The sequence below is a fragment of the Nocardiopsis sp. iso_186 genome (genome assembly GCF_056173365.1).
On record NZ_CM149670.1, the window covers coordinates 4,706,176 to 4,821,518 of the forward strand.

The 115,343-nt window shown below is 69.1% G+C and carries 75 protein-coding genes and 2 tRNA genes (2 of these 77 only partly in view); 41 read left to right on the forward strand and 36 right to left on the reverse strand.

What is annotated here, in order from left to right; translation table 11 throughout:
* On the reverse strand, positions 1-6 hold the start of the coding sequence (locus AC0VYP_RS20685) for a transketolase (RefSeq protein ID WP_285757742.1). The gene continues 693 nt to the left of window position 1, outside the view; only the first 6 of its 699 coding nucleotides appear in the window; its start codon is at positions 4-6; the stop codon falls past the left edge of the window.
* 75 nt (positions 7-81) lie between these two features.
* Between AC0VYP_RS20685 and soxR the strand changes: the two genes are divergently transcribed.
* Positions 82-543, forward strand: a complete 462-nt coding sequence (gene soxR / locus AC0VYP_RS20690) for a redox-sensitive transcriptional activator SoxR (protein ID WP_285757937.1) — start codon at positions 82-84, stop codon at positions 541-543.
* A 9-nt stretch (positions 544-552) separates the two neighbouring features.
* Here the strand turns inward: soxR and AC0VYP_RS20695 are convergent, their stop codons facing one another.
* Positions 553-1,212: a hypothetical protein gene (locus tag AC0VYP_RS20695; RefSeq protein ID WP_285757743.1), complete on the reverse strand. Its 660-nt coding sequence runs from the start codon at positions 1,210-1,212 to the stop codon at positions 553-555.
* Between the two features lie 14 nt (positions 1,213-1,226).
* Positions 1,227-2,165: a 4-(cytidine 5'-diphospho)-2-C-methyl-D-erythritol kinase gene (locus tag AC0VYP_RS20700; protein WP_285757938.1), complete on the reverse strand. Its 939-nt coding sequence runs from the start codon at positions 2,163-2,165 to the stop codon at positions 1,227-1,229.
* 245 nt (positions 2,166-2,410) lie between these two features.
* Here AC0VYP_RS20700 and AC0VYP_RS20705 point away from each other — a divergent pair, with 245 nt between their 5' ends.
* Positions 2,411-4,288 (forward strand): serine/threonine-protein kinase, encoded by a 1,878-nt coding sequence (locus AC0VYP_RS20705; protein WP_285757744.1) that lies wholly within the window; start codon positions 2,411-2,413, stop codon positions 4,286-4,288.
* Between the two features lie 55 nt (positions 4,289-4,343).
* Here the strand turns inward: AC0VYP_RS20705 and rsmA are convergent, their stop codons facing one another.
* Both rsmA and AC0VYP_RS20715 read right to left on the reverse strand, forming a co-directional pair.
* Positions 4,344-5,207 (reverse strand): 16S rRNA (adenine(1518)-N(6)/adenine(1519)-N(6))-dimethyltransferase RsmA, encoded by an 864-nt coding sequence (rsmA, locus tag AC0VYP_RS20710; RefSeq protein WP_475471331.1) that lies wholly within the window; start codon positions 5,205-5,207, stop codon positions 4,344-4,346.
* Between the two features lie 58 nt (positions 5,208-5,265).
* Positions 5,266-6,516 (reverse strand): ubiquitin-like domain-containing protein, encoded by a 1,251-nt coding sequence (locus AC0VYP_RS20715; protein ID WP_475471333.1) that lies wholly within the window; start codon positions 6,514-6,516, stop codon positions 5,266-5,268.
* 325 nt (positions 6,517-6,841) lie between these two features.
* On the opposite strand from AC0VYP_RS20715, the gene AC0VYP_RS20720 reads away from it, so the two are divergent.
* The gene (locus tag AC0VYP_RS20720) at positions 6,842-7,942 is read left to right on the forward strand and encodes a CaiB/BaiF CoA transferase family protein (RefSeq protein ID WP_475471335.1); all 1,101 of its coding nucleotides are present in this window, start codon (positions 6,842-6,844) and stop codon (positions 7,940-7,942) included.
* Here the strand turns inward: AC0VYP_RS20720 and AC0VYP_RS20725 are convergent.
* Both AC0VYP_RS20725 and metG read right to left on the reverse strand, forming a co-directional pair.
* Complete coding sequence (locus AC0VYP_RS20725) at positions 7,939-8,847, reverse strand: TatD family hydrolase (protein WP_285757750.1); 909 nt, start codon at positions 8,845-8,847, stop codon at positions 7,939-7,941. The two genes, AC0VYP_RS20720 and AC0VYP_RS20725, sit on opposite strands and share 4 nt — an antisense overlap.
* A gap of 147 nt (positions 8,848-8,994) precedes the next feature.
* Entirely contained in the window at positions 8,995-10,815 is a 1,821-nt protein-coding gene (metG, locus tag AC0VYP_RS20730) for a methionine--tRNA ligase (protein ID WP_475471336.1), read from the reverse strand.
* Between the two features lie 146 nt (positions 10,816-10,961).
* Between metG and AC0VYP_RS20735 the strand changes: the two genes are divergently transcribed.
* Both AC0VYP_RS20735 and secD read left to right on the forward strand, forming a co-directional pair.
* A complete protein-coding gene (locus AC0VYP_RS20735; protein ID WP_475471338.1) occupies positions 10,962-11,348 on the forward strand; it encodes a hypothetical protein in 387 nt (128 codons plus the stop codon).
* Positions 11,349-11,412: 64 nt separating this feature from the next.
* Positions 11,413-14,211 carry a protein translocase subunit SecD gene (secD, locus tag AC0VYP_RS20740; RefSeq protein ID WP_285757753.1) on the forward strand — a complete coding sequence of 933 codons (2,799 nt, stop codon included), beginning with the start codon at positions 11,413-11,415 and terminating at the stop codon, positions 14,209-14,211.
* Positions 14,212-14,312: 101 nt separating this feature from the next.
* On the opposite strand, the gene rsmI is transcribed toward secD, so the two are convergent.
* Positions 14,313-15,176 (reverse strand): 16S rRNA (cytidine(1402)-2'-O)-methyltransferase, encoded by an 864-nt coding sequence (rsmI, locus tag AC0VYP_RS20745; RefSeq protein WP_475471340.1) that lies wholly within the window; start codon positions 15,174-15,176, stop codon positions 14,313-14,315.
* A gap of 395 nt (positions 15,177-15,571) precedes the next feature.
* Between rsmI and AC0VYP_RS20750 the strand changes: the two genes are divergently transcribed.
* Entirely contained in the window at positions 15,572-17,473 is a 1,902-nt protein-coding gene (locus AC0VYP_RS20750) for a dolichyl-phosphate-mannose--protein mannosyltransferase (RefSeq protein WP_285757755.1), read from the forward strand.
* 296 nt (positions 17,474-17,769) lie between these two features.
* Positions 17,770-17,973: a cold-shock protein gene (locus AC0VYP_RS20755; protein ID WP_285757757.1), complete on the forward strand. Its 204-nt coding sequence runs from the start codon at positions 17,770-17,772 to the stop codon at positions 17,971-17,973.
* A 72-nt stretch (positions 17,974-18,045) separates the two neighbouring features.
* Here the strand turns inward: AC0VYP_RS20755 and AC0VYP_RS20760 are convergent, their stop codons facing one another.
* Positions 18,046-18,930 carry an ion transporter gene (locus tag AC0VYP_RS20760; protein WP_475471342.1) on the reverse strand — a complete coding sequence of 295 codons (885 nt, stop codon included), beginning with the start codon at positions 18,928-18,930 and terminating at the stop codon, positions 18,046-18,048.
* A 184-nt stretch (positions 18,931-19,114) separates the two neighbouring features.
* Here AC0VYP_RS20760 and AC0VYP_RS20765 point away from each other — a divergent pair, with 184 nt between their 5' ends.
* Both AC0VYP_RS20765 and AC0VYP_RS20770 read left to right on the forward strand, forming a co-directional pair.
* The gene (locus AC0VYP_RS20765) at positions 19,115-19,906 is read left to right on the forward strand and encodes a phosphatase PAP2 family protein (RefSeq protein WP_475471344.1); all 792 of its coding nucleotides are present in this window, start codon (positions 19,115-19,117) and stop codon (positions 19,904-19,906) included.
* Between the two features lie 42 nt (positions 19,907-19,948).
* Positions 19,949-20,266, forward strand: coding sequence for a sec-independent translocase (locus AC0VYP_RS20770; protein WP_475471345.1), 318 nt, complete (start codon positions 19,949-19,951; stop codon positions 20,264-20,266).
* An 85-nt stretch (positions 20,267-20,351) separates the two neighbouring features.
* Here the strand turns inward: AC0VYP_RS20770 and AC0VYP_RS20775 are convergent, their stop codons facing one another.
* The 11 genes from AC0VYP_RS20775 to galU all read right to left on the reverse strand — a co-directional run bounded on the left by AC0VYP_RS20775 (position 20,352) and on the right by galU (position 31,861).
* Complete coding sequence (locus AC0VYP_RS20775) at positions 20,352-20,876, reverse strand: transcriptional regulator (protein WP_285757765.1); 525 nt, start codon at positions 20,874-20,876, stop codon at positions 20,352-20,354.
* Between the two features lie 199 nt (positions 20,877-21,075).
* Entirely contained in the window at positions 21,076-23,535 is a 2,460-nt protein-coding gene (locus AC0VYP_RS20780) for an endonuclease/exonuclease/phosphatase family protein (protein WP_475471347.1), read from the reverse strand.
* Positions 23,536-23,825: 290 nt separating this feature from the next.
* Complete coding sequence (locus AC0VYP_RS20785) at positions 23,826-25,442, reverse strand: alkaline phosphatase D family protein (protein WP_475471348.1); 1,617 nt, start codon at positions 25,440-25,442, stop codon at positions 23,826-23,828.
* 196 nt (positions 25,443-25,638) lie between these two features.
* Positions 25,639-25,851, reverse strand: coding sequence for a hypothetical protein (locus AC0VYP_RS20790; protein ID WP_475471349.1), 213 nt, complete (start codon positions 25,849-25,851; stop codon positions 25,639-25,641).
* A gap of 430 nt (positions 25,852-26,281) precedes the next feature.
* Positions 26,282-26,355: transfer RNA gene (locus tag AC0VYP_RS20795), tRNA-Ala, on the reverse strand.
* 267 nt (positions 26,356-26,622) lie between these two features.
* Positions 26,623-27,351, reverse strand: coding sequence for a divisome protein SepX/GlpR (gene sepX / locus AC0VYP_RS20800; RefSeq protein WP_475471351.1), 729 nt, complete (start codon positions 27,349-27,351; stop codon positions 26,623-26,625).
* Positions 27,352-27,844: 493 nt separating this feature from the next.
* Complete coding sequence (locus tag AC0VYP_RS20805; RefSeq protein WP_475471353.1) at positions 27,845-28,537, reverse strand: GNAT family N-acetyltransferase; 693 nt, start codon at positions 28,535-28,537, stop codon at positions 27,845-27,847.
* A 76-nt stretch (positions 28,538-28,613) separates the two neighbouring features.
* Positions 28,614-29,135 (reverse strand): MogA/MoaB family molybdenum cofactor biosynthesis protein, encoded by a 522-nt coding sequence (locus tag AC0VYP_RS20810; RefSeq protein ID WP_285757773.1) that lies wholly within the window; start codon positions 29,133-29,135, stop codon positions 28,614-28,616.
* Positions 29,132-29,620: a cyclic pyranopterin monophosphate synthase MoaC gene (gene moaC / locus AC0VYP_RS20815; protein ID WP_475471355.1), complete on the reverse strand. Its 489-nt coding sequence runs from the start codon at positions 29,618-29,620 to the stop codon at positions 29,132-29,134. The genes AC0VYP_RS20810 and moaC overlap by 4 nt, the downstream gene beginning before the upstream one ends.
* A 44-nt stretch (positions 29,621-29,664) precedes the next feature.
* On the reverse strand, positions 29,665-30,894 hold the full coding sequence (gene glp / locus AC0VYP_RS20820) for a molybdotransferase-like divisome protein Glp (RefSeq protein WP_285757776.1): 1,230 nt from the start codon (positions 30,892-30,894) through the stop codon (positions 29,665-29,667).
* Between the two features lie 40 nt (positions 30,895-30,934).
* Positions 30,935-31,861, reverse strand: a complete 927-nt coding sequence (gene galU, locus AC0VYP_RS20825) for a UTP--glucose-1-phosphate uridylyltransferase GalU (protein WP_475471356.1) — start codon at positions 31,859-31,861, stop codon at positions 30,935-30,937.
* A gap of 163 nt (positions 31,862-32,024) precedes the next feature.
* Here galU and AC0VYP_RS20830 point away from each other — a divergent pair, with 163 nt between their 5' ends.
* From AC0VYP_RS20830 to mscL, 4 genes are all read left to right on the forward strand, one after another.
* A complete protein-coding gene (locus AC0VYP_RS20830) occupies positions 32,025-32,609 on the forward strand; it encodes a 5-formyltetrahydrofolate cyclo-ligase (RefSeq protein ID WP_475471358.1) in 585 nt (194 codons plus the stop codon).
* A gap of 192 nt (positions 32,610-32,801) precedes the next feature.
* Positions 32,802-33,122 (forward strand): FmdB family zinc ribbon protein, encoded by a 321-nt coding sequence (locus AC0VYP_RS20835; protein ID WP_285757780.1) that lies wholly within the window; start codon positions 32,802-32,804, stop codon positions 33,120-33,122.
* A 241-nt stretch (positions 33,123-33,363) separates the two neighbouring features.
* Positions 33,364-33,990, forward strand: a complete 627-nt coding sequence (locus AC0VYP_RS20840) for a CpaB family protein (protein ID WP_475471359.1) — start codon at positions 33,364-33,366, stop codon at positions 33,988-33,990.
* Positions 33,991-34,139: 149 nt separating this feature from the next.
* The gene (mscL, locus tag AC0VYP_RS20845; RefSeq protein WP_475474320.1) at positions 34,140-34,544 is read left to right on the forward strand and encodes a large conductance mechanosensitive channel protein MscL; all 405 of its coding nucleotides are present in this window, start codon (positions 34,140-34,142) and stop codon (positions 34,542-34,544) included.
* Positions 34,545-34,678: 134 nt separating this feature from the next.
* Here the strand turns inward: mscL and AC0VYP_RS20850 are convergent, their stop codons facing one another.
* Positions 34,679-35,707, reverse strand: coding sequence for a D-alanyl-D-alanine carboxypeptidase family protein (locus AC0VYP_RS20850; RefSeq protein WP_475471361.1), 1,029 nt, complete (start codon positions 35,705-35,707; stop codon positions 34,679-34,681).
* Between the two features lie 493 nt (positions 35,708-36,200).
* On the opposite strand from AC0VYP_RS20850, the gene AC0VYP_RS20855 reads away from it, so the two are divergent.
* The 3 genes from AC0VYP_RS20855 to AC0VYP_RS20865 all read left to right on the forward strand — a co-directional run bounded on the left by AC0VYP_RS20855 (position 36,201) and on the right by AC0VYP_RS20865 (position 38,562).
* Positions 36,201-36,273, forward strand: a tRNA-Arg gene (locus AC0VYP_RS20855).
* A 670-nt stretch (positions 36,274-36,943) separates the two neighbouring features.
* The gene (locus AC0VYP_RS20860; protein ID WP_285757783.1) at positions 36,944-37,522 is read left to right on the forward strand and encodes a TetR/AcrR family transcriptional regulator; all 579 of its coding nucleotides are present in this window, start codon (positions 36,944-36,946) and stop codon (positions 37,520-37,522) included.
* A 161-nt stretch (positions 37,523-37,683) separates the two neighbouring features.
* Positions 37,684-38,562 carry an SDR family NAD(P)-dependent oxidoreductase gene (locus tag AC0VYP_RS20865; RefSeq protein WP_285757785.1) on the forward strand — a complete coding sequence of 293 codons (879 nt, stop codon included), beginning with the start codon at positions 37,684-37,686 and terminating at the stop codon, positions 38,560-38,562.
* Positions 38,563-38,972: 410 nt separating this feature from the next.
* On the opposite strand, the gene AC0VYP_RS20870 is transcribed toward AC0VYP_RS20865, so the two are convergent.
* The 4 genes from AC0VYP_RS20870 to AC0VYP_RS20885 form a co-directional block, all read right to left on the reverse strand.
* The gene (locus AC0VYP_RS20870) at positions 38,973-39,311 is read right to left on the reverse strand and encodes a histone-like nucleoid-structuring protein Lsr2 (RefSeq protein WP_285757787.1); all 339 of its coding nucleotides are present in this window, start codon (positions 39,309-39,311) and stop codon (positions 38,973-38,975) included.
* A gap of 449 nt (positions 39,312-39,760) precedes the next feature.
* Positions 39,761-40,450, reverse strand: coding sequence for an anti-sigma factor family protein (locus tag AC0VYP_RS20875; protein WP_475471363.1), 690 nt, complete (start codon positions 40,448-40,450; stop codon positions 39,761-39,763).
* Entirely contained in the window at positions 40,447-41,058 is a 612-nt protein-coding gene (locus tag AC0VYP_RS20880; RefSeq protein ID WP_475471365.1) for a sigma-70 family RNA polymerase sigma factor, read from the reverse strand. The genes AC0VYP_RS20875 and AC0VYP_RS20880 overlap by 4 nt, the downstream gene beginning before the upstream one ends.
* 372 nt (positions 41,059-41,430) lie before the next feature.
* A complete protein-coding gene (locus tag AC0VYP_RS20885; protein ID WP_475471367.1) occupies positions 41,431-42,351 on the reverse strand; it encodes an SCO0930 family lipoprotein in 921 nt (306 codons plus the stop codon).
* A gap of 293 nt (positions 42,352-42,644) precedes the next feature.
* On the opposite strand from AC0VYP_RS20885, the gene AC0VYP_RS20890 reads away from it, so the two are divergent.
* Both AC0VYP_RS20890 and AC0VYP_RS20895 read left to right on the forward strand, forming a co-directional pair.
* Complete coding sequence (locus tag AC0VYP_RS20890; RefSeq protein WP_475471369.1) at positions 42,645-44,081, forward strand: AlkA N-terminal domain-containing protein; 1,437 nt, start codon at positions 42,645-42,647, stop codon at positions 44,079-44,081.
* A 68-nt stretch (positions 44,082-44,149) separates the two neighbouring features.
* Positions 44,150-44,602 (forward strand): type II toxin-antitoxin system PemK/MazF family toxin, encoded by a 453-nt coding sequence (locus AC0VYP_RS20895; protein WP_285757795.1) that lies wholly within the window; start codon positions 44,150-44,152, stop codon positions 44,600-44,602.
* A gap of 33 nt (positions 44,603-44,635) precedes the next feature.
* Here AC0VYP_RS20895 and AC0VYP_RS20900 read toward each other — a convergent pair whose 3' ends face one another.
* On the reverse strand, positions 44,636-44,878 hold the full coding sequence (locus AC0VYP_RS20900) for a dihydrofolate reductase family protein (protein WP_475474321.1): 243 nt from the start codon (positions 44,876-44,878) through the stop codon (positions 44,636-44,638).
* A gap of 387 nt (positions 44,879-45,265) precedes the next feature.
* Here AC0VYP_RS20900 and AC0VYP_RS20905 point away from each other — a divergent pair, with 387 nt between their 5' ends.
* The 5 genes from AC0VYP_RS20905 to AC0VYP_RS20925 all read left to right on the forward strand — a co-directional run bounded on the left by AC0VYP_RS20905 (position 45,266) and on the right by AC0VYP_RS20925 (position 53,095).
* Positions 45,266-48,448, forward strand: a complete 3,183-nt coding sequence (locus tag AC0VYP_RS20905; protein ID WP_475471371.1) for an AfsR/SARP family transcriptional regulator — start codon at positions 45,266-45,268, stop codon at positions 48,446-48,448.
* Positions 48,449-49,491: 1,043 nt separating this feature from the next.
* Entirely contained in the window at positions 49,492-49,680 is a 189-nt protein-coding gene (locus AC0VYP_RS20910) for a DUF397 domain-containing protein (protein WP_285757801.1), read from the forward strand.
* A 478-nt stretch (positions 49,681-50,158) separates the two neighbouring features.
* The gene (locus tag AC0VYP_RS20915) at positions 50,159-51,385 is read left to right on the forward strand and encodes a hypothetical protein (protein ID WP_475471372.1); all 1,227 of its coding nucleotides are present in this window, start codon (positions 50,159-50,161) and stop codon (positions 51,383-51,385) included.
* A 148-nt stretch (positions 51,386-51,533) separates the two neighbouring features.
* Positions 51,534-52,781: a hypothetical protein gene (locus AC0VYP_RS20920; RefSeq protein ID WP_475471374.1), complete on the forward strand. Its 1,248-nt coding sequence runs from the start codon at positions 51,534-51,536 to the stop codon at positions 52,779-52,781.
* Positions 52,778-53,095: a hypothetical protein gene (locus tag AC0VYP_RS20925; RefSeq protein WP_475471376.1), complete on the forward strand. Its 318-nt coding sequence runs from the start codon at positions 52,778-52,780 to the stop codon at positions 53,093-53,095. The genes AC0VYP_RS20920 and AC0VYP_RS20925 overlap by 4 nt, the downstream gene beginning before the upstream one ends.
* Before the next feature lie 13 nt (positions 53,096-53,108).
* Here AC0VYP_RS20925 and AC0VYP_RS20930 read toward each other — a convergent pair whose 3' ends face one another.
* Positions 53,109-55,235: a tetratricopeptide repeat protein gene (locus AC0VYP_RS20930; RefSeq protein ID WP_475471378.1), complete on the reverse strand. Its 2,127-nt coding sequence runs from the start codon at positions 55,233-55,235 to the stop codon at positions 53,109-53,111.
* 153 nt (positions 55,236-55,388) lie between these two features.
* Positions 55,389-55,841: a hypothetical protein gene (locus AC0VYP_RS20935; RefSeq protein WP_475471380.1), complete on the reverse strand. Its 453-nt coding sequence runs from the start codon at positions 55,839-55,841 to the stop codon at positions 55,389-55,391.
* Positions 55,842-56,169: 328 nt separating this feature from the next.
* Here AC0VYP_RS20935 and AC0VYP_RS20940 point away from each other — a divergent pair, with 328 nt between their 5' ends.
* The 3 genes from AC0VYP_RS20940 to AC0VYP_RS20950 all read left to right on the forward strand — a co-directional run bounded on the left by AC0VYP_RS20940 (position 56,170) and on the right by AC0VYP_RS20950 (position 68,299).
* Positions 56,170-56,982 carry a helix-turn-helix domain-containing protein gene (locus tag AC0VYP_RS20940; protein WP_285757810.1) on the forward strand — a complete coding sequence of 271 codons (813 nt, stop codon included), beginning with the start codon at positions 56,170-56,172 and terminating at the stop codon, positions 56,980-56,982.
* A 425-nt stretch (positions 56,983-57,407) separates the two neighbouring features.
* On the forward strand, positions 57,408-59,084 hold the full coding sequence (locus AC0VYP_RS20945; protein ID WP_475471382.1) for an alkyl sulfatase dimerization domain-containing protein: 1,677 nt from the start codon (positions 57,408-57,410) through the stop codon (positions 59,082-59,084).
* Between the two features lie 434 nt (positions 59,085-59,518).
* Positions 59,519-68,299: a WXG100-like domain-containing protein gene (locus tag AC0VYP_RS20950; RefSeq protein WP_475471384.1), complete on the forward strand. Its 8,781-nt coding sequence runs from the start codon at positions 59,519-59,521 to the stop codon at positions 68,297-68,299.
* 115 nt (positions 68,300-68,414) lie between these two features.
* On the opposite strand, the gene AC0VYP_RS20955 is transcribed toward AC0VYP_RS20950, so the two are convergent.
* The 3 genes from AC0VYP_RS20955 to AC0VYP_RS20965 form a co-directional block, all read right to left on the reverse strand.
* Positions 68,415-70,379, reverse strand: a complete 1,965-nt coding sequence (locus AC0VYP_RS20955) for a wHTH domain-containing protein (RefSeq protein ID WP_475471386.1) — start codon at positions 70,377-70,379, stop codon at positions 68,415-68,417.
* A 101-nt stretch (positions 70,380-70,480) separates the two neighbouring features.
* Positions 70,481-72,352 carry a wHTH domain-containing protein gene (locus AC0VYP_RS20960; protein WP_475471387.1) on the reverse strand — a complete coding sequence of 624 codons (1,872 nt, stop codon included), beginning with the start codon at positions 72,350-72,352 and terminating at the stop codon, positions 70,481-70,483.
* Between the two features lie 75 nt (positions 72,353-72,427).
* Complete coding sequence (locus AC0VYP_RS20965) at positions 72,428-73,432, reverse strand: STM4015 family protein (protein ID WP_475471388.1); 1,005 nt, start codon at positions 73,430-73,432, stop codon at positions 72,428-72,430.
* A 265-nt stretch (positions 73,433-73,697) separates the two neighbouring features.
* On the opposite strand from AC0VYP_RS20965, the gene AC0VYP_RS20970 reads away from it, so the two are divergent.
* Complete coding sequence (locus AC0VYP_RS20970) at positions 73,698-74,180, forward strand: hypothetical protein (protein WP_475471390.1); 483 nt, start codon at positions 73,698-73,700, stop codon at positions 74,178-74,180.
* Positions 74,181-74,216: 36 nt separating this feature from the next.
* On the opposite strand, the gene AC0VYP_RS20975 is transcribed toward AC0VYP_RS20970, so the two are convergent.
* A complete protein-coding gene (locus AC0VYP_RS20975) occupies positions 74,217-74,414 on the reverse strand; it encodes a DUF397 domain-containing protein (RefSeq protein ID WP_475471391.1) in 198 nt (65 codons plus the stop codon).
* Positions 74,407-75,291 carry a helix-turn-helix domain-containing protein gene (locus AC0VYP_RS20980; RefSeq protein ID WP_475471393.1) on the reverse strand — a complete coding sequence of 295 codons (885 nt, stop codon included), beginning with the start codon at positions 75,289-75,291 and terminating at the stop codon, positions 74,407-74,409. The genes AC0VYP_RS20975 and AC0VYP_RS20980 overlap by 8 nt, the downstream gene beginning before the upstream one ends.
* Before the next feature lie 189 nt (positions 75,292-75,480).
* Here AC0VYP_RS20980 and AC0VYP_RS20985 point away from each other — a divergent pair, with 189 nt between their 5' ends.
* The 3 genes from AC0VYP_RS20985 (at position 75,481) to AC0VYP_RS20995 (ending at position 78,329) form a co-directional block, all read left to right on the forward strand.
* A complete protein-coding gene (locus AC0VYP_RS20985) occupies positions 75,481-75,984 on the forward strand; it encodes an ATP-binding protein (RefSeq protein ID WP_475471395.1) in 504 nt (167 codons plus the stop codon).
* A 55-nt stretch (positions 75,985-76,039) separates the two neighbouring features.
* Positions 76,040-76,546, forward strand: a complete 507-nt coding sequence (locus AC0VYP_RS20990; protein ID WP_475471396.1) for a hypothetical protein — start codon at positions 76,040-76,042, stop codon at positions 76,544-76,546.
* 382 nt (positions 76,547-76,928) lie between these two features.
* The gene (locus AC0VYP_RS20995) at positions 76,929-78,329 is read left to right on the forward strand and encodes a S8 family serine peptidase (protein ID WP_475471397.1); all 1,401 of its coding nucleotides are present in this window, start codon (positions 76,929-76,931) and stop codon (positions 78,327-78,329) included.
* Here AC0VYP_RS20995 and AC0VYP_RS21000 read toward each other — a convergent pair.
* Positions 78,307-78,774, reverse strand: a complete 468-nt coding sequence (locus tag AC0VYP_RS21000; RefSeq protein ID WP_475471399.1) for an anthrone oxygenase family protein — start codon at positions 78,772-78,774, stop codon at positions 78,307-78,309. The genes AC0VYP_RS20995 and AC0VYP_RS21000 overlap by 23 nt on opposite strands.
* A 417-nt stretch (positions 78,775-79,191) precedes the next feature.
* Positions 79,192-79,536 (reverse strand): hypothetical protein, encoded by a 345-nt coding sequence (locus tag AC0VYP_RS21005; protein ID WP_475471401.1) that lies wholly within the window; start codon positions 79,534-79,536, stop codon positions 79,192-79,194.
* 494 nt (positions 79,537-80,030) lie between these two features.
* Here AC0VYP_RS21005 and AC0VYP_RS21010 point away from each other — a divergent pair, with 494 nt between their 5' ends.
* Complete coding sequence (locus AC0VYP_RS21010; RefSeq protein WP_475471403.1) at positions 80,031-80,630, forward strand: peptidoglycan-binding domain-containing protein; 600 nt, start codon at positions 80,031-80,033, stop codon at positions 80,628-80,630.
* A 120-nt stretch (positions 80,631-80,750) separates the two neighbouring features.
* Here the strand turns inward: AC0VYP_RS21010 and eccCa are convergent, their stop codons facing one another.
* On the reverse strand, positions 80,751-84,722 hold the full coding sequence (gene eccCa, locus AC0VYP_RS21015) for a type VII secretion protein EccCa (RefSeq protein ID WP_475471404.1): 3,972 nt from the start codon (positions 84,720-84,722) through the stop codon (positions 80,751-80,753).
* A gap of 242 nt (positions 84,723-84,964) precedes the next feature.
* Here eccCa and eccD point away from each other — a divergent pair, with 242 nt between their 5' ends.
* The 10 genes from eccD to AC0VYP_RS21065 form a co-directional block, all read left to right on the forward strand.
* Positions 84,965-86,365, forward strand: a complete 1,401-nt coding sequence (eccD, locus tag AC0VYP_RS21020) for a type VII secretion integral membrane protein EccD (RefSeq protein ID WP_475471406.1) — start codon at positions 84,965-84,967, stop codon at positions 86,363-86,365.
* A gap of 3 nt (positions 86,366-86,368) precedes the next feature.
* The gene (gene eccB / locus AC0VYP_RS21025; protein WP_475471408.1) at positions 86,369-87,820 is read left to right on the forward strand and encodes a type VII secretion protein EccB; all 1,452 of its coding nucleotides are present in this window, start codon (positions 86,369-86,371) and stop codon (positions 87,818-87,820) included.
* 32 nt (positions 87,821-87,852) lie between these two features.
* Positions 87,853-88,173 (forward strand): hypothetical protein, encoded by a 321-nt coding sequence (locus tag AC0VYP_RS21030; RefSeq protein ID WP_475471409.1) that lies wholly within the window; start codon positions 87,853-87,855, stop codon positions 88,171-88,173.
* A 106-nt stretch (positions 88,174-88,279) separates the two neighbouring features.
* Complete coding sequence (locus AC0VYP_RS21035) at positions 88,280-88,576, forward strand: WXG100 family type VII secretion target (protein ID WP_475471411.1); 297 nt, start codon at positions 88,280-88,282, stop codon at positions 88,574-88,576.
* Between the two features lie 106 nt (positions 88,577-88,682).
* Positions 88,683-92,162 carry a hypothetical protein gene (locus AC0VYP_RS21040; protein WP_475471413.1) on the forward strand — a complete coding sequence of 1,160 codons (3,480 nt, stop codon included), beginning with the start codon at positions 88,683-88,685 and terminating at the stop codon, positions 92,160-92,162.
* Positions 92,053-92,415 carry a YbaB/EbfC family nucleoid-associated protein gene (locus tag AC0VYP_RS21045; protein WP_432707531.1) on the forward strand — a complete coding sequence of 121 codons (363 nt, stop codon included), beginning with the start codon at positions 92,053-92,055 and terminating at the stop codon, positions 92,413-92,415. Before AC0VYP_RS21040 ends, AC0VYP_RS21045 begins: the two co-directional genes overlap by 110 nt.
* An 18-nt stretch (positions 92,416-92,433) precedes the next feature.
* A complete protein-coding gene (locus AC0VYP_RS21050; protein WP_475471414.1) occupies positions 92,434-96,012 on the forward strand; it encodes an NHL repeat-containing protein in 3,579 nt (1,192 codons plus the stop codon).
* A 51-nt stretch (positions 96,013-96,063) separates the two neighbouring features.
* Complete coding sequence (locus tag AC0VYP_RS21055; RefSeq protein ID WP_475471416.1) at positions 96,064-96,465, forward strand: hypothetical protein; 402 nt, start codon at positions 96,064-96,066, stop codon at positions 96,463-96,465.
* A gap of 9 nt (positions 96,466-96,474) precedes the next feature.
* The gene (locus AC0VYP_RS21060) at positions 96,475-107,391 is read left to right on the forward strand and encodes a WXG100-like domain-containing protein (RefSeq protein ID WP_475471418.1); all 10,917 of its coding nucleotides are present in this window, start codon (positions 96,475-96,477) and stop codon (positions 107,389-107,391) included.
* A gap of 120 nt (positions 107,392-107,511) precedes the next feature.
* Positions 107,512-115,343 carry the 5' portion of an ADP-ribosyltransferase gene (locus AC0VYP_RS21065; RefSeq protein WP_475471420.1) on the forward strand. Its footprint extends 45,055 nt past the window's final position, so 7,832 of the gene's 52,887 nt are visible here — the first part of the coding sequence; the start codon lies at positions 107,512-107,514; the stop codon falls past the right edge of the window.

Here is a 115,343-nt window from a genome sequence, read left to right on the forward strand (position 1 = left end):
TGGCATAGCGACAGCCTGAAACCTTCAGTTAAGTTGAGGTCAAGGGAGTCGAGACGGCAGGAACAGGGAGTGGCGAGTGAGATGGGTCACCTACCGGTGTTGATCACGATCGGCCAGCTCGCCGAACGCAGCGGGATGGCGCACAGCGCCCTTCGCTTCTATGAGGAGCGGGGGCTGATCTCGTCCACTCGCACGGTGGGCAACCAGAGGCGCTACCACCGCACGACGCTGCGGCGGCTTGCCTTCATCTCTGCGGCGCAGCGGGTAGGTCTGAGCCTGGGCCAGATCCACGCGGCCCTGGCGACGCTGCCGGAGAAGCGCACGCCCACTGCCGAGGACTGGGCGCGCCTGTCCAGCGAGTGGCAGGACGAACTCGACAGCCGCATCGACGCGCTACAGCGTCTGCGCGACCGGCTCTCCTCGTGCATCGGCTGCGGCTGCCTGTCGTTGCGCGCCTGTGGGCTGCGCAACGACGACGACGCACTGGCCTCCCACGGCCCCGGCGCCCCTCTGCTGAAGCCGGCACGCGAGGGCGGGGTGTGAGGCGGTGGGCTACTCCCAGACCGGGGTGGGCCGGGGCTGCCAGCGTTCCACGGGTTCCCCTGTGGTCCCGTCAACGATCTCGCGCCCGGCCAGGGGCTCCTGGAGGACGATGTCGGTGAGCTTGGTGACGAGGGGGTACTCGGTGTTGTCCGGATCGCAGACGCCGGGGTCCTCGGCGAACATCTCCATGACGCCCTGCACGAGGGTGACGGTGACCCGTTCGGGGGTCTCCTCGATCTTGCGCCGCAGCAGCGAGCAGGCGGGGTCCTGGCGTGCCTCCCACATGACCTGGATGGTGCCGTCCTCGACGAGGTAGGCCTCGAAGGACACCGGCTGCTGGTATTCCTCGGCGGCGGGGCGGGGCACGACGTCAACGGCCTGGGTGGTGCCCGCGAGTTTGGGCCCGCGGCTCTCCAGCACGGTGGGCACCATGATGACGCTGGCCATGACCACGGCCAGGACCACGATCCCGCTGAGCATCCGGATCGCGGCCAGCGGGCGTCCCGGGTCGTAGGAGGCGGCGGCCGGGTCGTCCTGGGCCGCCCGGTCCTCCGCGTCGCGGCGCTCCAAGCGGTGGACGAGGAACTGCGGTCGCGCCAGGAACAGGAAGCACAGCGGAAGGACGACCAGCCACAGCCCCATCAGCCACCACGGCCATCCGAACAACATGCGAGACAATCCCCTCAGATCGACGCGGGTGTTGCTTCCAGGATGGTCGCTCCGGGGACCGGACCGTGCGCGGTGACCGTCCCGGCACACTCGGGCAACGCGCGCAGCGCCCTCGCCAGTTCCTGGGCGTGCCCTGCGGAACGGGCGAGGAAGGCGCACGTGGGACCGGAACCCGACACGATGGCGCCCAGTGCGCCGGCCGCCCGGCCCGCGTCGATGGTGTGGCGCAGGTCGGGGCGCAAGGCGAATGCGGCGCGCTGGAGGTCGTTGGTCAGGGCCGCCCCCAGGGCGGGCGCGTCCCCTGCCGCCAGGGCCGTCATGAGGGCGGTGTCCAGGGCGGGAACAGGGGCGTCGGGACGCAGACGGTCGTACTCGGCGAAGACGGTGGCCGTGGAGAGGCCGGCTTCGGAGAGTGCGAACACCCAGTGGAAGAGGCCTTCCGCAACGGCCGGCGTCAGGATTTCGCCGCGGCCGGTGCCCACTGCGGTACCGCCCAGGAGCGGGAACGGAACGTCGCTGCCCAGGTGCGCGGCGATCTCCGCGAGCCGCTCGGGGGCGACCCGACCTCCCCACAATGTGTTGCACGCCACAAGGGCGCCGGCCGCGTCGGCGCTGCCGCCGGCCATTCCGCCCGCCACGGGGATGGCCTTGCGCAGGTGGATGTGCACCGGCCCGGCGGAGGTCACCTCACGTGCGAGGAGGGAGGCGGCGCGGGCCGCGAGGTTGGTGGGGTCCAGGGGGACCCGGGCGGTGTGGGAGTCGATCGCACCGTCGATACTCAGCGTGGCGGAGCCGGGGTGCGCACCAGAGGCCCCCGGCATGACGGTAACCTCGTCGAAGAGCGAGACAGCGTGGAAGACGTTGACGAGATCGTGGTACCCGTCGTCTCGTGCTGGCCCCACCGCTAGCTGGAGGTTCACCTTCGCGGGTACCTGGACGGTTACGGCGGTCATTGCGGTCACGAGTCCTAGATCGTAAAGGAAACCCACCTCCTTGCGCCCCCTCTGAACCGAGGGGCACTTGTGCGGCTCACCCGCGGCACCCAGGATGGTGGGCGGGCCGACAGCGTGTCGCGCTCCGCTGGAACCACTTTCGTAACCACATTCAGGACTCGGTGGCCCGTTCGGTTGGGTATCAGGACACAATGCCCGCTACCTTTGGGGCCAGGCGGAGTTTGGACACCGTCGGGGAGGGTCGCTTGCCGTCGGATGGGCTCCCGAAGAATCTGGAACCGTTGGCAGCCGGAGATCCGGCCACCATCGGTCCCTACGTGCTGGCCGGACGTCTGGGCAGTGGAGGGATGGGAACGGTCTATCTGGGCCGTACCGCTGAGAAGAGCACGCATGTCGCCATCAAGGTGATTCGTCCGGAGTTGGCGTTCGACGAGGCGACGCGCGCCCGTTTCCGTGACGAGATGGAGAACGCCCGCCGGGTGGCGTCCTTCTGCACGGCCAAGGTGCTGGACCACGGCACGTTCGAGAACCGGCCGTACATGGTCACCGAGTACATCGCCGGCACTGCTCTGGCCGAGCACATCTCCACGCACGGGTCGCTGGACTCCAGCACCCTGCACGGCTTCGCCCTGGGCGTGGCCGCTGCGTTGGCCGCCATCCACAAGGCGGGCCTGGTGCACCGGGACCTCAAGCCGGCCAATGTCCTGCTGTCGCTGTCGGGACCGCGTGTCATCGACTTCGGCATCGCCCGCGCTCTCAACACCGTCACCAACCACACCCAGACCGGCATCGTGATGGGCAGTCCCGGCTGGATGGCCCCCGAGCAGTTGCTGGAGGAGAAGGTCACCACCGCGGCCGACATCTTCGCGTGGGGGTGCCTGGTGGCCTTCGCGGGCAACGGCACACACCCCTTCGGCAACGGCGACGCAATGACGCTGGGCAAGCGGATGCTGTTCGCCGAGCCCGTCATCGGCGACCTCGACAGCCCGCTGGACCGCCTGGTTGCGCGGGCCCTGGCCAAGGAGCCGGAGCGTCGGCCCACCGCTCAGGAGCTGCTGCTGGAGCTGGCCGGCGGCGGTTCCGACGACAACGACACCAACGACGCCAACGCCATGGTCAGCCACGCGCTGCACGAGTCCTGGCGGCCCAACCTCCCCCCGCCCGGCTATGGACCGCCCCACCAGGGCGGTCACCAGACGCTCACCGGTATGCGCCACCCCCAGCAGGCTCCCCCGCCGCAGGGCGGACCCATGCCCCAGCAGCCCTATCCCGCGCAGGGGCGCTCCGCACCGATGCAGCAGGGCCCGCCCGCCCAGCATCCCCAGTCCGCTCCCCAAGGGGCGCGGCCCGGGGCTCCGGGAATGCCCCCTTCGCCGCACCGCACCGGCCAGTTCCAGTCGCCGCCGCACCACACCGGGCAGTACCCCGCTCCGCAGCGGCCCGGCCCCACCGGCTCGCATCCGCAGTCCCAGCCCTACGTCCCGCCGGTCCCCCAGCCGCCGCACAACCCCATGCGCCCCGACCGGCGACGCGGACGGTTCGTGGTGATCGCCGCGGTCATCGGGGTGGTGCTGCTGGTCGCGGTGCTGAGCGTGGTCACGGTGCTGGCGTCGGAACGGCTCGACTGGTGGGACTCCAAGGACGACGTCCCCGACAACCAGCAGTCGCAGACGGCTCCCGAGGCGTCAACGTCCCCTGACGCCTCGGCCGGCGCGGACGATCCCGACGGACTGGGCGGCGAGGTGTTCAGCGACGGGGTCGCGGACTTCGCCACCGGGCCGATGGTGTGCGAGAACCCCACGGGTCAGCGCATCCGGATCGAGCAGGGGGCCCGGTACTGCGTTTTCGAGCTGACGGTCGCCAACCGGTCGTCGAGGGTCCTGGAGTTCAGTCCGGAACTGCAGTCGCTGGGCCAGGGCGAGTTCCGGGAGCTCCGCGCCGAGTCTCCGCTGCACGACGAGCGCGATCAGGGGCTGTGGAAGCCGATCCTGCCCGACAGCCGGGTCGAGGGCACGGTGGTCTTCTCCGTGCCCAACGACGTCGAACCCGAATGGCTGGTCCTGCGCAGCACCCCGGACGCCTCTGGTGCGCGCGTTCTCGTGCAGGAGAACCGCCCGGCCTGATCATCCTGCCGGTCGCGGGGCCCGGCCGGGACGGCGGGACCTCGTGGCGGGCGGGTCAGGCGCGCTGCTCGGCGATCCGGGCGAAGGCCGTGATGTCCAGCGCCTCCCCCCTGGTGCGGTGGTCCACACCCGCGGCGCGCAGCGCCGTCTCGGCGGCGGGGGCCGAGCCCGCCCAGCCGGCCAGGGCCGCACGGAGGGTCTTGCGGCGCTGGGCGAAGGCGGCGTCCACGACCGCGAACACCTCCTGGCGGGTGGCCGTGGTCGTGGGGGCGGGACGGCGCACCAGTTCCACCAGGCCGGAGTCAACGTTGGGGGCCGGCCAGAACACGTTGCGCCCGATGGCACCGGCCCTGCGCACGTCGGCGTACCAGGCGGCTTTGGCCGAGGGCGATCCGTAGGTGCGGCTGCCCGGCCCGGCGGCGAGCCGGTCGGCGACCTCCGACTGCACCATGACCAGGCCGCGCTCCAGCGAGGGCAGTAGCTCCAACAGGTGCAGGACGACGGGGACGGCGATGTTGTAGGGCAGGTTGGCCACGAGCGCGGTGGGGGCGGGACCGGGGAGTTCGGTCACGCGCAGGGCGTCGGCGGTGACCACGTCGAGCCGGTCCGCGAGACCGGGCGCGTGCGCGGCGACGGTGGCGGGCAGTGCCGCGGCGAGGGCGGTGTCGATCTCCACCGCGGTGACCCGGCGCACGTGCGGCAGGAGGGCCAGGGTCAAGGAGCCCAGACCGGGGCCGACCTCCACGACGACGTCGCCGGAGCCCACTCCCGAGACGCGGACGATGCGACGCACGGTGCCGGCGTCGATCACGAAGTTCTGGCCGAGTGTCTTGGTGGGGCGGACGCCGAGGCGCTCGGCGAGACGCCGCACATCGACGGGGGTGAGCAGGCGGGCTTCGGCGCTGTCGGAATCGGTCACCTGCCCATTGTGGCCGAGCCCGACGGGTGTCCCCGCCAGGCCCGGCTCCGGGCCGCGGTCAGTCGAACAGGTGGACGCCGCATTCGGGCCACTGGCTCTGCCAGTTGCCGCCGACCATGTCGTAGAGCTTCTTGGCCCGCATGGTCTGTTCGTCGGGGCTTGCCTCGCTGGGCAGGCCCGTGCCTCCGGTGGAACTCCAGGTGGGCAGGGAGAACTGGTAGAGGCCGTAGTAGCCGGCGGGGTTGACGGCGCCGGCGTTACCGGTGGACTCGCACTGGGCGAGGCCCGCCCAGTTGAGACTGTCGGCGGGGCCGCCGACGTTGGGGTTGACCTCGGGTTCCTTGGTGCCGATCTCGGTGACGCCGTTGACGGGCTCCTTGGTGACCTTCTCCGAGAGCACGTGGTCGGTTTCCTCGCCCTCCTTGAGGACGGTGGCGTAGGTGATCTCCTTGACGCCGTCCTCGGGCTCGGTGACGACCTTCTTCTCGTCCTTGGGCAGTTCGGGGTTCTCCCGCTCCTCCGTCTCGGCCTCGATGGGGACCTCCTTGGTCTGGACCCCGCCCGTCAGGTGGGTGATCTTAACGACCATCCCGTTGAGGGGCTCCTCCTCCAGGGCGGGTTCGACGATGTCGTGCTCGCCGAGTTCGATCCCGCTGGCCTCGATGACCTCGCCGATCGTCTCGGCGTTGGTGTTGACCTCCAGGCGGACGCGGTCGCGCAGCAGCACGAGGTGGCGGGCGCTGCGGGCTTCGACGGAGAGCCCGGCGACGGGCACCTCTGCGGAACGTTCCTCGGACAGGGAGAGGGCTTGGGCCCCCATACCGATCTGGTCGAGGGCCTCTCCGACGGTGAGCGCGGTGACCCAGTGGGCGGCCGGGTCCTCCCCGTCAACGGCAAGGGTGAACTCGCGCCCGGTTCGGACCATCACCTCCGCCCCGGCACCCAGGGAAGTGGCGAGGGCAGGGGCGACGGCATCGCGCTCGCTGAGGGTGATGCCCTCGTCGTCGAGGATTTCCTGGACGGTGCCGCCGAAGGTGTGCACGGTTCGGCTCTCACCGTTGACGGTGAGCGTGATGCGCTTGTCCATGGCGAATGCCGTCCCGCCGCCGGCCAGCAGCAGAACGGCGGCCAGGACCGCGCCGATGACGACTCCGCGGCTGTTGCGCCAGGCTGCCAGGGGGTTGGGGCGACCGGCGCCGGACTTGCGGCGGCGCCGTGAGGCCGCGGCCGGGGCGGGGCGTGGTTCGGCGGATGTGGACGTGCCGCGGTGACCACGGCGGCCGCTGGGGCCTGAGGACCGGATACGCACGATGTTCAAGACCTTCGTGATGACTGGGCCGGGGAGGGCCTCGGTGCCGGGGGGGGGGACGTAACAAGGGGCGGCGGGCCGGAAAGGCCGGGGCGCGGGGGTTACGAGGAGAGATGCCGAAGAAGCGACCTTCGAAAATTATCACAGCGACCGGATTTCCGCTTTGGCCCTATCCGAATTCTCTTTCCTTGACGTGCGTTTATGACGTTCCTCCCGGTATTCCGTGATCGAAACGGCACCGAGGCGGGTAGCGGACCACCGGTGGGCCGGTCAGAATTGAAACCGAATCATGTTCTGTGCCCGATCGTCACCGGAGGTTGCATCTGTGGGCCCGCTCAACGGAATCCGAGTCGTGGAGTTCGCCGGAATCGGTCCGGGCCCGATGGCCGCCATGCTCTTGGCCGATCTCGGGGCGAGCGTGGTCAGGCTGGACCGCGTCGCCGTCGCACAGGAGACCGCGGCGGGCGGGGAACGGCCGCACATGAGCAGCGGACGCCCGGTCATGGGGGTGGACCTCAAGAGCGAGGCGGGGGCGGCAGCCACCCGCGCGATCGTCGCCGCGGCCGACGTCCTCCTCGAAGGTTTCCGCCCCGGGGTCATGGAACGCTTGGGCCTGGGGCCCGACACCTGCCTCGCCGCCAATCCCGGCCTCGTCTACGCCCGCATGACCGGCTGGGGACAGGACGGCCCCCTCTCCCGTCGCGCAGGCCACGACATGAACTACATCTCGCTCAACGGCGCCCTGCACACCTTCGGGCGCAAGGACGAGGCGCCCGTTCCTCCGGCGAACCTCGTGGGCGACTTCGGCGGCGGGACCATGTTCGTCGTCACCGGTATCCTCAGCGCCCTGCTGGAACGCCAGCGCTCGGGCCTGGGACAGGTGGTGGACGCGGCCATGGTGGACGGCAGCGCGTTCTTGATGTCGATGGCCTACGAGGAGCGGGCGAACGGCTCGTGGACCGACGAGCGCGGCGACAACTACCTCGACACCGGAGCGCCCTGGTACGACGTCTACGCGTGCGCGGACGGCGGCCACCTGTCGGTGGGCTGCATCGAGCCCCGGTTCTACGCGGCCTTCCTCGGCGTCCTGGGCCTGGACCCCGCCGGCCTTCCCGACCAGTGGGACCGCTCGGGGTGGCCGACGCTGCGGGAGCGCTTCGCCGCGGTGCTCGCGACCCGCTCCCGCGACGAGTGGGACGCGGCCTTCACCGGCACCGATGCCTGCGTGCAACCGGTTCTGAGCATGGCCGAGGCCGTCAACCACCCGCACGTACGGGCCCGCGGCTCGGTGCTGCGCGAGGGCGAGGTGCTGTACCCGGGGCCGGCCCCCCGGTTCAGCCGCACCCCGGGAACCGTCACCCGCGCCCCCGGCTTCGCGGCTCCGACCCTGGACGACACCCTGGCGGACTGGGGCGTGGAACTCTAGAGCGCGAACGCGCGGCGGGCGTTCGCGGCGACCGCCTCGGCCAGTTCGTCGTCGGCCATGCCCTTGGCCCGGGCAACCGCACGCAGGGTGTGCGGGATCAGGTAGGGGGCGTTGGGGCGCCCCCGGTAGGGCTTGGGGGTGAGGAAGGGGGCGTCCGTCTCCACCAGGATCAGCTCGGCGGGGGCAACCGCCGCGGCGTCGCGCAGGTGCTGGGCGCTGGCGAAGGTGACGTTCCCCGCGAAGCTCATGAAGTAGCCGCGGTCGGCACAGACCTTCGCCATCTCGGCGTCGCCGGAGAAGCAGTGGAAGACGACGCGTTCGGGTGCCCCCTCCTCCTCCAGTACGCGCAGCACGTCGTCGTGGGCGTCGCGGTCGTGGATCATGACGGCCTTGCCGTGCCGTTTGGCGATGGCGATGTGCGCCCGGAACGACTCCTCTTGGGCGGCGATGCCCTCGGGGCCGGTACGGAACCGGTCCATCCCGGTCTCCCCGACCGCGCGGACCTGTTCCAGGGCCGCCAGGGCGTCGATCTCCGCGAGGGCTTCCTCCAGGGCCGCGGTGCCTCCCGCTGGGCGCGCCGGGTCCCACTCGGTGGCGTCGGCCTCGTCGAGACCGTGCACGATGCGCGGCGCCTCGTTGGGGTGCAGGGCCACCGCCGCCCACACGGTGTCGTGCTCGGCGGCGACCCGGGCCGCCCAGCGCGATCCGGCGAGGTCGCAGCCGACCTGCACCAGCGGGGTGACTCCGACCGAGGCGGCCTTGGCCACGATCGCGGCGACGTCGCCGCCCTGCATGTCCATGTGGGTGTGGGAATCGGCCACGGCCACCCGCAGCGGCTCGGGCGGGGGCGGGATCTCGTCGCGGGCGCGGTCGCGTTGGGCGCGCTGGTTCTTGCTCTTGCTCACGGAAGGCAAGTCTATGGACGTCGCGGACACGGCGCCCTCACCCGTTGCCTGGCGGCCCTCCCGGCCCGGTCGGAGTACCTCCCCGCAAAACGCGGTCGCCCCGGTCCTCCAGGAGGACCGGGGCGACCGCGGTGCACGAGACGCGGACTACTCCGCGGCCTTCTCCTCCAGTCGGGCCAGCTCCTCGTTGACGATGGACGGGTCGAGCTTGCGGAACAGCGGGGTGGGCGCGTTGAGCGGGGTGCCGGGCACGATCGGGACCGACTCCCAACGGGCGGCGTCGCCGGCGTAGTCACCGGTGATGACCGGGTAGGTGGACACCCCGTCCTCACCACCGATGGAGTCGGTGACCTCTTCCAGTCGGGGCATGGAGGACCATTCGCCGGTGCCGCCGAGCATCGCGTGGACCTTGTTGGAGGAGGCCGGCAGGATCGGGGTGAGCAGGGTCTTGGCGTCGCTGACCAGTTGCAGTGCGACATGCAGGACCGTCTTCATCCGTTCCGGGTCGGTCTTCTTCAACTGCCACGGGGCCTGGTCTGAGATGTACTTGTTGGCCTCGGCGACGGTACGCATGGCTTCCTGGACGGCCGACTTGAACTGGGACCGGTTCAGCCGCTCCCCCACGACCGCGAACGCGGCCTTGGAGGCGTCCAGGACCGCGCGGTCCTCATCGGTGAGCGTGCCGGCCTCCGGGATCTCCCCCAGGTTCTTGGCCGCCATGGAGATGGAACGGTTGACCAGGTTGCCCCAGGCCGCGACCAGCTCGTCGTTGGTGCGGCGGACGAACTCCGCCCAGGTGAAGTCGGTGTCGTGCGTCTCGGGCCCGGCCGCGGTGATGTAGTACCGCAGGGCGTCGGCGTCGTAGCGCTCCAGGAAGTCGCGTACGTAGATGACGACGCGGCGCGAGGAGGAGAACTTGCGGCCCTCCATGGTCAGGAACTCGCTGGAGACGACCTCGGTGGGCAGGTTGAGCGCGCCCAGCGCTCCGGGCTCGCCGCCCTTGTCCCCCTTGCCGCTGTATCCCAGCAGCATGGCGGGCCAGATCTCGGAGTGGAAGACGATGTTGTCCTTGCCCATGAAGTAGAAGGACTCGGCTTCGCCGTCCTGCCACCATTTGCGCCACGCCTCGGGGTCACCAGAGCGCTTGGCCCATTCGATGGACGCCGACAGGTAGCCGACCACAGCGTCGAACCAGACGTAGAGCCGCTTGTTGGCCTGCTCGCTCCAGCCCTCCAGCGGAATGGGCACGCCCCAGTCGAGGTCGCGGGTTATGGCCCGGGGCTGGAGGTCGTCGAGGAGGTTCAGCGAGAACTTCAGGACGTTGGGACGCCACTGGCCCTCCTTCGTCTTCAGCCAGTCGCCGAGGATGGCGGCGAAGGCGGACAGGTCGAGCATGAAGTGCTCGGTGTCCACGAAGTCGGGGGTCTCGCCGTTGATCTTGGAACGGGGGTCGATCAGGTCAATCGGGTCGAGCTGGTTGCCGCAGTTGTCGCACTGGTCGCCGCGTGCACCGTCGTAACCGCAGATGGGGCAGGTGCCCTCGACGTAGCGGTCGGGCAGCGTGCGTCCGGTGGACGGCGAGATCGCTCCCTTGGTGACCTTGGAGAAGATGTAGCCGTTCTTGTGCAGACCGGTGAACAGCTCCTGCACGACCGCGTAGTGGTTGGCCGTGGTGGTGCGGGTGAACAGGTCGTAGGAGAGCCCGAGGCCGACGAGGTCCTCGGCGATGATCCTGTTGTAGCGGTCAGCCAGTTCGCGGGCCGTCACGCCCTCTTGGTCGGCGAGCACCTGGATCGGGGTGCCGTGCTCGTCGGTGCCGCTGACCATGAGCACGTCGTGGCCGGACATTCGCTGGAAGCGTGCGAAGACGTCGGAGGGGACCCCGAACCCGGAAACGTGCCCGATGTGGCGTGGACCATTGGCATAAGGCCAGGCCACCGCAGTCAGAATGTGGCGTTTCAACGACATGGACCAAGCCTAGGCCCATGCCCGGGTGGCTTCGGCCCGATCGCGGCGGGCGATTCTGTGTTTTGCGTCTGCGCGCACGACCTATTCGTGAGCATGCGCGGATAGTGTGTGTGGCCGTAAGGCCATGCCTCGCGACCCGAAGGAAGGTGGTCTTCACGGTTTCGCGTGCTCTGGCCACCCTGGTGGCCGCGATGCTGATGCTGCTGTGCGCCCCGGTGCTGCCCGCGGCTGCTGTCGAGCGCCCGCCGGAAGCCCTTCAGGGGTTTCATTCGGCGGGTTACTGGCCTCATGCCGCGGTGAGCCCCGCCCACGATTCCGCGTCGATCTCGATCGCGTTGGCGAAGTGGAGCGGCGACCAGCGGTCGGTCCCGCGGGACGTGCCCGACGGCTACGTCCCCGCCGCGGTGGGCTTTCCCCGCCCCCAAGGCGGTTGGTCGCGGGTCGAGCCGCGCGACGAGGCGGCGGCCCCCGATCCCGGGAACGTCCCGGACCTCCCTCAGGGACGCGCGCCTCCGGTTCCCGAGCGCGCCTGAAGCCCCAGTCAGTACCGGCGTTCGCCGGTTCGTTGCATCCTTCATGTCCTGAGAGGTATGTGTCTTGTCCAGTTCCCAGGGATCCGGAGCGCGTGTCATACGCGGCTTCCTGTCCCTTTTCATCGTGCTCGGCGCGCTGGCCGCCGGGTGGTTCATGCCACCGAAACTGGGGCTCGACCTCAGTGGTGGTACCCAGATCATCCTGGAGACCCAGGACGGCGACGACGGCACCGAGGCCAACGCCGAGAACACCGACAAGGTCGTCGAGGTTCTGCGCAACCGCATCGACGCCCTGGGGGTCAGCGAGGCGACGATGTCGCGCTCGGGCGAGAACCGCGTCATCGTGGAGCTCCCCGGTGTGCAGGACCCGACCGAGGCTGCCGAGATCATCGGCCAGACCGCGCAGCTGACCTTCCACCCGGTGCTGGGGATGTCCCAGGGCGGCGGCGCGGGCGGCGGCCTGGGCGGGCTCGGCGGGGACAGCGCCAACGCCCCCGCGGACGAGTCCAACGCCCCCGCGGCGGACGGCGAGGCTCCCGCGGACGGTGCCCCCGAGGGGATGAGCCCCGAGGACCTGGAGGCGCTCCTGGGCAACCAGGGCGGCGCTCCCGGCGCGGGCGGCGACCAGCCGGCGGAGAACCCGGCCGACGTCGCGCTGACCCTGCCCGACGAGCAGGGCAACCAGCTTCAGCTGGGCAAGGCCGTCATCCAGGGCGACCAGGTGGCCAGCGCCTCCGCGGCACTGACCCAGTTCCAGGACGCGTGGGTCACCAACCTGTCCTTCAGGTCCGACGGCCGGGAGGCGTGGGCCAAGCTGAGCGGTGACGCCGCCTGCTTCGACCAGGGCGACGCCAAGCGCCGCATCGCGATCGTCCTGGACAACAAGGTCATCTCCGCCCCCGTCGTCCAGGACGCCACCTGCGGGGTCGGCTACACCACGGGCACGACCTCGATCAGCAACCCCGACGGCATGCCGCTGCCGGAACAGCAGGAGTCGTCGCAGGAACTGGCCACGCTGATCGAGGGCGGCTCGCTTCCGCTCCCGGTCACCGAGGTGCAGCGCCAGACGGTCGGCCCGACCCTGGGTGCGGAGGCCATCCAGGCCAGCTTCATCGCGGGCGGCATCGGCATCCTGCTGACCGCGCTCTACATCTGCGTCGCCTACCGCTTCGCGGGCTTCCTGGCGTCGCTGGCGCTGATCTGCTACACCCTCATCGCCTACGCGGCGATGGTGGCGCTCGGCGCGACGCTGACCCTGCCGGGTCTGGCGGGCTTCGTCCTGGCGATCGGTATGGCCATCGACGCCAACGTGCTGATCTTCGAACGGGCGCGTGAGGAGTACCAGCGCCAGCAGAAGGTGTACGCGTCCAACAAGCTGGCCGGTATGAGCGACGCCACCGACAAGGAGCAGGAGGAGTCCGAGGCGGGTGTGTTGACCCGTCGCCGCCGCCGTGCGATCCCGCCGAGCCTGCACAAGGCGTTCGTCGTGGGTACGCAGAAGGCGTGGAGCGCGGTGCTGGACACCAACATCACCACGCTCATCGCCGCGGCGCTGCTGTTCTTCCTCGCCTCGGGCAACGTCCAGGGCTTCGGCGTCACGCTGGGCCTGGGCACCATCGCCTCGATGGTCTCGGCGCTGCTCATCGCGCGCGTGCTGATGGAGTGGGTGGTGGCGCGGTCCAACCCGCGCAAGCACTACTGGATCTTGGCGCTGGTGCCGCTGTTGGCCCTGATCCCGCTGTTCAGCGGGCTCGCGCTGACCGACGTGGCGCCGATGCTGGCGATCGTGCTGATCGTGTTCGTCGTGGCCCTGGCGATCATTCCGTCGATCGTGCGCAAGTACCCCGCCAGCAGCGGTATCGCCAACTTCAGCGGGGTGCGCACCTGGCTGGTCAAGCGCAACCCCGACCTCATGAAGCGCAGTGCCCTGTGGCTGGGTGTCAGCGGTCTCGTGGCGGTCGTGGCGGTCGTGGGCCTGGTCGTGCGTTCGCCCAACTACGGCGTCGAGTTCACCGGCGGCCGGGTCATGGAGTTCGCCGTCAGCGCCCCGGTGAGCGTGGACACCGCCCGCCAGGTGGTGGCCGACGCAGGGTTCCCCGAGGCGGTCGTGCAGGAGTCGGGTGACGGTGGCATCGCGGTGCGCACTGGGCAGGTGACCGACGCCGAGGCCCAGCGCATCCAGGACTCCCTTGAGGACCAGGTCAACGAGGAGACCGATTCCGGAACCGGAACGGTCGAGCGGCTCAGCGACGAGAAGATCGGCCCGAGCATGGGCAACGAGCTGCGCAACAAGGCGATCTTCGCCTTGATCGCGGCGCTGGTGCTCCAGATGGGCTACCTGGCCTGGCGGTTCCGCTGGTCCTTCGGTCTGGCGACGATGATCGCGCTGGCCTTCGACATCGTGGTGGTCATCGGCCTGTTCGCGTGGCTGGGCAAGCCCATCGACGGCGTGTTCCTCGCCGCGATCCTCAGTGTCATCGGTTTCTCGGTGAACGACTCGGTGGTGGTGTTCGACCGGGTCCGTGACGAGTGGGCCCATGACCAGAAGTCGAAGTTCTCCGCGATCGCCAACCAGGCGATCCTGCACACGCTGCCGCGAACGGTGAACTCCGGTATCGGTGGCATCTTCATCCTGGCCACACTGGCGATCTTCGGTGGTTCGTCGCTGACGGACTTCTCGATCGCGATGCTGGTGGGTCTGGTTTCGGGCATGTTCTCCACGGTCTTCGTGGGGACTCCGCTGGCGATCTGGTTGCAGAAGTACGACCGGACCGCGCCGCCGCACGTGGTCAAGGAGAAGAAGACCAAGCAGCGCAAGGAGCTGCGCGAGGCGCGCGAGGAGAGCGACGGCGCGGTCGTCTGACCGGCTCGCCCGTCTCTTGCGCCATCCCGCGGGGGCGGGGCCCGTACCAACGGGTCCCGCCCCCGCGGCGTCGCTGCCGCGGCGTCAACAGGGGTGGGCCGCTAACCCACCCCGTGCGCGGCGTCGTAGACCTCGCGCTTGGGCAGCCCCAAGCGTTTGGCGACCTCCTGGATGGCCTGCTTGCGCGGCACGCCGGCGGCCTCCCGCTCGGCGACCGCCGCGGCGAGGTCGGCGGGCTCGCGGCTCACCTCCGGCGCGCCGGCTCCTTCAACCACGAGGGTGATCTCGCCGCGGACCTCTCCTGCCGCCCACTCGGCCAGGTCGGCGAGCCCGCCGCGGCGCACCTCCTCATAGGTCTTGGTGAGCTCCCGGCAGACCGCACCGCGCCGGTCGGCGCCGAATGCCCCGGCCATCGCGGCGAGGGTCGCCGCCACCCGGTGCGGGGACTCGAAGAAGACCATGGTGCGGCGTTCCTCGGCGAGGCCCGCGAAGTGGGTCGCCAGGCCCTTGCGAGGGGGGAAGCCCTCGAAGCAGAACCGGTCGGTGGGCAGCCCCGACAGCACCAGCGCGGTGGTGACCGCGGAGGGGCCGGGGATGACCGTGACCGGGACGTCCGCGGCGACACACGCGGTCACCAGGCGGTAGCCGGGGTCGGAGACGCCGGGCATACCGGCGTCGGTGACCACGAGCACGTCGTGGCCGGCCTCCAACTCGACCAGTAGTTCCTCGGCGCGGCGGCGCTCGTTGGCGTCGTAGTAGGACACGACGCGTGCGCCGTCCTCGCCTCCCAGGCGGATGCCCAGTCTCGACGCGAACTGACGGAGCCTGCGCGTGTCCTCGGCCGCGATGATGCCGGTGCTCTCCAGCGCCGCACGCAGTCGCGGCGGCGTGTCCTCGCGGTGCCCGATGGGAAGCCCCGCAAGGATCAGCGTCCCCGGTCCGCTTCCGTTTTCTTGCTCGGTCACCTGATCAGTCCTTTGCACGCCTCTGGTTCGTGGGGCGTCGTCCGGTGATGGGGAAACGGATCGACTGGATCCGAATCGCGCTGCCCGCCTCCCGCCCCTTTTCGCTCTAGTATGGCCGGGTCGGCGTCATCGCCCGTCGGGCGAGGCGTGCCATAGGGGCCCGTCTTCCGGCGCGCACGGCGCAACCGCCGAAAACCCCGGTCGGTCTGGCCAGGTCGTCCGGTTCCATCCCAGTTCACCAGGCGTTATCAGGTTTCGCTCGCCCCGTGTGAGGGTGGGCCGCGGCACCTGAACGGCTCCGCGGTCACCGCACGCGGGCCAGGCCAACGGAAAGGAGTCGGCGTCTCCCCGGAGCGGACCCCACTCGTCCCAGGGACGTACTCGCCATGAAACGCATGACCATCACAGCCCTCCCCAACAGTTCTCCGTCCTCTCCGTCGTCCTCTCCGTCGCTTCGCGGCCGGCTGGTCCCGGCGATGCCCGCCCCCGCCTGGTTGGGCTGGGTGGCCGCGCTGGTCGTGACGGTGTTCGCCGGCGCGCTGCGCTTCATGCGACTGGGCAATCCGGCGGAGATCTATTTCGACGAGACCTACTACGTCAAGGACGCTTTCGGGCTGCGCGAGTTCGGCTTCGAACACGAGAGCGTGGAGAACGCCGACGCGCTGCTGGCACAGGGAACCCAGGAGATCTGGACCGGCGGTGGCGACTTCATCGTGCACCCGCCCCTGAGCAAGTGGATGATCGCTGCGGGCGACAGCCTGTGGGGGGCGATGCCGTTCGGCGACATCATGACGCCGTTCGGCTGGCGCTTCGCCGCGGCCCTGGTGGGTGCGTTGTCGGTGCTGCTGCTGGTGCGCATCGCGACGCGGATGACGCGGTCGGTGCTACTGGGCTGCTCGGCGGGCCTGATCATGGCGCTGGACGGCCTGCACTTCACCATGAGCCGGATCGCCATGGTGGACATGTTCCTCACCTTCTGGGTCCTGGCGGGATTCGCCTGTCTGATCATCGACCGGGACCGCACCCGGGCCCGGTTGGCCGCGGCGACCGAAGAGGGCCGGGTGTCGGCCAGTCGTCTGGCGATGGGGGTGTGGGACAGGGCGGCTGTGTTCGCGGAGCGCTTGGCCCTTCGGGCCGCCCCCGCCTCGGCCACGGTGTCCGTGCCGGCCGGCGCGTCCGGTTTGGAGAGCAGCGGCACTGAACAGCCTCCCGGCGCCTACCCTGATCCTGATCGGGTCGGCGAGGCCGGCGCCAAGCCGTGGCCGCGGGCGACCGCCTGGCTGGCTCGGGCGACCGCGCGCCGGGCTGCGGCGGCCCGGTCGGCGGATCGGATCGTGGTGCGCTGGCTGGGTATGCGTTGGTGGCGGATCGCCGCGGGCGTGTGTCTGGGGCTTGCCTGCGGGACCAAGTGGTCGGCGCTGTTCTTCGTGGCCGCTTTCGGCCTGCTCACGGTGGCGTGGGACTACGGGGCCCGCCGTAGCGTGGGGCAACGGCGAGCGGGGGGACGCTGGCTGCGCATCGATGCGATCCCGGCGTTTTTCCAGGTTGTGGGAGTCGCGGCCATCGGCTATGTGGCGACGTGGAGCGGCTGGCTGCTCACGTCGGGCGGGTGGGGCCGTGACTGGGCCGACAGTCACACCGGCGGGGTGTGGTCCCGGCTGCCCGATTGGGCGCTGACGGTGGTCAACCCGCTGCGCAGCCTGTGGGAGTACCACAGCCAGATCCTCGGGTTCCACAACGACCTGTCCGCGCCCCACGACTACGCCTCGAAGCCGTGGGAGTGGCTGGTCATGCGCACCCCGGTGGCCTTCTACTACGACGGTGACGCCACGGGGTGCGGGGCCAGCTCCTGTTCCAGCGCGATCCTGAGCATCGGCACGCCCGCGGTGTGGTGGTTGTCCATCGTCGCCTGCCTGGTGCTGCTGGGCTGGTGGGTGACCTACCGGGACTGGCGCGCGGGCGCGGTCCTGCTGGGGGTGGCGGCGGGGTGGCTTCCGTGGTTCGCCTACCCGGAGCGGACCATGTTCGTGTTCTACGCGCTGCCGATGCTGCCGTTCCTGGTGCTGGCGCTCGTACTGACGCTGGGTCTGTTGATGGGGCCCGACGCCAACCATCCGCGGTTCTCGCTTCGGACCCGAGTCGTGGGCGGGGTGGTCTACGGCGTGGTGATGCTGCTGATCATCGCCAACTTCGCCTACCTGTACCCGGTGTTGAGCGCTCAGGTCATCCCGTATCAGGAATGGGCGGATCGAATGTGGTTCACCACCTGGATCTACGGAAACGGCGGCGCCGAGTAAACGGGGGCGCACTTGTCGCCGGCCCTTCTTTGCGGGGCCGAATGGTGAGTGCGCCACCGCCGCGTAATCGGACTTCCACGATGAATTTACCGGCCGAAAACTCTCTACAATCCCAGGACCCTGCTGGTAGTGTCATGCCCTGGTTGCGGTTGTTGTTTCCATTGATGGCCCAGGCGCCTCGCGGAACTTCACAAGGGCGCTTGTCATCCGTACCGGGAAGCCTCCCGGGGCGGGCGCCCAGCGACCCGAGACCAGCAGGGTGCGGTCTCGCTCGTACTTCCCCAAAGGGAGAGCAAATGGCTCAGGGCACCGTGAAGTGGTTCAACTCTGAGAAGGGTTTCGGGTTTATCGCCGTTGAAGGCGGCGGCCCGGACGTGTTCGTTCACTACTCGGCGATCGCGGGTGCCGGCTTCCGGAACCTGGAGGAAGACCAGGCGGTCGAGTTCGAAATCACCCAAGGCCCCAAGGGTCCCCAGGCGTCCGACGTGCGTGCGCTCTAGGTATCTGGCTTCGAAGCCCTTCGTCCTTTTATCGGGCGGGGGGCTTTTCGCTGTCCGTTCCCCCGGCCGCGATCAATCCTCACGCTCCGCGGTCCTCACCGCCGGGGCGTCCTCGCCCGGGTCGTCCTGACCGACGGCTCCCTGACCGTCCGGTTCGGGTTCCGCGTCCCGGTCCACCGGTTGACCGCCCATCTCCCGAACCTGTTCGGACAGCTGGTTCACCTGTTTTCCCAGTTCCTCCAGTCGTTTCATGACCGCCTGGTGCTGCTGCAGCTCCAGTTCCTGGTCTTCCTCCCACCGCTCGGCGCTGACTTCGGTCTCCATCGAGGTGACGATGACACCGATGATCAGGTTGAGGACGATGAAGGCGCTGATCACGATGAAGAGGACGAAGAAGATCCAGGCGTAGGGGGACTCCTCGATCACCGTGTCGGAGATGTCGGGCCAGTTCTCCGTTGTGAGCAGCATGAACAGCGTGTAGAGGGTCGTGCCCAGGTTGCCGAAGTACTGGGGGGAGATGTCCTCGAACAGTTTCTCGCCCATGATGGCGGCGGTGTACATGATCACGAACAGCAGGCCGATGACGGTGCCCAGGCCGGGCACCGAGCGAAACAGCGCGTTGACGACGTTGCGCATGTGCGGGATGACGCTGATCAGGCGGAGCAGGCGCAGGATGCGCAGCAGCCGCAGGACCGAGAAGCCCTCGGACGCGGGGATCACCGCGACACCGACCACCAGGAGGTCGAACCAGTTCCAGCCGTCCTTGAAGAACGCCAGACCGCGCGCGTAGATCTTGAGCAGGAGTTCGACGACGAAGAAGCCGACGAACGCGTACTCGGCGAACAGGAAGTAGCCGTTGACCGCCGCGAACTGCTCCTCGTAGGTCTCCAGCCCCAGGGCTATGCCGTTGAGCACGATCACCGCTATGACGGTGTTCTGGAACCACTGCGCGTCCACGAGTGCTTCCGCGTGCCCTCGCAGCCACCGGTTTTTCACTGATCCCCCTGCTGCCACGCCATTTTTTGGTTTCGCCCCGAGCCCTGGCAACCTTAACGCGCGGCCTTCGGCGGCCTCCCGACACCCCGGACCCGACGTGACGCCTAAGCTGAAACCCGCCCGGACCAGCTGAGGAGGCCGCACCGTGGCGACGACGCAGAAGGCGGACGCCGATACCGCCCGGACCGGACCCCTTCGGCTGGCGGGATGGCTGTTCGTGGTCGCGGCGGCGCTTGCGCTGCTGACCTGGCAGGTCGTCGTCCAGGGGCCGGTGACCGCACTGGACTGGCCGCTGCACGTCCACCTGGACGCGCGCCAGCCGGAGGGCTGGCTCATGGAGCTCGCCGTGCTGGTGGCCCGTCTCGGCCAGCGGGCGGTGACCGTTCCGCTGCTGTTGGGCGCCGCGCTGTGGGCGACGTGGCACCAGCGCGGGCCTCGGCCGCTACTGGCCACTCTCACGGGTCTGGCGTCGCTGGCGGTCATGGGGACACTGTTGAAGGTCGCGGTGGGCCGGACCCCACCGGTGGTCGGGGTGGACGTGGTGTCACCGGGGCTGGGCAACGTCGTGGACTGGGCGGTCTCGTTCGTGAGCCTGGGGGCGGTGGCCTTCGACGGTTACGTCTCCTTCCCTTCAGGGCATTCCGCGAACGCCGCCCTGACGTACCCTTTGTTGGCTCTGCTGCTGTTCGGTCCGTGCGGTGCGCGGCCCGACCCGCGAAAGGCCCGCATCGCAGTGTGGTGGGCGATCGTCCCGGTTGCCGCGGTGGGCGCGATGATGACCGTGCTCGACTATCACTGGGCGACCGAGTCGATCGGGGGATGGCTGTTGGGGGCCGGGGTGTTGCTCGTCGCGCTGCTGGTGCTGGGCGAGCGCCCGCACAGGGCACGCGCCGCGTGTCCGGACCTTGAGGTGAGCGGTCCGGGTGCGACGGGTTAACCTGCTATCCGGTAGGGCTGTCGGTTCGCCGAAGGGAAACGGATGTTCAACATCGGGGCGGGCGAGTTCCTCGTCCTCGGGGTGATCGCGCTCCTGGTCTTCGGCCCGGAGCAGCTTCCGAAGGCAGCGGCGCAGGCCGGTCGGGTACTGCGCCAGTTGCGCAAACTCGCCGACAACGCCAAGAGCGACATCCAGGCGGGCCTGGGGCCCGAGTACAAGGACTTCGACGTCCAGGACCTCAACCCCAAGCGGTTCGTACAGAAGCACTTCTGGGACGACGACGATGACGAGCAGCCGAAGCCGGGAGCGGCGGCCCAGCTGAACGGCCGACGGCCTCCCTTCGACAGGGAAGCCACCTGACCGGGACCTTCGCAGGACGCAGCGGTGTCGGCGGTCCGGATCGCTCCGGCGCTTCTGGGTAGGGCCGAGCGCTCCGCGAAACGCTTCACCCGAGCATGAGCAGGATCAGCAGTCCGGCCGACAACACCACCACCGAACCGATGATGATGGCCGACGGAGCGAAGAGCGCCACCAGTAGTTCGACGGTGAGGGTGGCTCCGATGAGGGAGACCGCCCATGGCCAGCGCGGAGCCGGATCCCATTCGTTGGCGCGCTCGCGCTGGAGGCTGACCAGCAGCGACACTGCGATTACCAGCCAGAACAGTACGTGTCCGGCGACGCGTGTGCCCACGGGCAGGAAGCCCGCCAGGCTGGCCGAGACCAGTGCGTAGACGACGCTGCCCACCGCCAGTCCCCAGGGGCGTCCCGGGCGTTCCGGGGCGATGGGTTTGACCTTGGCCGGGGTCTGGCGTTTGAAGCGTGCGGGAGGTTCTTCGGCTGCCGGCTGCGGCCGGGCCGGAGTCGGAACGGTCGATTCGGGCGGCGGCTGGGTCAACCGTCCGTCAGGATCATCGAACCGGTAGTAACCGCCTTCGTCCTGCCCGTCCGGCCGGTCGGTCCTGTCCGCCACGTCCGCCCCTGTTCACAGCGCCCGAGGGCGCCGACCGTTCGATCCGATCGGCGCCCCGGGCACCCGGTCTCGCCCGCACCGTCTTTGTATTTATGAGCATGACCCGATGGAGCAGCGGTCAACCCTGAGTAGCGGGGATGCGCACGAACATCTGACGCTTCCGTCAGGCCGGGGTCAGACGGTTGTCAAGGCGAACCCGCTAGGGGCGGTGGATCCGGTCTTCCCGGGCGTCGATCCGGGGGTCGCCGGTCAGTGGGCGGAAACGGACGATCTGCGGGTCGTGGTCGCTGACCTGGTCGTGGAATTCGGCGTTGACCCGGACGATGTCGTAGCTAACACGGTTCTTGAGGGCGGGTGAGGTGAGGATGTGGTCCAACGCCTGGGAGTTGCCGTCGTAGACGTAGTTGTAGCGCTGTTTGCGGGGCAGGTCGTCGATGGGGGCGTAGAGGCCCCTGCGCTGGGTCAGCGTGGTCAGGGTGGTGGAGAAACGGAAGTCGTTGAGGTCGCCGATGACCAGAACGTTCGCGCTGGGATCGGCCTTGAGCAGACTGTCGGTGAAGTCGCGCACGAGGCGGGCCTGGGCGTGGCGTTGGGTCTCCGAGGACCGGACCGGGGGCTGGCTGATTCCGTGCAGGGGCTGGTCCCCGCCTTTGGAGTTGAAGTGGTTGGTGACCACGAAGACGGAGCGGTCCTGGAATCGGAACTGCCCCACCAGCGGTTTGCGGCTGCTCGCCCATGCCTCGTCGATGGGGCTGATGCGTCCTGGGGAGACGCTGAGTGCGACCTCGTCGCGGCCCCCGCCGAGGACGCGCACGGGGGTGGTGGCGTCACCGCCGGGAATGTCGGTGAACTCGACCCGTGTGGGGTCGAACAGGAAGGCATTGCGGATGTTGCCGCCGGGCTGGCCGCCGTCGGCCTTGTCCTGGGGGCTGATCTCGCGCCAGTGGTATCCGGGACCGCCCGCGTCCTTGACGGCTTGGGCGAGGCGGTCGAGCGTCATGTCGGCGGCGACGGTGCCGTCGTCGGTGGGGCCGCTGTTGTCCTGGATCTCCTCCAGGCCGATGATGTCGGGCGAACCGAGGTTGGCGACGATGCCGTCGGCGAGTCGGTCGAACTTGGCGTCGGAGTCCTGGGGCGAGAGGTTCTCGACGTTGTAGGTGGCCACCGACAGTTCGTCGTCGCGTTGAGGTGCGGTGGACTCGCGTTCCAGACCGTTGTCGATGTGCTCGCCGAGGGTGGTCGCCTTGATCAGGTAGCCGCCGAACTGGCTGTAGGAGAGGGGGCCGGAGGTGACACCGGCGAGCTCGTCCCCGACATTGGCCTTGGGGAAGGGGCGTTCGGCGAAGGGGACCAGCGATTCGATCTTGAGTCTGCCGGTGTTGGGAGTGGAGTAGGAGCCGTAGACGGTGCCGCCCCGCGGCGAGGGGCTCTGCCGGGGCTTGGTGGTCACCCACAGGGCGTTGTAGGCGTCGGTGGCACCGACGACTCGCGCATCGGTGACGCTGACCAGCATGTGCTCGTTGGCGGCCCAGTAGTCCAGGGCATACCGCTTGGGGTCGAGCGTCAGACCGGTGATGTCCGCGCCTTCGGGGGCGATGCGCTCGGGAACACTGTGGCGGGCCAGTCGCACCGGGTCGGGGAGGGCGTTGCCGGAGGACAGCACCGTCCACACGGCGCCGTTCAGCTGGGTGACGGTCTGGTTGGGGGTGGTTGCCCCGCCCGCACGGAATTCCGCGACGGTGCCGCTGACCAGGACGTCGTCCCCCGACTGGACGTCGGGGGTGGTCGATCCGGTGAACACGAACAGGGCTTCGCTGGTGCGAGGGTCGCGATCGGGTTCGGGGTCCTGGAACCAGAAGCCGCGGGCCGAGCCGAACGGGTTGATCGCGGTGACGATCCCCGGCACCCCTTCGACCGCCCGGCCGGCGTGCGGGGAGACGCGGGTGGTTCCCTGGATGTCGTGGATGCGCAGTTCACCGGGTTCCTGCGGGCCCTCCTCCCCCGGTTCCTCTCCTGCGGTCTGCCCCGCGGAGTTGACGGGAGTGGGCTCTTTGGCGGTGAAGTCGGCGGAGTTGTCGTCGGTGTCGCCGAAGGCTGCCGAACGCGCCGTTGAGACCGGGTTGGTGGTGGCCGCGGCGGGTGCGGTCTCGTAGACGGCCGCATCGCCCCAGCCGATCAGGTTGACGATGGATTCGTGGCCGGCACAGTCTGCGGCGGTACGGCAGGTGATCGGCTCGGTTCCGGCCACGAGCGCGACGATGCCCTGGGTGGCTGACATGGTGGTGGTTCCCGTGGCATCGGGGGTGGGCAGGTCCGTGCTGCCTCCGCTGCCGGTCGCCTGCGCGACGAGATAGTTTCCACCGGCGGGGACCGATCCGCTGAGCGGGGTGACCTGGACGGTGGAGTTGGCGCCGGGCCTGGCCGGGAGGTACTGCACACTCCAGCCGTCGAGGGCGGCAGCGGTGGATCCGGAGTTGCCGAGTTCGACGAAGTCGGCACGCAGGGTCGCGCCACTGTTGCCACCTCCCCCGTACACTTCGCTGATGACGATCGGGGACGGGGCAGCAGCCGCAGGCGCCGCAGGGGCGATACCAGCGCCAATGACGAGGGCCGCTACCGCCGCCGTTGGCCACGGGGGTCGGATTCGGGGGAGGGGCACGCTCTGCTCCAAGCTCTAGTGGGTGGTCGTATCGTTTCGCCTCCGCGCATCCCTGATGCGGACGGAAAGTGACGAATCGGCAACCAAAAGTTGGAGGGGTTCGCCGATGACGTGGCGTCGTCGAACGGGTCGGCATCCGGAATCGGGACGGCGACCGCTGCGGCTCTCGGGGCTGCGCCGGGGTCCCGTCGGAAACACCCCGGGCACAGACCCCGGGGGTGCGTGCGCGACCGTTTCCACGCCGCCCCGCAGGGCCCCGTACCGCCGGGTGTCGCAGGGTTCCTCCCGGTCTACAGCAGCGGTGACTGCTGCGCGACTCCCGGCTCGCCGTGGGGGACGGTGAACCTGGTCAGGGTGGACACGGGGGCGTTCTCCTTGCTCACGTAGGGCAGCACCCGGTAGTCGGCGTGCAGGCCCTCTTTGTCGAGGTCGAAACGCAGGTAGCCGCGTTGGGCGTTGTAGAGCCGGATGTGCTCGTTGCTCAACCAGTTGGCGGCGAGCGTGTCGGTGGCCGCGCCGTCGGTGCCCGAGGAGATCGAGGTGCAGGCGAGTTCGACCCCGATCACCGATGCGTCGGGGTCGTCGTAGTCGGTCCTCAGCTCGGCCACGGTGCTGCGATGCAGATCGCCGGTGAGCACCGCGAAGTTGGGCGGTTGGGCGTCGAGCACTGCCGCGACCAGCCGGTCGCGCGAGGCGGTGAATCCGTCCCAGCGGTCGTAGAAGTAGAGGTGGTCGTCCGCTCCGCCCATGTCGAGCTGGGCCATCAGCACCTGGTTGGCGAGAATGTTCCAGTTCGCCCGTGAGGAGTGCAGGGCTTCGGTCAGCCACTGCTCCTGGGCCGCTCCCAGGATGGAACGGTCGGGATTGTGCCGTTCCTGCGCGACGCCGGAGGCATTGGTGTCGGGGTAGGTGTTGCGGTACTGGCGGGTGTCCAGGGCGTGGATGTCGGCGAGCCGACCGAAACTCACGGTGCGGTAGAGCCGCGCGGAGGGTCCGTTGGGGGTGTTGACCGAGCGCAGCGGGAGGTTTTCGTAGAACGCCTGGTAGGCGGCTGCGCGTTGGGTGAGGAACTCTTTCTCCGTGATCTTGTACTGGCTGACTCCACCGGCGTAGTTGTTCTCGACCTCGTGGTCGTCCCAGGTGACGATCCAGGCCGCCGCCGCGTGTGCGGCCTGGAGGTCGGGATCGGTCTTGGTGAGGGAGTAGCGCAGCCGGTATTGGGCGAGGGTGCGGACCTTGACTGCGTGCTCGCTGCCCAGTGCGACCGGGCGCTTGAGGTTGGCACCGGCGCGGATCGCGTATTCGTAGACGTAGTCGCCGAGGAAGAAGATCGCGTCCAGTTCGTCGGCGACCATGTGACGATAGGCCGTGTAATAGCCCTCGTACCAGGCCTGGCAGGAGGCCGAGGCGAAGGCGAGTTTCTGGGGCGCGATGGCGGCTGCGGGCGCGGTCCGGGTACGCCCCGCCCGGCTTACGTGTTTGCCCACCCGGAACCGGTAGTGGTAGACGCGCCCGGGTTCGAGTCCCTTGACCTCGGGGTGGACGGAATGGCCTAGTTCTGGGGTCGCGACGGCCGTGCCGCGGCGCACGATCGTGCTGAACCGCTCGTCGGTGGCCACCTCGTAGGAGACCGCGAAGTCTCGCTCTGGCATTCCTCCGCGGCCCTCGGGGTCCAGCGGGGTGGGCGCGAGCCGGGTCCACAACACCACTCCGTCGGGAAGCGGGTCCCCTGACGCGACCCCGAGGGTGAAGGGGTCGGCGGGCAGGCTCTCGGCCGCGGACACGGGGGCGGGGCAGGCTCCGATTCCCAGGAGAAAAGCGGCTGAACTGACTCCGGTCAACTGGAGGAAAGTGCGGCGGCTGGCTGATTCCGCGAGGGGAGAGGAAGCAGTTCCCCGATAGGACATGGGCTGCCTCCAGAGGCCGCGAAGAGGAATTCAAATCCACTATGCGACCGAAAGGCTACTCAAAGTAAGGAGGCGCGCGGCGGGGAACACGATCAATAACGCGTCAATTTCCCTACCGCAACCGCTTACCGGTGTTCCGGTCCGCCGGACAACGGATCAGAACACCGGCGCGCGAGGTTCACTCCCCCTGGAACCGCTAGAGGCGGTACCAGCTCCAGCCCGGCGTGTCACCCTGCAGTCCGCTGACGTCGAGGACCCAACTGGCGATATCGGTCGAGGTCCCGGCGACGCTGTACCAGCTCCAGCCGGCCTTGAGCTCAGTGCCGACCGTGTCGGCCGACGCCGCACCGGCTGCTCCGAATACAGTCGCAGCCGAGATGGCAGCTACTGCGCAGATCTTCTTGAGCACAACGCACCCTTCGGTCATAACGCGAGTCCGTCCCCGCGTCACAAGATGACGTATCAGTCACGGAGCGCACAATACCCACATAGCCCCATTTACAACAATTGACATCATATTGAGATATGTAACTGAAGGGATCCATATCGCAAATTGCTGCCCCTGCTTCCGCCTCTGTGCCATGCGTGACCTGGATCGTTCAATGGTGCACTCACAGAACTGGACGAGTTCGCGAAGGGAGCCCGAATCGGTCCCGACGACCGTCAACGACCGGAGGCGGTCCTACCCGAACCGCGTGGTGGACAGCAGTCCGGACCAGCACCGGCACGGGGAACGCCTCGGGGACTCCCCCTCCCGAGGACGAAGGGCATTCGGGGAGGGCGGCAGAACGGATAAGGCCCGGTTCACCTAAGCGAACCGGGCCTTATCCATCTGACTGTGGAGCTATGGGGATTTGAACCCCAGACCCCCTCGATGCGAACGAGGTGCGCTACCGGACTGCGCTATAGCCCCTGGCCGGACACTTGAACAATATCAGCTGCGCGACGCTACTTCGAATCGGCCACAGCGGTATCGCGCCGGTGTTCGGCGGCGGGGCTGCGCCCGCCTTCGCGCGCCCGCCTCTCACGCGAACGGCGGGCAGGGCGGGGCGTCGGCCTCCCCGCCCGCCCTGCCCTCGCCAACTCGAAGAAAAAAAGGGGGTGCCGTCGGGATCGAACGGCCACCCTGCACCGATGGCGGACGTCCGGGCTCCGCGGCAAGGACCGGTCCGCGCACCGGTCAGTCCCCGGCCGCTCTCAGATGCGCGTCGGCGTACTGGTCGTAGACCTGGTTGCGGCGGCTTGCCAACTCGATGATCTCGGCTTCTCTCGCCGCCTCCGCCTCGGCCGCCATGCGGCCCGCCGCCTCCCTGCGCCGACGGCGAACCATCTCGACGGCCCGCCGCTCGGCGTTGACTTTGGCGGCTTCGCGCAATAGGGCGAGGTGGCCGAGAAGGAGCATGACGGGCGGCAGCAGAACCCACCAGGGCCCCAACCCCAAGGCCACTGCGGCCACGGTGGCGACCAGGAGCAGGGTGAGTCCACTGGTGCGGCGCCGGCGGCGTGCGATGACCCGGGCACGGCTCAGACGGGGCACGGGCCCGGCGTGCACGGCCGGCGGGGCGTCGTCCTCGTCCTCGCCGTCTTCATCGTCGAGAGCGGCACCGTGGTCGGCGGCAGAGCCGTCGCGCGCGGCGGGTACCGCGTCCTGTCTGCGAGGGAGTTCGGGCTCGGCCGCGGACTCGTCCACCGGTTCGTGGTCGGCCAGATGGACTGTGTCGTCGACGTCACCGACCTCGTCGGGGTCGTCCTCGTCGACGAGGCTGACGTCGTCAACGTCGTCGCCCTTGGCGCTGTTGCGTCGGAAGCGGCCCGCGGAGGGGTCGGCGGCATCGCGGCGCAGCAGCATCGGGACGAGGACCAGGATCCACACGACCACGATGGCCAAATACAGAGGAGAGCTACCCATCACCCCTCCTTGCGCCGCCGACCACTGAATGTTCGCGGACACCTCCGCGATACGATCTCCCGCCCCGGAACCATGAGCACGATCACCCGAAGGGTGATCTGTCCGGAAGCTACGGTTCGATACTCGAAGTCCGAGTCGTCCCGCTTGTCATCCTGCTTCCCCCATGTGTCGCATGTACGCGTTCGTATCGTTGATGCGCCTACGTTCCGCACCGTACGACCCGGTGTCACTGAATGCGCAGTATTAGGGTCGGAGTGTCGCGAGATCCGTCCCCGTCCTTTTCCTCGACCAGGTCCTCCATTGGGGAAACAGTGACCAAACCGACATAAACACAAAGTAGTGACAACAAAGCGGAGGGTAATAAAGCATTCTCGTTCAAGACCGGCGCACCATGCGGTCCTGGCGATTATCTCGCGAACAACACCATGGTGGCACCTCTTCGGCAACGCGAGGGCCTTCCCGGTTCCAGTCCGCGCGGCTGTTCCCGCCCCGGTCAGGTGAGTTCGGGCCTCGACCCGGTCGCACCCGGCGCAGTGCCCCTGGCGCCGCCTCCGGGCAGCTGCGTCCCGTCCTCCCCCGCTGCGCGCACCGCGCGCCACTGCGCAAGCAAGCCATAAGGAACGTCCTCGACCGTCAGCGCGAAGCACAGGTGGTCCCGCCAGGCCCCGTCGATGTGCAGCTGGCGCTTGCGCAGCCCCTCTTCGCGAAACCCGAGTTTCTCCACCACTCTGCGGCTCTTGTGGTTCTCCGGGCGGATGTTGGCCTCGACCCGGTGCAGCCCCACGGTGAAGAAGCAGTGGTTGACGGCCAGCGCGACCGCCGTGGGGGTGACGCCGAGGCCGGCGCAGGCGCTGTCGATCCAGTACCCGACCTGGGCCGAGCGGGCCGACCCCCACACGATCGCGCCTACGGTGAGCTGCCCCGCGAAACGCCCCTCGTAGGTGATCACCCACGGCAGGGCCACTCCCTGACGGGCTTCCCGGCGGATGGCCTGGGCCATGGCCAGGTACGGCGTGAGGCCGACGTTCTGCAACGGCATCTCCGGATGTGTCGGCTCCCACGGGCGCAACCACTCGGCGTTGCGGGCCCTGGAGTCGCGCAATGCCGCAGCATCACGCAGCCGTAGCGGCCGCAGCCCGACACGCCCCTCTGAGAGCGACACCGGCCAGCCACGCATCCGATTCACCGCTTTCCCTTCGCCACACCGTTGCCCCTCATCATCCTCCGATCACGGACGATCTTGAAGGCGGAGCGCGAAAATCTCAGGCCGAGGGCGAACCGGTGTGGTCCCCACCACGGATCTGGTCGATCGCATGGCGCAGAACCGGCTCCAGCACCGCCATCCCGTCACGGACCCCGCCGGAGGAACCCGGCAAATTGACGACGAGCATGCGTCCGGCCTCCCCCCGGGCGACCCCGGCCAAACCACGGGAGAGCACCGCGGTGGGGACCCCCTTGTCGCGGCCTGCCGTGCGCAGCGCCTCGGCCAGGCCCGGAATCTCGTATTCCAACAGCGGGCGGGTCACATCCGGGGTCGCGTCAGTGGGGGTGAGCCCGGTGCCACCGGTGGTGACCGCCGCGTCGTACCCCTCGGCCAGGGCGCGGCGCAGCGCGCCGGCCACCGGGGCGCCGTCGGGCACGACCCACGGTCCGCCGACGGTGAAACCCGCGACCGCGAGCAGATCGGCCAGCAACCGGCCCGACCTGTCCTCGTACACCCCTGCCGCCGCCCGGTTGGAGGCCGTGATGACGGCGACCCGGTGGCCGTGTCCGTGCCCGCTCATGCCGACCGACGCCAGTGACCGGTCTTTCCGCCGGTCTTCTCCTCGACCCGGACATCGGTGACGACCGCCTCGGGATCGATGGCCTTGACCATGTCCACGAGCCCGAGCGCCGCTGTCATCACGCTGGTCAGCGCCTCCATCTCGACTCCGGTGCGGTCGGCGGTACGCACCGTGGCGCTGATGTGCACGGCGTCGTCGGCGACGTCCAACCCGACGTCCACGCCGTGCACAGCGATCGGGTGGCACAGCGGTACGAGGTCGGGGGTCCGCTTGGCCCCCTGGATTCCGGCCAGGCGGGCCACCGCGAGCGCATCGCCCTTGGGCACCCGCCCACCGCGCAGCGCCGCCACGGCTTCCGCCGAGAGCAGGACACGGCCGGTCGCGGTCGCGGTCCGGGCCGTGACCTCCTTGGCCGACACGTTGACCATGCGCGCGGCGCCGGAGGCGTCCAGATGGGTGAAACCGCTGGGATGGGGGTTGGACATGGGTACGCGCTTTCTCGAATCGGGTCGCTGGGAGTTTGGGTGCGCTACCGGGACGGGAGTTTGATTACCTCGACGACCGAGCCCTCCGGCAGCCGCGTGACGGACTCGGGGACGACCACGAGTGCGTTGGTCTCGGCCAGCGCGGAGAGCTGGTGCGAGCTCTGCCGGGAGGCGGGCGCTGCCGTGTAGGCGGTGGCCGCGCCGGGTTCGTCGTAGTCCAGCACCGCACGCAGATAGGAACGGCGTCCCTCCGGGGAGGTGACCGGCTCCAACAACCGGGCGCTCACCGAGGGCAGTGGTTCCTCGGGCAGGCCGCGCATCTTGTGCAGCGCGGGCAGCACGAAAAGATGGAAGGACACGTAGGCGCTGACCGGGTTGCCGGGGAGGGTGATGATGGGGGTGTTGGAGTCCCCCACCGTTCCGAAGCCCTGGGGCATCCCCGGCTGCACGGCGACCTTCTCGAAGCGGACGGTACCGAGGCGGGCGAGCACCTCCTTGACCACGTCGTAGGCGCCCATGCTGACGCCCCCGGTGGTGACGATGATGTCGGCCTGGGAGAGCACGTCGTCGAGGGTGTCCAGTACCGCGGCGGGCTCGTCGCCGATGAATCCCTGGCGATAGCCTGCGCAGCCCGCCTCGATGGCCGCGGCGGTCAGCATGAAGCTGTTGGACTCCCAGATCTGGCCCGGGCCGAGGGGTCGTCCGGGTTCGACCAGCTCCTCGCCGGTGGACAGTACGACCACGCGGGGGCGCGGATAGACCAGCGCGGAGCGGCGGCCGACAGCGGAGAGGACCGCCATCTCGGCCGAACCGATCCGCGCACCGGCTGTGAGGACCGCGGTCCCCGCCTCGACGTCACTGCCCGCCCTGCGGATCGCGTTGCCCCGGCGGGGGGCTTGGTGGATGGCGACGTTGGCCACGCCGCCGTCGGTCCATTCCACCGGGACCACCGTGTCGGCACCCACCGGCATGGGCGCGCCGGTCATGATGCGCGCGGCCCTCCCCGGAGGGATGGCGGTGGCCCCCGGATCGCCGGCCGGGATGTCGGCCACCACGGTGAGACGCACGGGCTTCTGGGGCGACGCGTCGGCGACGTCCTGGGCCCGCACGGCGTAACCGTCCATGGACGAGTTGTCGAACTGGGGCAGCGAGACCGTGGCAAAGACCGTCTCCGCGAGCACCGAACCGTGTGCGCGCAGCAGGTCCAGCTCGATCGGCTCGGGCGCGGCCACCAGTTTCACGATGTCGCTGACGTGCTGTTCGACGCTTTTCATCCACTCCCCTGCCGTTGGTCCCCGTGGCCCGCACGCCGGACTACGCGGGGCCGAGATCGCGTTCCGCCACGAAACTGCGAAGCCAGGGAAGGAACTCCTCGGCCAGATCGGGGCGGTCACATGCGAATTCCACCACAGTGCGAAGGTAATCGATCTTGTTTCCGGTGTCGTAGCGCTGACCGCGGAACAGCACGCCGTGCACGGGGCCACCGTTGTCGGGCCCGCGCTGGGCGAGTTCGCGCAGGGCGTCGGTCAGCTGGATCTCCCCGCCGCGCCCGGGCGGGGTCGTGCCCAGGACGTCGAAGACGGCAGGATCGCAGATGTAGCGGCCGATGACGGCCCAGCGGCTGGGGGCCTGGTCGGCCGGGGGCTTCTCGACGAGGTCGGTGACCGTGACGACATCGTGGTCCGCGGTGGGGCTGATCGCGGCGCAGCCGTAGAGCGAGACCTGTTCGGGCTCGACCTCCATCAGCGCGATCACGCTGCCGCCGTAGGTCTCGCGCACATCGATCATGCGTTTGAGCAGGGCGTCACGGGTTCCGATGAGGTCGTCGCCCAGGAGCACCGCGAAGGGCTCGTTTCCCACGTGCGCGGCGGCACAGAGCACTGCGTGTCCGAGGCCGCGCGGTTCGCCCTGGCGTACGTAGTGCACCTGGGCGAGGTCGCTGGACTCGCGCACGGCGTTGAGGCGCTCGGTGTCGTTCTTGACCCTCAGCGCCTCTTCCAGCTCGTAGGCGCGGTCGAAATGGTCCTCGATGGAGCGTTTGCTGCGGCCGGTGATCATCAGTACGTCGTCGAGTCCGGCCGCGACGGCCTCTTCGACGACGTACTGGATCGCCGGCTTGTTGACGATCGGCAGCATCTCCTTGGGGGTGGCCTTGGTCGCAGGCAGGAAGCGGGTGCCCAGGCCAGCGGCCGGTACGACCGCCTTCGTGACGGCCGTAGCGGGGTGGTGTGTGTCAGCCATGTCGGAACCCTAGGGCACGACCGTGTCGCAAATGTGTCGAGGACAAATGCTGACCTGCTCTTCTCCGCTTTTTCCCGGACACGCAGACTTACCGACGGTCTGCGTTCACCCGTCCGGGTGGGCTCCTGGCGACGGATCGCGGTGGCTGGGAGACTTTTGTGCCATGAACGACGGGGAAGAGAGCAAGCGGGAGCTGCGCGGACGCCTGTTGAAGGCGCGTCGTGCACTGGGGGAAGCGGCTCGGGGGGCAGCGGGGCCCTCTGTACGGGACGCCCTGCTGCCGCGGTTCACCGCCGGCGAGACGGTCGCGGCGTACTACTCGGTGGGCACCGAACCCGACACGCATCCGCTCGTCGCACGACTGCGGCTGCACGGGGTCCGGGTCCTGCTGCCGCTGTTCCTGGCCGACGGCGAGCTGGACTGGGCCGAGTACACGGGCGTCGGATCACTTGCGCCGGCCGGGCACGGGCTGCTGGAGCCGACCGGGCCCCGCTTGGGGATGGACGCGGTGCGCGACGTGGCCGCGGTGCTCTGCCCAGCGCTCGCGGTGGACCGGGCGGGCTTTCGGCTCGGGCGGGGAGCGGGGTGCTACGACCGGGCCCTGGGCCGGGTGGGGTCGCGGACGCCGACCCTGGCGGTGGTCTACGACAGCGAAGTCCTCGACACGGTGCCCACAGAGGACCACGACCGACCGGTGGGGGGCGTGGTGACGCCGGGCGGCGGTGTCCGGCTGTTTCGGGACGGTTGAGGCCATCGCACGGGGTCGGCCGGGAGCGGGTTCCTTGTGGTGCGGCACCGTTGCCGGGCCTGCGCGGCGCGGTGGAACAGGACGGGACCGTGCCGCGTTACACGGTCGGGCAGCACCCCGATGTCGCGATACAGCTGCCTGAGCGCGTATCATCTAGCAGTTGACCGGCGAGAGTGCCAGCAAGGAGGACCTGTGCCTACGTACCAGTACGCATGCACCGAGTGTGATGCCGAGCTGGAGGTCGTACAGAGCTTCAGCGACGACGCTCTGACGATCTGCCCCACCTGCCAGGGCAGGTTGCGCAAGGTGTACTCCGCCGTGGGCATCGTCTTCAAGGGCTCGGGTTTCTACCGCACCGACAGCGGTTCCAGCTCCAACAGCTCGTCGCTTCCCAGCGGTTCCTCCGGTGGTTCGGAGACCAAGAGCGCCGCCAAGAGCGAGTCGTCGAGTAGCTCTTCCTCGTCCAGCAGCAGCACCGGCACCGCCCCCGCGGCGCCGTCGCCCGCCGCTTAGCAGCCGCGTTCTCCCGGTCTGCGGCCCGCCTCACCCGGCTGGGTCCGCCGAATACGTCCTGTGAGGGTCGTCTCGTGTCCACGAGACGACCCTCACTGCGTGGGGGCGGACGTGGACGACGTGGAGGCGGGCGAGGCGCCGGAGCCACGCGCCCCTTGCTCCCGCGGGAGCGGGCGGCCCCTGTGGACAACCTCGATCGCTTCCGGCGCGGTGGCCTAGCGTCGTCCCCATGAGGGATGGTGTGCGCCCGTGGCGGCGACGGTGGCGGCGCCCCGGCCGGCGTGTTCTGGGTGCCGGATGCGCGGCTCTGGCCGTGGCCGGGGTGGTGCTGGTGCTGCGCCCGCCGGCTCCCGCCCTGGTGGACGTTCGAGTCGCTGCCCGCGATCTCAGCGCGGTGGAACCGCTCGCCGCCTCGGACACCGTGGTGCGTGCGCTGCCGGCCGCCACGGTCCCCGAGGGCGCGCTCGGCCCCGACCACCCCGTCGCGGGCGGTGCCCTGCGATCCCCTGTGCGCGCCGGCGAGGTGTTGACCGACGTCCGGTTGGCCGCGCCTCCCTCGGTGGGGCTGGCCGCGGACATGGTCGCGGCTCCGGTTCGTGTCGCCGATCCCGGCGCGGTGGCACTGCTGGTTCCCGGAAACCGAATCGATGTTCTGGCTGCCACGACCGACCCGATTTCCGTAGAGTTCTTCGCGGAACCCGCCCGTCCGGCCCGGACGGTGGTCACCGACCGTCCGGTGATCGCGGTTCCGGAGGCGGCTGCCGCGGAGCAGGGCGCACTCCTGCTGATCGCGGTGACCGAGGACGAGGCCCGGGAACTCGCCGGGCACGCGGCGACCGGTCCCCTGTCGATCACGATTCGCGGCTGAGCGGCGCCCCCGACCCTTGCGTCGCCCGCCCCAATGCCATCGGCGAACGGTCGCGAGCCGGTGGCATCGACAACGAGAACACGGGCGCCCACCGGACGACGCCCCGAACCGGTCGAGGCGCCCGTCAGGAAAAGGAGAACACAACGATGCTGAGCGGATTCAAGAAATTTCTTCTCCAGGGCAACCTGGTACAGCTGGCGGTCGCGGTGGTCATCGGCGCCGTCTTCAGCAACCTGATCACGGCGTTCACCGAAGGCTTCATCACTCCTCTGCTCGGGGTGTTCGGCGGTGTCCCCGAGTTCTCCCGGCTGACCTTCACGGTCAACGGCAGCGTGTTCGCCTACGGGGCCTTCGTCAACGCGCTGATCTCGTTCCTGCTCACCGCGGCGATCCTGTACTTCTTCGTGGTGATGCCCGTCGCCAAGCTCCTGGAGCGCTTCGTGAAGGCCGAGGAGGCCACCACCCGCGAATGCCCCTCCTGCTTCAGCGAGATCAACAAGAAGGCCATCCGGTGCGCGCACTGCACGACCGAGGTGGTCCCGGAGACGGTCTGACCGATCATCGTCGCCCGGCCTTCCGGGGCCGAGCAGTGGCCCACCCTCGTGACGGAGTGGGCCACTGCTCGGGCTTCATGGCGCGGCCGGTCCGCAGCGCCCGGGCGTCTTGTCCCGGGTGGCCGTAGTGCCGGTCAGCCCGTGACCGAAGGGTCGTACTCCCAGTGCCATGGTTCGAACGGACTGGAGTAGGCCCACTGCGGATGGAACCAGCCGAACTGGCGCGAGTTGCTCTCCAGCCAGTTGAACGGCGCCGACCCCTGGTTCTGCACCCCGCCGCACAGGTTGACGGCCTGGCCGAGCCCGTGGTTGCTGGTTCCGGGAACGGCCGCGAAACCGGGCGGCTGTTGGGCGTAGACGCGGTTCTGGTTGGGCAGGTCCCGGTAGGAGCTGGTCACGCAGAGCTCGTTGCCGAAATGCTCGGTGAACGCCTCGTTCATCTCCAGGAAGGCGATGGCGGCGTCGGCACGCAGGAAATGGTCGTCAACGTGCAGCTTGCACAGCGCCTCCTGCGGGAGCAGGCCGTTGGGGTAACCCGAGGCGGCGGACCCGGCGGCCGGGTCGCATTCGACACCGGCCATGTAGGCGTCTACGGACAGGCCGCGGTCCTCCAGTTCCTTGACGAGCCGTTCGGTGTCCTCCTCGGACTTGGCGCGCAGGGCGTCCAGTTGCTGCTTGAGTTCGACGCGTTCCAGTTGGGTCTGCGATTGCAGCTCCTGGGCCGACCCGGTCAGCTCGCCCTGGTCCTCCCTGAGGGAGTTGGCCTCCTCCAGCAGTGCTTCCTGGTTCTGCGAGAGCTTGAGGACATGGGACTCCGCCTGGAGGTCCTCGTCGAAGCTTCCCGAGGTCATGAGGCCCATGACTCCGACGTCGGGCTGCTTGTAGAGGGTGGAGGCGAGTTCGGTAAGCGGGGCGCGCATCTCGGCCAGTTTGACCTCGGTCTGCTGGAGCTTGTGCAGCGTCTTGACCAGATCTTCCTGCGCCTCCTCCAGCTTGGTCTCCCGCTGGGTGTAGTCCTCGGTGGCCTGCTCCAGCTCTTCCTTGGCCTGCTCGGCCTGCTCCTTGAGGGAGTCGAGGTCGTTGTCGGCGTGGGCGGGCGGCGGCATGATCGCGCCCTGCCCGACCGGGCCCAGCAAAACGGCGAGGACGATGGTGCAGAGCACCGTGAGCAGCGTCCGAGGACGGAATCGACTCCGTGAGACGGACGTGGCCCCGTTTCTCGCTACGCGGGCACGGCACCGCGTGGAATCGAGAACGAACAGCACGTGACTCCTCCGGCTGCCTTTTCGGTAGTTCGCGTGGCCGAATCGCAACGTACTACACGTCTGCAGCTTGACGTGCTAGCGATACGGAACACACATGATCAAGGGGAGCCGCTCTTTCGACCCGTACGGGCCGGCCGACGGGCTCCGGCAAAACACCTGCTCACGGGGGACCTGGTGATCAGCGCTCGAATCGCGGCCGCAGAGGCGCACATCGAATACGCACCGAACATGGACAATGTGTGGCGGAGGTCACCCCGCCGCCATGACAACCCGGTCGGGTAGAAGCGTACTCACCCTAACCACCCGCGCACGCCCCGCCAGTGACTTCTCCGCCCGACATTCCTGACGCACCGTCCGCCCGAGTCGGTTAGTCTTGAGTCGCATAAGGCAGGGCCTCATAGCTCAGGGGATAGAGCACCGCTCTCCTAAAGCGGGTGTCGCAGGTTCGAATCCTGCTGGGGCCACACTACCTGACCAGGCAAAACGAGGCGGGGGACGCGAAAGCGCCCCCGCCTCTGTCGCATTATCGGACCGCATACGGCCGGCCGGTTCCCCCAACTCGACATCGGCATCCACCACCGCTCCCCGGACCGGTTCGTCGTCGGCGCCGGTGCGGCGGCCGGGGAACCGCCGCAACGCCGCGGACGACTCCCCAGTTCAGGACGCACTGTTTCCGCCGCCGCGGCCACGAGTCGGGCACGCCCCCGCCATGCGGGACGGCACGGCCCATCGACCGCGCCGTTCTCCGCGCTTCCTTGCGGAGCGGACATACGACGCCCAAAAACAGTTTCCGAGATGTGTCCCTTCCCTCCCCACGCGCCTCGGGTCAAACAGGCCCACCACGGGGCTTTCGCGCACCGGCCGCACCGAGCCGTTGCACCGGTGCCCCCGGCCGCCCCACAGGCCCCCATCGCCCACCCAGCGCCCCTGGCCCCGTACCGGAGCGGACGCGGTCTCGCCCACGGGCGGCATCGGCCCGCGGCCCGCCGTGCGCGGCGCCACGGAGAACAATCACCGGCGTTCACCGACGGCCGGACCACTCGACGCGGCGACGCCCTCCTCGGCCCCCTACGGCACCGGGGGCCGGTCGGCGGCCCCGCAGCCCGGAACCGTTGCTCCGTTAGGCTTGGGCCCGTGAAATCGGACGCCGGATCGGGGAGCACCTTGCGTGCGGACGCCGCACGCAACCGTGCACTGGTGCTGCGGGCGGCCCGCCGACAAATGGCCGAGGGCGACGGCTCTCTCCAGTTGAACACGATCGCCCGGCTCGCCGGCGTGGGCGTGGGGACGGTGTACCGGCACTTCCCCAACCGGCACGCGCTGATGGAAGCACTGTCGGCCGAACGCTTCCAAGAGCTCGTCGATGCCGCCCAGGAGGCGGCGGCCGAGCAGGACGCGCTCGTCGGCCTCCAGCGTCTGTTGCGCTTCGCCCTGGGGCACGCCCTGGCCGACGTCGGGTTCGCGGCCGTGCTCGAATCCGCCCGTGACGCCGAGACGACGACCTCGGTGATGAAGTCCGATTTCGACCATGCCGTCACAGAACTGCTCGACCGGGCGCGCAGCACGGACGCCATCCGCCGTGACATCGAGGCGGACGATATCCGCCGGCTGCTGTGCGGCGTCGAACACGCGGTCCGGTCCGGCACAGGCGCCCCCGACCGCACCGAGGTCTACCTCGACATCCTCCTCGAAGGCATACGCCCCCCGCGTTAAGGCAGCACCCCGATCCCCTCGGCCGTCTACGCGATCGCGCATGCCCTTGGACCGGCACACCGCACCCAATAAACGGATAGCTATCCGATTGAGGTAGGCTGCGAACCGCTAAGCGGATAGAAATCCGCTTAATTGGACACGGGGCGACGAAGGGTGGCGCTATGGAGCAGCGTGCGGTGGTGACGGCGGGGACCGGGGGAATCGGCCTGGAGACCGCGACGGGGTTGGCCGCGGCGGGCTACACCGTCACCGTGGTCGGCAGGAACGCCGCGCGCGGAGCAGACGCGGTCGAGCGGATCAACGCCGCCGGAACAGGCGGGGCGGCGGGGTTCGTGGCGGCCGACCTCTCCTCGCTCCCCGCGGTACGAACGCTCGCGGCCCGATTGGCTGCCGAGGGCGCACTCACCGTTCTGGTCAACAATGTCGGGGCGATGTTCACCGACCACCGACAGACGGCGGACGGGATCGAGGCGACGTTCGCCGTCAACCACATTTCGCCGTACCTGCTGACCGAACTGCTCCTGGAACCCCTCCGGGAAGGGGCACCGAGCCGAATCGTGAACGTGACCTCCGCCTCGGTCCGGACTGCCCGGCGGTCCTTCGACACCGTCGAACCTTCCGGCGGCTACTACGGATTCCACTGGTACGGCCGGGCGAAGCTCGCCAATCTCGCCTACACGCTGGACCTGGCGGAGCGTCTTCGGGGCACCGGGATATCGGTGTTCGCGGCCGACCCCGGCGGCGCCGCCACCGAGATGACCAACGGCACCATGGCGTCGCCCAGGATCGTCTCCCCCCGTATGCGGTTGCTGTGGCCTCTGTTGCGCAGGGTTTTCGAACACTCCACCTCGGGCCTCCCCTCGGTGGCCGCCCGGTCGTCGATCCTCGCCGCCACGGACGCTTCGCTCGACGGACGGACCGGCCTGGTCCTGGGCCCCCACGCCCGCCCGGTGAGGCCCTTCCGCCACGCCGACAACCCGCGAACAGCCGAAGCGGTCCTCAAGCTCAGTCGTGAACTGGCCCCTCTCGCTCCCGCCTGACCGGGGCCGCCCTCTACCGGTGGCGCGAGAAGGACGCCGGGACCGCGGAACGCAGGAGCACGCAAGGCGCTGCCGTACCCCGAAGGGACGATCCGGTTCTCCGTCGTCCGAGCGATGGAGAACCAGCACCGTCCCTTGGGCACTTGCCGAGCACGTTCCCGCCTCATCGCCACGGCCTGCGGGTCCGTGCCCTTCGCCCGACTCGCCGCCCTGCTGACGGGCGGGCACACCCGGTTCCGGCTGCCCGCGGACGCCGAGGCGCCCACGCCCCCTGTGCCTGCCGTCGTACCCTCACCGAGGGCCGGGGCGATGCTCGTCCAACTGGCGCCGTCTCGGCTTCACCCGTTGGAGCCGGCACCGATGGGGGAGAGGGGACGCGTCAACCCGGCAGGCGGTCGGCTCGGCCGTGCTTATCCGTGGGCCGCGTTGTACTCGTCCACGATCGTCTGGGGAATCCGGCCCCGGTCGCTGACCGGCTTGTCGTTGGCCTGCGCCCAGGACCTGATGTCGGCGCTGTGTTCGCGGGTGGGCGCGTTGCGCGATTTGGCGCCGCGGACCATGCGCCCGGGCTTGGCGGGAACCTTGCGGGCGGCGTGCACGAAGGGGGCGAGGGCGTCACGAAGCCTGCTCGCGTTCTGGGTCTTGAGGTCGATCTCGTAGCCGGTGCCGTCGATCCCGAAGGAGACGGTCTCCTGGGCCTCGTCACCGTCGAGGTCGTCGATGAGCATTACCTGAACTCTTTGAGCCATTGAGCTATTCCCTGGTTGCAGTAAAAGTTATGGACAGCGGATGATGCCCGCCTATTTTCCCGACGGCTCCCATTAAACGCCATCCCCGAAGACAGCGGCGCGAAAATCGATACGACGACAACTTCGGAAAACTCCAACCAACCACGGTGCGGCCATACACAGGGAAAGGACACCCCGGAACCCACAACCCAATCGCACCATCAGCAAAAAAGCCTTTGACCTGGCTCGACAAAAATCGCTTTACAGCCTGCACAAAAACAGCAACGGAGATAAGAAAATCACGTGGAACGGATTTTTCCAACAATAGACACCGATCGAAGAAACCCTACTCTTATCGACTCGGACACCCAAGGAGACGTTTACGACGAAAAGGATGACCGCTGCCGGCGTCGCCTTAGGCGGAACGGGCGGTGGGCCGCCCCGGGAGGACGGCCCACCGCGTTACCGGGTCACGCCGGGACGGTCAGCAGGGTCGCACCGTCGAGTGTCCTGACCTCGAAGGACGCGATCTGGTCGCGTGAAAGATCGGTGCCGGCTCTGACCTGGAGCGGGTCGGGCGCCCCGGCGATCCCGTACCCGGGCCGGGGAACCTGCCAGCTGGCGACGGAGCGCTCCTCGCCAGCGGTGGTGACGACAACGAGCTCGCAGGTCAGTGGCCCTCGCACATTGCCCAGGGTCAGGGCGATGTCGCTGCCCCATCCCTTGTCCAGGACGGCGACGGTTCCTTCGGCCCCCGTAGCCGCATCGGTGGCGACAAACCGCTCGGCCTCGGCAAAGGGATCCTCCGCAGCGACCTCGGGAGGCGGATCGGGGGCGACCACGAGACCGGCTCCCAGGCCGGCGGTGAACAGCAGGACGCCGGCCGCGAGACCGAAGACCGCGCGAACCCACACACGCGGGCGACGCACGGCAGGGGCCGCGACGGCTGTCCCGTGCGGTTCGTCCACCGCGGCGGCGACCACCGGCCCATCATCGCCACGGGCCTCGTCCAACAGGACCACGGTGTCGGAGAGTTCGATCATCTCGTCAACGCAACGCTCGCACGATTCGAGGTGGTCCTCGAACCGGTGGCGTTCGTCTTCGTCGAGCAGACCCATGAGATAGGCCGCCGTATCGGTGCACTCGTTGCGGAGAGTCATGCGCGGATGCCCCTCTCCTTGAACGTCGCCCGGAGCGATCTGAGCGCGTAGTGCACCCGTGACTTGACGGTACCAACCGGCAGGCCGAGCCGGTCTGCGGCCTCTTTGGCGGTGCGGTCCTTGAAGTAGGTCTCCACCACCGCTTGCCGGTGGACCGGCGAGAGGGTTTCCAGTGCCTCGCCGACCACCATCGAGCGGACGAGTTCGTCGGTTCCGTCAACAACGGGCCGAGCGCTCTCCGCCAGTTGCCCATCGGTTTCCTGCGGTCGCGCGGAGCGGCTGCGGTGATCGTCGATGACGGCGCGCTTGGCGACCGTGATCAGCCAGGGCAGCAGCGAGCCGCGGTGGTCGAGCCGGTCGGCGTTGCGCCATGCGCGCAGCATCGTCTCCTGGACCACGTCCTCGGCCCATTGCCGATCGCCACCGGTGAGGCGGGCGGTGACAGCGGTGAGCGGCCGGGCGTACTCGCGGTAGAGCAGATCCATCAGCGCGTCACCGTCGGCGGGGCCTTCGGGGTCGCTGGGGTCCATGGGGGCGATCGGGGGATCGTCGAACGGTTCTCCCCTGCGCCCCTCGCCACCGCTGGCGGTGGGTCTTCGTCCAGGCACGGATCAGCTCCTGTTCTCATCGAACCGTCGTGGAGAATCGGCGGGGGCCGCACCAACGTATCGGCGCGGCCGAGCCGATACGCCCGATCGCTGCGGCGAAGAGCACGCCGCAGCGATCGATGGAAGGCCGGCGCGAATCGCACCGATGCCCGTCAACAGGAGGTTCGTCGCGGGGAGAGGACGGGAGTGGACCTCGACACGCCGTGGACACCCAGCGCGAGAATTTCACCGCGGCGCCGGAGTCCGCACCGCGTGGGCGACGTGGCTCCGCGTTCTGCACGAACACGGAGTCTTCTACATCGGATGATGGGAATGTCGGATGGGTGGTCGGTCCGTGCGCCGGCCACCCGTTCCGCAATGGGGAGGGGAGGGTCAGGAGAGGGGCTGGCCGTTGTTGGCGCGGGTCCCGTCGGGTGTGATCGCCCACCAGGTGCCGCCGACTCCGTGCCCGCTGATCGGGTCGGCCTCGGTGTCCTTGGTGAACCAGTAGACGGGCCAGCAGTCGATCGCCAGCTGCTCGGTACCGTCCGCGCGGACCAGGGTGCTGATCAGCTCCGGCGCGATGCCCTGGACCGAGGCGGCGTCGGCGGGTTTGGCCGGTTTCCAGGTCTCGGTGCACTCACCGTCGCAGTTGGAGACCATCGGCCATGCGGTGTCGTCGTCGAAACGGTAAAGAGTGCGGTTCTCGGCGTCCTTGACGATCGCGCCCAGCGCGGAGTCCTGGGCGGCCGAGACCGCACCGGTGGCCGGCTGGCTCGCCTCGGGCTGCTGGGGGGCCTCGGACTGTCCGGCACGGCCTCCCTCGCCGGTGACCGCCCACCACACGCCGTTGACACCCTGGCCCTTGACGTCTCCTGGGCCTTCGTCCTTGGCGAACAGGTACATCGGCCAGCCCGCGATCGTCAACTGCTTGGTGCCGTCGGCGCGGGTGACCTCGCCCAGCAGCGAGGGGTCGGGGATGTCCACGGCGCTGGCGTTCTCGGCCAGCACCGGCGGCCACGCCGCGGCGCAGTCCCCGGCGCAGTTGGACGCCGAAGGGTCGGCGGTGTCGTTGTCGAAACGGTAGAGGGTCTCCTGCTCGCCGTTGACCAGGATCGTGCCGAGTTCGCCCGCGTCGGCGGCCGACACCTGGCCGCTGACCCCGGTCACCAGACCGGACCCGGTCGGCTGCGCCTCCTGGATGGCGTCGGCCCCGGCGGAGACGAGGGATTCCAGGCCACAAGAGCTCGCGAGGAGCACCACGGCCGAGGCGGCCGAGGCGGTGAGTGCGTGTCGGCGCATCGTGCTGTTCATGATCGTCTGCTCCTCTTCGACATGTCCGGCACCGTGCGGGCGCCGTGTTCACCGGTCCATACGGACGGGGTGGCGAAAACGGTTCAACGGATTCGAGGTTTTTCCGCGAATGTTTTTCGCGGGTCCGGTGTGCGCCCGCGGCCCCTGTCGTGAGCAGCAGGGGAATTTGCTGGTGGCGAGGGGCTCCACCAGTTGTCCCCCTCGACTGCGATGTCGCTTTTTTGCCAGTCCTGGCCGTGCGGGCAGCCGATACTGAAGGGGTGTACCAAGAGACGGAACGCTGCGTTCGAGCCGTGCGGTCCAAGGACGCCCGTTTCGACGGGTGGTTCTTCACCGCGGTGACCACGACCCGGATCTACTGCCGGCCCAGTTGCCCGGTGGCCCCGCCCAAAGCCGAGAACATGCGCTTCTACCCCAGTTCCGCGGCGGCCCAGCAGGCGGGGTTCCGCGCCTGCAAGCGGTGCCGCCCCGACACCAGCCCGGGCTCGCCCGAATGGGACGAGCGCGCGGACCTGGTGGCCCGGGCGATGCGGCTGATCGCGGACGGGGTGGTGGACCGCAAGGGGGTTCCCGGTCTGGCTGCGGAGCTCGGCTACAGCACCCGCCAGGTGGAGCGTCAACTGGTGGCCGAGCTCGGGGCCGGACCGCTGGCACTGGCCCGGGCCCAGCGCGCGCAGACCGCCCGATTGCTGATCGAGACCACCGCGCTGCCGATGGGCGACGTCGCCTTCGCCGCCGGGTTCGCCAGCATCCGCACGTTCAACGAGACGGTGCGCGAAGTGTTCGTGCTCTCCCCCACCGAGTTGCGTCGGCGCGCGGGCCGGGGCGGGGTCGCGCCGGCGGTGGGGGCGCTGTCGCTACGGCTGCCGTTCCGGGCCCCGCTGTGCCCGGACAACCTGTTCGGGCACCTGGCCGCGACGGCGGTGCCGGGGGTCGAGGAGTGGCGTGACGGGTCCTACCGGTGCGCGCTGCGGCTGCCGCACGGTACGGGCGTGGCCGCCCTGCGGCCAATGCCCGACCATGTCGCCTGCCGGCTGGAACTGGGCGACCTTCGGGACCTGTCCACCGCGATCAGCCGGTGCCGGCGGTTGCTCGACCTGGACGCCGACCCGGTGGCGGTGGACGAGCTCCTGCGCGCGGATTCCGTGCTGGCCCCGCTGGTGGACAAGGACCCGGGGCGCAGGGTTCCCCGGAGCACGGATCCGGTGGACTTCGCGGTGCGCGCGGTCCTGGGACAGCAGGTGTCCACGGCGGCGGCCCGAACCCATGCGGGGCGCCTGGTCGCGGCGTACGGCGAGCCCATCGACGACCCCGGGGGCGGGCTGACCCACCTCTTTCCCACGCCCGAGACCCTGATGGAGCTGGATCCACGATCGCTGGCGCTGCCCCGCGCCCGTCGGGCGGCCGTGCTGGCCCTCGTCGAGGCGCTGGCCGGCGGTGGGATCGACCTCGGGCCGGGCGGGGACCGCGATCTGGCCCGCGCCCGGCTGAGCGCGCTGCCGGGCCTGGGGCCCTGGACGGTGGAGACGATCGCGATGCGCTCGATGGGCGACCCGGACGCGTTCGTCGCCACCGACCTCGGGGTGAAGGCCGCGGCGAAGTCGCTGGGGCTGCCGCACACGCCCGGCGCACTGACCCGGCATGCCCGGGCGTGGCGGCCCTGGCGCGCCTACGCGGTGCAGTACCTCTGGGGAAGCGGTGACCACGCGGTGAACCGGATGCCGCTCTAGCGTGCGCCCCTGGATTCGCGGCGCACGCAGGGCTTCTTGCGGTGATCGCGGCGTCCTAGGATGCACGCGTGACCGATCACTTCAGAGACTCCGACGAGCGTCCTCCGCACCCCCACGAAGGGGAGGTCCGCGAGGTCCCCACCGGCAAGAACGCGACCAAACTGGCCTACGCTCCCGAGCGGGACGGGAAGGCCGACACCGGGGAGATCGTGTGGACCTGGGTTCCCTTCGAGGAAGACCCCGGCCGCGGCAAGGACCGCCCCCTTCTGGTCGTCGGGCGCAAAGGCGGTGAGCTGCACGGGCTGATGCTCTCCAGCCGGGAACCCGACCACTGGGAGGAGCAGGACTGGCTCGCGCTGGGCCGTGGCGCCTGGGACCGTGAGGGCCGGGAGTCCTATATCCGGCTGGACCGCCTCTTCGAGTTCGGCGAGAGCGACATCCGCCGTGAGGGCGCGGTCGTGGAGGAGAAGGTGTTCTGGCTGATCGCCGACGTCCTCAGGGAGCGTTACGGCTGGCGTTGACGCCCCGGACGCCGGTGCGGCCGGGGCCTGCGGTCATCGCCGCCCCGGGACGAAGGACCCCGACCGCACCTCTCCCGCCGGCCGGTAGGTGGTGACCACGACGCCCGTGCCGGTGGCGGTGGTGGCCACAAGGTGCAGGGCCGCGGGCACGGCGCCCTCCTGGAAGAGGCGCCGGCCCCGGCCCAGGACCACCGGGTAGCTCCACAGCCGGTAGGCGTCGATGAGCCCGTGCCCGCGGGCCATCAGGGTCCGGGCGAGCTCTCCGCTGCCGTTCAGCTGGGGTTACCTGGGGCTCGCGGCCGGGCCGGTTCCCCCGAACGGGCGGTTCGGCCACGCCTCGACCGCCGGCTTCGCACGCGGGCCGAACGGTGCGCGAAGGAATGCGATCACTGATTCCCGGAAACGGAAATTTCACCTAATTGCACGTGCGAAAGTACATACCGTTTGCACATGCAATCCCATCCGTCACACGATCAGGAAATCCCCGGAGTGCAATATCCGGAAAACGGTGGCCGGAAGCTGCCAATGGAACGACATACACGCAGGTCAAAGAATTCTTCACCGTTGTCTTTGTCGGCGCATTCTGGAAACCGATTACGAATCTGGCCTTATCCGCGAGCCCGGTGCAAGAATTGTTCTCCATCATGAATACGGGAGTGGCCGGTGGAACTGCGGGTACTCGGGGCGGTACGGATGCACGTCGGGGGGCGGCGCGTCGAGCTGGGCGCCGGCAAGGAACTCGCGATCGTCGCGGCGCTGGGCCTGGCAGCGGGGAGCAGGCGGGGCGTCACCGCCGATGTGCTGATCGACCAGGTGTGGGACGGCGAACCGCCGGCCCGGACCACTCTCCAGGCCAACATCTCCCGTATTCGCAAGAAGCTGGACCCGCTCGGTATCGGCCCGAACCCGATCCCGCAGGACAACGGCGTCTACCGGTTGCCGATCGTCCCGGAGTCCATCGACTGGTTCCGGTTCAAGGAACTGCAGTCCAGGGCCACCCATCTACGGACGGCGGGCGAATACGGGGTGGCGCTGGGCGTACTGGACGAGGCGCTGGAGCTGTGGGACGGCGAAGCCCTCACCGGTGTCCAGGGCCGATGGGCGCAGGGGCAGCGCGAGACGATGCGCGTGGCGTTGCAGTCGGTGCGGAGCGCATGGGCGGAGACGGCCCTGCACGCCCGTCCCGACGAGGACCACAGCGACGCCCTCACCGGTTTCCTCGCGGAGTCTCCCGGCGACGAGCCGCTGCTGGACTGTCTGATGGCGGCCTACCAGGCGGCGGGCCGCAACTCCGAGGCCCTCGCCGCCTTCTTCGCGCACAGCCATCGGTTGCGCGAGGAGCAGGGCACCACTCCCGCGTCGTACCTGGTGCGCAGGTACGAGTCGATCCTGCGGGGCGATCCGTACCGACCGCCGAGGACAGCGGGGGCCGGGCTCCCGGCCGTCACGGGCGTGCCCGCCCCGCGGCCCGAGCCGTCTCCCGCCCCGCCCGTGCCCGAGGCGCCACGCAACAGCCTGCCGCCCTACGTCGCGGACTTCACCGACCGGACCAACGAGATCTCGGCCCTGGTCAGCGCCGCCACGGGGCGCCGGGGCATCCACGTGGTGACCGGTATGCCGGGGGTGGGCAAGACCGCTCTGGCGGTGCGGGCCGCCCACCGGATCAAGGGGTGGTTCCCGGACCGGCAGATGTATCTCCACCTGCGCGGCTACCAGGACACGCCGAGGCTGGAGCCGATGGAGGCCCTGCAAGAGCTGCTGAGTATGCTCGGCTCCCCCGCTCAGCATCTGCCATCGACTCTGGAGCAGCGCATCGCGCTGTGGCGGGACCGCACGGCGGACATGCGCGGCCTGCTCGTCCTGGACGATGCCGCCACCGCCGAGCAGGTCATCCCCCTCCTGCCCAGTTCGCCGCGCTGCATGGTGGTCGTCACCAGCCGCAGCCGGCTGACCGGTCTGGACGGCGCCCGGCAGGTCAGCCTCGACTCCCTGTCCACCGAGGACGCCAAGGCCCTGTTCCTGAAAACGGTGGGGCACGACCCTGGGTATGCGGACGCCGACCTGGCCGAGGTGGTGGAACTGTGCCACCGGCTCCCTCTGGTGCTGCGCCTCACCGGCAACTGGCTGCGCACGCACTCCACCTGGACTCTTCCGCGTCTGTGCCGACGGTTGCGGGAGAACGCCACCCACGTACACGGTCTCCCCGACCTGGACCGGAAACTGGGGGCGGTGCTGACGCTCGCCGTCAAGGACCTGTCCCCCACCACCTGCGACGCCTTCCTGCGGTTCGGGTTGCACCCGGAGAGCGAGTTCAGCCTTTCCGCCGCCGCCGCGCTCGCGGGGACGGACGAGTACTCCTGCGAGGAGGCGATCGAGGAACTCGTGGACCTGCACCTGATCCACGAGACCCAGCCCGGCCTCTACCGGATGCACGGGCTGATCACGGCGTTCGCGAAACGGAGCGGCCGGCTTTCGCTCCACGGAGAACAGGCCCGGGCGGCTTGTGTCCGGGTGCTCGACTACTACCTGGGGGCCTGCGAGGCGGCGGATCGTCGGCTGTCCCCCGACCGCAAGCGGATGCCGACGGAACCCTCGGGCTCCCCCACTCTCCCGGTCTTCACCGACTCCCCCGCGGCGGCCGCGTGGCTGACCTCGACGCGTTCGACCCTGCTCGCCGTCATCGACTGGGCGTACGCGCAGCCGGACCTGGCGGAGTACGGCGCGCGGCTCAGCCACCTGCTGGCCGGTTACCTGTACAACTACGGCCCCTGGGGGACGGCCGTACGCGTCCAGGAGCGCGCGGTGGAGGTGTGGACGCAACGCGCACACTCCGAGAACAAGGCGTACGCCCTGATCGACCTCGGCCGCAACCTGATGCAGACCGGTGATCACCCGGCGGCGCTGGCCCGGATCGAGCAGAGCCTGGCGATATGGGAACGGACGGCGGACAGCAGCGGGCTGGCGCTGGCGCTGGACACGATCGGGATGGCCTACGCGCGGCAGGACAAACTCGCGATAGCCCAGGTCTACCTCCAGCGCGCACTGGGGCTCTACCGGGCCTCCGACGAGCAGACGGGCTACGCCACGTGCCTCGACCACACCGCCAATTGCCACTACAGGGCCGGGCTGGTGGACCTAGCGATCAAGACGTTGAACCAGGCTCTGGATCTCTACCACGCGATGGACGACATCCAGGGGATTGCAGGCATAAAAGGGAGCCTGTCCAGTTGTTTCAAGACGCTCGGACGTCATAGGGAGGCGATCCAATTGGCGGCCGAGTCTCTGGAGTTGTGTCAACGACTGGGTGACCGCCAAATAGAAGGAATCGTGCACGGGAACCTCGGTGGCATCTACGCGGAGCGTGGCGAGCACCAGCGGGCGATCCATTCCTGTGAGATCGCCGTGTCCATCCACCGGGCCACGGGCGCCCGCCGCTCGGAGATCCGTTTCTTGACCAGGATCGCTCATTCCCTGGTGGACTCAGGAGAGGCCGAGAGGGCGCTGGCCGCCTTCACTGCCTGTCAACGGATCAACCCCCCCTCGAACAGCCCAGAGGCCGAGGCGTGGATACTCAGCGGTTTCGGCAAAGCCTATGCCGCGCTGTCCGAGCCGGAGCAGGCAGAGGAATACTTCACGGCCGCGCTGGATCTGATCAGAAGCGCCGAGACTCCTAGCGGCAAAGCCGAAGTGCTGCTGGAGTTCTGCCTTTTTCTCATCGGGCGGGACGAGACGCAACGGGCCCGATCTCTGATCGAAGAAGGAACAAGAATCTGCGAAGGACTGAATTCCCCGGAGGCACGGACACTCCGCCTTCTCAAGGACTCACTGAGTCTCCAACGCCACTAGCAGAAATCCCAGTGGCAACAAAACACCCAAAACGGCCCAGACAACAAGCAGAAGATGCCCCTTTAGCCACTTTTCACACCCAGTGAAGCCTTGGCTGGTATTATCCGCTTGACACTGGTTCATATATCAAATGGACACACATCAGGAGCGGGGACGCGGTGACGGCCATCACCACGCCCCCTACCACTCCGACCTTAGTGCAATTAAGGAACGAAATGGATTCTCTTTCACCCCTGCATCGAATCGGGATTGCATTCGCCGATTTCAGGGAAGATGAGATAATCTGGCGAAAAAGAAATATCTGAAATTTTAAACAAACTGGGCTCACAGAATTGTGAGCCTTTTCAATTTTTATCACCAGAAGCACCGGAAAGACTCGGGACCGATACTGCCACACAAGCAGGATAATTTTAAGACCCTCCGGCGAGAAACTTTTAAAAAGTTTACCCACTCGACTGGCTTTTCGCCCCAGGATCTCCACCATCACCAAAAATCACAACAACACACCCACTCTCAATAGTCACTTAACCATATTGACCTGCGATTTTCTTTGAAAAATCTCTCGCATTTGAGCAAATCTCGCCATCAGACGCCATAACCGAAGTGCGATCCCACATCGCTCACCAACCACGAATATTTCGGTATTGAACACGAATACCCTGCTCAGCCAACGAAAGAGAGGGCGAATAGAGGCGATACAGGCGAATGCGGTCGCCTGTCATCCATGATCAAGGCGCTGGCTCCGTCTCCTCGTCCACGCGTCCGTTTACCGGGTCGAGCACAGGCGTCGGAGCTTGCGGAAGGCGCCCGAGGTCGGCCACGGCGGACAAAAGCGACCGGAGAGGGTGAGAGTGGTCAGTATGCAGCGTGTGCTCGCCTGCGAACAGGTCCGGGTTGTCGGGGACGGCGGACCAGCGTTGTTGCGCGTGCTTGACGTCCACCTGCTCGGGACAGCGCACACCGGAAAGTTCGGTGAGTGTGTTCACCAGCGTTTTCGACTCGCGGGAGCCGAGATTTGATCAGGAAGGTCAAGGAAAAACTCGATGACTATGCAGCGTGACCGGAAGTGGCACAAGAGCAGCTACAGCACGGCCAACGGAAGCTGTGCCGAGGTAGCCGAGGGAGAAACCGTCTTGGTGCGCGACACCCAGAACCGCGGACTCGGACACATCGAGTACCCGCTCACGGCATGGATATCCTTCCTCCGTGACCTGAAGAGCGGCCTTTTTTGATCCCGGGCGTTTTCCTCTGACGGACACCGCAGCCGTGCCGGGCGAGAATCCAGTCGGCGTCTGAAGCCCGCCCTCTGAATCGGTGGGCCGGGTAACCAGTTCTCGGCAAGCCGTCCGGCATCGGCACCTCCACCGCGACCGCGCCATGTCCGCGACGCTGTCCGTGCTCACCCATCTCCAGCGCGATTTTATCGCGACCGGGGCCGACGACGAGTTCGCCTCCGATCCGTCGAGGTCTTTGATCGAGCGCGCTCGGACCCGCTCCTTGAGAGACGCGGCGAGTACCTATACGGGCTCCTCCATCGGGTCATCGTCCTGCTCAGGCAACCGCCGGGTTCCAGCAGACGCCTGAGCAGGACGCGCATTGCGCGCACCCGGCACGAAGCGGCTTGCAAGCCGGTCCAAGCCATACGCAAGCCTCCTGGCATGTGCCTTCGCCGAACCTCGTATCGAACCCCGCGAAGCGTTGGAGGACTCGATGGAGAACTGGGACCCCGGCCCGTACGGCCCCACTCTGGACTTGCGCGCTACCTTCCCGACCGAGCGTGTAGTGCTCTTCGTGGCACACCACCCGACCGCGATCACCCGGCTGCTCGACGTGGCACCGATCATCGAGGAGGACCACCGCGTGCAGACCGTGTGGACCGTGCCTTCCGGAGGCGCATCGACACGGGCCGCCCTGGACTTCCTCTGGCGGATCGGCGCGCGCACCGTCCCCTGGGCGATCGCCAAGGCGACCAGGTTCGACGTGGCGATCGCAGCGGCTCTCGGCTCACTGGAACAGGTCAACGCCCCCGTCATCGCCCTCGACCACGGCCACGGTCCGGCCAAGATGGTCCGACGCATCGGCGGGGCCGACCGAGGGCCCGATGCCCCGCGGGAGCTGTACGGAGCCACCCCTTCCACCCTCACCAGCGCCGGACGTGTCGTTCCCGCCCTGATCGGGGTGACCCACGAGCGTTCGAGAGCACTGATCGCCCAGGCGGTTCCCGATGCCGCCGCCGTGACCCGCATCGTCGGCGACCCCGTCTTCGACCGGCTTCAGGCGAGCCTCGAACGCCGCGATGACTACCGGCTCGCGCTCGGCGCGGGTACGGGCAGGCGGCTCGTGGTCGTGTCCAGCACGTGGGGGCGGCGCAGCCTGTACGGAACCGATCCGGAGCTTCCCCGCAGGGTGGCCGCCGAACTCCCCGGTGACCGCTACCGGGTGATCGCCCTTCAACACCCGGCGATCGGCGGATTTCACGGCGACCGGCAGACCCTGGCATGGCTGGCCCCGGCCCGCCGCGCGGGCCTTGGACTGCTGCCGGCCGAACAGGGCTGGCACGCGGCGCTGATCGCCGCCGACGTCATGATCGCCGACCACAGCAGCGTGACCGTCTACGGAGCGTCTGTGGGGTGCCCGGTGGTCCTGGGAGCCTTTCCCGACGACGAACTGATGCCGGGGTCGCTGCCGACCCTGGTCGCCGACAACGCGCCACGGCTTCGGACGGAGGTCGCGTTGGAAAGGCAGATCGACTCCGCGATCGAGAACCACGACCCCTGTCTGGCAGGCAGGTACGCTGCCGCACTCACGTCCGCCCCCGGAGCGTCCGCAGGGCTGCTCCGCGCGGCCGCCTACCGCCTGATGTCGCTCCCGGAGCCGCCCGGGCCCGCTGTGGTCGCGCAAGCCCCCTCTCCCCGCCTAATACGCACTCTCCCATGAAAACAGATCAGCCGACGCTGAGACTTCAACACCGCTTCGGCGACGATTCACCCCGCTTGACCACCCACTTGGCGAAAGCCACCGCGGGCCGGCCCGAATCCTGGTATCGCGCACCGCTTTTTCAAGCATCCGGCAGAGGAGGACAGAAATGGAAACCACGTGGCGTCGCGGCCCCCACAACCGGCTGGACGCGCAGACCCAGTTGACGTTCGCGACCGAACGCTCGGTGCTGGCGGTCGTCCACCACCAGGTCGCCGGAGCGCGACTGCTGGACTTCATCCGGGCCGTCGAGACCGACCCCCGGGTGCAGGTCATCTGGACCGTCCCCCCGGTCTCGGCCTATGCGCGTTCGGGGACCGAGTTCCTGCACGCTCTGGATGCCTTCACCATTCCCTGGCAGGAAGCCGTCTCCTTCCCTTTCGACCTCGCGGTCGCGGCGAGCAAGGGCGGTCTCGAACGAGTCCACGCTCCGGTGCTCACCCTGAGCCACGGCCACGGCCCCGCAAAGCTGGAGGAGCGGCCCGGCGGCCTCGGGCCCCTGGTCGAACCGTCGGTGTACGGGACCGCCCCGGCCGATCTCACCAGTGGTGGCAGGGTGATCCCCGCGATGATCGGGATCGCGCATGAACGGCACCGGGAGATCATCGGACGGTCCGTACCGGCGGCCGGCCCGATCTGCCGCATCGTGGGCGACCCCTGCCTGGACCGGTTGCTGGCCAGCCTGCCGCACCGAACCGCCTACCGCGACGCACTGGGCGTCGCCGAAGGACAGCGACTCGTCGTGGTGTCCTCCACCCTGCGCCGTGCCTCCCTGTTGGGCGCTCGACCGGACCTGCCCGGACGGCTGCTGGCCGAACTCCAGTCGCACCGCTACCGGATCGCGCTGGTGACACACCCGGGTGTCTCGTCCTGGCACGGGCGGCGCCAACTGGGTGCGTGGTACGCCGACGCCCAGCGCGACGGGTTGATCCTCGTGCCCCCGGAGGAGGGGTGGCGCGGTGCAATCGTCGCCGCCGATCTGGTGATCGGGGACCACGGATCGGTGCCGATCTACGGATCGGCGATCGGCCGCCCGGTCCTGCTCGGGACGCTGCCCGGCGAGCGGGTGCTGCCGGGTTCCGGTCCGGCCCTGCTCGCCCGGCACGCACCGCACCTGCGTACAGGGTTCCCGTTGGAACCGCAGGTGGCAAGCGCGGTGACCGGTCACGATCCCGCCCTCTCCGCGCAGTTGGCGGCACTGGTGACCTCGGTGCCGGGCCGCTCGGTCGGACTGCTGCGCTCGGCGATGTATGAGCTGATGCGACTCCCCGAACCCGCCTCGACGCCGCGGACCGCACCGGTGCCCCTGCCGGTTCCGCTCCCTCCGCTTCCGGAAGAGACGGGATTGCCGTCATGAAGAGCTGGATCTGCATAGCGACGTTGCCCGGTTCGCCGGAGCGGACCCTCAACTCCGCCGACGTGATCCTGGTGGATCACCCGGCCGGAACCGCCGTCTCCCCCGCCGAGGTGTACCGGCGCTATCCGGGCTGCCTGGTCGTGCTGTACACGCGGGGTGACGACTGCCTCATCACGTCCAGATCGGGGCTGCGGACCAGCGCTCGGCTGCCCGTCGCCGGCCACCCTGCGGCGGGCCGACTGGCCTACCACCGCCTGACCGAGAACCGCTGGCTCACCGCTGCCGACCTCCGGGCCGTCGGCGAGACCGCATAGCCGCACCACCAGATCATCCGTCCTGGTCGTCGAGGTCGGCGAGCAGCCGAGACGTGGAGGCTGCCTCCGGAGCATCAAGGCGGGTGTAGACGTCGAGCGCGGCACGCAGGTGCTCTCGTGCATCGGCGAACCGCGACAGCGCGACCAGACTGCGCCCGAGCAGCACGAGCGCTTGGGCGCCCTGGTGCTCCGCTCCGGCGGTGGCGGCCAGTTCCACCGCACGCCGGGACGCCTCTTCGGCTTCTTCGGGCCGTCCCTCGCGCAACCGGTTGGCGGCGACCGCCCCGAGTACCCGTCCGGCCTGGTAGTCGTCCTGAGCCGTGGTGAAGAACTCCAGGGCTCGGGTGAAGTACCGCTCCGCCGTTGCGAAATCACCGAGTCCGCTGTGCGCCTGCCCGAGATGCCGGCTCATCATGGCAACGCCTCGCTCGCGGCCCAGTTCCGCGAAAGTCGCGGCAGCGGCCGAGAAATGCGTGATCGACTGCCGGAACTCTTTCCGGTTCAGTGCAACGACGCCCAGGCGTTCCAGAGCGGAGGCCGTTCCCAGACGGTGCCCGTGGACACGGAAGAGGGCGAGGGCTTGCGCGGCGTGCTCGTCCGCGACGTCGAGGTCGCCGATGGTGGCGCGGACGACGCTCAGCCACAGCCGCATGTACCCCTGGGCGGTCTCGTCCCCGGCCGACTCCGCCGCGGACAGGCCGAGTTCGTAGGTCTCCAGCCATACCGAGTGGGACTTGCGCCGGACGAAGAAGGCACACAGTCCCGCACAGAGTTGCCAGGTGGTGTCGTGCCTGTCGTCGTCGTGCGCCTGCCGGATCACCGCGCGCAGAACCGGCAGGTGCCCGTCCAACCACCGCAGGGCAGCCTCCCCGTGGGGGAAGACCGGCGGACCGTGTGGTGCGGGGCCCGGCTCCAACCGCCACCGGCCGGGGTTGATCGCGACGTCGGCAGCGGCAGCCGCGTGCAGGTAGTGGGCGAACATCCGGTCCAGGGCGGCGTCGCGTTCGGTGGGGTCGGCGGCGGTCTTCTCGCGGGCGAAGAGGCGGACGAGGTCGTGGAGGCGGAAGCGGTCGGTGCCGGGGGCCTCCTGGAGCAGGCTCGCCCCGGCGAGGAGGTTGACCTCGTCCTGGGCGGTGTAATGGTCGGTGTCGATGAGGGCGGCTACGGCGGGAACGTCGAAGTCGGGGCCCGGGTGCAGCCCGAGGAGGCGCAGGGTGCGTGCGCTCCGCTCGGGGAGGCCACGGTAGGAGGTGTCGAGGATGCTACGCACGGACAGGTCCTCCTGGACGCTGAGGTGGGAGAGGCGGCGCTGCTCGTCGGCGAGTTCGCGGGCGACCCTGCCCGGGGATCTCCGGCGGTGCAGGTGCCCGGCGGCGGCTGCCAACGCCAATGGGAGGTTCCCGCACAGGGCGGCGATCTCGGCCGCGAACATCTCGTCGGAGGGCGACCAGGTGCCGCCCGCCATGGCGCGCAGGAGTTCGACGGCGTGTTCGGTGTCGAGGGGGCGGACGTCCAGGACGTGCGCACCGTCCACGGCAAGGCCGGTGAGGTTGTACCGGGTGGCCACGACCACGAGGTGCGCCCCCTCACCGGGCAGCAGCGCGCGGACCTGGGCCGCCGACGAGGCGTTCTCGACGAGGATGGCGAGGCTGCGGGACCGGGTACGGGAGCGGAAGTCCGCGGCGCGCTGCCCGAACTCTACGGGGATGCGGTCAGGGGGGACGTCGAGGGCACGCAGGAATCCGTCGAGGACGGGCGAGGGGTCCTCGGTGAGGGCGAGGTCCGCGTACAGTTCGCCGTCGGGGTGGCTGGCGCTCACCCGGTCCAGGAAGCGGACGGCCAGGGAGGTCTTGCCGATCCCGCCCGGTCCGACGAGGACGACGATGGTGGTGGTGCCCGTCCGCTCGGCGAGACGACCGACCAACTGGTCGAGTTCGCTGGAGCGGTCGGTGAACCTGCGGGGCGCCAGGGGTAGTTGGTGCGGGGGGAGCCAGCCGGATCCGCCTGCGGGGACCGCGTGAAAGTGCACGCCGCCGTGGACCGTACCCGCCTGGACCAGCGTCTCGAAGGAATTCCCGGTCGCGGTGTTGGTGTTCTGTCCGCACGGCTCCGGGTCGGTGGCGTTCTCGTCTTCTTCCACCCCGAAACCTTTTCCCTTGACGTCAAGATTTCGACATGCGTAATACCCCTCGGGCGAAACGGCCAATCTCCGCTGCCCCATACCGGCCACGCCCTGCGTGCGACCGGCAAAAGACCGAGGCGCTCGAACAGGGGCTGAGAAAACTGCCATGGGTCAGGCCGCCTCTTCGTCGGCCGTGACCAGGAACGGGCGGGCGATCGGCCCCGGGGTGTCGGGCCACGAACCGACGGCAACGGGAATTACGGCGAAGCGGTCGAGGCCCGCACCAACCGCTGCCGGCAGGGCGCGGCGGTGCTCGGGGGTGAACGGCTGCGGGGTGTCGGTATAGCTGAGCCGCCAGCACCGGCCGGGGCGGGGCCCACTGGAGAAATCGGTGTAGGCGTAGATCTGCGCTCGCAGAGCCGCCGCCGAACCGTTCGGGACGGCCCCGGCCACCGGAACCGCAACGGCGGCGCGGCCTCCCGGCCGTGGCCCGGGGCGGTCCGTATCTGACGGTCTGGACGGCTGCGGCGCGCGTGCGGGCCGACCTGGCTCGACGGTGTCGGCGGCCAGGAGCCACAGCAGAGCGGGCAGGACGATGGCGAGTCCGATGAACTGGGCGAGCACTTTTTCGGTTCTCCATGCCGGGCCGGTGGTAGGGCCGCCCCCGGGACCGACGGTTCGGGGGCGGAAGCAGGACGGGGTGTCGGGTCGGGATTCGCTGCACCGGTGTTCGCAAGGGCTTCGGCGCCGAAGGCCGCAGCGCCCCGCCGGGACGGCTCCGATATCGCGGCGACGAACCACTCGAACGTGACCACCCCGACCCCCACCAAGAATTCTTTCCGCCTCGATACTGCCAATCCCATTTAGGATTACGCCATAGAAAAAGCCGATTAGCAGAGCGGCTTTTTTGTAACTCCGAAAAGGCGATCTCCTACAACCAAAAGGCGATTTTATGGCTATCCTTTCCCGCGCCAACCAGCGGAAGCTCGGCCTCGAAGTTCGGCGCGCCAGACTGCTGGCCGGATTCACCCAGTCCCAGCTCGCCCGGGAGATCCCGCTCTCCCAGGCCATGATGAGCGATATCGAGCGGGGCAGGAAAGGCGTTAAGAAGGAACACCTGGCGCGAATCGATGACGTGCTTATAACCAATGGCCGGCTGTTGCGGCTATGGGGTGCGCTGCACTCCCAGCCCGCGGCCCAGCGCTGGACCCTCAGCTCGCTGACGCTGGAGCAGGCCGCCTCGGAGATTCGGGAGTACCAGCTCTCGACCGTCGCCGGGCTGGCGCAGATCGAGGACTACGCCCTGGTCACCCTGCGCGCCGAGTACCCCGACCGACAGAAGAGGGAACTCGCGGAGCAACTGAGGGTCCGGATGGACCGCCAGAGCATCCTGTTCACCGAACCGGGCACGCGTTACCTCCTGGTCCTGGACGAGAACGCGCTGCGGCGCCCCATCGGCGGCCGTGCGGTCATGGCCCGTCAACTGGACCACCTGCTAGGGCTGTCCGCGCGATCCAACGTGGTGCTCCAGATCATCCCCATGGACACCGAACAGCATCCGGCGCTGTCGGAGGGGTTCAAGATCTTCACCATCCCCGATCGCGGCGAAGTCCTGTATCTGGAGACACGGCTCTCCGGCGGACCGGTGGACCACCCGGACAGTGTGAGCCATTACACGCGTCTGTTCGAGGACCTGCGAGGCGCGGCCCTGTCCGTCCCCGCGTCGCGCGCACTGCTGACGGCCATCAGAGCAGGACTCGGGTGATCACTGCCGCCGCTGTCGCCAGTGATGCCGAGGGCGGCCGCCGTGCTCTTGTCCGCTGTTTCCGGCCGACACGCGAGTGGGCCCGAGCAACCGTGGCCCCGCCTCGGAAGCAACCGCGGCGCGTCCCCGGCACCGGTGCGCCGCAACGGCCGATCCGCCACAAAAAGACAGCTGTTCCGAATTCAATAGAACAATCAATGAATACGGAAACCCCACATTCGACAAGGAACCGCACCGGATCAGACAAACCATTTATAAATTCATTGTCCGCACTTGAGCCACGTGTGACTATTGAGCGCGCAGCATGGTAGGTCACGTACGATTTCGCAGGCCGTCATGGTTCATGGCCGCCGCCGGCAAACCGGAGAGCCGTTGGGTCGAACCGAATGAGACGTGCGGTACCAGAAAAATGCCAGGGAGCAATCTTGTCTTATCCCTTGTCCTACCCGGAGCCCGTGCGCAGCGCCCCTGAGACCACGGCGCCGCACGACGGCGAGAAACCGAGCATGGCACCGGTGGCCGACACCCCCGCCCGGATGCTGCGCATCGGCGACGGTCCGATGCTCAAGTGCGTCGTGTTGGAGGGGCCCAGTGGCGTGGTGCTCTACGGCACCGGGGAAAGCCACCGGCAGGGGCGATCGATCGCGCGGGCGGTCGCCGAGGAGATCGGCAAGCCGGTCAAGGCGATCATCTACGGCGAGCGCCACGAGGACCAGTGCTCGGGCACCAACGGGGTGATGGCGGAACTGCCGACCAGCAACGTCCTGGTCATCGCGCCCAGCGGATGGGACGAGGCCACTCCGACGCACGCGCGGGCGGTGGCCCCGGTACTGGCGCTGCGCGCGGCCATGCAGTACGGGACCTCCCTGCGGGAGACCGCCACCCGCGGCTCCGAACTCAGCCGCACCCTGCGCGGCGAGTTCAGCGGCTCCCTCGTGCAGCCGACCGTCACCGTGCGCCCCGGCCAGGAGCTCAAACTGGCGGGGATGCGCATCCGCTTCTTCGCGACCAAGGACCAGGCGGGCGGAATCGGCCTGTACCTGGCCGAGAGCCGGCTGGCGGTCCTGTCCACGGACATGTGCGCCGGCCTCGACAACCTGATCGGTGTACAGGGACCGCCGGAACAGACCACCCGGGAATGGCGCACGATGATCCACTCCCTGCAGAGCATGGACATCGAGCACCTGGTCGGCACACGTTTCGCGCCGGCCCGGGGCGCGGTCATGATCCGCGAGCAGTTCGACGCCTACCTCGACGCCATCGACTACAGCCACGACCAGTCGGTGCGCCACATCCTGGCCGGCGCGAGCCCCGACGAACTGTTCGACCTGGTGGACGTCCCCGAACCGCCGTCGATGTTCTGCCATCCGCTCCAGGCCAACTTCAAGGGGACGGCAGCCGGTTACTTCACCAGTTACCTGGGCTGGTTCTCCGGTAACGCGGTGGACCTCAAACCCACGCCACGCAGGAAGCGGTCCAGGAACACCGTCGAACTGATGGGCGGTGCGGAGCGCGTGTTGCAAGCGGCGGACGAGGCGCTGACCGCCGAGGATCCGCAATGGTCTGCGGAGTTGGCGCGCATGGCGTTGGATGCCGGTACGTCCGACAAGGAGGCCCGTGCGGCTCTGTGCCGGGCACTGCACGCGTTGGGAGACGCGTGCCCCAACCCCCTGATGGGCGGCTGGTACCACGGCGCCGCGTTGGAGGCTGGCGGGGAAGTCGATCTGGCGGCCGTGCGCGACCTGGTGGAACGGGCCGATGCGTTGAGCGCCGCGGACGTTCTGAACGGGCTGCGGTTCCGTGTCGTCCCCGAAGCCGCCGAGGACGTCACCGTGACCATCGGGGTGGACGTCCTCGACACCGGGGAGCGGTTCGGGATGCGGTTGCGCAACAAGGTGCTGCGAATCCAGACCGGCACACCGCCCGAGTGGAGCGCGGGGATCGCCACCGACCAACGGGGGCTGGGCTCGCTGGCCTTCGGGGATCGAAGCATCGACGAACTGGCGGCCTGCGGCGAGATCGAGATCCTGGGGGACCCGGAGCCCGTCGAACAGCTGTGGAGCGCGATCGGCCCCAGGCCCCGGCTGGCAGTGCACTCCTGAGCGACGCCCGACCAGGTGAACCGTGTGGCGTGGACGGGTCCGCAGGCGAGCGCTTGTGCCTGCGGACCGGCCTTTCGTCCACGGAAGCACCGGGAACTACCGAACGTAGCGGCCTGAGCACCCAACGTCAGCCGAACGAGCGGCCAGGAAAGAAGAGGCCCACAACGGACAACCACTGTCTGAACAGTCAACGACAAAACAGCGGAAAATGGCCGCCAAAAGAATAGATGTTCTAAATTCGACACGAACGCATCGACAGGTTCCATTCGTGCCGAAACGGGGAAGTCCGCCGTGCGCCAGCACTCCGCCGCCAGCCGCCGGGACACCCGTCATTCAGCAATACGCTTTTCACTCCGATTGCGCGAAAGTCACGGAGTTCTCCGGCCGGTAGACGCGTCGTTCCCATATCCCCTCCCCAAGGCCTAGGCGCTGCCATGGGTATGGAGTTGCCTGACGAGCTGGTCAACCTCTTCTACGGACTGACCGGCACCAAATGGCCCGACGCCGACGAAGACAAACTCCGCGCACTCGGCGACGTCTACTCCACCACCCAATACATCCTCGAAACCGAACTCCCCGAACTCGTACTCGTCCTCAAACGAAAAGTCACCCAAACCTTCGACAGCAAATCAACCGAATACTTCGAACAATCCATCAACCAATTCACCGCAGGTGAACGCGACTACGTCGGAAAAGCCGCCGAACTCGCCAAAGACATCCAAGCATACGCACGCAACGCCGCGAACCAGGTCGAGTACGCCAAATGGATGATCATCGGCCAACTCATCCAACTCGCCATCGAAATCGCCTGGGCCATCGCCATGTCCTACTGGACATTCGGCTCCTCACTCGCCTGGATCGCGTTCTTCAAATTCGTCCGACACCAAGCCATCCGACGAATCCTCAACTGGCTGGTGTGGAACCTCCTGGGCAACCTCTTCATCGCCCAACTCTTCGGCGTCACCATGGACCTGCTGATCCAACGCATCCAAATGGATCAAGGAAACCGCGACAACTGGGACAAAGAACTCACCCGCATGGCCGCCGCCGGCGCCCTCATCGAAGGACTCATCTCCTCCGCACTCTCCACCGGCATCGACACCCTCATCTCCAAAGAACTCCGCCACCTCTTCAACAAAAACATCACCACCATCAACACCCGCAACACCCCCGACCTCAACCCCAACGACATCGGCCCACCCCCCTTCCCCACACCCAAACCCACCCCCGACCCCACCCCAACCCCAACCAACCTCGAAAAACCCGACCAGACCCCCGACCCCGAAACCGGCGTCACCAACCAATTCAACAACGACCTCACCAACACATTCAGCAACAACGGCAACCAATTCATCGCCCCCTGGCGCAACGACACCGGCTGGCTCGACCCCAAAACAGCCAACAAATTCCGCAACGACACCGCCGACGTCTTCGAAAAACACTTCACCACCCAACTCGGCAGAAACAACGCCCGCCAACTCGGCAGCGACTACGCCGACACCTACATCAAAAACTGGCCCACCCCCACCCTCAAAACCGACCTCGACACCCTCCTCAAAAACACCCCCCTCCCCCAAAACACCCGCAACCACCTCGCCGACACCATCCCCACCGCCCTCGCACGCTCCCTCCACGACTACGGCACCACCTGGGCCCACCGCTTCCGCGACCTCGGCGTCGTCTCCGCCTCCGGAGCCATCGAAGGCTACGTCGGAGAAGGCCTCACCAACCTCGCCTTCACCGAAGAAGGCTGGAAAGCCTCCGGCATGTCCGCCGTCGCAGGCGCCTCCACCGGAGCCCTCCAACACATCGCCACCATCGGCGGCATCACCACCATCAACGCCATCAAAAACATGGGAGACATCAACCTCACCAACGCCCCCACCCCCGAAAACACCACCACCCCAGAAAACACCAACAACGAAAAAACCACCCCACCCAACAACCCCGACAACCAAAACAACAATCGGGAAAACGGGGACGACGCCACCCCCGACATCATCATCAACAACCCCAATAAAACCCCCACCCCAGAAACCACAGCCGAAAGAAGCAACAACGACGTTTCCCAGAGCGGGATGGAGAAAGGGAACGGGAATGGCCGAGAAAACAGCAACAACCGTTCAGCAGACCGTGAGGAGTTCACCCCCGGTTCACCGGACGACACCGGCCCCGAGGCGCCTGCTGGTGACCACCGCACGTACAGCACCCCGGTACCGGTGCCGGTCGAACGCACCGGGCCGCCGGTAACCGGGCCCACCGAGCCGGCCGGGTCGTCCCAGGCAACCGTCCACGACGCCCCCGCCCCGCCGACAGCCGAATCCGACCCGTCCGACGGCTCCTCCCTCTATGACGAGGCCCCCCGCTCCAGGCCCGAGACCCCGGACGCGAACCGCTCCTGGCAGCCGCCCCCCGAGTTCGTCCTCGACCCCAAGCAAGAGGCCGGATTCGATTCCGACTCGTTCGTCAGGGCGCTTCTCAACCCCGGACGCGACCCGCTCGATCTCTTCGCCGACCTGCCCGGGTTCACCAATGAACCGCTCATCGTCAACGTCCTGCACGACATCACCGTGACCGGGGGCGGCCTCCAGGCCCCCCTTGGCGGACAGGAGACCCCTGCCCCGCTCGTCCAGGCTCCTCCGTCAACGCCTCAGGCGACGACCTCCCAGACGCCCAACGGGCAGGGATCGGACGCCACCGGCCGGGCGGAACGGACAGGGGGCGGGTCCGAGGGCACGCCGCGCACCCGCCCCGTGGGCGAGCGCGGGCTCCCCTCCGGGCCCGCCTCCGTGCCCGCCCCGCCCCTCGTCCCCACGGAGACCGGCTCCGACCAGCTGTCCGAAACCGTGCCGTCCGCTTCGGAGACGGCGGTGGGCCCCGCACCCCGGGACGTCCCGGAGCAGGAAACCCCCTCGACCGACCCCGCGCACCGATCCGATGCGGCCCCCGAACCGACCCCGGACGCCGGTTCGGACCTTCGTCCGGCCGGGGAGAGGGATCGGACCGGCCCACCGTCGGTCCCGGCCACCGAATCCTCCGCGCCCCTCGCGCCCGATATCGACCTGCCCAACCGTTTGGTCCCGTCGCACGGAACCCCGGACGACACGGACGACCTCGCCATCAGCCCCCTCCCCCACCCCACGGACACCGTCAACACCCGGACCACCGACGGCGGCGTCCGTCAACTGGACTACATGATCACCTCGGAGTGGATCGAGTCCTACGGTGTGCGGACGGACATCGACGGGATCTTCGAGACGGTCGGCGACACGCTCCCGACGCAGGTGGAGGCCGATTTCAGGAAGCAACTGGAACGCGACTCCCGCCCCTTCTTCCAGCCGGAGGGCGTCACGGTCGCCGGACCCGACGGCCGGGGTTTCACGCTGCGGCTGGCCTCGGTGGACAACCGGTGGACCGCCGGGACCATCCCGGGGGACCGGTCCCTGTCGGCCACGGCGCAGTACAAGGGACTGCACGAGGCACAGGAGCAGAACGGGCGCTCCGAGTCCGGGATGCACGGTTCCGCCAAGCGCGTGGGGGCGTCGTTCTCCGGCCACCTGCTGGCGACGGGAGGAGTGGCGCCCCTGCCCGGGTTCCGGATCAACGGGGGCGTCGGGTCGAGCAGTTGGCAGCAGTCCGGCGGAGACGGCCGAACGGCCACCCGGACCACCGAGATGGTCGGCGCCGGGGCCGACTACCGGGCCGCTCTCGACATCCGGCTGGAGACGACCGGGCCCTCCGGCGGAAACGAGACCTCGGCGCAACTGCCCTCGGGGGTGCAGTTGACGATCATGGGCGGCCTCAGGCCCCCGTCGTCCCCCCCGCGCACGATCTCCTTCGCCGACGCGTTCGATGCATCTCCCCGGAACAGGGTCGTCCCCCGACAGTACGGTCGTTACCTGGGCAACAGCCATCCGATCTGGATGCGCTACACCTCGGCCCCGACGGCCGGCACCGACTCTTCGGGAGGAACTGCCGCCCCGAGGGACCCCGGCCAGTGGCTCGCCGATCGCCTGGGCTACGACACGGTCGCTCCCCCTCCCGGCCCCGGCAGCAGCCTGCGCAGCCGGATCGCCTGGCAGTGGAAGAAGTCCGCGGCCTACGAGCGCGGCCAACAGCTCCGTTCGGGCTTCACGCCCAAGAAGATGGCGAACTACCTTCCGACGATGACCACCGACCCCGTGACGCTCCTGGTGCACGACGCGGAGGGAAATCCACGAGCCGTCACCTTCTGGTCCCAGCCGGTGTCGATGCGCACCATCCCCGACGTCCCCGACAAGTTCACCATCAAGCACACCGACAGGTCCGCCAAGGACACGAGCATCTCGGCCGCACGCACCGATGGCCTGACGGTCCGCCCGGGGTTCGGGTTCCTGGAGCGGGTGGCCGCCGACCTGGTGCGATTGGAGATCCCGTACTACGAGTACAGCTACACCAGGGAGAAGACCGAGAGCCGTTCGCGTGGGACCTCCGCGTGGAACTCCCCGCTCTTCCACAGCTCCGACACCACCGTCTACGAGGTGGACCGCAGGATCGCGGTCTGGGTCAACGGGGAATCCGAGCCCACCTTCTTCGATGCCGCGTCGATCGAGGCGCTGACCTCCCAGGAGGCGCGGGTGCTCGCGGCTCCCGCGTCCAACCGGCCCGACCCGACTTCTCCCGACGTGGTGCTCGACCCGTTCCTCGACCGGAACCGGATCGTCAACTTCGGCGACGCCCTGGTACGCAACGTCACCTATCCCGACGGGGGCGAGGTTCGGCAGCGAGAGGGCCGTCCGGTAACGGTGTTCCGCGAGTACGCGCACGAACTCCTCACAAGGATCAACAAGCAGTACCCGGGGATGGTCCTGCCGCACATGGCGATTCCGGGCGCGGCACAGCCGCGAAACACCCACACGGGATGGAACCATCGGCGCAACCACGACGCCGCGGTACGCAACACGGTGCGGGTGCTGGAGGCGGCGAGCCTGAACGGCTTCCGCTTCCAGCGGGACGAATGGGTGTCGCACGGTGTCGAGGTGAAGCTGGAGGAGACCAAGAAGTACCCCGGGTGGAGCGATGTGCGCAGACCGTCCCTGCGCTCGCCCGACCACGTCTCGCTGTGGCTCACCGCGCGGGTCGCCCGCCCCCGCGCGGGGGCCGACCTGGCGGACTCCAACACCGGCAGTGGCACCGGCGCGGCGGCGAAGCAGCAGAACCGCGTGTCCAAGATCCGGACGCACGCGCACGAGCTCCGCGCGGCGGCGATGTGGCGACAGGTGATGCACACGGACGCGCGGGGCTACCCGGACCACACCGCCGGAGCGGGGGCCCGACTCGGCTGGGAGAGCCGACGTTCACGCAACCACACGTTCGGGCGGTCGGTCACCGGCGAGCACAACGTCAAGGACAAGGGGGCGAGCCAACAGCTTTTCTCGAACGTGGTGTTCGGTGCACGAATCGGCGCCGGCAGCGACCTGGTCCCGTGGCCCTCCCGGGTACGCCCGCGCGGCTCCGACACTTCGACGGACCTCTTCACCGACAGCGGGGTTGCCGGGCGGGTCGAACTGCACACCGTGCGCAACCGCCGGCCGATCCCGATGGACCCGCCTCTTCCGTCGGGTCCGCTGCGCCCGCTCGCGCAGCGCGATGCCGAGTCGCCCGCCGCCGGGAGCCGGCAGGAGGTGAGCAGGCTCGCGGGCGCCCCCGCCAAGGACCTGTTCCACAAAGGCATCCGTTCCCGCATCGTGGGCCTTGAGGACGTGCGGGCCCGCGAGGCGCAGATCCAGGAAACCCCGGCCCAGGAGACCCGGACCCGCCGTACCCGAGCCGAAGACACCCGAACCCAAGAAGCCCGAGCCGAAGAAGCCCAGGAATCCGACGCCGGGTTGGAGATCGTCCAGACTCCCGGGGCTCGACGGCTCATGGAGACGTTCAGCAGTCCCCAGGCGCTGAACCCGGTCATCGCCATGACTCCCGAAGGCTTCCCGATCAGTGTGCTGTCGCACACCTACGCCGAGCTCGACCAGGACCACTACGCCTTCGCCAACTCGATGGGCAACGGCCGGGGGACGGCCCTGGCCATCGCCAACTACCTGGCGCCGCAGACCCTGGCGGCCGTACCCGAGATCAGCGGCAATCTCGGGAGCCGGCTACGGGTGCAGTACGACGACGGTGTCCTGCCCACCCGGACCAGGACGACTCTGAGCACCTGGTACGTCCCGACCCGGATCGTCTCCTTCACCCTGCGCCCCAAGGCCACCGTGGAGTCGTCCCAGACGGTGGAGACCAGTCTCGGTTACGGCACCTCCAAGAGCTCCTCCTACTACTTCGCGCTGTTCGCCGGCTACGGCGGCAACCCCAACCCGACCGACCGCGGACCGACCGCCTCCCCCGACGACGCGACGCGGCCGGTCATCCGTCCCCGGGGCGAGGTCCGGTTGGACGTCCACGGCCGGGGAGCGCGAGGCTCGGAGTCGTTGACGTTCCGGATCAAGACCGAGGTCAAACTCCAGGGACCGGCGTTCGCGTACGTCACCGACGGGGTCATCGGCCAGGCCGTCGAACGCAAGCACGACTTCAACTTCCTGCTGACCGTGCCCCGGTCGCCCTCGACCCACGGCTACTCGGCGTGGCTCGCGTCGGTGGAGAGCTCCCGCAAGGGGCTCGTCCCGGCGCTGTGGGCCTACACCGACGGGCTGGTGCCCGACCTGATCGCGTGGAATCCCGACGGGACGGTCGGGAGGGTCGGCACTCAGCCCCCTCCGGCCGCGCCCGCGGCCACGATCACCGCGTTCGACGGTTTCGCGGACAAGGGGTACCAGTCCAAGCCGATCGATCCGCAGGAGGCGATCGAGGACCTGGTGGCCGACCTGAAGCGGGCCAACCTCGAACTGACCGACTGGAGCCGGGAGGACTTGTTCCAGCAGTTGTCGTCCAACCTCAACCGCGGCCTCGGCGACCTCCCCCCATTGCCCGTGCGGATCCGCCCCGTCAACTTCGTGCACACCCGCCGGGGCGGGCGGGAGGAGCAGGGCGGGACCGCAACCGTGTCCGTCCCCGAGAGCAGTCGGTCGCTGCACGCCAAAGGGTGGTCGAGTCCCGCCCACATCACGGTGGAAGTGGTCCGGGGCGCCTCCCGGACCAGTCAAATGGGCGGGCGCATGGAGTTCGTGGAGAAGGTGAGCGTCACCGACGGGGCGTCCAGGGGGACGTTCACCTTCAACGGGCTGTCGGGCGGCGCTTCCATGGAGCTCCGATTCCCTCCCTCGTACCCGGGCTCCGACGAACCGGGACCGCAACCGCAACAGCGGCCGGTGGGGATGGGGCCGGAGTTCGGCTACCAGGGCCGCCGGCTGACCGGTGACTCCTGGTCGGCGGGTGAGTCCCGCGAACTCTCCCACGAACGGGTGCTGTTCAGCCCCTACGCGGTGGTGGACACCGACACGGTCCTGGTCCTCACCCTGCACACGGGGGACGGCGACTACCAGGGCATGAGCGGCGCCGGCCAGGTCCAGAACGTCTATCCGACGCCTTACCTCACGATGGGCGGGGACGCCGGTGCCGGAACCGCCTCCCCGGCGCCCAGGGTGTTCCGCAACGCGGTCGGTCTTCGCGCACCGGACCGGGAGACCGCGGTGCAACGGTGGGCCGATGAGCGGGCACGCCAGGGGTCCTATGTCCAGACGTCCGAGGACACCCGGCTCACCCCGGTCGGGGTGAACGGCGGGGGCACAGCGGTGTTCGACGCCGCGTTCGCCGCCGCGGCGATGGCCAACGGGTGGCGGCCTCCGGCTACGGACCGGCACCCGGACCACGGTCTGTCCCCCGCGAGCGTCAACGCGGCCAAGGGGTTCCTCAACGGCAAGGGGGACGGGTTCCTGATCAGCCCGTTGAACTTCGTCACCGGCGAACTCGTCCTCCAGGGGCTCACCGCGGCGGCGCTGGGGGCCCCCGGGGGAACCGAACTGGTCAGGTTCGGGGAGACGACAGTGAGCCTGAAAGCCCTCGTCAACCCGACGAGCGTCACGCTGCTGTCCGCAAGCGAGGAGAGCCGTTCCCGGGACGCGGAGCAGGGCGCGTCGAGCGGTTCGTCGGACCGGCAGGAGGCTGGGGGGCACGGCGGCGCCAGCGGTTGGCGCGGGGTGGTGTCCTCGCGCGACCAGGACAGGATGCACGAGAACACCGGCGGGACGACGATGCTGAACATCACCGACGACGGGGGCGTCTCCTCCGGGGTGAAGGACACCTCCGTGGCGCAAGGCCCCGGGTCCAGACGGCTCTTCCTCGTCTCGGTCCCGACGACCTGGTTGGCGACGGCCGAGGCGCCGGGGGCGGTGTCGGCGTTCGGCCCGACCCGTCACCTGGCCTCCGTGGAGGCCGACGCCCCGCTGACCCTGTGGATCGGTGAGGACGAGGCGCGTTCCCTCGGCCTGGACGTGGACGCGCCGGAACTCGTCGCGCTCGCCGGGGCCGAAGCCGTGTTCGGGAAGGCCGACCTGGATTACCTCCAGGCGCGGGGGGCCTTGAACGAGCTGGTGGGCGGGCGCGACGCACGCGCGGACGACCCCTCCTACCGCGCCGAGTACGTCGAGGCGGAGCGGCTGCTGGGCGAGGCCGACGCGGAGCGGACCCGGCTGCTGCGGGAACTGGAGGAGGCGCTGGAACGGGCCCGGACGGCCACTCGGACGCGCGTGGTGCCTGCGGCGGGCGACGAGACGGGCCCCGTTCCGGTACGCCCGGCTCCCAGCGGGTCGGGCCGGAGCACCCCGGTGGAGGTTCCGCGACCGGAGGAGCGGCCCCGGTCGGAACGCTCCCCGCTGCCCCCGCCTCCCGCATCGGGTCCGCGCACCGGCGAACCGTCGGTGGCTCCCGTCCCCTCCCCCGAGAACACGGGCCTCCCTGCGGGCCGCCCCCTCGCTGTTCCGGCGGGCGCCGAGGAGCCCGTCACCGGCAGGGAAGCGAATGAAACAGCGGAGTGGTCCGGGACCGGAGTGAGGGAACCCCCTGGGTCGCCCCCACTGCGGACACCACCCGCACCACCGGTCCAGCCGGTCCCCCACCACGCTCGGGTCCCCCTCGCGGCCCGCCCCGCCCCAGCCCTCGCACCGATCGTCGAGGAGGGGAGCGCCGGGATCACGGAGGTGCGGGGGCCGGCGGACCCGCGTGATGAGTCGGAGATCAGACAGGAAGAGCTGAACAGCATGTTCTCCGCGCTGCTGAACAGTGGGCGCTGACGCGGGGACCGGCCACTGTGTCGGGGCCGCGCGTTCCGTGGACGGGGCGGCCCGTCCGGCCGTCGCGCGGGAAGCGACCGGGGTCCCCCGGGAGCGACGGCCGGACGGTTTCCGGTTACTGGAGAGGGTCCTGCGGGAGGGCGGTGTACCCGAACGCGGCCAGCCGGTCGCGCACGTACTCCGGGCTGCGCCCCGTCTTCTCGGCCGCCTCCAGGACGTGGTTCGGGGGGACCTGCTGGTCCACCGCCCGCCAGGGGTAGCCGCCGTTCAGGTCGCGGCTGACGATTTGGGCATCGTCCGGTTCCAGCGTCTCGGGCAGCTCCCCCTGCGGCAGGTCGGCGTAGCCGAGCAGCGCCAACCGGTCGCGCACGGACGCCGGACTGCGCTCCAGCGCACTCGCCGCCCCGAGCACATGCGGCAGCGACACCTCGTCGTAGACCTCCAACCAGGGGGCTTCGCCGTTCAGGTCGCGGCTGGTGATCCGGGCGTCCCCCGGCTCCAGCGTCTCGGGCAGCCCTCCCTGCGGCAGGTCGGTGTAGCCGAGGATCGCCAACCGGTTGTGCACGTACACCGGGGGGATGTCCGTCTGCTCGGCGGCGCGCAGGATGTGGCCCAGCGGTATTTCCGCGTTGGTGTCCAGCCAGGGGAAGCGGCCGTCGAGGCCGGCGCTGATGATCCGGACGTCGCTCGTCCTCAGCGTTTCCACGCGTCCCCGGAAGGGCAGGTTGTCGAGTCCCAGTTCGGCCAGCCGGTCGTACACCTCCACCGGGGGGCGTTTCATGGCGACCCCGGCGGCCAGGAGATGGACGAGGGTGACCGTTTCGTCCTCGTTCAACCAGGGGAGGCGGCCGTCGAGGCCGACGCTGACGATGCGGAGGTCGTCGGGGGTCAGGGCCTCCACGTCGTTGCGGGACGGCAGGTCGGTGAACCCCAGCGCGACCAGCCGGTCGTACGCGAGCACCGGGCTGCGGCCCGTCCTGCTCGCGACGCGCAGCAAGTGGATCAGCGCGACCTCGTCGTTGACGCCGGAGAGAGCGCCTCCCCCGTCCGGTCCGCTCTCGACGAGCGCGAGGTCCTCCGGCTCCAGTGTCTCGGGGAGTCCGCCCTGCGGCAGGTCGGTGAACCCGAGTTCGGCCAGCCGGTCGCGGACGGACGCCGGGCTGCGCCCCGTCCGCTCGGCGGCGCGGACGACGTGGCCCAAGTCCACTTCGTCGTCGGTGTCCAACCAGTGGTCGTCCTCCGGCGTGGCACCGGCAAGGAGAAGATCGTCGGGCTGGCCCGCCTCGGCGGCCGTCCTGTCGGGGATCCGGGTGTATCCGAGTTCGGCCAGCCGGTCGCGCACCTGTACGGGGCTCAGCTCCACGGCCTCGGCGGTGCGCAGCAACCGGATCAGCGATACCGGCTCCCCGGTCTCCAGCCAGGGGCTCTCACCGTCGAGGTCGGCGCTGACGATGCGGAGGTCGTCCTCGCTCACCTGCGCGGGAAGCTCCCCTTCCGGCACATGGCCGTACCCCAGCTCCGCCAACCGGGCGCGCACCTGCTCGGGGGTGCGCTCCACAGCGTTCGCCGCCGCCAGGACGTGCACCAACGACACCGGCTCCCCGACCTCCAACCAGGGGCTCTCACCGTCGAGGTCGGCGCTGACGATGCGGAGGTCGTCCTCGCTCACCTGCGCGGGAAGCTCCCCTTCCGGCACATGGCCGTACCCCAGCTCCGCCAACCGGGCGCGCACCTGCTCGGGGGTGCGCTCCACAGCGTTCGCCGCCGCCAGGACGTGCACCAACGACACCGGCTCCCCGACCTCCAACCAGGGGCTCCCGTCATCGAGGTTCTTGCTGACGATCAGTACGTCGTCGGGTTCCACCGCCTCGGGGAGCGGCCCCTGGGGAAGCGCGGTGTACCCGAGTTCGGCCAACCGGGCGCGTACCTGGTCGGGGGTGCGCTCCACGGCGTTCGCCGCTCCCAGCAGGTGCGCCAACGGCACCTCGGCGTCGAGCGCCAGCCAGGGGGCGACGCCGTCGAGGTTGACGCTGGTGATCCGGGTGTCGTTCGGATCGGGGAACTGGAGCGGGGTGGTCATCGCTGGCCTTTCGGGACGGGGCTGCTCGGGAGGTGGAACGGCACGGATCTTCCGTGAGGATATTCGGCGGCCGGGCGGGGAACGGGCCCGGCCTGCGCGGGTCAGCGGGGGGGCGTACCGCCTGCCTCAGGGTGGGCGGCCTCTCGGACCTCGTAGCCCAGTTCGGTGAGCCGGGAGGCGACGTCGGCGGGGCTGCGTCCGGTGAGGTCGGCGCTGCGCAGGATGTGTTCCGCCTCCAGAGGGTCGGTGAGGTGGGGCTCCACGGTCCTGAGGAGCCGGATGTCGTGGGGGTCGGCTGAGGCGGGGAGCCGCGCCCGGAAGTGCAGGGGGTGTCCGAGGTCGATGAGCCTGCGGGCGATCTGGGCGGGGTTTCGGTAAGTGGCCAGGGCCGCGGCCAGTACGTGGGCGAGCCGGGTCTGGTCCCGGGCGTCCAGCCAGGGGGGTGCGGAGTCCAGGTTCTTGCTGAGGACGAGCACGTCGTGGACGTCTGGGGTCTCGGGCAGGGACACGTTCCGGGTGGTGACTCCCAGCACGTCCAGGCGGGCCACGACCTGGGCCGGGGTGCGGCCGCTCAGCTGCGCCGCCCTGAGGACGTGCCCGGTGCCGGCGTGGTCGCCTGCGCCGAACCAGGGGCCGTCGCCGTCCAGGGCGCGGCTGAGCAGGAGGGTGTCGCGGGCCTCCGGAACATAGGGCAGCCGGTACCCCAGTTCGACGAGGCGGGTGGCGACGGCGTGGGGGCCGCCTTGGCGGGCCGTCCGCTCCGCGACGGCGAGGACGTGTGCCGCTCCCACCTCGTCGGCCCGGTCCAGCCACTGGCCCCAGAACCCGTCGCGGAGCAGGTCGAGGTCGCCGGGGAGGAGCGCCCCGGGCAGCGCATGGGCCCCCTCGACGGGGTAGCCCAGTTCGGTGAGGCGGCGGGCGACGTCGGCGGGACCGCGTTCCAGGCGTTCGGCCGTCCGCAGGATGTGCGGCAGGGGCACGGGGGCGTTGACGGTAAGAGGGGGGACGTTCAGCTCGCCGACGTTGACCATGCCCACGTCATGGGCGCCGACTGTGGCGGGCAGCGGCGTGCGGGGCAGTTCGACGTCGGGGTAGCCGAGCGTTTCCAGTCTCGCCACGGTGTCGGCCGGTGGACGGCCGGTGGCGCTCGCGGCCTGGAGGACGTGCCTGAACGGGACCTTCTTGCCGACGTTGAGCCAGGGGGCGCGGCCGTTGAGGTCGCGACTGGCCATCAGCAGGTCTTCGGGGTGCACCGCGGCGGGCAGGGCCCCCTGCGGGGTCCGGGTGTACCCGAGGTCGGCCAGCCGGTCGCGCACGTGCTCGGGTGTGCGGTTCATCGCCTCCGCGGTCCTCAGGACCCGGATCAGCGGCACCGGTTCGTCCGTGGCCAGCCACGGGGCGCAACCGTCGAGGTCGCGACTGGCCACGAGGAGGTCGTCGGGATCGGCCACCGCCGGGAGGTATCCCTGCGGCACCCGGGTGAAGCCCAACTCGGCCAGCCGGTCGCGGACCTGCGCCGGGCTCTGCTCCGTGCGATGCGCCGCCCACAGGATGTGCGGGAGCGGCACCGGTTCGGCGGCGTCCAGTGGGGGACCGTCCGGGTCGAGGTCGCGGCTGACCATGAGGTAGTCGTCCGGTCCCGGCTCCACGGGGAGGGGTGGGACCGCTTCGACGAACGCGGACATCTCGGAGCGCTCGAAGGGGAGGAAACCGCCCTTCTCCATTTCCATCGCCGGGAGGGCGGGCGAGATGTCCGCTCCCGTGCCGGGAAGCGCGGACGAGAATTCCTGGGGCAGCGCGTCGGCCAGGGGGACCGCCCCGTTGGTCTGGGGGAATTCCACGCCCCCCGGTTTGCGGAAGGGCGAAGAGGAGACATGTTCCGTCGTGACGGAGAAGGCCGAGAAACCGCCCACCGGGATGCAGCCGGTGTCGTCGAGGTCACCGCAGTCGTCTGGTTCGAACAGGTCGGACATCGCAGGCCTTTCGGAGAGCCGTCGGCTTGACACGGTGACAGAAGGGGCGGGTCGAACAAAAGGGACAGGTGGAGGCTACTCCGCCACCGCGATGTAGCGCCCGCCCCTGGTGGGGTCGTCCTCACCCGTACGGCCGAAGACGTGACGGCGGTCACGGGCCTCGCGGTCGCTGAGGTCCACCCGCACGCCCGACGGCTCCAGGGCGCCTCGCACCCGCAGCATCATCTCCTCGCTGAGGAAATGATGGGAGAGGTCGAGTGCGGACAGGTGGGCCAGCGACTGGCCCTCTAGCAGCGCCCGCGCGCCCGCGTCCGACAACGCTCCCATGGACAGGCTCAGCGACTCCAGGCGCTCTACCACCGGCGCGGTCGCGAACGCCTCGGCGATCTCGTCCTGGATCATGCTGTTCTGCACCCCCAGATGGCGCAGCGCCGGTTTGCCGTGTCCCGCCAGCAGCGGGGCGAGCTGCTCCACGGTGGCCCCGCCCCCGTAGCACTCGTCCCCCAGCCACAACTCCAGGTACTCCAACGCGGGCAGCTCGGCCACGGCGACGTCCGCCACCACGTCCGGGGGCAGCCCGCCCGACTCCAGGCGCAGAACGCGCAGCCCCTCATGGCGTGCGGCGGGGAAGGCCAGGCCCTCACCACCGCGCACCCGCAACTCCCGCAGGCCCGGGAACGCCTCCAGCAATGGGGCGAGGTCTCCCTGGGCCAGCCAGGAGATCTCCGACTCCATGGGGGTGAGATCACCCAGGAACAGCGCTTCCAGGTTGACCAACCGCGAACGCTCCCCGACAAGTACCCGCACCGTTTCGTCGGGATTGCTGTCGTCGTAGCCGTCGTACCAGCCCTGACCGAAGACGAGCGCCCGTACCTCCTCCAGTTCCACGGTCGCGCGGAAACCGCTCCAGCTCTCCTCCCTGCTGAAAGGGGACTCCTCGTGTCGCCAGTCACTGGCCAACCGCCAGGCGACGGCGCCCGCCCCGGGCTGCTCTCCGGCTGGCGTGGACGGCGAGAAGGCGTGCACGGGCAGACCGTGGAAATCCTCGGCGTGGTTGTTGATGCAGTCGTCGGCTGACAAAACAGGGCTCCCGGGAGGAAGGGGGCGGGACGGTGATCCACGTTCTACCGTCCCCCGCTGACATCGGGACGGGTCCCGTTTGCGCTCCTTGGACCCGCTGTGACCATTCTGCCCCCTGACCGGCACTGGGGCGATCGAGAAACTCTTCGCGCATCACGCGAGCCACCCCGGCCACTGTTTTCCAGGAGAATTCGGCGCTCCGCCCCGAACCGGCCCGGAACACCCGTACGCTTCCGGCCGAGCACTCGACATCGAAGGAGCCGGCATGACCCGGATCGGGATCACCGGTCACTCGAACCTCGCGGCCGACAGCGTCCCCCTGGTGCGGGAGGCCCTGACCGAGGCTCTCTCCCCTTACAGCGACAGCGGCCTGGTCGGCATCTCGTGCCTGGCGCGCGGGGCCGACCAGCTCTTCGCCGAGGTCGTGCTGGAACTCGGCGGGAGGCTCGAAGTCGTCCTCCCTTCGGTGGACTACCGCGAGGCCAAGGTCGAACCGCACGACCTGGAGCGGTTCGACACCCTCCTGATGGGTTCGGCCCTGGTCCGGTACATGCCGCACAGGACGGCTGGGCGGGACGCCTACGAGGACGCGAACGAGGCGGTCCTGGGCGGGATCGACCGGCTCGTCGCGGTCTGGGACGGCCGCCCCTCGGGGGGCAGGGGCGGCACCGGCGACGCGGTCGGGGCCGCGCGAGGGCGGGGCGTCCCGGTGGACGTCGTCTGGCCCGACGGTGCTCGACGGGAGTGAGCGGGCCGGGGCCGAGGGGGCACCGGGGCCGCCCTCTCAGAGCGCGTCGCGCTTGGCGGTGGCCAGGAAGGCCCGCCACTCCCCCGAGGAGAAGGCCAGCGCCCCGAGGTCGCGGTTCTGGGTGTCACGCACGGCGGAGACAGCGGGAGTGTTGGCGACCTCGACGCAAGCTCCGTTTGCACTGCTGTAAGAACTTTTGCGCCAGTCACGGCGTTCGAGAATCTTGTCAGTCACCGGTATCCCCTCTCTTGTCGCGCAGCTTCTCAGCGGCCGAGGAGATCAGCTCTTTGGATTCTTTCGGACCGACGGCCACGGCAAGCAGATCATCTGCCATCTGAGAATACCGCGCCAGTTCCACATCCCCTTCGAGGAAAAGGTCGCCCGCCATACTGTCGATGTAGACGACTGGCGGGTTGACAGGATCGGGGAACTCAACCAAGATGAACGAGCCCGGCATTCCCGGATGAGCACCCACGTCAAAACGGATCACGTGCAGGTTGACGTTGGGAAGCCGCATCATGTTGACAAGGTGGAGCAGCTGGGCGGCCATCACGGAACCACCGCCTACGACACGGTGCAGCACGGCTTCGTCGATGATGGCGCGCAGCTTTAGCGGCTCATCTGCTCGAAGCAGTTGCTGGCGCTGCAAGCGAGCTTTAACCCGGTCCTCGACCTGCTGGCCTGTCGCACTGGGCCATACCCCCGTGATGACGGCTCGGGCATACTCCTCGGTTTGGAGCAGTCCAGGAACGAACAGCGACTCGTAGTTGCGTATGAGCTTGGCTTCGGATTCAAAGCCGATGTAGTTCGCGTACTCCTCGGGAAGCCCTTCGGGGTACATAGCGAGCCATCCCGGTTCACGCGCATCCTTGGTGAGGGCGATCAACTCCGGCTGGTCGCTTTTGGCGACACCGTAGTGGTCCAACATCGTGACGAGCGTGCGCCTCTGCGGACGCGTCCGCGCGGTCTCGATGCGGTACAGCGTTGTGTCGTTGATTCCGGTGGCTTCAGAGACTTGTTCCCTGGTCAGGTCTGCCACCGCCCGGAGTCTCCTGAGTTCGGCGGCCAGTCGGCGCAATCGCAGGGTTCGCGTGGGCTTCTTGACTGCCACTGATGCGCTTCCTTCGGGTGGGACACCAGATGCGGTGCTGACAAGGATGACCGGATATCGCACGTTACCCCACTCACTCAAAGTCGGCATATGCAAGGGTTGCATTTACAAACTTGCATTGGCATCCTAGGCGTAAGCATCTCACCCTTATCTATGGCGTGGGATGAAAACTCTCAATCGGGGGTGCTGATGTCACCTGCCCTGACACCAAACTCGTTTTCACCGATCCGCTGGGAACCCCGCATCTACCCCGGCTCCCTTGACCAGGCGTCCCGGGTCCGGACCGACGTCCGGCGGGATCTGGCCGCGTTCCCGGACTCCGTGGCCGCCGACGTCGCACTCGCGGCGAGCGAGCTTTTCGCCAACGCCGTGGAGTACACCGCCTCCTCCGGCGAGAACGGCGAGGCCGTGCGCGCGCTGCGCCTGAGTGCCCCCGACCGGTTGCGCCTGGAGGTCACCGACGGCGGGTTCACCGAGGCCCGCCCCGCGATCCCCGCCCTCACCGGCACCGACTGGTTCACCGCCGAGCGCCACCGCGGCCTGCTGATGGTCTCCGCAATCGCCCTGGACTGGGGCTACTTCCCCGTCTACGAGCACCCGAGCCTGAACCTCGGCCTGGTGGTGTGGGCCGAATTCGGCCTCGACCCCGCCCAGGTGCCCAGTGGCCTGGACCGTTTCATCCACACCCGCTGACCAACCGACACCCGCTGACCACCCGGCAGCGGCCGACATTCGAGGAGGCACCACCGTGCCCACAGCGACCACCCTGGGCAACCGAACAACCACGGACGGCAAAAAGGGCGGTGGCGCACCAAACACCCGGGACACCCAGGACGCCGAACTCGCCGCGCTGATCCGCCGGCTGGCCGCCGTGCGGCCCGAGATCGCCACCGGGTGGGCACCGCCCACGCGCCCACCCCGCCCCGCCGAGCACTTCGCCCCCGCACCCCGCCCGCGTCCACGGCGGGCGAGCGCTCACCGCCGCCCCACCCGCGAGGACTTCCCCGTGGACCGCGCCGCCCTCGACACCGTGGCCCTGCTCCGGGCCTCCGCAGCGGGCAACCACCGCCCCGGGGACTACTGGCCCCGGCACACCGACGCGCGGCGCCGCCACCGCGCCGCCCGGCCCTCGCCCGTGCGCCGAACCGCCCGCCACGCCGCCCGGCTGCTGCGCGCCGCCTGCACCGCGACCGGGGCGATCACCCTGGCGGCGGTGATCGTGAGCGGGATACTGCCGGACGGGTGGCCCTGGTGAGAATGCTCGACCGCCGTTCGACGCGACCCGGCCGAAACCAGGCGTGCCCCGCACCGCCGCGAGCACGCGCCCCCTCGGCCGGCCTGAGGAACGCACGCGCAGCACCACGACATCCACGTCCGAGGATCGACCCGCTTCGTCGGTTGTTCACCGGCCGGGGAGGCGTTTCCCGCCTCCGGATGGATAGAGTGTTCGCGATTCGACCGATGCCTGATCGTTCGTACGGGTTTCCCCGACGGTCGCCCAGCGCGAGGGCAGGCCCCGAACCAGCCTGGACTCGCATCGCGCGCCGCCCGGGACGGGTGGCGGACATTTCGAGGAGCACGGCGGGAATCCGACCGGCACAGCCCCAGCCCCGTGCGGGGCGAGCGTGAGAGGGAACATGGTGACGGAACGCATCGCACCTGGGCCGAACCGCGGGCGGGGAGCCGCGCGCCCCTTTCTGGCCTGCGCCGCGGCGGCCCTGCTCACCCTGGGGGCACCCGCCACCGTACTCGCCGACGTCGTCGATCCGGGCCCTTCTCCCGGCCCCGACGCCTCTTCCCCCTCGCCGTCCGCCTCTCCCTCCGCGCCCTCGCCGTCCGCCTCCCCCTCCGCCTCCGAGGCGCCCGCCGCCCTCGCCCAGATCACGGCGGCCGTGACCGGTGACGACCCCTGTGTCGAGGACAGCACCGACGTCGTGGACCAGGAGTCCTGGGCCCACCGCTCACTGGGGCTGTCCCAGGTCCACGAACTGCACGAGGGCGCGGGCGCCACCGTCGCGGTCCTGGCGACGTCCGTGGCGTCCGGCGGTCCCGCCCTGTCGGGTGCGCTGGGCGACACCGGTTCGGCCTCCGACTGCCTCGGGTTCGGCACCTTCCTGGCCGGGATCGTCGCCGCGCGTCCCGCCCCGGACAGCGGGTTCGTCGGCGTGGCCCCGGGCGCGAACATCGTCGCCGTCGCCACCGGCGCGCAGCAGACCGGCATCACCCTGCCCGGCGACATCGCGTCCTCCATCACGACCGCGTTGGCCCGGGACCCCGACGTGATCCTGGTGGGGAACGCCGCACCGACCGGCTCCGAGGAACTCGACTCCGCCGTCGCCGCGGCCCGCAGCGCGGGCGTACTCGTCGTGGCACCGGCGACCGCCTTCATCCCCGACGGCCCCTTTCCCGGGTACCCCGCCCAGGACCCCACCGTGCTGAGTGTGGCGGCGCACCAGCCGACCGGGGAGCCCGTGCTCGAAGAACCCCTGGGCCTGCCCGACGGGGAGGTCGCCAGGGTCAACCTGATCGCGCCGGGACAGAAAGTGCTGGGGGTGGGGCCGGGCGGCGGGCACTTCGTGAGCGACGGCGACGGCGTGGCCGCGGCGTTCGTGGCCGGGACGGCTGCGCTGCTGGCCGCCGAGGAACCCGACCTCACCGGTGCCCAATTGAAGGACCGGTTGATGCGGACCGCCTACCCCTCCCCCTTCGGATCGATCGACCCGTTCACGGGGAGCGGCCGGGTTGACCCGATGGGCGCACTGACCGACGACCCTCAGGGCGCGCTGAACGTCGCGAGGGGCGAGCGGTTCGTCGCGGACCCCTCCCCCCGGGGGAGCGTGCAGATGACGCCGCCGGTGGTCGTCGCCTCCGTTTCGGCCTTCGTCATCGTGGCGCTCGCCCTGGGCGCGGTGGTGCTGCGCAGGGGCCGTGGACGCGAGTGGCGCCCGGCCGAGGCCGGGGAGACGGTCGAGGTCGATCCGCGCGACCAGCACGGGTTCTCGCCGATTCCCGCCGCTATCCTGCGGTGGCGAAAATGAACGACGCCGACGCGGCGAGCGACAGCACCGTGCGCACGTGGTTCCAGGCGGTCCACTCGGTGAGGTAGCGCCTCCAATAGCCCTGGTCGGCCCGGTCGTCGGCCAGGGCGTTGTTGCGCGGCACGTTGGCCGCCGCCGTCACCAGGAAACCGGCGAGGGCGAGCCCGCCCCCCACGAGCGCGGGGGCCGCGTCGGAGGCTCCCCACACGGTCAGGCCCCAGACGGCGGTCCCCACCGAGAGCACCGTCGTCCCCAGGAACAGCGTCATGAACACCGGGGTGACCGCGGCGGTGTTGATCGAGCGCATCGCCGCCATGCCGGTCTCGGACGGGAGCGCGGCCAAAGCCTTCATCACGAAGGAGGAGAAGGCGAAGAAAACCCCGGCCACGAGGCCGTTGGCCAGCGCGCAGAGGAGCACCAGGGCGTATTGGGGTCCGTCGGTCATGGGTCTCTCCGCAGGTTGTCGAACGGCCCGGGCGGGCCCTGGTACTCGGCACCGACACCGTCGGCACGGAAGCGATACGCGCGCCTCCGGACTCCTGCGCGGCCCCGGGGCGACGCTGGAGACGGTGGCCGCAGGATAGTCGCACAGGCGGCAGCGCGGTGGCCCTCGGCTCAGCGTTCAAGCGCGTGCGCGGCGTCGGCCCGGGAGGGCACCGCGCACACGCCCCCCAGGTGACGCGACCACAAAACGGCCGCACGGAGCGGGGGACCGGTGCTCGCCACCGGTCACACGCATCGGTCGCGACGGTCCCCCGTTCGTCCGGGTACTGGACGCGCGGGGGACCGCCCCGGAACGGGAGACGGGGCCCACGGCAAAGCCCGGGAGAGGCGGCGGAGCTGCCCCTGCCTCCCGTGCTGCTTACGGAGCCTGTTCCTCCACGGCCTGCTCGACGGTCTCCTCGACGAAGCCGAGGTACTCGGGGTCCAGGTCCAGCCAGGAGGGTGCGTCGGCGTCGCCCTGGACGCGCTCCGACCGCTCCGGCAGCTCCACCTGCTCGGGCGGAGCCGGCCGCTGTGCCAGGACCACGGTGTCGCGGCCGTCGAGCTCCAGGAACACGTCGAGGTAAGTCGTGATCATCGCGTGCGCCTCTCGGGCGTCCAGGCCGTACTTCGCCACAACCCGCTCCAGCAGCGGGTACGGGACGGGCAGACCGCGCCCGGCCGGGTGGGCGTAGACCTCGTTGGCGGTGGGGGGACCGTGCATGCTGCGCTCCTTGCGGGGGATTGTCCTGGCGGACGGGGTGAAGCGGGCGGGGTCGAGAATACGGGGCGCGGCCGGCCTGCACGAACGGCACGCGACGGGATCGTCGGGCCGCGCGCCGCCCGGTGCCGGGAGAGGGCCGCACCGCGCCGCATCCACCGGGAACGCCGTGGGAACCGGACGGAGAACGGTTCCGCGACGCGACCCCGCGGGACGTGGTTCGGCGAGATCTCCGCCCCCGCCTCCCGGCGCGACCCCATGCGCCGGATACCGCCCGCCGCAGCCCGAGCGGACCGTGCTCAAAAAATTGACAGCGTGAATTCGCAGGTCAATCCGCCAAAGCGGTGGCCGGTCGCAAGCCGGACCGGTTTTGCGCGAGACGCCCCGGGCACGACCGGGCCATGGTCGCGGCGGGGCACCACCGCCCCTCGCACCGGGTCCGCACCCTCAGCGGAACCACGGAGGTTCTGCCGGATCCGACAGGAAAGGAGACCCCCATGGCGCGCACCACTCAGAGGATGACCGCCCTGCTCGCCTCCGGAACCCTGGCGGCAGGCATGGGCCTGGCCGGAGCGCCGCTCGCTTCGGCCGACGGCCCCGACACATCCGCCCAGGTCCTCGCCGCCAACGAGGACGCGCAGTGGCCCGAGTACAGGCAGAACACGATGGGCTGGAACCTCTCGGTCGCCAAGTTCTCCCTGTGGGAACTCGGCTACTACGAGCCCTCCGCCACCCTCGACGACCGGTTCGGTGAGAAGGAGGTCGAGGCCCTCATGGACTACCAGCAGGCAACCGACCTGAAGGTCACCGGAGTCCTCGACGCCAGGAGCTGGGAGTTCCTGAGCGAGGACGTCGGGGTGCTCTCCCAGGGCGACACCGGCCCCGCGGTGAGCGCGGTCCAGGTGGCCCTGCACGAGAAGCACGGGTACGACCTGAGCGGCGACGGCTACCAGAGGTTCGCCCCCGAGGCCGGGACGTTCGGCCAGGCGACCCACGACGCGGTGGTCGCCTTCCAGGAGGACGCCGGGATCGACGCCGACGGCGAGGTCGGCCCGATCACCTACAAGGCGCTGGTCGTCACCCAGGGCAACGACTGACCCCCCGCCTGGACGAGCCGGAGGCCCCGCCGTGTACGGCGGGGCCTCCGGCTCGTCCAGGGGTGTCCGGCTCCGCGCGTCCCGCCCCGCACGGCTACGGGCCGGCGGGACGGGACGGCGCTAATCGTCGTGGTTCGCCCCCTCCGCGATGGCGAGCTGCACCTCGATGGGGTCGCGCCGCGCGATCCAGATGGCGCGCCCCGGCGGGAGCTTCTGGGCGCGGACGTTGCCGAACAGCATCCCCTCCGAGGGCGGCGTGGAGAACATGATGCTGGGGGTGTTGGAGTCGATCATGGTGCGGATGACCGGGTCGGTGGAGGCGCGGTTGAAGCCTCCGGCCGCGTGCACCAGGATCAGGTGCATCCCGATCTCGGCGCCCTGGGACAGCAGCGGCAACAGCGGCGCCAGCGGGCTGGGGCCGCTGCCCATGACCATCTCCAGGTCGTCGATGACGATGAACAGCTCCGGCCCCTTCCACCAGTCGCGCTTGCGGATGCGGTCGGGGGTGATGTCGGGGCCGGGCAGGCGCTCCTTCATCGCCTGGGCCGCCGCGACCATCATCTCCCGGGTGCTGTCGGCGGAGACGGCGTACCCCAGCTGCATGTCCTTGGGCACCGCATCGTAGAGCTCGCGGCGCTGGTCCACGAGCACCACCCGGGCGCTCGCGGCGTCGTAGTTGTCCCGGATGGCGTTGGTGATGTGGCGCAGGGTCGTGGTCTTGCCGGTCTCGGTGTCGCCGACGAGGATGAGGTGCGGGGTGGCGGAGAAGTTGTGCCAGAACGGGCGCATCCCCCGGCTCTCCAGGCCCAGCGCGACCTTGAGACCGCCGTTGTCGGTGCGCTCGGCCTCGGGCATCTCCGCCGCGTCGAGTCGCACGGGCAGGGTGCGCACCGGCGGCGCGGAGGGCCGGTCCCCCCATTCCGCCTTGACCCGCTCGATGATGTCGGTCATGCCCACCGACGCGGTGACGGAGTCGGTGTCGCCGTCCGCGCGGGGCAGGCCGGTGAGGAAGTGGTACTTGTCCTCGGTGAGCCCGCGCCCCGCCACACGGGGCACGGTCTGCGCCTTGCGCATGTTGATCATGGAGTCCACCGGGTCGCCCATGCGCAGCTCGAAACGGGTGACCATGAGGTCGCGGAGCCCCGACTGGAAGTCGGCCCAGCGCGGTGAGGCGACGACGACGTGGATTCCGTAGTTGAGGCCGCGCTGCACGAGCTGGAGGATGGGCGGGACCAGGTCCATGAAGTCCTGGCGGATGGTGGCCCAGCCGTTGACGATGAAGAAGACGTCGCCGTAGGGCTGGTCGGCGAACTCCCCTTGCGCGCGCCGCCGGCGATAGGTGTTCATGGAGTCGATGCCGTTCTCCGCGAAGAACGTCTCGCGCTGGGCGAGGATGTCGCCCAGCTCCATGACGGTGCGGGTGATGCGCCGGCCGTCCATCCGGCCCACGACGCTGCCCACGTGCGGCAGGGTGCTCAGGGCCTGGAGCACGCCGCCGCCGCAGTCGATGCAGTAGAACTGCACCTGGGCGGGCGTGTTGGTCACCGCCAGTGAGGTGATGAACGTGGCCAGCAGGGTGCTCTTGCCGCTCTGCGGCCCACCGGCGATCGCCACGTGGCCGCCCGCGCCGGAGACGTCCGCGAGGAGCGGGAGCCGCGTCTGCTCGAAGGGGCGGTCGATGAGTCCGAGGGCGATCTTCAGGCGCCCCGTGTCCGACCAGGCCAGTCCGCCCTCGGGGACGAGGACGCCGACCATCCGCATCAGCTCGTCCACGAGCGGGGGCGTGCCCAGCGGCGGCAGCCACACCTCGCGTGCGGCCATGCCCTGCCCCTGCATGCGGTCCAGGGCGATGGCGAGCAGGGTCTCGGCCTCCTCGTTGACGGGCTGCTCCTCCACCTCGACCTCGGGGGCGCGACCGGCGACATAGCCGTCGAGGAAGGGCACGACCTCGCCCACGGCGGTCAGCTGGCGCGCCGCCCGCCGCTTGACCTGGTGGGCGCCGGAGACGTAGGCGGCCTTGAAACGGGTCAGGGTCTCGGTGTCGCTCTTGAGGTAGCCGTTGCCGGGTGCGGGGGGCAGCTGGTGGGCGTCGGGGACGCCCAGGACGCCCCGGCTCTCGATGGCGGAGAAGGTGCGCAGCGCCACCCGGTAGGACAGGTGGCTCTCCAGCTGGTGCATGCGGCCCTCGTCCAGGCGCTGGGAGGCCAGGAGCAGGTGCACGCCCAGGCTTCGGCCCAGGCGCCCGATCATCACGAACAGGTCCATGAAGTCGCGGTGGGCGGCCAGCAGCTCGCTGAACTCGTCCACGACCACGAACAGCGTGGGCATGGGCTCCATGGAGGGGTCGGCCAGGCGCCCCTTCTCGTATTCGTGGATGTTGGTGAAGTTGCCGGCGGTGCGCAGGTGTTCCTGGCGGCGGATGAGTTCGCCGTGCAGGGCGTCCTGCATCCGCTCCACCAGCGTCGCCTCACCGGCGAGGTTGGTGATCAGCGCGGAGGTGTGCTGGAGGCCGTCCAGGCCGATGAAGGTCGCGCCGCCCTTGAAGTCCACGAGCACGAAGTTCAGCGCCTCCGGCGAGTGGGTCAGCGCCAGCGACAGCACCAGGGTGCGCAGCAGCTCGCTCTTGCCCGAGCCGGTCGCGCCGATCAACATGCCGTGCGGGCCCATGCCCCCCAGCGCCGACTCCTTGAGGTCCAGCTCCATCGCGGCGCCGTCGCCCGCGACGCCGATGGGCACCCGCAGCTTGTTCTCCGGGCGCAGTTCCGCCCACATCCCGTAGACGTCGTGCTGGTAGAGGTTGGGGATGCCCAGCAGGGTGGTGAGCTCGAAGTCGGTGGTCAGCGGCTCGGTTACCTCGGTCGCCACGCTGACCCGATAGGGCGCGAGCAGCCGCGCCAGGCTTTCGGCGCGCTTCCCGGTGAACACGTCGGGCCGTCCCAGCGGCGTGGTGACGTCGCGTCCGCTGTGGTCCTCGGAGATCACCTCCAGCAGGTCGGGGGCGACCTTGAGCGCCAGGGTGTAGGGCTCGTGGTCGGGCGGCAGCGGGTCCTGGACGTCGATGACCACGGCGTTGCGGTAGCCGCCGCCGGTGAAGCGCGAGCCGACGGGAACCTGTCCGCCGTTGACGACGATGACGGTGTAGGGCTCGTCCCTGCTGGGGACCGCGGCGGGGTCGAAGCGGGGCCGGTCGGCGAGGTCGTTTCCGATGAGACGCTCCAGCTCCACCGCGTCGGGGGAGAACAGCCGCACCGCTCCGGCGCCGTCGCGCTGGGTGGGGTGCTGGGAGTGGGGCAGCCACTTGACCCAGGACCAGATACCGCGGTTGGCGTCCGACGCGCAGACGGCGACGCGCAGTTCGTCGTGGGTGTGGAAGACCGCGAGCTGCCCCAGGATCGCCCGCACCATCGAGCGGCACGCCTCGACGTCGCCGCGCAGCGAGACGTGGGCGTAGCCGCGCAGGTAGACCGACACCGGCTGGTCGCCGACCGTGGAGTAGGCGTTGATGAAGCGACGCAGGGCGTGGGCGCTCAGGGGCTCCAGGTCCTCGACCGGTTTGGTGGAGAGCGGGGTCATGGTCATGCTCATCGCCTGGTCGCCCACTGCGAGGCGGACCTCGGCGAAGTCGTCGTCGGCGACCCTGCGCTCCCACAACCGCGAGGTCCGCACGATGGACCACAGCGCCTCGGGGGGTGGCGCACGCCACAGCATGGCGTCGCGCTGCTCGGTGACGACCTCGCGCAACCGGGTGCGGCTCTGGGCGAGGTAGCGCAGGTAGTCGCGCCGCTCCCCGCCGAGCTTCTGGCGGCGTTCGATGATCGTACGCAAGTACTGACCGAAAAGCATCATTACGGCGCCGGTGAGCATCATCCCGCCGGCGATGTAGGGCATGAACGCCGACCCGCCCCCCATGCCGGGGCGGACGAGGATCATCAGCATCGCCATCGAGGTCATGGCCATCGGCAGGTACATGAAGACCGAGGAGATGCTGGACTGCGCCTCCGGCAGTTCCGGGGGTTCTTGCAGGCTGAGCTCCCCGGAGGGCATCTCCGGGCCGGGCCTGCGCGGCGGCCTGCGGATGAGGATCGTGTTCACGGGGCGGCCGCCTCCTGGGGACGAAAGTGGACGACGTGCGGGGATGGGGGCCATCATCTTGTCATCAGTCGGACACAGGACGACAAGCCACAAGTAAAAATCTAGTGATACAACATGAACCAACATGAAAAACAATGTGATAAAAGCGTGATAGTAAACTCCTGGGCACAGGGTCCGAAAATCGGCGAGACTTTTGTAGCCCTCTGCAATCCCCTTCCCCCCTGCAACGAGTAGGCGAACGGATGAGCGACTCCACGGCAACGGATCTGTGCCGGCTCATGATCAGGGCACCAGAACGCTCTTTCGAGATCGCGGCCCCCTGCGACGTCCCCCTGGCCGAGCTCATCCCCACGTTCGTCCTCTACGCCGAGGGCGACGAGGGCGACGACCTCGACGAGGCCGGGCTCGAACACGACGGATGGATCCTCCAGCCCCTGGGCGGCGACGTGCTGGAGGAGGAGGAGACGATCGACTCCCTCGGCCTGGTTGACGGAGAGACGCTCTACCTGCGCCCCCGGCGGGACCAGCTGCCGCCCATCCACTTCGACGACCTCATCGACGGTGTCGCCAACGGGATATCCGAGCGCGCCGACGCCTGGCGCCCCGCCTTCACCCGGGGCCTCACGCAGTCCCTCGCCCTCGCCCTGATCCTGACCGGGCTTGCCGTCCTCGTCCTGGGCGGGACCGGCGGGCTGACCGCGCTCATCGCGGCCACCTCAGCCGTCCTGATGCTGCTGGGCGCCTGGGCGGCGTCGCGCGCCATGGGCGACCTCGTCGCGGCCACCGGGTTCGCCGGGGCCGCGGTCCTCTACATGGCGACGGCCGGCGCGGTGATCTCCGCCGGGGAACCGGGCGAGGCACTGCTCGGGGCCCGTATCCTCGCCGGCTGCATGGCCGGCGCGGGCGCGACCGTGCTGGGCCTGGCCGCCGTCGCGGGCTCGGTCCCCTTCTTCAGCGGCCTGGTGATCGTCCAGGTGTTCGGCGTGATCGGCGCGCTGTCCCTGCTCTTCATCCCGGGCGGTACCGTCGCCGCGAGCGCCGGACTGGTCGCCGCCCTGGCGCTACTGCTGGGCACCTTCGCCCCGCAACTGGCCTTCCGGTTCTCCGGTATGCGCCTCCCGGCGCTGCCCTCCACCCCCAAGCAGTTGCAGGACGACATCTCGCCCTACGCCGCACGCAGCGTCCTGGACCGGGCCGCGCTCGCCGACCAGTACCAGAGCGCGCTGTTCGCCTCCACCGGAGCGGTCCTCACCGTGTGCCTGCTCCTGATCGCCCCGGTCGAGGGGTGGGTGTTGACCACGCTGTGCGTGATCCTGTCGCTGGTGATGCTGTTGCAGAGCCGGGGTCTGGGCAGCGCCTGGCAGCGGGCCTGCATGGTGGCTCCCCCCTGCGTCGGGTTGATCGCGCTGTTCCTGTCCGCGGTGTGGGACGCCGACATGCTGGGCCGGCTGCTCGGCCTGCTGGCCCTGTTCTCCGTCGCCACCTCCCTGGCGGTGGTGTCCTGGACCCTTCCCGGCCGGCGGGCCCTGCCCCACTGGGGCCGGGCGGCGGAGATCATCCAGTCGATCATCACCATCGCCATCGCCTCCCTCGTCCTCGGGCAGTTCGGCGTCTTCGGCGCCCTTCGGGCGATCGGGGGCTGATCCGTGCAGTCACGTCGCGACCGGGTCCAGGCGCACACCTTCATGGTGGGGCGGTTGGGCACGGCCATGCTCGAAGGCGACCCCAACGCCGTGGACGCGCCGATGCGGCGCACCCGGACCGGAAGCTTCATCGGCCTCGCCCTGTCCGCACTCGTCTGCGTCGGCTTCCTGGTGTTCGGGCTGATCTTCCCCGGCGGCGCCAACAGCTGGCGCCAGGACGGCAAGCTCATCGTGGAGAAGGAGACCGGGGCGACCTACCTCTACGCGGGGGGCATGCTGCGCCCCGTCGCCAACTACGCCTCCGCCAAACTCATCCAGGGCAACAAGCTGAGTGTCAGCTCGGTGTCCATGGCCTCGTTGGAGGGCGAACCCAAGGGCGGCCCCGTGGGCATCCCCGGAGCACCCGACTCCCTGCCCGACGCGGAGGAGGCGGCCGCCCAGGTGTGGCGACTGTGCGCCGTCCCGCCCACCGCCGACTACCCGCCCCGCACCTCGCTGACCGTGGACGCCGGAAACCCGTCCACCCGGATCGCCCACGACATGGCGGTCCTGGTGTCGTCCCCCGACGGGGATCACCACCTGCTGTGGCAGGACACCCGGCTACGCCTGGACACCGGCAACGGCGCGCTGGAGGCGCTGGGCTATGGAACCAGTCCGGTGCTCCCGGTGACCGCGCCCTTCCTCGCCTCGGTCCCGCCCGGCCCCGAGCTGACCGCCCCGGACGTGGCCGGGCTCGGTGAGTCCGGACCGGTCCTGGGCGGTCGGCAGACGGTCGTCGGGCAGGTCTTCGTGGTGCCGGGCGACGGCGACGAGCGCCAGCACTACCTGCTCGGCCGGGACGGGCTGTCCCCTCTTACCGCCACCGACTCCCGCCTGCTGCTGGCCAACTCCGACATCAGGGACGAGGCGTACGGCGGTTCCGCCCCCACGGCCGTGGAACTCCCGGCCGGCGAGGTCCAGGGCAACCTGGCCGCGGGCAGCGAGGTGGGGCGTCCGAGCGACTCCCCCGTCCCCGGCACCCCGCCGGCGCTGTTCCCGGTGGAGCTGGAGACCCCCTGCCTCCAACTCGGCGGCGACGGTTCGCTGGAACTCGTCACCCACCCCGTGGACGGCATCCGGGCGTGGCCGCCCCAGGAGACCCCCTCGATCGCCCCCGGCTGCCCCACCCCCGAGCTGATCGGGATCGCCGCGGGCGGCGGCGGGCTGGCGGCGGGCCGCCCGGCAGGCGGTTCCACGGCCACCCCCACCTACTACCTGGTCACCGACTCGGCGGCCAAGTATCCCGTCCCCGACGCCGACACCGTCTCGGCGCTGGGGTTCGATCCGGCGGCGGCCGTGGAGGTACCGACCTCGCTGTTGAGGCTCGTGCCAACCGGTCCCCTGCTCAGTCCCGCGGCGGCCGCACTTCCGGTCGCGCCGTCCGCACGGGTGGAGAACACCGACTGCCCACAGTAATTTCGACCGGAACCCCCGAAAGGAGAACCGCCATGTCGCACAACGACTTGTTGCAGACAGAGCAGGCCAATGCGACGGCCCGCGCCGCGATGGAATCGGCCTACAACACCTGCAACCGCTCCTACCAGTTCGTGGACGGCATCCGCGACAACGTGCGGGTCAACTGGGGCGGCGCGGCGTCGCGCACCTACCTGGAGGCCCTGGCGCTGTGGCTGGAGGAGCTGCGGCTCATCACCAACGGCATGAACGAGATGGTGGGCGCGTTCGGCGGCACCGTGCAGGAGATGGCGCAGATGGAGGACCAGGCCATCATGGAGGGGTCGAGCTGGCTCAAGGAACTCAACCCGAACTAGGCCGTCCGGCCCCCTTCCTCCCCGCCTCGGCGCCTGAACGCCCCCGGTGTGAACCCGGTGGACGCACGGCTCGCCGTCGGCGCCCCCGATCGACGAAAGGCATACCGTGTCCGACTTCAACATGACATACCAGGGCATCGTCAACAGCGGTGACATGCTCCGCCAGGAGACCCAGACCGTGCAGAAGGCGGTCGAGGACCTCGCCCAGCAGATGCAGTCCGTGCGCGCCAACATGGACGGTGTGACCGCGGACCAGTACGACGCCAAGATGGCGAAGTGGAACCTGAACCTCCAGGACATGAACACCCTGCTGGGCAAGGCCCAGATGTCGCTGAACAAAATCCTCAGCGACTACCAGCAGGGCGACCACCGCATCGCCACGCGGCACTGGTCTCAGCAGTAGTAGTCGTCCGGAGTCCGGGTCGGGGCGGGCGCGGGAGAAACAGGAAGCGTCCGCCCCTTCACCTCTGCCGTAGCCGACACAGGGTCGAGTGAGAAGGTAGCCGAAGGTGCCAGAGCTGCACGAGATCATGAACATCTTCGCCGACAAGGAGGGCGGCGGGAGCCACCCGCCCATGCCCGAAGGAAGCACGATCACCGGCGAGCACTGGCTCACCGACGGCTACTACAGCTTCAACACCTACGGAGACATCTCCGGCGGCCGGTGGAAGCACATGGAGATCTGGTGGGACTGGGTGACCACCACCACCCAGTACTACGGCACGTACGGCGGCGGTACCGGCTCCTACCAGTCGTCGAAGACCGACCACGCCGGCTACATGCTCAACAAGGAGCTGTGGGAGGGCGACGGCTCACCCGAGAAGAAGTTCAACAAAGCGCTGCGGGACTTGACCAACGTCGCCCTGCTCGGCACCAAATATGCGTCCACCTCGTACAGCACCCAGACCCACTGGGACATCGCCGTGGAGATGTCGAAGGTGGACGACTTCCTCGACGAACAGCAGAAGCTGCTCCTGAAGAAAGCACTCGAACTGCGGGACCCCGAAGCGGGGTTCCAAGGAAACGCGGCGAACATGCTGGCCAACCACATGTTCAACCTGGGCAGCAGACTCGCCGAGCTCTCGGGGAAACTGCACATCTTCCACAACGCGGTCAACGACATCCGTCCCGGCATCGAACCGGCGATCCTCGCCCTCGCCCAGGCGGTCACCCAACGCGAGCAAGGCCCCTACACGTCGCTGCACAAGATCATCTACGACTGGTACTACAGCGGGGTGAACGGTTCCCAGACGTTCAACAAAGGGCGCAACCAGTTCGACATCGCGTACAACTCGGATGGTGCCCGGGGGATCATCGGCGACGGCATCACCGACGCGGGGGTGAACGCCGAACTCCACCGGCGCTGGAACCTCGGGCTCGAACCGGTGAAGACCGCCGCCGACGCGCTCTACACAAAGATGCAGAGCCATTACAACTCCATGGCCAACACGATCAGGCCCATCCCCGCGCCCAAGGGCCTGAACCTCCCCAACCCAGAAGCCCCTGGTGGCGGGGACGAGAATGGCGGCCCCGGCCCCGGGGACATCAACATCGACATCCCCGAGATCAAGATCCCGCCCCCGCCCGAGATCAAGATCCCGCCGCCGCCCGAGATCAAGACAGAGGGCCCCGGCGGCGGAAGCAACCTCCCACCCCCGCCCCCGCCCGAGATCACGTCGGAGGGCCCCGGCGGCGGGAACACACTTCCCCCGCCCGAGATCACGTCAGAGGGCCCCGGCGGTGGCATGGGCGGCGGGCCTCTGCCTCCGCCCACCCTCATGTCCGAGGGGCCCGGCGGCGGAGGAGGGCTCGTACCGCCTCCCAGCAGCATCGGCGGCCCCGGCGACGGCATGGGCGGAGGAGGGCTCGTACCGCCTCCCAGCAGCATCGGCGGCCCCGGCGACGGCATGGGCGGAGGAGGACTCGTACCGCCCCCCAGCAGCATCGGCGGCCCCGGCGACGGCATGGGCGGAGGAGGACTCGTACCGCCCCCCAGCAGCATCGGCGGCCCCGGCAGCGGCATGGGCGGCCCCGGCAGCGGCATGGGCGGCGACGGCACCCTGCCCCCGCCCAGCAGTATCGGCGGCCCCGGCGACGGCATGGGCGGAGGAGGACTCGTACCCCCGCCCTTGATCCCCCCGCCGAGCAGCATCGGCGGCCCCGGCGGCGGCATGGGCGGTGGCCCCGGCTCGCGTTTCACCGGTCCGGGAACGGAACGGCTCGAAACCGATCCGGAGACCGGCCTGCCCATCAACCCCGCCACCGGGCGGCCCTTCCCGGTGGACCCTGCCACCGGGGTCCCCTACGACCCCGACACCGGGCTGCCGATCGCGGTGGACCCGGCCACCGGGCGGCCCCTGCCGATCGACCCGATCACCGGCGAACCCATCGTCTCGGGCGGCCCCGGCCCCGGCGGCCTGGCACTGGACCCAGACACCGGCCTGCCCATCAACCCCGAAACCGGCCAACCCTTCCCCGTCAACCCCGACACCGGACTCCCCTACAACCCCGACACCGGACTCCCCGTCCTCGTCAACCCCGACACCGGCGTCCCCTACCCCGTCAACCCCTCCACCGGGATGCCTTACGACCCCTCGACGGGAATGCCGATCGCGCTGGACCCCGACACCGGGCAGCCCCTGCCGATCGACCCGATCACCGGCGAACCCATCGTCTCGGGCGGCCCCGGCCCCGGCGGCCTGGCACTGGACCCAGACACCGGCCTGCCCATCAACCCCGAAACCGGCCAACCCTTCCCCGTCAACCCCGACACCGGACTCCCCTACAACCCCGACACCGGACTCCCCGTCCTCGTCAACCCCGACACCGGCGTCCCCTACCCCATCGACCCCTCCACCGGCCTCCCCGTGGACCCGGCGACGGGTAATCCCGTGGGAATCGACCCGATCACCGGCGACGCCGTCGTCTCGGGCGGCCCCGGCCCCGGCGGCCTGGCACTGGACCCAGACACCGGCCTGCCCATCAACCCCGAAACCGGCCAACCCTTCCCCGTCAACCCCGACACCGGACTCCCCTACAACCCCGACACCGGACTCCCCGTCCTCGTCAACCCCGACACCGGCGTCCCCTACCCCATCGACCCCTCCACCGGGATGCCCTTCGACCCCGAGACGGGGAACCGGATGGGGTGGGACCCAGACACCGGGCAGCCCTTCCAGATCGACACCGCCACCGGCCTGCCCATCGATCCCGAGACCGGTCTGCCCGTCACCACGGGGGGTGCAGGATCCGGGAGCGGGCTCACCCCCCCTCCCACGTATACGCCGCCGCCCCTTCCGGGCATCCCCGACCTCACCGGCGGGGGGAGCGGTCCGGGGAGTTCCCTGGACCCCCCGCCGTCCCAGGCCCAGGCCGGTCCCGGCGGGGGCAGCGGCCTGGGGGCGCCTCCCCCGTATTCGGCGGTCGGCGGGCCGGGCGGGGGCCCCGGCCTCACCGCCCCATCAGGCCCCGGGGGCGGCGGGGACGGCGACCGTTCCTCGCTGTTCACCACGCCCGAGGTCCGCGAGCGTGCGGGAGGCTCCGCCGGGGAAGGCGGCTTCATGCAGCCACCTCCGTCCGCCCCCGGCGGTGGCGGTGGCGCCATGAGTGGAATGGCCGGCGGCATGGGCGGTATGGGCGGCGGTATGGGCGGTATGCCTCCGCCCATGATGCCGCCCATGGGCGGCAACCAGAACAACCAGGAACGCAACCGCTCCACCTGGCTCTCGGAGGACGAGAAGGTCTGGGGCACCTCGGGGACGGGCAACAAGTCCGTACTCGGCCGACCGGCGCCCGGGGACGAGAAGAAGAAGGGCGGCACCCATGAGCACGTCAATGCCCGAACAGGCGGAGCAGGCGCTCGCACAGCTTCACAGGAAGATGGCGGAGTTCGGGGAGGTAAGCGCAAACCTGGAGTCGGCAATCGAAGAGGTGGTGTCCAAAGACCGGCTGGTGGGAGCGAAGGTGAACGCCAAGGGGGAACTGGTTGAGCTGAAGTTCCACACCCAGAAGTACCGGCAGATGGCACCCGCCGAACTCTCCGCCGCCGTGGTGGACGTCATCGAACGCGCCCGCCGCCAGATGGCGGTCAAGGTCACGCAGGCCTACGCACAGTTCGCCCCCGAAGGCGTTGACATGGACGCCATCGCCACGGGGTCCTTCGACCCGGGCTCGATGCTCGGCAAGTTCGACCTTCCCCATCTTCCCGGCGCCCCCGCGCCCAGCCCGATCGACCGCCAGTAAAGGCCCGAGGAGCCGACCATGACCGAGAACCGGATAACGCCTGTCTCAGGATCGTCCGAGGACCAGGACGACCAGTCCGCGCAGACCGTGCTGCGCACCGTGTCCGGCATGGCGCCCGTCGCCGCCTCGTCGGTTGACTTCTCACCCGACACCGGCACCGTTGACGTTGACCACGGCGAGGGGACGGTCACGCTGGACACCGGCGACCGCCCGGTCTTCGTTGACCCCGACACCGGGACCGTCACGGTGAACCCCGAAACGGCATCTTTCGAGGAGGCCGGGGACGCCACGGCCGCGATGGTCGAGGAGGCCGTCCGGCAACCGCTGAACAAGCAGGGCGTGGTCACCAAGGCCACGACCGGCCCGCCCGCCCAGGGCGCTCCGGGTGCCCCCGGGTCGGACGGCGGGGAGGCCCGGGAGTCCACGCTGGAGCTGCCCGTGGAGCAGGCCCCCGCGGAGACGGTGCAGGCCACCCCGGTGGACACCGCGACCCTCTTCTCCGACGCCCTGCTCCCGCGGTCGGGCACGGAACTGTCCACCCCGCTCTCGGCCGGCGAGCCGATGTCCATGACCCCGATGCTTCAGTCCGAGATGACACCGGCCGTACCGGCGGTGGAGGCCCAGCCTCTGCTCCAGGGCGTCCCGGCCGGGCAGGCGGAGTTGACCGAGGGCGTCGTCACCGACCCGGTTCCGACGGACGGCGAGCCGGTCATGGCGACCGTCTCCGTGGAGGAGGGCGAGCTGGACCCCGGAGGGTTCACAATCGACCCCGACACCGGCCTGGTCACGATCCGGCACGACGAGGGCACCGTGACCCTCGATCCCGGGGAGAGCGGGGTGGAGTTCGACAAGCAGACCGGTGAGATCGTCGTCGAGCGTGCCCCCGCCGAAGGCACCGTTCCCGCAGGGGACACCGTTCCCGCCGGCCAGATCACGGTGGACTCCGAGACCGGGCTGATCACGATCGGCTACGGGGACGGCACTCTCACCGTGGATCCGGTGACCGGCGAGGTCAGCCTCGACTCCGGCAGCTCACCGGTCTCGATCGACCCCGAGAACGGACAGCTCACCCTCGGCGACCGTGACGCGTTGGGCGACGGGAGCACCGTCCTCGGCGACGGCGAGTCCGTCGACCTCGGTGACGCGCTGGTGCACCTCGACCCGGAGACGGGCCTGATCACCGTCGAGCACGCCGGCGGCACGATCACCATCAACCCCGAGGAAGGCGCGGTCGGCGTCGAACTCGGGGACGGCCAGATCAGCATCGACCCCGAGACCGGGGCGGTCACGGTCACCCAGCCGGAACAAGCGGAGAACGTCCGCGACGAAGCGGGCGACGGCAACGGCGGGACACCGCCGTCGGAGGAGAAGGCAGGCGACCCGGACCCCGGGATCGAGCCCGTGGGGCATTCCCCGGACGCGGTTCCCAGCGGTTCACCCGGAGTGGTCCCCAGCGGCGGTCCCGGAGCGGTTCCCAGCGGCTCCACCGAGGGCAAGCCCGCCGTCCCCGCCAACGAAGAAGAGGGCAAGGGCAAAACCGACCACGAGGACAACGAAACCCCCACCACCGGCGACCACGCGGGCCCCCCGCACTCCGGCGGAGGCGGCGGCAACCCCGGCGGCGGACCCGGAGCGGTTCCCAGCGGCTCCACCGAGGGCAAGCCCGCCGTCCCCGCCAACGAAGAAGAGGGCAAGGGCAAAACCGACCACGAGGACAACGAAACCCCCACCACCGGCGACCACGCGGGCCCCCCGCACTCCGGCGGAGGCGGCGGCAACCCCGGCGGCGGACCCGGTTCGGCTCCCGGCGGCAGCCCCGGAGCGGGCGCGGGGGCGGGAGCAGGCGCCGAACGGGTCAGCACCGACCCCGACACCGGCGAGGTCACCGTCCGCTACGGCGACGACGAGGACGGCGGCGAGGTCACCCTCGATCCCGGCAACGGGACCGTGGACGTCAACCCCGACACCGGCGAGGTCGTCATCACGCCGGAGGGGGCCGAACCCGGGGACACCGACGGCCAGATCAGGGTGGACCCGGACACCGGCCTGATCAGCATCGACCATGCCAACGGCACCACGACCGTCAACCCCAAGACCGGCGAGGTCAGCCTCGACTCGGGCGACGCGCCCGTCTCGATCGACCCGGACACCGGCAGCCTGATCGTCGGGGACCCCAAGGACCTGGACAACTGGCCGCCGGAGAAGGGCGAGGGCGGCGGTACCGAGCTGGGCTCCGGTGACGCGGCCGTCCGGGTGGACCCGGAGACCGGTGAGATCACGGTCGAACGCCCCGACAGCGGTCCGGTCACCGTGGACCCCGAAGCGGGCGCGGTCGGCGTCAACCTCGGCGACGACCAGGTGACCGTCAACCCCGAGACCGGGACGGTCAACGTCACCCCGCCTGTGGCCCCGGGAGGGGCCCCCGGAGGGGCCGGTGGAGGAACCGGTGGGGACGGCCCTGGGAACGGGCCTGGAATCGACCAGGCCAACAACCCCGCCCCCTCGCCCGGCGGGGGAAACACCCCGGTGGACGAGGAAGGCGACGGCCAGGAGACGGTCGAGGGGAACAGCACCCCCGGCCAGCCGGACGGAAGCGGTCCTGGGGGCGGTGGCCCCGGGGGCGGGCCGGTCGGCGGGCCAGGAGGACGCGGCGACGAGCAGGAAGGAAGCGGGGACGGAGGAGGCGACTCCCCGGGAGGCCCGCCGGACCCGTCCTTCTCCGAATCCACGAAACCGGAAGAAGGCGGGGAGACCCCGCTCGAACCGGTGTCAGGGACGCAGACCTTCACCGAGGGCGACGGCAGCGACTCGGATTCCTCTATAGAGGACCCCGACCTCCGGGCTGGGAGAACGGAGCGGGCACCCGACGCCACAGAGACCCAGGGAAGCGAAGGCTCCTCCGGCGGGGAAGGCGGGGAGACCCCGCTCGAACCGGTGTCAGGGACGCAGACCTTCCGCGAGACGGACGAGGACGAGGACGAGGACGAAGACGAAGACGAAGACGAAGACGAGGACGAAGACGAAGACGAGGACGACAAGGACGACAAGGACGATAAAGACGATAAAGACGATAAAGACGACAAGGACGATAAAGACGACAAGGACGATAAAGACGAGGACGAAGACGGTTCCGGTGGCGGTGGCGGTGGCGGCGGCGGTGACGGCCCCGGCTCCATCAAACAGGTCAAGGTCAACTTCGCCAAGGTGAAGGAATTCCAGACCGAGTTCGTCAACAACATCGAGACGAAGGTCAACGGCATTCTGGAGAAGATCCTCAAGTACGAGAACACCAGCGCCGACCACATCCTCGTCGGCAACGGTTCCATCCTGGAAGAAGCCGCCACTCTCAAGAGCAAGGTCAACACGCGTCTCGGCGAGATCTACGCCCGGCTGACGGAGATCCGTGACGAGATGGAGACCATCTCCAACAACCTGTCGGACAGCATGACGTCGTTCATCGTGCTGGAGGGGGAGCAGGAGATCACCGCGGAGCAGCTAGCATCGATTCTCGGCACTGGGAGCCCCAGCGGGGGAAGCCCCAAGCCGCCCGGTTACGAGGACGGCGTCGTCACCCCCGAGACGCCTACACCTGCATAACCCTTGTCCACTCGACCATCGCACCGGAGCACAACGAAAGGAAACGATCCCGTGGCCACGAACAACGACGGTTTGGCCGTCTCACCGGCCGAAATGGAACGGATGGGCCAAGAGTTGCGCGCTCCCGGCGATATGATGCTCGACCTTACCGAGCAGACCAATCGGCAGGTCGAAGCCCTGGGCGAGCCGTGGGGCCGGGAAGGCGATATCGCCAAGGCGGCAAAAGAAAACCTCGTGCCGATGCTCAAGATGTTCAATGAACTCGGCCCGACCCTCGCGAAAGCGTTTTATCACGCCGCAGACGAGACCGTGAAGTCAGCGCGAATGTTCCAGGCGTCCGACGAGGCAGCCCAGGAATCCGCGCAGGACTTCCTCCGCCCCATCGGCGATTACGACAGCAACTACAACCCCAACGACCACGGCAACTACGGTGGCCGTCACGGGACGAAGTGAGTTAGCACCATGGGTATGGAGTTGCCTGACGAGCTGGTCAACCTCTTCTACGGACTGACCGGCACCAAATGGCCCGACGCCGACGAAGACAAACTCCGCGCACTCGGCGACGTCTACTCCACCACCCAATACATCCTCGAAACCGAACTCCCCGAACTCGTACTCGTCCTCAAACGAAAAGTCACCCAAACCTTCGACAGCAAATCAACCGAATACTTCGAACAATCCATCAACCAATTCACCGCAGGCGAACGCGACTACGTCGGAAAAGCCGCCGAACTCGCCAAAGACATCCAAGAATACGCACGCAACGCCGCGAACCAGGTCGAGTACGCCAAATGGATGATCATCGGCCAACTCATCCAACTCGCCATCGAAATCGCCTGGGCCATCGCCATGTCCTACTGGACATTCGGCTCCTCACTCGCCTGGATCGCGTTCTTCAAATTCATCCGACACCAAGCCATCCGACGAATCCTCAACTGGCTGGTGTGGAACCTCCTGGGCAACCTCTTCATCGCCCAACTCTTCGGCGTCACCATGGACCTGCTGATCCAACGCATCCAAATGGATCAAGGAAACCGCGACGGCTGGGACAAAGAACTCACCCGCATGGCCGCCGCCGGCGCCCTCATCGAAGGACTCATCTCCTCCGCACTCTCCACCGGCATCGACACCCTCATCTCCAAAGAACTCCGCCACCTCTTCAACAAAAACATCACCACCATCAACACCCGCAACACCCCCGACCTCAACCCCAACGACATCGGCCCACCCCCCTTCCCCACACCCAAACCCACCCCCGACCCCACCCCAACCCCAACCAACCTCGAAAAACCCGACCTCACCACCACACCCGACCCCACAAAGACCGACACACCCACCGTCACCATCAACAAACCCAACCCCGACCCCGACCTCCCACCCCCCTACACCAAAACCGACACCGACCCACCCCCACCCCCCAAAAGCGAGAAACCCGACGAAAACCCGCCCCCCTACCCCAAAAAAGACACCGACGACCTCACCACCACCCCCAAACCCAAATCCGACCACGACACCCCCACCACCGAAAAAACCACCCTCAACGAAAAACCCGCACTCAAAAACGACACCGACCCCACCCCCACACCCACCCCCAAAACCGACCAGACCCCCGACCCCGAAACCGGCGTCACCAACCAATTCAACAACGACCTCACCAGCACATTCAGCAACAACGGCAACCAATTCATCGCCCCCTGGCGCAACGACACCGGCTGGCTCGACCCCAAAACAGCCAACAAATTCCGCAACGACACCGCCGACGTCTTCGAAAAACACTTCACCACCCAACTCGGCAGAAACAACGCCCGCCAACTCGGCAGCGACTACGCCGACACCTACATCAAAAACTGGCCCACCCCCACCCTCAAAACCGACCTCGACACCCTCCTCAAAAACACCCCCCTCCCCCAAAACACCCGCAACCACCTCGCCGACACCATCCCCACCGCCCTCGCACGCTCCCTCCACGACTACGGCACCACCTGGGCCCACCGCTTCCGCGACCTCGGCGTCGTCTCCGCCTCCGGAGCCATCGAAGGCTACGTCGGAGAAGGCCTCACCAACCTCGCCTTCACCGAAGAAGGCTGGAAAGCCTCCGGCATGTCCGCCGTCGCAGGCGCCTCCACCGGAGCCCTCCAACACATCGCCACCATCGGCGGCATCACCACCATCAACGCCATCAAAAACATGGGAGACATCAACCTCACCAACGCCCCCACCCCCGAAAACACCACCACCAACAACAACACCAACACCCCCCCACCCCCCAACCCCGACAACCAGAACAACAACGCGAACGGAAACAACGACAACAACCAGAACAACAACAGGGAAAACAACCCCGAAATCACCGTCACCGGAAACAACGGCGACGCTTCACCCAACGGGAACAACCAGAACAACAACACACCGGAAATCACCATCGACGGGACGTCGAATTCCGGAAACGGGACCCGCACGCACAGCGCACCCACCCCGACTCCCGTGGAACGCTCCGATCAGCCCGTTCCCGAGACCGCGGAAACCGCTGCCCCCGGGGGAACGCCCCGGAGCAACACCCCCCTCCCGAGCAACGACGACTCGGACACGTCCGACGACTTCTCCCTCTACGACGACGTCCCCGGTCCCGCCCCCCAGGCCCCGGACGAGAACCGCTCCTGGCAGCCGCCCCCCGAGTTCGTCCTCGACCCCAAGAAGGACAACGGCTTCCTCCCCGGTCCCTTCCTGCAGTCGCTGAACAACCCCTACGCGGACACGCCCTTCCCTTTCTCCGCCCTGCCCGGGTTCAGCGCCGAACCGATCACCGTCAACGTCCTGCACGACATCACCACCACCGGCGGCGGCCTCCAGGCCCCCCTCGTCCCCCAGCAGCCCCCCGCCCCGGTCGTCCCCACCCCCCAGCAGCCCAGCACCGCCCCCGGCGGCACACAGAACCAGCAGACCTCCGGCGGCCAGCGCAGCGGGGACGGCGACCGCTCCGCCACCGCCACTCCGCCGCCCGCCGCTCCCACGAGCCCTCCCCCCGTTCCCACCGTCCAGGGGAACGCGGGCACTGACCCCTCCTCCGTCACCACCGAGGGGGGCGAGCCCCGGCCCCGCACGAGCGACGGCCCGCCCGCACAGGACCAGCGCACCGCGACGGAGAGCGGGCAGACCACCCGGAGCACCCAGGAAACCCCGGCCACCGAGGGCGGTACCACCGGCACGGAAGGGGACCGGACCGGAGCGGAGACCACCGGCACCGATCCCCAGCAGCCGGGCGACGACGGCCCGCCCGGACGGGAGTCCTCGGACTCCGACCGCACCGTCGAGTCCTCCGTCCCCCTCCCCGTGTCCCCGGAGATCCAGGCCAGAGCCGACACCCTCCAGGAACGCCGGCAAGAGGTCGAGGACCTCAACACCGCCTACGGGGAGGCCGCCGCCACGCGCGACCGCACCCAGCAGGAACTCCTCGCCGCCGCCTCAAGGGCCGACGAGTCCGCCGACGCGGCCGGCCACTCCGCCTCGGTGCGGGACCAGGCACGCACCGAGGCGGAGACGGCCCGCTCGGACTGGCAGAACCGGGTCGATCAGGCCGAGTCCCGGGTCGAGGCCGCGCAACAGCGCGCGGCGGACTCCCGGGAGAGGGCCGACGAACTCGGTCGGCAGGCCGCCGCCTCCGACCGGGTGGCCATGGACGCCCGGGAGGCACTCGCCCACGCTCCGACGGAACGCGCACGCTTGCGCGGCGAGGCCACGGCGCTGCGGGGCGAAGCCGACCAGGTGCGCGAGACCGCCTCCAGCCGTGCCCGGGAGCTGCGGGCCGAAGCCGTCCAGGTGCGCGAGGACGCCTCCAGGAACTCCCGCGAACTGCTGGCCCGAGCCGAACAGCTGGAGAACGACGCCGACCGTGCCCGGGAGCTGCGGGCCGAAGCCGACCAGGTGCGCGAAGACGCCTCCGGCCGTGCCGGGGATCTGCTGGTCGAAGCCGACCAGGTGCGCGAGGACGCCTCCAGGAACTCCCGCGAACTGCTGGCCCGAGCCGAACAGCTGGAGGACAACGCCGAAGCACTCGTCCCGAGCCTCAGCCAGGCACTCAAGGAGGCCGGCGACAAGGCGGCGGCCGACGCCCGCGACCAGCGACGGGCCGAACGCGCCGCCGACCGGGACGAACGCCGCCACAGCGACCAGCGGCGGGCCTACGCGGACACCGTCTCCCGGCGTGACCGCGAAGTGGCCGCAGCCGAGAGGAAAGCGGAGTCCGCCCAGCGGGACCTCGACCGCGACCAGCGCAACCAGAAACGCGACGAGCTCGACCTCATCACCGCCGGCCAGGCCCACAACGAGTCCTTGCAGAAGGCCGTCGAACTGGGCAGGCAGACCCTGGACGCCACCTCGCGGCTGTGGGACGCCCACCTGGACCACCTCAGGACGGTCAGCGACCACACCGAGCTGGCGGCGCAGGCGACGGGCGCACGCGCCGAGGAAGCCCGGCAACTGTCCGAGGAGAAGGGCGCCGAGGCCGAGCGGCAGCGGGAGAAGATCACCCGACTCGAACAGGAACGCGACTCCCTCCCCCAGGACGCCCCGGACCACACCGCGCAGCGCGAGCGGATCGACCAGCGGTTGGCCGAGGAGCGTGCCACCGCCGACCGTCTGGAGCAGGAACACCGGGAGCTCTCCGAGCAGAGCCGACGCGCCGAGGAGGAGAACCGGGTCCACGAGACCACGCACCGCTCGGTCATCGACGCCATCGACGACGCCACCGCCAAGAAGGAGAACACCGAGACCGAGGCCGAGCGGCACCGGAGCGCTTTCGCCGAGGACGACGGCCGGGTCAGGGCCCTCGGCGACCTCGACGGCGACCGCCGGCGGCTCTCGGAGGAGATCACCCGTCTCGAACAGGAGTCGGGCCGTACCCGCGACGACGACCGCGGTACCTACACCCGTTCCCTGGACCACCTGCTCTCCAGCGAACTCCTGGCCGACCGGCGGGTCACCCTGAACACCGACGGGGAGCAGGGACGCAGCGGCTTCCCCGCGCTGCTGGACCGGTTCGACCAGCAGCTCCCCCAAGCGTTCCGCGATGCCTTCACCACCGCCTTCACACAGGACAGGCGCCCCTTCTTCAACAGCGGCGGGCACACCGTCACGGTCGACGGGCGTTCGGCGACACTCCGGCTCACGTCCAGCGACAACCAGTGGCGCCCCCTCGCCGGAATCCCCGGGAAAAACGATCCGACCCCTGGCCTGTCCGACTCCGACTCGGCCGGGAAGACCGTCATCCACCAGGACGGCCGTACCGCGGCCACGCACCGGGGCGCGGGCGTGGTCGTCTACATCAACCCGCTCGTGCCCATCCCCACCGTGAACGTCTCCGCCGGCCCCGCGTTCCTGGTCTCCCTCCAAGCGGGCCTGGGCCTGCCGTCCTCCTCGGAGATCGTCGGCAGGGACACGGGGTCCACGAGCAAGGCCGCCGTGGGCGGACGCGCGGTGGACTACACCGCCGACCTGAGCGCGGAGCTGGTTCTCGCGCCGGAGACCACCGAGCAAGGCGCACCCTCGGAGACAACCGGCGAGGAGCGGCAGGGCGTCGGCCTGGAGACCCGCCAGACCGCGACGGTCCCCGACGGCCTGACCATGACCGTCGAACTCGGCGACCGCACCTCCACCGCCCCCGACCACATCGTCCTGAACGACCCGTTCCAGGACACGCGGACGTCGGACGGCCCCGCCGGCAACGCCGGAATCCGCCTCGGCGGAGGACACGTCGCGTCCGTCAACAACATCCGCCTCGCCCCCTCCCAGGACGGCCCGTCCGAGGCCGGGTCCGGCCGGGACCGGCCCACGATCGCGGACTGGGTGGTTGACCAGCTCAAACCGAAGCCGGAGAGCGGCAACAGACTGGCGCGCTTCACCCGGAAGGTCGTCAACCGGCTGCGGGGCAACGACTGGTCGAAGGCGTCCCACGAGATCCAGACGAAGCTGTCCACGGACTCCTTCCGCAAGAGCATGAAGACGATGACGAAGGGACCGGTCTACCTGGAGGTCGCGGACGGCACCGGCCGGGAACGCGTCATGACCGTGTGGTCGGTCCCGACCGAACTCACCCGCCTGCCCGACACGCCGGCAAGCCTGAATGTGGAAACAGGTGTGAACTCCGACAAGGAGATCGAGAACACCTTCAAGCGCAGCGATTTCTTCAACCCCGGCATCGGCTTCGGGTTCATCGCCCAGTTGTTCTCCCACCAGCTGCGCGCCGACGCGCCCATGGTTGACTACCGCCATGGCCGTGAGCGTTCCACCGGAACGGTCCAGCTGGCCAAGGGGTCGCGCAACCGGGTCACCCACTTCGACGACGCGGCGATGTACGACGTGGACCGCACCTACTACGTGCAGTTCGACGGCGAGTCCACCCCCCACCGCTTCACCGGGAGGACCACCGAGGTCCTGAGCCTGGAGGACGCGCGCCTGCTCGCCGACCCCGACGCCAACCGCGCCGACGCCGACGCACGGGCCGACCACCTCCCCCCCTACCCCCACCTGGGTCCCGACCGCCCGGAGCACTTCGGCGGCACCCCGATCCGCGGCATCAGCTGGGAGGACGGCAGCCAGTACCGGAGCACCACCGGGGCCGGGCAGAGGAGGGGGAGCACCGACCCGGCGACCGGAAACAGCCCGCTGTCCCGACGGACCACCCAGGGCACCGAGTCCTCCGGGCGGACGGACCCCTCCACCTCCGAGCAGGCACCCCCGCCCACCGGGCCTCCCCGCACGGTCGTCCAGGAGTACGCCCACCGGGTCCTCAGGGGGATCGCGCAGGAGTACCCGGGGCTGGTCATCCCCGACCTCTCCCGGCTGCCCGCCGACTACGCGCTGCGTCCCTCCACCGTTGACGAGGGCACCACCCCGTCCCGGTTCACCCGCGAGCGGCTTCTCCGTCGCAACCACGAGATCGCGCTGTACAACACCGCGCAGATCCTGGAACAGATCTCCGAGAGCAACCTGAACGGCCGCGCCGACGAGTGGGTCAACGAGGGCATCGACGTCCACCTGTTCGAGACGACCTTCGTCAACCCCGACCTGGCGAACTTCAACCCGTGGAACGCCGACAAGCAGGGGTGGATCACACCCGACATCATCACCGTCCGGCTCGGCGCCACCCCCAGCGACCGCCAGTTCGCCGGGACCGTCACCAAACACCACACGGAGACGAGCGGCGGAGGGGCCAAGGGAAACCGCAAACTGGAGGAACACGAACGCAGCCACCGCGTCCGCGCCCGGGTGCGCGCGATGTACCGGGACATGCCGGGCCGCGACGCGCGGGGGATCGCTCGCTTCCAGGCGGGCGGCGGCGGCCAGCTCCAGTACCAGTACCAGACCGCGACGGGTCTGGAGACGGAAACCAAGATGAAGAGCGCGGGGACGATCACCAACAAGGGTGACACCGACATCTGGCGCTATTCCCTCGACTTCCATGCGGAGATGGGCAAGTTCCGCAAGACCGACGACCTCCTTCCAGAGGCGCGGGAGGCCGTCGCGAAGAACCGTCCCGGATACGACGGGCACCGCGTTGACCTGCTGAAGGACACTCCGATCCAGGGGCGGATGGAGCTGGAGAGCCCCGCGCAGAACGACCCCCGGGCCGACGCACGGCACGCATTCGACCCCGACCAGGAGCAGGTTCCTGACTCCGGACGCAACTCCCCGGTGGACGACGCCGAGCCCGCCACCGTCCCGGCGGCGCGTGTGCGCGACCTGATCAACGGTGCCCGGCCGCAGGTGGGCGCCGAACAGCGGAGCCCGGAGGCGGCGGCGCTCGACTCCGTTCCCACCATCACCGACGGCATCACGACGCGGGCGGGCGGGACGACCCTGCGCCAACGCCTGTACGGCCTGCTGGCGGACGCCCCCGGCCTGCAGAACTTCCTCAAGAGCGCCGCCGGCCACGACTTCACGTTGACCCACTTCTCCTCGGAGATCCTGGGGGGGACCCGGGACGCCGGGAAGGCGGGCCCCGGGCACCGGGCGCGCAACTGGATGCGTGACTTCATGTTCAGCGGCCGGCACACGGCGGCCGTACACGCCGACCGCACCGGCGTGGTCTTCCACGACATCCTGCCCTCCGGGAAGTTCACCACCGAGTCCGCTCGCAGCAACGGCTTCGCCAGGAGCAAGGGGGCCGCACACTCCTTCGGCGGCGACCTGGAGATCCGGGGGACGATCAACGCGAACGAGCCCGCGCGGGACCTGAAGGCCGCCAACGACGGCAAGACCAGCCCCAGCACCGTGAAGGCCCCGGTCCCCCAGGTCAGCGTCAACCCGGTCAGCGGGGACAAGACGTGGTCCAAGGGCACCCTGGACATCCCGGTCTATGAGCAGAAGACGAGCTTCACCCCCCAGGGCGGGGTGCGCCCCTACACCGCCGACCTCCGGCTCACCGAGTCCACGGAGGTCCGCGACGAGTACGACTTCGTGGCCAACGTCAGCCGCCCGACACAGGACAAGCACTACCGCGGCAACCAGACCGACGCCCCCGGCGCGGAGTTCGGTTTCGCCCCCCTGCACGCCCTCTACCACGCGGGCCTGGTCAACGACGCGGTTGACCCCGCGACCGGGCAGCCCGCCGCCCAGCCCAACCCCGAACTCGGCGCGGACCGGTTCCGGGTCCGCCCCGGCTACGAGAGCCACGGGCACCACCTCAACAGCACCCCCACTCCCCCCGCCGTAGCGGCGGACTCGACGGTTGACCCCGCCACGGCCGACTCCACCGGGGTGAAGCTCGCAAACGAGCTCCGCGCCGACAAGTACGAGCTGACCGGCCAGAGCCGGGAGTCGGTGCTCGGGGAGATCTCCGCGCAGATCACGCACAGCACCGACACCCCGGGGACCGTTGACGTCAAGCTGCGTCCCGTCGGTTCCCGGATCCCCCGCCGCCTTGGCCTGACCAAGCACGGAACGGTGACGGTCGAGGCCGTGCGGGGGACCCCCACGGTCGTCCAACTGGGCGGAAACGGCAGCCTCTCGCACGAGCAGTCCGTGAGCGACGGCCGATACGTGACCGAGGGGACCTCCAGTTCGCTCGGTATGCGCGGCGAAGGCTTCCTCCACCCGCCGGGGCCCCTGCCCGACGCCGACCACGAGGGGAACTACCCCGGCCAGCTGCCGAGGCCCCGCGTGATCCACGTCAGCCCGGTCGCGGCGGGGGGAATCGGGGTCTCCAACTCGGAAAGCTCCATCACCGGCCCCACCGAGAACAGTTCGTGGACCACGAAGCTCGACGGTCCGTACGGTGTCACCGAGACCCCGACCCACATCCGACTCACCATGACCTACGGTGATCGGAGCATCACCGTGGAGGGCGACCACAACTCCGTGCAGGACGCCTTCGCCTCCTCCTACCTCGACCTGGTTGACCAGGACACCGCCTCGGACGGGGCCGAGGGAACCGGGACGCGCGACGAGGCCGACGGCACCGGGACGCGCGACGACGCGGAGGCCCCTCAGCCGGCCCCGACACCGACACCGACCAGCGTGGTCAACCCCGCCGAGGGCTGGCGCGACGACGCCGACGCGTCCACCGTGAACCGGGCAGCCCGGGTGAACAACGCACCGTTGAACATCCAGGACCAGGGTGCCGCCGTACGCGACGCCGGCTACGTGGCCCTGGCCAAGACCTACGGATGGGACCACACCGGCCCCCTCACCCCCGAGGCCGTAGCCGAGGCGAAGAAGTACGCGCTCAAGAAGGCGGAGATCGGACCGGGCAACGACACGGTCGCCGTCGCTCTCGGCGACATCCCCCTCAAGGCCTTCTTCGGCGACGCCACCGACCTCTCCAAGAGCGACGGCGCCCGCCTGGTGGACATCGACACCGCCCGCGCCTTGGACACCGCGACCACGAACTGGACCGTGAAGGCGCGCCCCGACTTCGACCGGGCGACGCTCGTCAACGTCGCCGTGGACTCCAGCATCACCGCCCCCCGGGCACAGGACGAGCTTTCCCTGAACCTGGCGTCACGGTCCTTCTCCGCCGGACTCAACTTCGGTGCCCGCCCCATCGCGTGGTTGGCGGAGAACGGCGGCGGCCCCGGGGCCCCCGCCCCCGCCGCCAATCCCGGAGGATCCGGGGTCGACAACAGCACCAGCCTGCCGGGCACCCTCTTCGTGGGAGGGCCCGTGGCCGGTGCCGACAGTGCCCAGGGCGCCATCCGCATCGACGGGACCAACGAGTCCGGGCGCCCCGTACCGGGCCCCGACACGGCCTCCAAACGGTCCTACCTGGTGGAGGTCCCCACCCACTGGCTGGTCGGCGCCGAGCAGACCGGGGCGGTCTTCGCCGGTATCGGGAAGGCGACGACCCGGGGTTCCGCCGAGACCGAGAGCACGGTCACGATGTGGCTGGACCAGGACGACGCCCGGCGTCTCGGCCTCCTCGACGGCGACCGGCTGGACGCCGGCCGCTGGGACGGCCTGGAGAAGGCCCAGCAGGACCTCGCCACCGCCGAGAAGGACTACTACGCCGAGCGGGCCCTGCTCCCGAACCTGGTCAAGGACGTCGTCGCCGATCCACGGGACACGGCTGCCCAGGACGCCTACACCGCCCAGCAGCGGAAGTACGACGACGCCAAGGCGAAATTCGAGACGGCGTTCACCACCTGGGTCGAGGCCCGCCGCGCGGCCCTCGACAGTCTCGCCCAGAGCCCCTCCCCCAGGACCGATGCCACTCCCGGCGACGACCGCCAGGGCGACGGCAGCCGGGACGGGGAGAACTCCCGGTCCCGTCCCGAGGAGCCGCCGACGCCCGAGCCCCGTCGCGAGAGCGAGGTAACACGCCGGTTCTCGGAGGCGTTGACGCCTTCGTCGGTGGACTCCGGCACCTTCGACCGGTTCGTGTCCCAGAGCCGCATCGACGCCGCCCTGACCGAATGGCAGCGGGACCCGAGCGTCCAGGCCAACATGGCCCGTGTACCGGACCCCGGCCTCGACCCCACCGGTCGGCCCGCACCCGAGAACACCACCACCCCAACCGAGCGTTCCCCCATCGAGGCCGCGAACCGCGAGGCCGCAGCGGCCCAAGCAGCCGTGATGCGCTACGAGACCACCCTGGAAAACACCCGCGCCGCACGCGAGCTTCCCCCCACCGACCTGGGCTACCTCGGCTCCCGCGTCATCGCCACACAACTGAACCTCGACGCCGCACACGCCCACACCCGCCTGGCCACCGCACGCCTGTACGACACAGACAACAGAACACGCCGCCAAGAAACCGAAAACGCCTACAACGCACTGGACGCCGCCCAAACCGACCTCGAAAACGCACACACCGCCTACCGACAAGCAGGCGGCACCTACACCGACACCACCCCCGACAACACCCTCACCCCACCCCCCAGTTGACCCACCGACACCACACCCAGCCAGACCATCAGCGGGGAAAACACCAACCAGACCGCTACGAGGGACACCCTCTCCACCGAACCGGCCACCCACCCAGGCGCCAACGACCTCCACGTCAACATGGCCGGGACCCCCGACCCCAACGACACCTACTGGACCGACCCCGCCTACTACGACACCAACTACTACGACCTCGACACCCTCAACCTCGCCTCACCTAGCAGCGAGAACTACAACCTCCCCTCCTTCCTCACCCGCGCTGGGGAAACAACCACCCCTTCCAGCCCCACCCAATACAGCACCACCCAATACAGCAGCCTGAACCAGGCCATGGACTGGACGGCCCCCACCACCAGCTCCACTTCCACGCACACGACCTGGCCTCCGGCCAGCACCTTCGGTATCAACCCCACCGACACCTACCTCACCCAACCTGGCCCCAGCACCCTCGACCCCACCTGGGCGCCCCTCCCCACCGACACAAACGACGAGGCCGCCGCTCAAACCCCGCGCCCCGACAAGGGCAAGAACCGCGCCAACCTCGACGCACCCCCCCGCTTCACCCCCGAGCAAATCCAACAACTCAAGAGCGTCGCACCCCTCCTCAAACACTCCGGCGATCGAACCATCCAGAAAATCCTCGACGCCTACAACAACAACACCCTCACCCAACTCGCCAAAGACAAAAACTTCCACCCGAAAGTGGACCTCAACAACACCGGAAAAACAAAACGACTCGAAAACTCCGCCGACAAAACCAGATTCCTCAACCAGGTCATTACCGACTGGAACAACCAACGCCCGGTCGGCCTAGAAAACTTCACTTCTTCCCAAAACACCCTCACCGCAGCCCCCACCAACGAAATCCAACAACTCAAGAGCGTCGCACCCCTCCTCAAACACTCCGGCGATCGAACCATCCAGACCATTCTCGACGCCTACAACAACAACACCCTCACCCAACTCGCCAAAGACAAAAACTTCCACCCGAAAGTGGACCTCAACAACACCGGAAAAACAAAACGACTCGAAAACTCCGCCGACAAAACCAGATTCCTCAACCAGGTCATTACCGACTGGAACAACCAACGCCCGGTCGGCCTAGAAAACTTCACTTCTTCCCAAAACACCCTCACCGCAGCCCCCACCAACGAAATCCAACAACTCAAGAGCGTCGCACCCCTCCTCAAACACTCCAGCGATCGAACCATCCAGACCATTCTCGACGCCTACAACAACAACACCCTCACCCAACTCGCCAAAAACGCGAAATTCCAACCACAGGCCGATCTCAACAACACCGGAAAGAAAAAACAACTTCAAAGCTTCACCGAAAAAGCCACATTCATCAACCAGGTCAAGGCTTCGTGGGACGCCCAACTCTTGACCAACCCAGAACTCTTCACTCCCCGCCAAAACACCTACACCACAGCCTCCAATTCCCCCGCCACCATCCAGTACCTCAAAACCGCCACCCCCCTTCTCAAACACTCCGGCGATCGAACAATTCAAAGAATTCTCGACGCCTACAACAACAACACCCTCACCCAACTCGCCAAAGACAAAAACTTCCAACCATACGTCAACCTCGATAACTCCAGAAAACCAAAACAACTTCACAGCTCCACCGAAAAAACCAGACTCCTCGACCAGGTCGAGGCTTCGTGGAATGCCCAACGTTCCAGGGACGCCGCGCTCGACGCCCTCCTCTCGCCGGACACCGGGGAAAGCTCCGCCACCTACGCCGGGCCGTCCATCTACACCGCGCTCACCCACACCGGCCCCACCCCGACCCCGGGTATCGACCCCACCGCCCCCGCCACCGCCGGCCGTTCCCCCATCGAGGCAGCGCAGCGCGAGGTGGCCGCAGCCAACCTCGCCGTGGTCCGCTACGAAACCACCCTGGAAAACACCCGCATCGACCGCGGCCTCTTCTACACCGACCTGGGCTACCTCGGCTCCATGGTCGTAGCCGCACAACTACGCCTGGACGCCGCCCACGCACAAACCCGCCTCGCCCAAGCCGAAACCCTCGACGCCCACAACGACACCCCCCTCGCACAAAACCGCGCCACAACCATCACCGAACGCGCGGCCGCAGAAACCCGCACCGCACAAAACGACCTCGACACCGCACACACCGCCTACCAACAAGAAGGCGGCACCTACACCCCCGACAACACCCCCACCACCACACTCATCCCCACACCCACACCCACACCCACACCCGGCCAGACCACCGACACCACACCCGCCCAAACCACCACCACAGAAACCACCAACCCGACCACTACGAGGGACACCCTCTCCCCCGAAGCGGCCACCCACCCAGGCCCCAACGACCTGCGCGTCAACATGATGGGATACGGCGCCGCCCCCATCCACCCGCACCAGGTTGCGACCCAGGTCAGGGACAACGTGGACGCCGCCCTCGCCAACTCCCCCGCCACCCTCCCCAACGTTCGCGGATTCGCCTACCCCCTGCTCATCGCCTACTACGACCACTCCTTCAGCAACGTCTCCCTGGACGACATCGCCGCGCGCTTCACCCCACCCGGCCAGGACCCCCGGAAAAACGCCTCGGCCATCACCCATCAGTGGAACCGTTGGCATCAAAACGGAGACCTGTTCCGCGCCCTCAACACCCTCAGCGCCAACAACGTCCCCGTGCCCGACAACGCCTGGACCGCCCTCACCCCGCCTGCGCCGGCCGTCACCTTCCCGCCCGAGAGGTCCCACCCCTACGGCTCCGGTATGAATCACGCCCACCGCTTCGCCGACAACAGCGAAGGCGGCTTCTGGTCCATCAGACACCTGGAAACCACCCCCCAGGGCCAACGCATCCAAGACGTCGCTCCCCCCCACGAAGTCCAGTCACTACGCGCCTACGCCCGCGACGACTTCGACCAGATCAACAGCCTGCTGCGCGGCACCCCCACCCACAGCACCCCCGACGACCGCGCGCGCTATCTCCACAACGTCGCCAACCTCGACGCCCTCACCACCCGCGTCCCCGTCAGCCAAGCCTTCCTGGCCCAACGCGGCGTCAACTCCGACTACCTGTTCAACGTCTTGGGCCTGGACGAGACCGACCCCGGCGCGCTGGTGGGCACCGTGCACACCGAACCGGCCTACATGTCGCTCACCATGGGGTCCCGTAGCCCCCTCGAACGCGACGCCTACCTGATGGTCCGCGTCCCCGCGGGCGCCCCCGGCCTGAGCACCATGCCCTTCGTGGAAACCCAGGCCGGGGAGAACGAGTTCGGCGGAACCCGCAGTTACACGTTCGTCGTCCACGCCGCCTACCAGCGCCAAGCCGTCCAACCCGAATCCGGCGACACCATGCCCCTGTGGTTCGTCGAGATCGAGATCGTGCCCACCGGCTGGCGCCCCGACCGCAACTGGCGCCCGCGCCCCCTGGGCGACGCCGAGACCGGCTACCAGCAAACCCCCGACAACGACGACTCCGACAGCGACGACTCCTACTACAACAGCAGCACACAGGTCTACACCGCACAACTCCCCGACCTCGACCCAACCAGCCGGCCCGCACCCGAGACCGGCCCCGCCACGACCCCGGTCGAGCGGGCACGCGAAGCGGTCGCACGAGCCAACGCCGACCTGTTCCGCCACGAGACCGAACTCCACGAACAGCGCGTTCGCAACGACTGGCCCGAAACCCACCCCCGGGTCCAAGACGGCCTCCTGGAAACCGCACGCCTGCAACGCATCGCCGACCAAGCCGAAACCACCCTCCGCAACACCACCGACACCGCACCACCCCAGCACGACGGCCCCAACGACCTGCGCGTCAACATGGCCCACACCCCCGACGTCAACTTCTCCCAGTGGTTGACCGAGGAAGCACTGCGAAGCGACTCCTCCAACCAGGAAACCGACTCGGACGCGATGAGCACCGACTCGGACACCCCCGACATCCGCGAACAACTCGCCCCCGCCCCTCTCTGGACAGGCACCACCGAAGAGCCCGGCGGAGTCGGAATGGCCGCCAACCTGCGCTTCACCGACAACGACGACGCCGTCAACTGGGCTATGACCACGCTGGAACCCCAAGCAACCGGTCTGTCCCCCACCGCGAGGGACGCCGTCACCCGCTACACCGGCGACGACTACATGACGGTCCTGGACGGCCTGACCGACGGAACCGTGGAAAGGGGCGAGGAAAACCTGTTCCTGGAGCTGGTGTCCGGCCTGGACTCAGCGATCTCCCAAGCCACGCTCCCCGACTCCGTCCTCTTGCACCGCGCCCTTCGCGAAGGTTTCATCCAACGCCTGGGCGCAGACCTCAACGACCCCGCCTCCATGCAAGCACTGGTGGGCACCGTCCACTCCGACAACAACTACCTCTCCACCGCCGTGGGCAACAGCTCCCCGGCCGAACGCGACCTCTACGCCGTGATACGCGCACCCAAGGGCCTGCCCGTCCTGAGCGCCATGCCCTACTCCCGGCACGGCTACGACGAACGCGAACTCATCATCCCCCGAGGCTTGAGCCTCCTCTTCCACGCCGCCTACCAGCGCGAAGCGTTCCCCAGCGAAAGCAGCGAACCACGCCCCCTGTGGTTCGTCGAGATCGAGATCGTGCCCACCGGCTGGACCCCTGCCCCCGGATGGCAACCCGCCCCCCTGGGCGACGCCCACCAGGGCTACCAACAACCCCAAAACCAATCCTCCGACGAGACCTCCGACTCCGACGAGTCCATGAGCGAGGCCCCCTCCTCCGACAACGACGTCCAGGTCAACACCGCACAACTCCCCGACCTCGGCCTCACCCCCCTCGGCCGGCCCGCACCCGAGACCGGCCCCGCCCCGACCCCGGTCGAGCGGGCACGCGAAGCGGTCGCACGAGCCAACGCCGACCTGTTCCGCCACGAGACCGAACTCCACGAACAGCGCGTTCGCAACGACTGGCCCGAAACCCACCCCCGGGTCCAAGACGGCCTCCTGGAAACCGCACGCCTGCAACGCATCGCCGACCAAGCCGAAACCACCCTCCGGGATGCGTCTCAGACCGTTCCCCCTCCTGGACGGCGTCCCGTTGACGACGACCAGATCTCGGCTTTCCCTCTCACCGTCAACGACTCCAATGGTCGTTTGGGCGAAGCCCTGAGTTCTTATCAAGACGCGCGTACCGCCACCGACCACGTCCGGCAACACACCGCCACCGCCCGCACCCACGCTCAGAACGCGCTGGACCTGTTCCACGTCAACCCGCACACCTACCAGCCATCACCGGCGCAAACACCGACCCACAACGCCACTCCCAACGCCAGGCGCATCTTCGACCAGCTCACCACCGCCTACGAGGACCGGGCACGTCTGGAAACCCTGCGCGGCACCCTTCCCGCCGCAGAAACCGCCCACGCAACCACGCTGAACACCGAAATCCAACGCCTCACCACCCACATCACCCACCTGCACAACACCTACAGCGCCCACAGCAACGGCAGCAGCGACGCGACCACCCCCTTCACCCGCCGCGGCTTCAGCCCCACCGCCCCCTTCCCGGACTCCCCCGAATCCCTGCGACAAGCCCAACACCACACCGCCGAGGCCGTCACCGCGATCGAAGCCGCCAACGAAAGCGATATCGAAGCCGGTCTCCAGTTCGCCTTCGCCGACGACGCGACCGCCACCACCCTCACCCAGCTGGGCATCACCCCCGACGTCACCGAACTCACCCCCCTGGCCGCCGACGCCGAGACCTCCGAACGCGAAGCCCACAGCCAACTCACCGAAAGCAACCAGACCCTCGCCCGACGCCGCGCGCTCCTGGACCACCTCACCACCACCCAACAGGGCACCCCCGGCGAGATGACGGCCCTGCAGCGCGCCGTGGACGAGGAACAACAACGCAACGCCGGCCTGCTCACCGCCTACCAGAACATCGGCACCGACGGCACCGACTCCGATGCTTCGGTCTCCGACGCCGGAACGGTCGCCACCGTCGTGACCGATGCCGGGGGCCCGCCCAGCCTTCTCACCGACCAGGACCGTGCGGCCTTCGCCCCGCTGCGCGACGCCGCCGCGCATATCCGCGACTTCCAGCAGGCAGAGGCACTAGGCCCCCAGGGCGCCACCACACGCCAGGAACTCCTCGCCCAGGTCACCACCCTCATCAACACCCCGCCCCAAGACCTCTCCCCCCACCTGGCCCCCGCCCACACCGCGGCCGCGGCCATGCTGCGCGACTACGCCGCCCACCTCGCCCAACTCGCCGCCGCCGCCACCACACGCCAAGAAGTCGGCCAGGCCCTGGTCGAGTCGATCCAGGCCTACACCGCCAACCCCGACGGCGACCATTCCGCCCCATTGCGCGGCTACTTCGACCACGCCCAACAAACGGCCCAAACCCTGGGCTTCGACCCCTACACCCCCGCCGGTGATTCCGCTCTCACCCTGTCCCTGGCCGATTTCCGCGAAAACCTCCACAGGACAGCGGAGCTGAACGGGCGCGCCCACGCATTCAACGCCTCGCGCGAAGCAGTCGCGGCCCTGGGCATCGAAGCGGTCGGGCTGAGAATGGCCTCCAGCCTGGTGCAGCGCGAAATGCCACAGGCACGCGAACTGTCCGCCGCTGTGGACAGACGGATCGAACAACTGCGGGAAGTCAGGGACCAACTCAGCGAGCACAACGCTCTGGAACGCGATCTTCGACGCGAGGCCGAGAGCGCACGGAACGCGGCCAGAGACGCGCGTGCCGAGTTCGACCAGCAGTGGCGCGCCGTCGAGGACGCCTACGACGAACTCGACGCTCTGCTCCCCCCCGAATACCGCAGCGAGGCCGACACCGAATCCCAGACCGACTACGCCGTGCTGGCCGACCAGGCCCGCCAAACAGCGGACGAGATCCGCCACGACGCCGAGCAGGCACACACCCGATCCGACGAGGTCCTGGTCCGGCTCGCCGACACCCAACAACAGCTCGCCGCCGCCCGAAAAGAACTCGCCCCCCTCACCGAACAGCTCAACAGAGCCTACGGACAGCTCGGCAAGATTGGGTTCGCCTTCCCGACCGCGCGTTCCTTCCAGCAACAGCAGATCCAACAGCTCCAACAACAAACCGGCCCGGTCGAACAACGAGTCGAGTCCCTGGAGCAACGAGTCCGTGAGATCGAGGGTGAATACGACGGGCTTCGCACACAGACACGTTCTCTGACCGCGGAAGCCGCGCTTCACCAGACACGCGCCGACGCACTCCACCGCCACCAGGAATCCGCATCCCGGGCCGCGATGGAGGCCGACCAGCAGCAAACCGCACTCCGCGAAAGGATCGACACCGCGACGAGAAGGCTCGACGCGATCGAGGCAAACGTCCGTGACCATGAGGAAAGCGCCGCCAACCTCGAGCGAGAGATCCAGACGCAGCGCAACGACAGCCGGATCCGATTCGCCGCGTTGACTCGACTCCTCGGGCATCAGGAGGGCGACCTCACCAGCATCGACGCCGCGCGGACGTTCCGTGACCGCTACCTCGCCGAGCGGAACCTGCGCCAGCAGCTGGGCGGAGCGGAAGGGCACCGACGCGAGGTGGCCTTCGCCCTGCCCGCGCTCGGCCAGCGCAACGAGCTGCACCAATGGCACCGCACCACCACCGACGCCGAAGAGACCTTCCTCCAGCAACGGTGGCAGCAATCCCGTCGCCTGAGCGACGCCTACGCCACGGCCGTGCGATACATCATGGCCCCGATCGCCTCGCCCGAAACGATCGACGCGTTCCTCAACCCCCCGGACACCCAGGCCATCAACCAGGCCCGGTTCCACTTCTCCGAGGCACGGACAGAACAAGCCAGACAGGCAGAAGCGGAAACAGAACGCCAGGACGCGGCCGCTTTCAACGAGGGCCGGCCACCTTCCTACTCCGAGGCCCAGCGCGGGGACCTGCCCCCGGCATACGAGCCCCCCACCGCCCGCCAGGCCGAGGAACGAGG

Bases quoted from the DNA above. Each gene is read 5' to 3' on its own strand.
- AC0VYP_RS20920 (WP_475471374.1), top strand. From the start codon at position 51,534: ATGGAAACCACGTGGCGTCGCGGCCCCCACAACCGGCTGGACGCGCAG.
- AC0VYP_RS21010 (WP_475471403.1), top strand. From the start codon at position 80,031: ATGGCGCGCACCACTCAGAGGATGACCGCCCTGCTCGCCTCCGGAACC.
- AC0VYP_RS20875 (WP_475471363.1), bottom strand. From the start codon at position 40,450: ATGACTCTCCGCAACGAGTGCACCGATACGGCGGCCTATCTCATGGGT.
- sepX (WP_475471351.1), bottom strand. From the start codon at position 27,351: ATGGGTAGCTCTCCTCTGTATTTGGCCATCGTGGTCGTGTGGATCCTG.
- AC0VYP_RS20750 (WP_285757755.1), top strand. From the start codon at position 15,572: ATGACCATCACAGCCCTCCCCAACAGTTCTCCGTCCTCTCCGTCGTCC.
- AC0VYP_RS20785 (WP_475471348.1), bottom strand. From the start codon at position 25,442: ATGTCCTATCGGGGAACTGCTTCCTCTCCCCTCGCGGAATCAGCCAGC.
- AC0VYP_RS21030 (WP_475471409.1), top strand. From the start codon at position 87,853: ATGTCGCACAACGACTTGTTGCAGACAGAGCAGGCCAATGCGACGGCC.
- AC0VYP_RS20970 (WP_475471390.1), top strand. From the start codon at position 73,698: ATGACCCGGATCGGGATCACCGGTCACTCGAACCTCGCGGCCGACAGC.
- AC0VYP_RS20755 (WP_285757757.1), top strand. From the start codon at position 17,770: ATGGCTCAGGGCACCGTGAAGTGGTTCAACTCTGAGAAGGGTTTCGGG.
- AC0VYP_RS21005 (WP_475471401.1), bottom strand. From the start codon at position 79,536: ATGCACGGTCCCCCCACCGCCAACGAGGTCTACGCCCACCCGGCCGGG.
- AC0VYP_RS20910 (WP_285757801.1), top strand. From the start codon at position 49,492: ATGACTATGCAGCGTGACCGGAAGTGGCACAAGAGCAGCTACAGCACG.
- AC0VYP_RS20915 (WP_475471372.1), top strand. From the start codon at position 50,159: ATGGAGAACTGGGACCCCGGCCCGTACGGCCCCACTCTGGACTTGCGC.
- AC0VYP_RS21045 (WP_432707531.1), top strand. From the start codon at position 92,053: ATGGCGGAGTTCGGGGAGGTAAGCGCAAACCTGGAGTCGGCAATCGAA.
- AC0VYP_RS20940 (WP_285757810.1), top strand. From the start codon at position 56,170: ATGGCTATCCTTTCCCGCGCCAACCAGCGGAAGCTCGGCCTCGAAGTT.
- AC0VYP_RS20810 (WP_285757773.1), bottom strand. From the start codon at position 29,135: ATGAGCGGGCACGGACACGGCCACCGGGTCGCCGTCATCACGGCCTCC.
- moaC (WP_475471355.1), bottom strand. From the start codon at position 29,620: ATGTCCAACCCCCATCCCAGCGGTTTCACCCATCTGGACGCCTCCGGC.
- AC0VYP_RS21060 (WP_475471418.1), top strand. From the start codon at position 96,475: ATGGGTATGGAGTTGCCTGACGAGCTGGTCAACCTCTTCTACGGACTG.
- AC0VYP_RS20885 (WP_475471367.1), bottom strand. From the start codon at position 42,351: ATGAACAGCACGATGCGCCGACACGCACTCACCGCCTCGGCCGCCTCG.
- metG (WP_475471336.1), bottom strand. From the start codon at position 10,815: ATGTCGTTGAAACGCCACATTCTGACTGCGGTGGCCTGGCCTTATGCC.
- AC0VYP_RS20695 (WP_285757743.1), bottom strand. From the start codon at position 1,212: ATGTTGTTCGGATGGCCGTGGTGGCTGATGGGGCTGTGGCTGGTCGTC.
- eccD (WP_475471406.1), top strand. From the start codon at position 84,965: ATGAGCGACTCCACGGCAACGGATCTGTGCCGGCTCATGATCAGGGCA.
- AC0VYP_RS20770 (WP_475471345.1), top strand. From the start codon at position 19,949: ATGTTCAACATCGGGGCGGGCGAGTTCCTCGTCCTCGGGGTGATCGCG.
- AC0VYP_RS20830 (WP_475471358.1), top strand. From the start codon at position 32,025: ATGAACGACGGGGAAGAGAGCAAGCGGGAGCTGCGCGGACGCCTGTTG.
- AC0VYP_RS21050 (WP_475471414.1), top strand. From the start codon at position 92,434: ATGACCGAGAACCGGATAACGCCTGTCTCAGGATCGTCCGAGGACCAG.
- AC0VYP_RS20950 (WP_475471384.1), top strand. From the start codon at position 59,519: ATGGGTATGGAGTTGCCTGACGAGCTGGTCAACCTCTTCTACGGACTG.
- AC0VYP_RS20995 (WP_475471397.1), top strand. From the start codon at position 76,929: ATGGTGACGGAACGCATCGCACCTGGGCCGAACCGCGGGCGGGGAGCC.
- galU (WP_475471356.1), bottom strand. From the start codon at position 31,861: ATGGCTGACACACACCACCCCGCTACGGCCGTCACGAAGGCGGTCGTA.
- AC0VYP_RS20960 (WP_475471387.1), bottom strand. From the start codon at position 72,352: ATGTCCGACCTGTTCGAACCAGACGACTGCGGTGACCTCGACGACACC.
- AC0VYP_RS20985 (WP_475471395.1), top strand. From the start codon at position 75,481: ATGTCACCTGCCCTGACACCAAACTCGTTTTCACCGATCCGCTGGGAA.
- soxR (WP_285757937.1), top strand. From the start codon at position 82: ATGGGTCACCTACCGGTGTTGATCACGATCGGCCAGCTCGCCGAACGC.
- AC0VYP_RS21000 (WP_475471399.1), bottom strand. From the start codon at position 78,774: ATGACCGACGGACCCCAATACGCCCTGGTGCTCCTCTGCGCGCTGGCC.
- AC0VYP_RS20700 (WP_285757938.1), bottom strand. From the start codon at position 2,165: ATGACCGCCGTAACCGTCCAGGTACCCGCGAAGGTGAACCTCCAGCTA.
- AC0VYP_RS20865 (WP_285757785.1), top strand. From the start codon at position 37,684: ATGGAGCAGCGTGCGGTGGTGACGGCGGGGACCGGGGGAATCGGCCTG.
- AC0VYP_RS20870 (WP_285757787.1), bottom strand. From the start codon at position 39,311: ATGGCTCAAAGAGTTCAGGTAATGCTCATCGACGACCTCGACGGTGAC.
- glp (WP_285757776.1), bottom strand. From the start codon at position 30,894: ATGAAAAGCGTCGAACAGCACGTCAGCGACATCGTGAAACTGGTGGCC.
- AC0VYP_RS20925 (WP_475471376.1), top strand. From the start codon at position 52,778: ATGAAGAGCTGGATCTGCATAGCGACGTTGCCCGGTTCGCCGGAGCGG.
- AC0VYP_RS20955 (WP_475471386.1), bottom strand. From the start codon at position 70,379: ATGACCACCCCGCTCCAGTTCCCCGATCCGAACGACACCCGGATCACC.